The following is a 112,228-nucleotide window of genomic DNA, read 5'->3' on the forward strand; positions in this document are numbered from 1 at the left end:
GGTCGTCAGCGCGCTCCGGACCGCCCGTTCGACCAGGATCGGCACGAAGGCGTGGATCCGGGCGCCGGCGAACCGGGCCCGTTCCCGGTCGACCAGTGCGGCGAAGGGCTTGATCAGCTCCGGGGGCGGCGAGCCGAGGCCGGCCCGGACCGGCGCCGCCGTCGATCCGCTCCCGCACGATCGGCGCCTACACCGCCGAAGTCGGCATTCGCCCGGCGATCGACGGACCGCGGCGGCGCTGCTCGGCTTCGTCCAGCTCGATCGCTGACCGAGGTGGCCCGCGTCAAACAGTCGCCAGCGCGCTCCGGACCGCCCGTTCGACCAGGATCGGCACGAAGGCGTGGATCCGGGCGCCGGCGAACCGGGCCCGTTCCCGGTCGACCAGTGCGTGCAGGCGGCTGCGGGTGACGTTCGTGTAGTCCCGGCCCAAGCGCTCCTCGAGCTGGGCGAGGTGGGTGTCGAGCTGCTCCGAGGCCATGGTGTCCAACGTGCTCATCGCTCACCTTCCGGTCGGTGTCGTGGGAACTACATGCCCCATGAGACGACCGGGAGGTGAACCCGAGGTGAACAAGAGAAGCCTCAGCGGCGGCCGGGGCCCGCGCGGTAGGCGGCGACCCTGATCCGCAGGCCGCGCAGGTGGACCAGGTCGATGGCGAACGTCGACGCCGTCCGGTACCCGGCGGCGGGCTGTTCCGTCCGGCAGGGACCGGCGAAGTAGACGAACTCGTCGTCCGGGTCGTACCGCGGCTCCGACCAGACCGCGGCCTCACCGGCCGCGCGGTCGCCGCGGCGGGTGCGGGCCAGCCAGTACACCGGCAGCTTCAGCACCTCGCCCAGCGCCTTGTCCAGCGCGGCGAGGTCGGCCTCGGCGACGGCGAGCCCGCGGCCGCTCCACACCCGGGGCGCCCAGTCGCCGTCCGTGGCGTGGGTGAACGCCGCGGTGTCGCCGGACGCGGTGATCGTCCAGTCGGCCACGGTGGTGAGGGTCGGCATGGCGGCTCCCTGTGGTCGAGGCCCCCAGGCTCCAGCACACCGTAGTGGATCATTTCGGCACGGTGGTACCACTGGCCGCACGCGGGTGCCGGGTGCCCGGCCGGTGCCCGCCGAAGAGCCTGGTCAGCGGCGGCGCGTCGGACGCGAGTCAGGCCTTTGTTCATCCGATATTCATTCAGGGATCACCGGAAGCGGGTTGGTGTGCCAGGCTGGGCAGCGTGCACCCCGAACAGGACTTCGTGCCCCGGTCCGTGGCCGAGCTCGCCGCCGATCCGGCGTGGACGGTCACCCGCACCGGCACGACCGGGCAGTGGCTGACCGCCGAACGGGTCGTCGAGCGCGACGGCTACCGCCGGCTCATCGGGCTGACCCCGATCCGGCCCGGCACGGTGGCCCTCATGCTGTGGGCCGACGGCGAGGTCGTCGAGCACGTCCGCGGCACCGAAGCCGAGCTCTGCGCGACCGCGCACCGCTGGGCCGCCGAGCTGCCGGCCGGCGAACGGGCCTGAAGAGCCCGGGGCACCGGGCCCCGTCAGTCCACTGTGGTCAGCCGCAACGTGGCGATCCCGCGCATGTCGAGCGTGGTGCCCGCCGGGGCCTCGGCGTACCGGAGCAGGACCTGGTCGCAGCCGGGGCACCGGGCGACGTACCCCATCGGCGCGCCGTACACGCGGGCCGCGGCGAGCGGACCGGATCGGCCGCAGCCCGCGCACACCGCGACCGCCGCCGTCACCTCGGCGGTGAACACGCTGCTCAGCGGCCCGGCCAGGACGTTGCCGTCGAGGTGGTCGTCGGTCATCTCACCCTCCGAAGCGTTCGGCGCGCACGCGGGCCGGGTCGTGGCCGGCGTCGATCAGCAGGCCCGTGACCGTCTCGACGAACGACGTCGGCCCGCACACGTAACAGGTCGGTTCGTCCCCGGCGGGCAGCCCGTACGCCGCCAGGTCCGCCGCGTCGATCCGGTGCGGCGCACGCTCGACGCCGTCCGGCGCCTCCCGCGTGTACAGCACGGTCGCCTCCGGGCGGTCCAGCTCGCCGGCGAAGTAGACGTCCGAAGGGGTCCGGACCGAGTAGAGCAGCCGGAACGGCGGGCTCGTCGCCGAGCGGGCGCGCAGCATCGCCATCAGCGGGGCGACGCCCGAGCCGCCGCCGATCAGCAGCACCGGGCCGGGCTGCTCCGGCCGCCAGACGAACCAGCCGCCGAGCGGGCCGAGCAGCTCGACGACGTCCCCGACCTCGATGTCGCGCACGAGGTACGGCGAGACTTCGCCGCCCGGGACCAGCTGCACGGTCAGTTCGACGAATTCGCCGTCGGCGGGGGCGGACAGCGAGTAGCTGCGCTGCGCGGTGTAGCCGTCCTCGGCCGTGAGCCGGAGGTCGGCGTGCTGCCCGGCGAGGTGGCCCGGCCACCCCGGCACGGCGAACCGCAGGGTGCGCGCGGTGGCCGTCTCGTCGCGGATTCCGACGAGCCGGGCGGTCAGCCGGCGGTGGCCTAGTCGCCGTCGTAGCGCTGTTCCCGCCACGGGTCTCCGTAGTTGTGGTAGCCGAGCTCTTCCCAGAACCCGGGCTGGTCGTCGAGCAGCAGCTGCAGCCCGCTGATCCACTTGGCGGACTTCCAGAAGTACAGGTGCGGCACGAGCAGCCGGACCGGCCCGCCGTGCACCGGCTCCAAGGGCTCGCCCTCGAACTCGAAGGCGAGCCACGCCTTGCCGTCGAGCACGTCCTCCAGCGGCAGGTTCGTGGTGTATCCGCCGTGGCTGTGCGCCAGCACGTAGTCCGCGGCGGTTTCGACGTCCTCCAAAAGGACGTCGAGCGACACGCCGCGCCACGTCGTGCCGAGCTTCGACCAGCGGGTGACGCAGTGGATGTCGACGGTCGGCTCCTCGGCGGGCAGCGCCATCAGCTCGGCCCAGGTCCAGGCATGCCGTTCGCCGCTCTCGGCGGTGACCGTGAACGACCAGTCGCTCGTGGACACCGGCTGCGTCGGCCCGGCCGAGAGGACGGGCAAGTCCTCGGTGAGGTACTGCCCCGGCGGCAGGGCGGCGTCCTGCTCGCGACGCCCGTGGAACGCCCGGCTGAAGACGGCCACACATCCCCCTTTCGTCGGGCGCTCAATCTAACCCACCCACCGGGTCGAACGGGACCCACACGTTCGTGCGATCCCGGCCGGGAGGGCGCACCACCCTCCCGGCCGGGTCGCTCAGCGGCGCACGGTCACCGAACCGGTCAGCGGGCCGAGCCGCACGGTGTGCGTGCCGCGGGCCAGGTTCGGCAGCTCGAACGTGACGCAGGCGGTCTGGCCCGGCCACACCGGGACCGGCCGTTCGGCGGCGACCACGCCGTCGACCCACAGCACCGCCTGGTACTCGCCGGCCTTTTCGCCGACGTCCTTCACCGAAGCGGTGACCCGGGCGGGCGACCACCCGTGGCCTTCGCCGGTGCGGAGGTCGGCCACGGCGAAGCGCGGCGAGGGTCCGGGAGCCCGGTCTCGGACGAAGATGTCCGAGCGCCCGTTCGTGTCGTCCTCGACGAGGTTCGTCGCCTCGCTTTCGAACGCCACGTACTTGCCGTCGGTGCTGATGGACGGGAAGTCGCTGTAGGCATCGCCTTCCTGACCGCCGAGCGCGCCGGACACCTTGTCCGTCTTCGCCGTGCGCAGGTCGCGCACGAACACGTCGGACGCGGCGTCGCCGTCGCCGGGCACGAGGTTGCCGGCGAAGCTGAAGAACGCGACCGCGGTCCCGTCGCCGCTGATCCTCGGGCTCGCCGTGTAGGAATCGGCCCCGCCGGTCCCGGTCGCCGCCTGCGACACCAGCGTGTTCGCGTGCGTCTGCCGGTCGTAGACGTAGACCTGCGACGGCCCGTCGGCCGGGCTGATGACGTAGGCCACCTTCCGGCCGTCCGCGCTGAGCGACGGCTGCGTCGCCTCCGCCCCGCCCGGGGCCGGGATCGCCTCCGTGGTCCCGGTCCGCCGGTCGCGGACGAACACGTCGCGGTGGCCGTTGCCGGCACCGGGCACGAGGTTCTCCGCGCCGCTTTCGAAGGCGACGAACCGGCCGTCGCCGCTGACGCTCGGCTCGAGCGAGTCGCCGTCGGCCGGGGCGCCGCCGGCGCCTGCCGAGACGAGCTCGGTGGTCCCGGCCACCCGGTCGCGCAGGAAGATGTCCTGCTTGCCGTTCGTGTCGCCCGGCACCAGGTTCGTGGCCTGGCTGAGGAAGACCGCGTACCGCCCGTCGGTGCCGAACACCGGCTGCCCGGACAGCCCGTCGGCCTGCTTTCCGCTGGAGGACACCGAAATGAGCTCGGTCCTGCCGGTCCGGCGGTCGCGGGCGAACGAGTCGGGGATCCCGTTGGTGTCGCCCGGCACCAGGTTCGCCGCGCCGCTGAGGAAGCCGACGTACCGCCCGTCCGGGCTGATGGTCGGGCTGATCGACCAGGCGTCGGCGCCGGTGCCGTCCGGGGCCGACGAGATCCGCTCGATCGCCCCGGTGCGCCCGTCCCGCGCGAAGACGTCCATGTCGTCGTTGGTGTCGCCGGGCGCGAGCTCGCCGGACGCGCTGGCGAACGCGATCACGCCGCCGTCACCGCTCATGGCCGGCCAGAAGGTGTGGGCCTGGATCTGCCCGCCGTCCCGGGTGATCGAGACCCGCTGCGTCGCGGGCGGCCGCGGGAGCGCGAAGTCGGCCGCGGCGGGCCGGTGCCCGCTCACGACGACCTGCCGCGGGGCCGTGGCCGAGATGCCCGCCGCCGAGGCGGTCACCCCGTAGGTGCCCTCGGGCACGTCCTGGACGGTGTAGCGGCCGTTGCCGTCCGAGACGGCGGTGAGCTCGTCGAGCACGTCGAGCACCCGGACCGTCGCACCGGGCACCGTCGAACCGGTCGGCCCGTAGGTGACGCGGCCGCTGATGGTGCCCCGCGGGGTCGGTTTCAGCGTGACGCGCAGTGCCGTCTGCTTCCCGGTGGTCACCACGGCCCGCACCCGCTCGTCGCGGTAGCCGAACCGGGACAGCGTGAGGTCGTAGGTGCCGGCGGGCACCCGGATCTTGAAGTGCCCCTCGGCGTCAGCGGTGTAGGACCGGCCGGTGGACGCGACCGTGATCGTGGTCTTCGCCAAGGGCTTCCCGGACGCGGTGACCGTGCCGGTGATGCCGCTCGCGAGCCGCGCTTCGGCGACGGCGGCGGCCGCGTCGATCCGGCCAGCGCCGAAGCGGGTGTTCGGCCGCGCGCCGTAGCGGTTGTCGAAGAACGACGTGCCGGTGAGGATTTCGAGGGTTTCGTCCGGGGTCAGCTTCGGGTTCGCCTGCAGCATCAGCGCGACCGTGCCCGAGACGTGCGGGGTCGCCATCGACGTGCCGCTCAGCAGCCCGTACTCGCCGCCGGGCAGCGAGGACAGCACGTCCACGCCCGGCGCGGACAGGTCGGGCACGACGTAGCTGTCCGGCCAGCTCGCCGGGGCGTCCACCCAGTCCTTCTTCCGCACGACGCCACCGCACGAGAAGTCCGGCACGTTGTCGCCGTCGTCCGTCGCGCCGACGCCGGTCGACTCGAAGACGTTGCCGGGCGCCGCCGAACCGCCGGGGACGCAGTCGTTGCCGATGGCGAAGGCGGGGAACGCGCCCGCGAGGTGGATGTTGCGGGCGGGCTCGACCATTTCGCTGCTGTAGCCCTCTTCACCGAGCGACATGCTCACGACGTTCGCGGGCTTGCCCGCCGGCTTGCCGTCGGCGTCGTACGGCGCGATCGCCCACTGCATGCCGGCGATCACCTGCGCCAGCGTGCCGGAGCCGCCCGGGATGACGAGGCCGGCCATCAGGTCCGCGCCCGGGGCGACGCCGATCTGCGTGCCCGAGCTGTGGCCGCCCGCGATGGTGCCCGCCACGTGCGTGCCGTGGTAGGAGCTGTCGTGGGGCGTGGAGTGCACCGGTGAGCCGTCGGCGGCGAACTCCAGCCAGCCACCGGGGTGCTCCGGGTTCGCCGGGTCGGCGCTCACCAGCTTGCCCGCGAGGTCGGGGTGGGCGGTGTCGATGCCGGTGTCGAGGATGGCCACCCGCACCCCGGCGCCGGTGGTGCCGCCGGCCTGGACCCGGTCGGCGCCGATCTTCGACACGCCCCACGCGACGGCCGCGTCCGCCTGGGCTTTGGCCTGCTTGCGCTGCGGCTCGGTGGGCGTCTTCAGCGTGAAGTTGGGGATGACGCGGTCGACCAGCGGCAGCGCGGCCACCGCGTCCAGGGTGGCCGGGGTGGCCCGGACGAGCACCATGTTCTTGAGCCAGAACGTGTTCACCACCTGGTCGCGGCGGGCGCCGACCAGGTCGGTGACCGGGGCTTGCATGGCCTTCGCCGAGTCGGTGAGCGTCCGGCGCGCCGCGTCCGGCGAGGACGGCGCGAGGCCCCGGTCCTTCAGCACGACGACCGCCTCGAACCGCGTGCCCGGACCGGACCGGGCACCGGCGATCCGGTCGAGCAGTTCCTTGGCGATCTTGTGGTGCGCGGCGGCAGGCGCGTCCGGTGCGGCGGCGGCCGTCGCCGGCAGGGCGCCGAGTGACCCGGCGGCGACGAGCACCGCCAGGGCCAACCGGCGGCCGCGGGTCCGCGAGGCGGACAGGGACATGGGGGAACTCCTTCGCTCCGTCAGGTTCCGGCGGACATGCGAGACGGCGCGCCCCGAGTGAGGTTGCGCGCCGTCGACGTCCAAACGGTGCATGAGTGATCAACGCGTGACAAGCTCACCGAGGCGGCGAATTCCCGCCAGGTGGCGGAAACCCGACAGGGGAGGTGGGGCGGTGCTGGAGCCGATCGGGCTCGGTGACGCGGAGGAGGCGATCTACGACGCGCTGGTCCGGCGCACCCGGGCGACGGCGGCCGAACTCGCCGAGGACGCCCACCGTTCGCTGCCGGTGACCCGGCGCGTGGTGCGGACACTCGTCGGGCTGGGCCTGGCGACGCAGGCGGCCGGGCGGCCGACGCGTTACGTCGTCGTCCCGCCGGACCGGGCGATCGAGGCGGTGCTGCGCGAACGCGAGGCCGCGCTGCGCGACACGCGCCGCCACATCGGCACGCTGATGGAGATGTACCGCGCGAGCACGCGGTTCGCGCACCCCGGCGAGCTGGTCGAGGTGATCACCGGGCGGGACGAGGTCAACGAGCGCTGGGGCCGGATGCAGCAGGACATCCGGGTGCAGATGCGCGGGTTCGACCGGCCGCCGTACGCCGCGCCCCGCGGGGCCTCGGACTCGAACGAGGTCGAGCTGGGCCTGCTGGGACGCGGGGTGAAGTGCCGGGTGGTCTACGACAAGAGCGCGGTCGAGCTGCCCGGGCGCATCCACGACATCGAGCTCGGGATGCGCCACGGCGAGCAGGCCAGGATCGACGCCGACGTCCCGATGAAGCTGGCGATCGCCGACGACCGGCTCGCGATCATCCCGCTGATGCGCCCCGGCGACCCCGCGCTCACCGCGTCCTACCTCATCCACCCGTCACCGCTGCTGGACGCGCTGATCGCGTTGTTCGAGGCGGTGTGGACGCGCAGCGTGCCGGTGCGGCTCGGCCCGGCCGAGCCGGGCGAGCTGTCCGCGGAGGAGGCGAAACTGCTGATGCTGCTGGCTTCCGGCGCGACCGACAAGGCCGCCGGGCGGGCGCTGGGCTGGAGCGAGCGGACCGTCCAGCGGCACGTCACCAAGCTGATGACCCGGGTCGGGGCGCAGACGCGGTTCCAGATCGCGAGGGAAGCCACCCGGCGCGGCTGGATCTGAGGACCGGTTCGAGCACGGCGTGGTGAAGTCAGGACAGGTGCGCCGACAGCAGCCAGGCGGGGACCGACTTGCGGCCGTTGCCCTCGTCCCGCACGTCGCTACCGGCGAAGCCCGCGAAGTCCGGGAAGTTCTCGGGGACTTCGGCGTGGATGCGGGCCGGCCGGATCTCGTCGATCGTCCAGTACGCGCCCACCACCTCCCGCAGTTCCGCCGCGGAGACCGGGTTGACCTTGTCCGATGGCACGGTCGCGCTGTCGAAGACCAGCACGAAGTAGGACGCGCCGGGCGCCGCTGCGCGCACGATCGATTCCTGGTAGCCGTGGCGCAGCTCGACCGGCATCGAGTGGAACAGGGTGCTGTCGACGATCGTGCCGAACCGGCCGTCGTAGCCGGTGAACGTGCTGATGTCGGCGACCTCGAAGCGGGCGTTCGGCACGCGGCGCCGGGCCGCCTCCGCCCGCGCGAGCTCGATCGCGGTCAGGGACAGGTCCAGACCGACCGTCGTGAAGCCCCGCTCGGCGAGGTGGAGCGACGTCGCGCCCTCGCCGCAGCCGGCGTCGAGGACTTCGCCGTGGAAGAGGCCGGCGTCGATGAGCGCGGCGATCTCGGGTTGTGGTTCACCGAGGCTCCACGGCGGCCGCAGGCCCGGCCCCATCTCGGGAGCCTGGCCGCGGTAGGCGGAGTCGAACAAGGAGGGGTTCGTCATGCACCCCAGAGTGTCAACCAGGTTGATACATGTCAACATGGTTGACATGGACAGCTTCCGCGACGAGCCGCTCGGCTACCTGCTGCACCGGGTCACCGCCGCCCTGCGCGCCGAGGTGGCCGCCACCGTGCTCGGACCCGCGGACCTGGCCGCGCCCGCGTACGTCTGCCTGCGGATGCTGGCGCAGTCGCCGAAGTCCAACGCCGAGCTGGCCCGCGAGGCCCAGGTGTCGCCGCAGGCGATGAACAAGGTCGTGCGCGAGCTGCAGGAGCGCGGCCTGGTGACGCGACCGGCCACGGTGTCGTCCGGCAGGTCGCTGCCCGCCTCGCTGACGCGCGAGGGCGTGGCCGTGCTCGCGCGCCTCGACCCGGCGGTGGCCGAGGCCGAAGACCGGGTCCTTTCCGGGCTCGGCGACCACGATCGGCGCGAGCTCCGGCGGCTCCTCGTGGCGGCGTTCCCCCGCTGACGAAGATGCGACGTGTCGTGATTCGGACGCGCCCGCCCTAGTGACGGATCACGGCGCCGGGGCGAGCCTGGTGCGATGCACTGGAGATCATCTGTAGTGGTCGTGGCCTGCGTCGGCACCCTCGCCGCGGGCACCGCCGGAGTCGCGAACGCGGCGCCCGGCCCGCACGCGGCAGCGTCCGCCGCGGGTGCCGAACGCCATTCGGTCACCCTGCTCACCGGGGACGTCGTCCAGGTCGAACGGCAGCCCGGCGGCAAGCAGGCCGCCACCGTCCAGCCCGCGCCGGGCCGGGAGAAGATCCGGTTCCACCAGCAGGAGGTCGACGGCCACCTCAGCGTCTTCCCCGAGGACGTCACCCCGCGGCTGGCCTCGAAGCAGGTCGACCGGACCCTCTTCGACGTCACCGAGCTGATCGCCGAGGGCTACGCCGACGAGCAGTCGGCGAGCCTGCCGCTGATCCTCACCTACGGCAAGGGCACCGACCTCCGGAAAACCACCGCGAACGCCGACCTCGGCGCGACGCTGAGCAGCGTCAACGGCCGGTCCGCGCGCGCCCGCAAGGCCACCGCCGCCGCGTTCTGGGCCTCGTCCGGGAACATCGAGCGGATCTCCCTGGACCGCAAGGTCCGCGTCTCCCTCGACCGCAGTGTCCCGCAGATCGGCGCCCCCGAGGCGTGGGCCGCGGGCTACGACGGCACCGGCACCACGGTCGCCGTGCTCGACACCGGCTACGACCCCACCCACCCCGACCTGGCCGGGCGGGTGAGCGAGGCGGTCAACTTCACGACCAGCCCCGACACGACCGACCACTTCGGCCACGGCACGCACGTCGCCTCGACGATCGCGGGTTCCGGCGCCGCTTCGGGCGGCAGGCTCAAGGGTGCCGCGCCGGGCGCGAAACTGCTCGTCGGCAAGGTGCTCGACGACGACGGCTTCGGCTACGAGTCCTGGGTCCTCGCCGGGATGGAGTGGGCCGCGCACTCGGGCGCCAAGGCGGTCAACATGAGCCTCGGCGGCGGCCCGACCGACGGCACCGACGCGCTCAGCGTCGGCCTCAACGCGCTCAGCGAGCAGACCGGAACGCTCTTCGTGGTGGCCGCGGGCAACGACGGCGACCAGGGCGCCTACACGGTCGGCTCGCCGGGCACCGCCGAAGCGGCGCTGACCGTCGGCGCGGTCGGCCGTGACGAGAAACTGGCGTCGTTCTCCAGCCGTGGCCCGCGCCTGGGCGACAACGCCGTCAAGCCGGACATCACCGCGCCCGGCGTCGGCATCGTCGCCGCCCGCGCCGCGGGAACCGCCATGGGCGACGTCGTCGACGACCACTACACCGCCGCCTCCGGCACGTCGATGGCCACGCCGCACGTCGCCGGCGCCGCGGCGATCCTCGCCCAGCAGCACCCCGACTGGACGGGCAGGCAGCTGAAGGACGCGTTGGCCAGCACGTCGCTCACCGCGACCGGGCTCTCGGTGTTCGAGCAGGGCGGCGGCCGGGTCGACGTGGCCCGCGCGGTCAAGCAGAAGGTCTTCGGGACCGGCACGCTCGACCTCGGCGCGGTCGAGAACGGCAAGGCGCCGGTGGCCAAGCAGGTCACCTACACCAACGCCGGAACCACCCCGGTTTCGCTGAAGCTCGCGCTCGACGCCAAGTCCCTCGCCGGTGTCCCCGCCGCCGACGGCATCCGGGTCGACAAATCCACTGTGGACGTTCCGGCCGGCGGGCGGGCGACCGTCACGGTCACCGGCGACCCGGCGAAACTGGCGGCGGGCACCTACAGCGGACGGCTCACCGCGACCGCCGGCGGCGTGGTCGTGCACACCGCGCTCGGCGCGGACAAGACCGCGCCGAAGCACAAGGTCACCCTCACCGCGCTCGACCTGCAGGGCAAGCCGACCGTGGCGCCGTGGCTGCTGATGTACGGCGAGGACTACCGCTTCGACGTCAACACCTGGCTGGGCGGCGAAAGCCTGACGGTCGAGCTCGGCGACGGCGTGTACTACCTGACCGCCGAGGTCGACGGGACCCGGGACGGCCTCACCGTCTCCCAGGTCGTCCTGCCGGAGCTACGGATCAGCAGCGACACGACCGTGGTGCTGGACGCCCGCAAGGCGGTGAAGGTGGACATCCAGACCCCGCAACCGTCCGAACAGGCCGGGATCTGGAGCTACTACACCTACCGGGAACTCGGTCCGCGCCGGATCGCGAACTACGCCATGCAGTTCGACTACACCCGCGAACTCCGCGTCACCCCGACCCCGAAGGTGACCACCGGCGCCTTCGAGTTCGGGTCCCGCTGGTCGCGGATCGCGCCGCCGTTGACGGTGAACGTCCTGGGCGGCCGGGACGCGTTGACGAACCGCTACCTCGCCGGCTCGCCCAAACTGGACGGCTGGCGGCTGCTGCAGGCCGTCTCCGCGGGGCGCGGCAAGCCGGCGGACTTCAAGAACGTGCGCGGGAAGGCCGCGATCGTCGACCCGGACCCGGCGGACTACAACCGCGACGAGGTCGCCCGCGCGGCCGCGGACGCCGGGGCGGCGATCGTCTTCATCGTCGTGCCGGACGGCTGGGGCACCGCCTCGGTGCCGTCGATCAGCGCGGCGCCGTTCCTCAGGATCCCGACCGTCCAGCTCGACCGGGACGAGGGGCTCGCGCTGCTCGAGAAGATCAAGCGGTTCCCGGTTTTCCTGAGCCTGCAAGGGGTCGCGGTCAGCCCGTACCTCTACGACGTGGTGCAGACCGAGCGCGACCGGATCCCGGACAAGCCCGTCCACCGGGTCACCGCGGCGAACACCGCGACCGTCACCACCCACTACCGCCAGACCGGCAGCGGCGGGGAGGCCAAGGAACAGCGGTTCGCCTGGAAGCCGTGGCAGGACTTCGCCGTCAACGAGTACCAGCGGTACGTGACGACGCCGTCGACGCGGGTGGAGTACGTCAGCTCCGGGGACGTCCTGTGGCAGCACCGGGTCAAGCACGGCCTGATCTGGGACGAGATGTCCCCGCTCCAGGGCGGCATGACCGCGGCGCCGCGCACGTACACGGGCAAGGAGAACATCACCGAGGACTGGTTCGCGCCGGTCGTCCGGCCGGCCATCCCGCGGGGCGTGCCGGGCGCGGAGTCGACCCGCGAAGGGGACAAGCTGCAGATCCGGATCCCGGAGTTCGTCGACAGCGAGGCCGGGCACTACGGCTTCAACGAAGGCGACGACCAGGCCGGGCCGGCCGTCACGTCGGCGAAGCTGTTCCGCGACGGCAAGCTCGTGTCGGAGCAGCCGTACGCGTTCGGCACGTTCCCGGCCGGCGCGGACCCGGCGACCTACCGGCTCGACCTGTCGGTGCGCCGTGACTCGCCGGAGTGGCTGTTCGGCACCAGCACGCAGACGTCGTGGACGTTCCGCTCGGCCCGGTCGGCGTCCCCGGCGCTGCTCCCGCTGCTGCAGCTGGACTACGCGGTCGACGCGGACGCCGGCAACCGGCTCCCGGCGGGCCGCAAGGCCAGGATCGGCCTGAGCGCCCGGTTCCAGGACGGGATGGCCGCGCCGGACGTGCGCTCGGTGAAGGCCTGGGCGTCCTACGACGACGGCAAGACCTGGCGCGCGGTCGACGTCAAGCGCACCGGGAAGTCCTACGAGGCCACGATCGACCACCCGTCGCTCCGTGCCACGAACTCCTACGTCGCGTTGCGGGTGCAGGCCACCGACAGCGCGGGCAACGCCGTCGACCAGACGGTGCTGCGGGCGTACGGGCTCAGCTAGCGGCGGCGTCGCTCAAGGGCTCCGGGTGCCTCCCGCTTCGCGGCAGGAGGTACCCGGGGCTCGGCTCGTCCAGCCAGCCGAGCTTGCTGGCCTGCCAGGCCAGCTGCATCCGGGTGCGGGCGTTCACCCGGCGCATGAGGTCCTGCAGGCGCCGCTGGACGGTCCGGTAGCTGACGTTGAGCTGGGTGGCGATCGACTTGTCGCTGACCCCGCCGATGAGCAGGGACAGCAGCCGCCGTTCGTCGGGGTCGAGGTGCGGCGTGGGCGCGGTGTCCCCGATCCGCAGCGGTGACGCGCGTTCCCAGTAGACCTCGAACAACGCGACCAGCGCGGAGAGCAGGCTGCTTTCCCGGACGAGCGCGGCCGTGGGCTCGCCGGTGCTGTCGTGGCTGACCAGCGGGCACAGCGCCACCGAGCGGTCGGAGATGGCCAGGCGCACGGGAAGCTTGGAGATCGAGCGGGCGATCTCGCCGCCTTCGATCCCTTCCAGGACGTTGACGATCCGGCCGGGTTCTTCGAGCAGGCCGGTCTCGTAGATGACGCGGTACTGCACACCGCGGGCCTGGGCCAGCGCCTCCTCGACGTTCTCCGATGCCGCCATCGCGACGTTGCCCTCCAGGCAGAACCAGAGTGACTCTTCGCGCGCGCTGCGCTGGATGGCGAGGGCCTGCCGCCGGATCGCGTCGACCCCGGTGATGACCTCGACGAGCTGCGCGGAGTCCCGCCGCCGGGCGCTGCCGCGGTACTCCTCGGCGAGCTGGGACACGGCGGCCCTGGCGGCTTCGAGCTTCTCCTGGCCGTCGACCAGCAGAGGCCCGAGGGAGACGTCCGGCGGAGCGGACACGAAGTGCCCGTCGGCCCGGTTGACGAGCCCCTTCGCCAGCAGGACGTCCAGGATGGGTTCGACGTCACCACGGCGCACGCCGCTCCGGGCGGCGATCTCGTCGGGCGCGGTCCGGTACCCGCCGACGATCACCCGGTAGACCCGTTCTTCGTCGGGCGTCATGCCCAGCGCTTCCAGCACAGTGCCTCCAGCCCCGCGGCCAGCGGGTTTCCACCGGTGTCGACAACTCGTGGACAACGTACAACGCGCCCGTTTAATGTCCGAAGTGTTCGATCGGCGAAGGAGGGACCGGCGGATGCGCGCGTTCTGGAGGAAGTCGGCGGCAGTGGGCTCGGCGGTCGCGCTGATGGTCGGGCTGGGCACCGTCCCGGCCCACGCCGCGGTCTACGTGAGCTGGGAAAACCGGGGAAACGGCGAGTGCCTGGACTACCGGTCCGACTACGGGCCGTACACCACGGCGTGCAACCGGGGGACGTACCAGGCGTGGATCGCGACGCTGGGAACGGCGCCCACCGCGCTGCGGCAGCAGAGCACGCGGCTCTGCCTCGTCGCCCGCTCGGGCGAAGCGGTGATGCGCGACTGCCTCGCCTCCGACCCGGCGGCGCTGTGGCGGATGGTGGCGGCGACGTCGGGCTACTACCAGCTGCGGAACAACGTCACCGGTACCTGCCTCACCGGGGAACAGCCCGGCGGACGGATCAACCACGTCACGCTGAAGGCCTGCGGGGCGGCTGCGGACGCCCTGCCGGCCTGGGATGCCTACGTCAACTAGCCGGTCGACCCGGGGGAGCGGATGAGTGAACCGGATCACACTTTCGGCCTCGTACCGGTCAGTTCCGTGCCGCCGTCGGACTACGAGTACCGGGCTGTCGTCAACGAGTTCCACCCGGACGTCCTCGACCCGTCCACGGTGATCCGGATTCGGGAGTTCCTGCCGGGGATATTCCTCGAAGAGAACTTCAACCGAGAGCTCGAGTGGGTGCACGCCGAGAGGCCGATCGCACCGAACGGCGCGAGGGGCGCGAGCGAGCGCGAGACGGTGCGGATCGACGAGGAGGCCGCCCGCCGTTTCGAGGCGATCCAGGCCGAGCGATACCGCGACCACCTCCCGCCCGACGGCCGGTTCGGCTACGCGGCGATCACCCCGCCGGAGAGTCCCGGCCTGGTCCGCTGGTGGACCGGCGAGCACGGTTTCCGGCGGGAGGAGAACTTTCACCCTTGTGACCGCCGTTGGCGTCAGGGCTTCACCTTGTCGCACATCGACCGTGGTCCCTTCTTCCCCGACGCCGTCGCCACCGAAGCCGGGTGGTGCGGATCGACGAAACACGCCTCTACAACTTCACGGTTCTGCAGGCCCAGCGGGAACGGCGCCGGAACCGGCCCTGACCGCAGGGCTCGACACCCTCCTGACCAAGGCCACCACTTACTCCAAGTCGTGAAGAAGCGAAGGCCCGGCCGCCGTTCGGCGCTTTACAGCCCGTCAGAAGCTGCCTACGGTGCCCTCGCACCCCATCCGGCCGGTCTGCGCCGACCACGGCTGAAGGAGTTCAGGTGTTCCGCAACCACAGACGCAGTACCCGCGCCACCGTCACGGTGTTCGCGGCGGCGGCCCTGCTCGCGGTTCCCGCGTTCACCGCCAGTAGCAGTGCCGAACCCGCCGTCACACCCTGGCTCGACACCCATCGCCCGGTGCCGGCGCGGGTAGAGGCGCTGCTGCACGCGATGACGCTGCCCGAGAAGGTCGGGCAGATGGACCAGCAGCTGGTCAGCACGCTGACCGACCCGAACGGCACCACCTGCGGCAACAACGGCTTCAACCTGCCCAACCCCGAGTGCATGAAGAAGATCCTGATCGACGCCAACGTCGGCTCGGTCCTCGCGGGCGGGACCGAGAACCCGGTCGACACCACGGGCAAGGGCGGCGTCGGCAACACCGGCTACGACTGGGCCACCGAGTACAACACCATCCAGCAGTTCGCGATCAAGAACTCACGCCTGCACCTGCCGGTCGTGTTCGGCATCGACGCGGTGCACGGCTTCGGCCACCCGTGGCAGGCGCCGCTGTTCCCGCACTCCATCGGCATGGGCGCCACCTGGGACCCCGCGCTCGCCCAGGCCGGCGGCAAGGCGACCGCGGACGCCCTGCGCGCCACCGGCTGGAACTGGAACTTCGCGCCGGTCCAGGACATCGCGCGCGACAACCGCTGGGGCCGCACCTACGAGACGTGGGCCGAGCAGCCGGTCCTGTCGGCCGCCATGGGCGCCGCGAACATCAAGGGCATGCAGACGCCGGGCAGGCGCGGCGAGCTGAACGTCAGCGCGACGGTCAAGCACTTCGCCGGGTACTCGCAGTCGATCAACGGCCACGACCGGGCCGAGGCGCTGCTGCCGATGAACTACCTCCAGACGACCATCCTGCCGCCGTACGCGGCCGGGATCGACGCCGGCGCCGGGACGGTGATGGTCAACTCCGGTTCGATCAACGGTGTTCCCGCCACCTCGTCGCACCACCTGCTCACGGACATCCTGCGCGGCCAGCTGCACTTCCAGGGCGTCGTGATCAGCGACTACCAGGACGTCACGGCGTTGCAGACCGCCTACCACATCGCGGCGGACCTGCCGGGCGCCATCGCCGCGGCCGTGAACGCGGGTGTCGACATGAGCATGCAGGTCTCCGACGCGGCGGGGTGGCAGGCCGCGATCCTGCAGGCCGTCGACACCGGCCAGATCTCGCGGGCGCGGATCGACCAGGCCGTGCGCCGCATCCTCACGCTGAAGTTCCAGCTCGGCCTGTTCGACCAGCCGTGCGTGGCCGACCCGGCGAAACCGTGCGTCGACGCGAACGCGGCCAACGCCGCCGTCACCGCGGGCCGCGACCAGACGGCGAAGGCCGCGCGCGAGTCGATCACCCTGCTGCGCAACGAAAACAACGCGCTGCCGTTGCCGTCCGGCGCGAAGGTCGTGGTCACCGGTCCGAGCGCGGACTCGATGACCAACCAGCTCGGCGGCTGGAGCGTGAGCTGGCAGGGCGTGGCCGGTGCCGGGCACGTGTGCTGCATGGGCCCGGAGAACCAGATCCCGCCGGGCACCACGGTGCTGAACGGGATCCGGGCCGCGAACCCGGCCGCGGTCTACGCGCCGGACCAGGCCAGTGCCGTCGCGGCCGCGGCGGACACCAGTGCGTACGTCGCGGTGGTGGGGGAGAAGGCGTACGCGGAAGGGCTGGGCGACAACCCGGCACCGGCGCTGGCCCCCGACCAGCAGGCGCTCATCTCCGCGCTGGAGGCGACCGGCAAGCCGGTGATCGTCGTGGTCGTGGCGGGCCGTCCGGTCGGGCTGGGCCCGGCGGAGAAGGCGAACGCCGTGCTGATGGCCTACCAGGGCAGCACGGAAACCGGCACCGCGGTGGCGGACGTCCTGTTCGGCAAGGCGAACCCGGCGGGCAAGCTGCCGATCAGCTGGCCGTCCGACGCACCGGCGGTCGGCGCCGATTTCGCCGGCACGGCCCCGTCCCCGCTCGGCGACCAGCCGAAGTTCTTCGACCAGCTGCCCAGCACGGCGTCCGGTCCGGGCAACGCGTACAACCCGCAGTACCCGTTCGGCTATGGCCTGTCGTACACGACGTTCACCCACACGAACCTGGCGGTGACGCCGAAGGTCGCACGGAACGGCACGGCCACCGCGACGTTCACGGTCACCAACACCGGAACCCGCGCGGGCACGGACATCGTGCCGGTGTACGTGGCCCAGCCGGTGAGCCCGGTGGCCGTCCCGCCGCAGCGGCTGGTCGGCTTCGCCAGGGTGACGCTCGAGCCGGGCCGGTCCCAGGTCGTGAAGGTGACGTTCCCGGCGAGCACGCTGGCGGCGAGCGGGTCGGACATCGACGCGTCGGGGCCGCCCGTGGTGGTGCCGGGCAGTTATGTGCTGCAGCTGAACAAGAACACCACGACCCCGTACGCGGTGGACGTGTCGGCACCGTTCGAGATCCGTTAGCAGGAAACAGCTTTGCGGGGCGACGCCCGGCGTCGCCCCGCAAAGCGTGGCTATGACCGGGTTGCCGGGATTTCGTAGATGATCCCGAGCCCGTCCTCGTCGTCCCGGTCTTCGCCGACCTCGACGAAGCCGTACTGCGAGGCCAGCCGGTAGGAGGCGGTGTTGCCGGGGCTGATCGTGACCCGGACGGTGTGCACCCGCGGCTCGCGGGCGGCGCGCGCCAGCAACGACTCCAGCGCCGCCCGCGCGTAACCGCGCCGCCGGTGTGCCGGGTCGACGGCGTAGCCGATCTCCACCATTCCCGCGGTGTCGGGCGGTCCGTGGTAACCGGCCGTTCCGACGGCCGATTCCCGTTGCCGGTCCCAGATCACGCCGGTGACCCAGGCGGCGCTGCCGGGATCCGCGGCGACCTGCCTGCTGCGCCTCTCCCACAACCGGCGCCGGTCCGGGCCGGCGAGGTAGGCCGTCAGGGGTACCGGACTGGTCGCGTTCGCTCCGGCCAGGTCGCCGCGGGCGAGTGCGTCGAGCGTGGGGCCGGTCAGCTGCACGATGCGAACATCCGGTTTCGGCGCGTTCGAAGTCGCCGGGTGGTCGTTCTGCACGGAGGCAACGTGCCACAGATCCGAACCCGGTGCACCCCGATATCGGCCAGTGCTGGTCGGATCGTGCGCGCTAGCCTGGGCGCAGCCCGGCCAGCACGAGGGTGATGACACCGTCGGCTTCGGTCCGCCACTCCGGGCGGTCGTGGGCCGCGCCGATGCCGTGCAGGGCCATCATGATCGCGCCGGGGCTCACGTCGTCGCGGACGGTGCCGTCCCGCACGGCCGCGGTGACCAGGTCGGTGACCGCCTGCTCCAGTTCCCGGCTGCCGTCGGCGAGGGCGTCCGAGCCGGCCGCCATGAGCGTGGCCAGTGTCCGGGCCAGGCCCACGTGGGCGCCGATGTGGTCGACCGTGTCCCGCAGGAACTTCGCCAGCGCCTCCGCCGCGGGCAGCGTGGCCTGCAGTTCGCGGGCGCGCTCGCACAGCGTGGCGACCTCCCCGCGGTAGACCGCCTCGGCCAGCGCCTCCCGGGTGGGGAAGTGGCGGTACAGCGTGCCGGTGCCCACGCCGGCCAACCGGGCGAAGTCGTCGAAGCGCAGGTCGAAGAAGTCGCCGGCGTCGAAGACCTCCCGCGCCTTGGCGAGCAGGGCCTCGCGCTTGCGCCGGGCGTCGGCCCGCAGCGGCTTGTCGGCGGTCATGCGCTCCCTCGCGTTGACAAATGGAGATGACCTCCATATTTTCTAAGTGGAGATGATCTCCAAATCAATCCTACCGCACGAGGTGCAGTGTGAAGATCCTGATGTTCGGCCGAGGCGTGGTCGCCACCATCTACGGCTGGGCCTTGCAACGAGCCGGCCACGACGTCGAGTTCTACGTCCGCCCGGGCCGCGCGGCGACGTACGGGGACGCGGTGGACCTGGAGCTGCTCGACACGCGGCGCCGGGTGCGGGGGCAGCGCGTCGTCGAGAAGTGGCCGGTGCGCTACCGCGAGGAGCTGGCGCCGGACCACGACTTCGACCTCATCGTGCTCAGCGTGCCGCACCACCGCCTCCCGGAGGCGGCGGCCTTCCTGGCCCCGCGGATCGGCCGGGCGACGGTCCTGGTCTTCGGCAACATCTGGACCGAGCCGGCGGCCGCGATCGGCGCCCTTCCCGCCGAGCAGGTCGCCTGGGGCTTTCCCGGTGCGGGCGGTGGTTTCGGCGCGGACGGCGTGCTCCACGGCCAGCTGCTGCGATCGGTCATCTTCGGCACCTTCGGCAGGCCCCCGACCGACCGCGAGCGGGCCGTACGCGAGGCGTTCCGCCAAGCGGGGCTGCGGATCAGGGAGCGCCCCGACTTCCGTGGCTGGCTGTGGGTCCATTTCGCGTCGGACGCCGGCCTGCTTTCCCAAGGAGTGCGCCAGGGTTCCCTGTCCCGGCTGACCGGGTCGACGGGCAGCATCCGCGAGGCGCTGCTGACCGGCCGCGAGCTGCTGCCGCTCCTCGAGGCGCGCGGCGTCGACCTGCGCCGTCACCGGGGTGGTCTGCTGCTGTTCCGGGCGCCCACCTGCCTGACGGCTCCCGTGCTCGCCTGGCTGACCGCCCGTGTCGCGCTCGCGCGGGAGAGCTTCGCGGCGCATTCCGACCCGGACGCGGAGGAGCCGCGTGAGGTCTGCCGGGACACCCTGGCCGAAGCGCGGCGGCTGGGCGTTCCGGTGCCGCGGTTGGCAGCGGCGGAACCGTACTTCGCCCGTGAGGGCGCCTGAGCCGCCTCACCGGGGCTCGGCGATCCGGAGGACGACCTTGCCGCCCGGGCGTGGTGACTGCGCTAGTTCGATGGCTTCGCGCCAGTCGTCGAGGGGGATGACGCGGGCGACGGGAATCCCGAAGCGCCCCTCGGCGGCGAGCCGCGCGCACTCCGCGACGACGTCGTAGCGGTGCCCGAGAGGCCCCTCGGTGAACGCGTCGCGAGCGCCGGATGCCCGGGCCTGGGCCAGATTGCTGATGGTCAGGACGTGCCGCGGATCGGTGACCGTGCGCAGGAGTTCCGGGATGGTGGCCTCGTCGGGCGGCGACACGTCGAGGACGACGTCGACGGGGCCGCCCGCCAGTTCGCGGATCCGCTCGGCCATGCCCTGGCCGTAGGGCGTGACCTCGGCTCCGGTGGCGCGCAGGGCGTCGGCGTGGGCAAGGCCGGCGGTGGCGAGCACCCGCGCCCCGTTCCGGCGGGCGAGCTGCACGGCGGCGAAGCCCGTGGTGGCACCGCCGCCGCTGACCAGCAGGGTCGTGCCGGCGGTGAGGTCGAGCAGGTCGAGGCCGAGTTGCGCGGTGTCGACGGCCATGGGCAACGCGGCGGCGGCCGCCGGTTCGAGGGCGGGTGGCCGCGGGAACCAGACGTCGAGCAGCGCGTGATCGGACGCGCCCGCGGTGGGTCCGGTGAACGGAGCGGGCCCGAACACCGCGTCCCCGAGCCGGACGCCGGTCACGTCGTCGCCGACGGCATCGACGGTGCCGGCGACTTCGAGCCCGACGCCGCGGGGCAGATCGCCGGGGTAGAGGCCCCGGCACAGGGCCAGATCGGCGGGGTTGACCGTGCAGACCTCCACGGCGACCCGGATCTGCCCCGGTCCCGGCCGAGGCGGTTCGGTTTCCTCGAGCCGCAGGACGTCGAGGGGCTCACCGGTGTGGTGGAAACGCAGGGTGCGCATGGCGATCTCCTGACAAGGGGGTGAGTGACAGCAGATGCTGTCGTCACTCGACGGTACCACGGTGACGACAGCATCTGCTGTCACTATGCTGGGCCCATGGCACGCTGGGAGGGCAACACCCGTGAGCGGCTCGAGCGCGCGGCGCTGGAGTTGTTCCGTGATCAGGGCTACGACCGCACGACGGTGGCCCAGATCGCCAAGCACGCGGGCTTGACCGAGCGATCGTTCTACCGCTGGTTCACCGACAAGAGAGAGGTTCTCTTCGCCGGCGACGAGCTGCAGGCGTGTCTGGAGGCGGGCATCGCCGAGGTGCCGGCGGGAACGGGTGCGCTGGCAACGCTGATGGCCGCGTTCACGGCGGTCCCCGAGGTGCTGCGACCGCGCGAACTGCTGATCGAGCTGCGGGCGGTCATCGCGGCCAACCCGCCGTTGCGGGAGCGCAGCTTGATCAAGGAAGCAATGCTGTCCGAGGCAACAGCGGCGGCGCTACGCGGCAGGGGCCACGACGAGCAGACGTCAAGGCTGGCAACGGCTTTGGGCATGGCCATCCTGGGGACGGCGACCAGACGCTGGGTACTCGGCGAGGACGGCTTCGCCACGCTGTTGGCCGAGAGTGCTGCGGATCTTTCCGCGGTCGCCGCTGATCTGCCGGCCGCTGCCGCGCCACGCGAGGGGCGTTAGCGGGAGAAACCTCGTGGCGTCGTGTTCGCCTATGCGCGCCAGTCGTGGCGCCGGTAGGTCGGGGCGAGGACACCGAAGCCGAAGTAGTCGGTGCCGGGCAGGCCGTCGAGGAATCGACGGGTCGAGCCGGCGAGCGGTTCCTCGTCGAAGCCGTCGAGCCGGACGACACGGTCCTCGCCGGCGGCGAGGTCGGCGGCGTGCCAGCCACACATGTCCCTGTTGTCGGTGCGGGCGAAGACGATGACGTCGGCGGTCGGTGCCAGCTCCTCCTCGTCGTCCTCGTCGATCAGGTCCTCGATGAGTTCCCGGTGCGTGCACATTTCGTCCGGCGCTTCGAAGTGCAGGAAACCACCGAATGTGCCGACTCCGGCTTCCCGGTAGAGCTCGGCCAAGGCGCCCGGCAGCGGCATCCCGTGCTTTTGTGAGAACGCGGCGATGTCGGCTGCCGCGACAACGCCACCGGTTCCGGACACCGACACCCCAGGCCACATGGCGGGGCAGCCTATCCGGGCACGGGTTACCGCTCGGCGTCAGGACCGCGCGCTAGCCCGCACTGCCTGGTGACAGCCGTCGGGTGATCCGGCCGAACAGCTCCGCCAGCGGCTCGCCGACCTCCCGGCCGAATTCGGTCAGCCCGTAGGTGACCTGGGGTGGCGTCGTCGGCTCGACCCGCCGCCAGACGAGGCCGTCCTGGACCAGGGCGCGCAGGGACTGGGCGAGCATCTTCTCGCTGATGCCCTGGATGCTCTCCCGCAGCTCGTAGAACCGGAGGTCGTTGCGCTGCAAGGAGATCAAGACCCAGACGCCCCAGCGGCTGGTCACGTGGTCGACCACTTCGCGCGCCGCGCAGTCGGTGTGAAACACCTCATACCGCGCCTCGCCGCCAGACCGTGTGAGCTGTGCGCCTCCCGTCATGTCATGAGCTTACCCAAAGGTATGCCCTTACCGAGAGTTAGCCCGGTTTCGTAGCGTCGACGCCACGAGAACATCGACAAGGGAGCTGTTCATGATCGTGGTGACCGGGGCGACCGGAAATGTGGGCCGGCCGTTGACGCAGGCGCTGGCCGAGGCGGGGCAGCAGGTGACGGCGGTGTCGCGGCACGCCGCGGCGGTGCCGGACGGCGTCCGGCACGTGACGGCCGACCTGGCCGGGCCCGCCGGCCTCGAACCCGCGCTGGCCGGGGCGAAGGCGTTGTTCCTGTTGCTGTCCGGCGACCTGCACGCCGCCGGAGCCGGCCCGGCCGACGTCATCGGCAAGGCCGCGGCCGGCGGGGTGCGCCGGGTCGTCCTGCTGTCCTCGCTGGGCGTGGCCACCAGGCCGTTCGGCACGACGCGGATCGCGATGCGGGCGCTGGAGGACCTGCTGCGGGAGTCCGGCCTGGACTGGACCATCCTGCGGCCGGGTGGCTTCGCCTCCAACGCCCTGTGGTGGGCCGAGTCCGTCCGCACCCGGCAGGTGGTCGCCGCGCCCTTCGGCGACACGGGGGTGCCGATCATCGACCCGGTGGACATCGCCGACGTCGCCGCGGCCTGCCTGCTGGACGACCGGCACACCGGGCAGGTGTACGAGCTGACCGGCCCCGAGGTGATCACGCCGCGGCAGCAGACGGAGGTCATCGCCGCCGCGCTGGGCTCGCCGGTGCGGTTCCACGAGCTCACCCGCGAGGAGGCCAAGGCCGGCATGACCCGGACCATGCCGGGCGAGCTCGCCGACGACACCCTGGACATCCTCGGCTCCCCGAGCCCGGCCGAACTGCGTGTCAGCCCGGACGTCCACCAGGTCCTCGGCCGCGCCCCGCGCCCGTTCGCCGACTGGGTCGCGCGCAATGTCGCCGCGTTTCGCTGAAGCTCCAACGCCTACGCGCCGCCGCTCTGATGGATGGGGTCGAGCCCGCGTGCCGAGGCACGAGCGGACGTCAGCTGCGGCCCAGCCGTGCCCCGTCTGCGTGTTCGCCGCCGACCTGGTCGTGGATGGCGGTGTCGAGGTCGGTGGCGGTCAAGCCGAAGGTGTCCGCCGTCTCGGTCGCGTCCATGCGGAATGGCGCGTACCACTGGTAGTCCATTTCGGCCAGCTCGCGCGCGATGGGCACGACCAGCCCGGCCGTGCGCATCACGAAGCGCGGCAGCTGGATCAGCTTGATCGGCGCCCGGCCCGCGGCGAGGGCGTAGCGTCGCGCGAGCTCGCGGATGGTCACCGCCGGCGGGGAGGGCACGTGCCAGGCCCGGCCCCACGCGCGTTCGTCCTCGGCGAGCGTCACCAGGGCGTTGGCCACGTCGCCGTTGAAGGTGAACGTGTGCGGCATGTCCAGGTGTCCGCTGATCCACGCGGCGCGGCCCTTCTCCAACGCCGGTGCGATCAAAAGGGGTAGATGCCGTTGGCGTCCTTGCCGATGTAGTCGGAGCCGCGGACTTCGACGGTGCGGATACCGGCGGTGAGGGCCTGCTCCCATACCCCGCCGAACACGCGGAGCTGGTCGTGATGGCGCAGATGGCAGCCGAGGGTCTGGACCGCAACGCAGCCGACCCGCGGTACTGGCACTCCGCTGACGGGCTTCCCTGCGGCTATTCCCTCGATCGGCCCGACCGCGAGACTGATCCCGCCGAAGTCGCAGTCGTCGAGCGGGCTGCCGGCAGGACGATGCGCTGCGACCTCGGGTTGCACCTCTTCGTCGGCGACCCTGCCGGGCGCCCCTTGCTGGCCCGGCTGGCACAGCGGGTCGCGGCGCAGACCGAGGGCTGGGTGTTCGTCGAATTCCGCACTCGTCCTTCCGCGGGCCTGTTCGAAGACCTGGAGAGGGGTGGTCGCTGCATCCGCGTCGAGGAGTACGTCTATCTCGACGCACCGGCGATGGCGGCCTGGTGCGCCCATCCCGCCTTCCATGTCGTCAAATAAGGATCTTTCCCAGCCCTCGTCGGCCGGATGCGCGAAGTCATCGTTCTTGATCGTGCCGCTGCTCGAGGCCATCGAGCAGCAGGTTCACCATCCGCCGGCTGAACGCCACTCCCTCATCCGGTCCCGGGACGCAGAGGTGGGCCACGGCGCGCAGCAGGTCGTCGGCCGAAATGTCCGGGCGGATCTCCCCGGACGCCCGGGCGGCGTCCAAAAGCCCGGCGAAGGCCGGTTCCAGTCGTTGGAGCAGGCGGGTGCCCAGGCCCTCGAAGGTGGGGTCGCCCGAGTGGAGTGCGGCCGCGAGCCCGCGTTTGGTGGCGACGAACTCCGTGTACCGGTCCACCCATTTCGCCAGCGCCATCCGCGGCGGGAAGGACTCCGAGAGCGCCGGCGCGATCGCGATGCACTCGTCGACCTCGTGGCTCAGCACCGCCAGCACCAGGTCCGAGCGCTTGGGGAAGTGGCGGTACAGCGTGGCAACCCCGACGCCCGCTTCCGCCGCGATGGCTTTGACGTGGGCGTCGACGCCGTCGCGGGCGAACACGGTGCGGGCGGCGGACAGCAGTGCATCGATGTTGCGCTGGGCGTCGGCGCGCGGCGGCCGTGCAGCCATGGGGCATGCTCCCGTCTTGCTAAGTGGAATCCGATTCCGTATGGTAAGTGGAATCAGACTCCACTTACTGTAGCCGGAGAAGAGTGCGCACTCCATGAACAAGTACATCGACCTCGCGCTGCGCATCCCCGTCGGTCCCGGGACCCAGGCCGTCTCGTACAACCCCGTGACACTGGCGGCAGCGAACCGTCCGCTGCCGCTCGAGTTGCGCCTGTCCATCCCGGCCGGCGACGACCGGGTGCCCGTCATCCTGCTCTCGCACGGAGGCGGTGCGTCCCGGTACCTGCCTTCGAAGGACGGCTACAGCCCCCTGGCCGACTTCTACGCGTCGCACGGGTTCGCGGTCATCCAGCCCACCCATCTGAGCTCGAAGATCGGCGGCCTCGGCCTGGACCCGTCGGCGCCGGGGCACTCGATGTTCTGGCGCTCGCGCATCGACGACATGCGCCTCATCCTCGACCGCCTCGAGGAGATCGAGGCGCAGGCCCGCATCCCCGGGCGGCTCGACGGCGACCGGGTCGCGGTGATGGGGCATTCCGCCGGAGCGCAGACGGCCGGTCTGCTGCTGGGAGCAAGCCTGCCGGGAGAGCCGAGCACGCTCGACCCGCGGATCAAGGCCGGCGTGCTGCTGGCGCCGGTCGGCAACGGCGACGGGCTGCTTCCCGCCGTGCTCGGGCGCTATCCCGAACTCGACCTCGACTTCTCCTCTCTCGCAACGAAAACGCTCGTGGTTTGCGGAGACCAGGACGACAGCCCTTACCTGACCTTCCGCGGCCCGGCCTGGCACACCGATCCGTACACGCACGCGGTCGGCGCTGACGCACTCCTGACGCTCATCGGCGGTAAACACTTCCTCGGCGGAATCATGGGCTACGACCTCAAGGAAACCGACGACGAAGACCCGGAGCGGCTCGCGATCACCCAGCGGATGACGTGGGCGTATCTGAGCTCCGCGCTGGGCGTCGATGAGACGGCCTGGCCGGCCGCCACTCATGCATTGGCCGAAAACTGCGCGGAACTCGCCACGGTCACGTCCAAAGAGGAGCTTGGAGGCTGAGCCTGCGAGGAGCTTCCGGTGCCCGAGTTTCTCCGCCGCGGCCGCGGTGCCGTGCCAGGGCCGCGAGCAAGACGAGGTCGGAACTCAGTTCACGCGGGGTCAACTGCTTCGACTCGGTGATCTTCCCGGCGAACCCAGCTTGCGGAGCTGGGCCTCGATTTCCACGAGGGCCTCGATGTCCTCCATGCCGACCACGCCGGCTGCCCGGACGGCCCGGAACCGGCTGTACTTCGTTACCGGGTGGTGGCGTTCGCGATCCGGGGCCTCACAGTCGTGAGGCCGTCCGGACCAGCTCGGCGAGGACGCGGGACCGGCTGTGCGCCGGCCAGACGATGTGGGTCGTCACCGGAGGGGCGTCGCTCAACGGGACCGCCGCGTGCTCCTCCCACAGCCACGTGCGGGCGGACTCCGGGAAAACCGCCACCGTGCGGCCGAGGGCGATCAGCTGGGCCAGCTGCGTCTGGTCGTGGATCTCCGGTCCCGGGCCGGGCCGGTAGGTGCCGTTGCCGGCCCAGCGGGCGAGCGGAAGGTCGGGGACGTCCGCGATCTCGGTCAGCGACAACGTTTTCCGCTTGGCCAAGCGGTGCCTGGCCGGCAGGATCGCCACCTGCGGCTCCGTCATCAGCGCGACGCTGTCGAACCCGGTCAGGGAGTTGAACGGCGTGTGCATGAGCGCCACGTCGGCGCGGCCGTCGCGCAGCATCTCCTCCTGCTCGCACGTTCCGCTCGGCAGGACCTCGATCTCGGCGGCGCCGGGCTCGGCCGCGTAGGCGTCGAGGAGCTTGTTCAGCAGTTCGTGGAACGCGCCGGCCTTCACCGCCAGCACCAGCCGGTCGCGGGCGCCGGCGCGGCGGGTGCGGCGGACCGCGGCGGCCGTCGCGTCGAGCGCCACCCGGCCCTCCTGCCGCAGGATCTCCCCGGCGCCGGTCAGTGAGACACCGCGGCGGTTGCGCTCCAGCAGCGTGACGCCGAGACGCCGCTCGAGCTGCTGGATCGCCCGGGACAGCGGGGGCTGGGCGATGCCGAGGCGCTCGGCGGCCCGGCCGAAGTGCAGTTCGTCGGCGACGGCGATGAAGTACCGCAGCTCGCGGGTCTCCAGGGTGTCCATGCCACAGCGTAGCTGTGATACCTCGCGAGTATCACCGTGCACCGGATCGGTGTTGGCCGCCCGGCCCGGCAGCGGGTGAGGATCGACGGCATGAGCACTGATCAACTCGAACTTTCCCTGCCCGGCGGCACCTGGTCCCTGGGCGAGCTGACCGTGACCCGGTTCGGCTACGGCGCCATGCAGCTGGCCGGCCCCGGGGTCATGGGCCCGCCCGCCGACCGCGAAGGCGCGCTCGCCGTCCTGCGCAAGGCCGCCGACCTCGGCATCACCCACATCGACACCTCCGGCGCCTACGGCCCGCGCGTCACCAACGAGCTGATCCGCGAGGCGCTGCACCCCTACCCCGACGAGCTGCACATCGTGACCAAGGTCGGCGCGCGCCGTGACGACCAGGGTGGCTGGCCCCCGGCGCGGCAGCCCGCCGAGCTGCGCCGGGCCGTGCACGAAAACCTCGAGACCCTCGGCGTCGAGCGGCTCGACCTGGTCAACCTCCGCCTCGGCAACGCGCAGGGACCGCAGCCCGGCTCGCTCGCCGAGGCGTTCGAGACCCTGGTCGAGCTCCAGCGCGACGGGCTGATCCGGCACCTCGGCGTCTCCAACGCCACGGCGGAGCAGGTCGCCGAAGCGCGGGCGATCGCGCCGATCGTGTGCGTGCAGAACGCCTACAACCTCGCCCACCGGCACGACGACGAGCTGATCGACGCCCTCGCGAGCGACGGCATCGCCTACGTGCCGTTCTTCCCGCTCGGCGGGTTCAGCCCGCTGCAGTCCTCGACGCTGTCGGCCGTCGCTGCGCGGTCGGGCACGACGCCGATGTCGGTCGCCCTGGCCTGGCTGCTGCACCGGGCACCGAACATCCTGCTCATCCCGGGCACCTCGTCGGTCGCGCACCTCACCGAGAACATCGCGGGCGCGGCAACCACCCTGTCCGCCGACGACCTGACCGAGCTGGACAAGATCGGCCGGCCGTGACGCGCAACGTTTGCGAGTGCCCGTTCACCCCGACGCGGCAGCTGAATTGTGCGGCTCGCCGAACCAGTGGGCGAGTGCCGGCTCGAGATCGTCCGGATTCCCGGCCCAGCACACGTAGCCGTCCGGGCGGATGAGCATCGGTTCGGCGCCGCTGCCCTGCCCCGCGCGGTCGACCCGGTCCGGCCAGAGGGCGGCGACCTTGGCGAACCTGTCGAGCGGGTCGAGGAGGACGCCGCGGCCGGGGCGCAGGAGCTCGTGCGACCGGACCGGGCCGAGGTCCACGTCCGGCGCGGGGAGCCCGACGAGCGGCTGGTCCCCGGCGCCCGGCATCGGGTAGCGGATGCCCATGCCGGACAGCATGTCGTCGAGGTGGTACTGCACGTCCCGCAGGTGCGCCAGCGCGGCGAACAGGTCCTTGACGGCCACCACGTCCGGGTCGCGGGTGCCCTGCTGGTCCATCAGCAGGCTCTGCGCCTGGACGTTGCGCAGCACGGCGGCCGCGACCGGGTGGCGTTCGGCGTGGTAGGTGTCGAGCAGGTGCTCCGGGGCCCAGCCCCGCACCGCGGCGGCGAGTTTCCACCCGAGGTTGAGCGCGTCCTGGAGCCCGGTGTTCATGCCCTGCGCGCCGATCGGGAGGTGGACGTGGGCGGCGTCGCCGGCCAGGAACACCCGTCCGTGCCGGTACCGCTCGGCCTGCCGGGCCGCGTTGGTGATGCGGCGGGCGTAGCGCAGTTCGAGCAGCTGCACCCGGGAGCCGAAGACGGTCCGCAACCCGTCGCGGATCTCGTCTTCGGTGACCGGGACCTCGCGGGGCAGCGACCGGCCCGGCCCGCCCAGTGCGAGCCGCCGCAGCGGCCTGCCCTGCGGGTCGGTGCCGAGCGGGAACACCGACACCCAGTGCCCGTCCTCGCTGCGGGCGTGCGTCATCGCCGGGGTGTCGCCGCTCAACCGCACGTCGGCGGCGACCGTGGTGGTCGTGCCCGGCCTGCCGGGGAACGCGGCCCCGAGCAGCGACCGCACCGTGCTCCGGCCCCCGTCGGCCGCGACGAGGTAACGGCAGCGGATGACTTCGCCGCTGGCGAACGTCGCGGTGACGCCGTCCTCGTCCTGGGCGAGGCCGGTCAATTCGTGGTTGCGCCGCACGGAAATCCCCTGTGCCGCAAGGTGCTGCTCGAGGAAGCCCTCGATCACCACCTGGGGAACCGACCGCCACGGGTGGCGGTGCCTGCCCCGGGTCAGCGGGAGCGTGATGCCGGCGAAGTGTGCGGTGCCTGCCGGGTATTCCCCGGTGGCCAGCAACGGTTCCAGCAACCCGCGCTGGTCGAGTGCCTCCTGCGTGCGGGACTGCACGCCGCCCGCCTTCGACAACGTGCTGCGCTGCGCCAGCTTGTCGACCAGCACGGCCGGCACGCCCGCCACCCGCAGTTCGTTGGCCAGCATCAGGCCGGTCGGGCCCGCGCCGACGATGAGCACATCGGTGTCCATGGGTTCTCTCCTGGTGGTCGTCGATCAGGACGAGCGCAACGCTCCGCCGGCCGCCGTAATCAGGCCAGAAGTGCCGCGTATTGAGCCGATATCCGACGGGAACTACCCTCAAGGCGGTGGAATCCGACTACGACGAGCTGGACCGCCGGCTCGTGCACGCCCTGCAGGTCAACGGCCGGGCCCCTTTCAGCGCGATCGCCGAAGTTCTCGGCGTCGCGGATCGCACCGTCGCCCGCCGGTACGCCCGGTTGCGGTCGACGGGAGCGGTGCGGGTGCTCGGCGGGGTCGACCCGACGGCACTGGGCGCGGTGCTGTGGTTCCTGCGGGTGCGCTGCGCGCCCGCCGCGTCGCTCCCGGTCGCCGAGGCGCTGGCCCGCCGCCCGGACACGTCCTGGGTGAGCATTTCCTCCGGCGGCACGGAGATCACCTGCACGGTCCGCACGGAGAGCGAAGCCGACAGCGAGGCGCTGCTGCTGGCGAAGCTGCCGCGCACTCCGCGCGTGGAGGGCGTGACCGCGCACTCCGTGCTGCACGCGTTCTACGGCGGCCCGGACAGCCTGGTCGCCAAGCTCGGTTCGCTGGACGAGGCGGCGATCGAGCGGCTGCGCCCGCCCCCGGTGCCCCACCGGCCGGGGCCGGTGCGGCTCGACGACGGCGATCGCCGTCTCCTCGCCGCGCTGGCCGCCGACGGCCGGACCGAGCTCGAGCGGCTGGCCGCGGTGACCGGCTGGTCGCCGACGACGGTCCGGCGCCGGATGACCGAGCTGCGCGAACGCGGCGTGCTGTACCTGGACATCGACGTCGACGGCAGCATGTTCGGCGTCGGCTCGCGAACGCTGCTCTGGCTGTCGGTCGCCCCCGCGCACCTGGAAGAGGCCGGTGCGGCACTGGCCGGGCACCAGGAAATCGCGTTCGCGGCCGCGACCACCGGGCCGACGAACCTGTACGCCAGCGTGGTGTGCGCGAACCAGCGGGAGCTGTACCGGTACCTGACCACCCGGGTCGCCGCGCTGCCGTCGATCACCCACGTCGAAACCGCGCCGGTGATCAAGACCGTCAAGCGGGCGGCCAACTCTACAGTGGACAGTCCGGTCCCGGCTTCCCGGCCGCGCGAAGGATTTCACCGATGACCGCGGGCAGATCCGGTTCCGCGTGCCGGTGCGCGGCCCGCGCGTAGTAGCGCGACCGGGCGACCTCGAGCGGCACCACACACCGCACTTCCACGACAGGCCCCGGCAACTGCGCCACCAGCGGCCGGGTGTAGCCGAGCCAGGTGCTGTCGATGACCGCACCGGGGCAGCGACGCGCCACCCGGAGAGCGGCCAGGACGGCCGCCCGCCCCAGCCGCCGCGACTCGTCCACCGTCCGGGGACGCCCGAGGCCTTCGGCGAGTGCTTCCTTGATCTCGTCCTTGGCCAGTACGGGCAATCCCAGCCGCGGCCCGAGTGCGGCCGCCAGCGTGCTCTTGCCCGCTCCGGGCCAGCCACCTACCAGCACGAACACGAATTGCTCGCCGCCGCTGCCCCCGCGGGCCGCACGCAGAACCCGTTGCCGTCCGGATCCGCCAGGATGACGATGCCGTCGTCGCGGGTGTCGAGCCGAGTGGCGCCGAGGGAGGTGAGCTCGTCGACCGCGGCCTGCTGGTCGCCGTCGTCCGGAAGCAGTTCGAAGCGCTGCTGGTTCGGCGTCACCGGTGTGCCGTCCCAGGTGTCCCAAGCGATTTTCGTGCCGCCGTGCGGTGACTGGATCGCGGTTTGCTCGCCACGGTCCCACACCAGGGGCCAGCCCAGGGCTTCGCTCCAGAACGTGCCGACCTGCCGGGAGCCGGCGCAGGTGAGTTCGCCGAGCGGGCCGCACCCGGCGAGGTAGTCGTTGCCGGGCTCGATCACGCAGAACTCGTAGCCCGCCGGGTCGGCGAGGACGACGTGCGTCTCTTCAGGGCGTTGGCCGACGTCGAGATGGTGGGCGCCGAGCTTGATCGCCGTGGCCACGGTCTGCCGCTGGTCGTCGAGGTCGGAGCTGGTCAGGTGCAGGTGCATCCGGTTCGAGCCGAGCCGGCCGGGGCGGCCCGGGACGAACCGCAGGCCGAGCTGGGTGTCGTCCCCGGGAAGCAGCAGACCGCCGAAGTCTTCGATCGGCTCCCGGCCGAGCAGGCCGGCCCAGAAGCGGGCCGCTGCGGCCGGGTCGTCGGTCTCGAAGGTCACCGCCAGCAGTCGCATCACCGGAAGGTAGACACGGTCTCGAGGCGGCGGCAAATCATTATCAAGCCGGCGAGCGGACATCGGCGCGCTACTGTTTGGAACCGACTTCGCGCCGACGCTCGATGGGGGCGCCAACTTATGAGCATGCCGGACCTCGAGGTATACGCCACCACAGCACAGGTAGTGGACGCAGTCTGCGACCCGAACGCGTCGACGCCGGCCGTGGCGCGCGAGGGACGTCGACTGTCAACCTCGCTCCCGGGATTCACGACAGGAGACGCCATGGCGTCCACCGTGCTGGTCGCCGCTGCCCATCGTATGGCCGTATACGACAAACGAGCCCACCGGGGCTTGGAACTCCTGGGCGAAAACCCGGCCCTCGTCCCGAGGGCGATGCGGACGCTACATGCAACTGGTCGAGAGATTGCTCGTCTTGGCTCACCAAAGAATCATCTCGAGCTCATCGCTCGTTGTCTGCATTTTTGTTGTCGAAAGACGATTCATCATAGAGCTCAGCTGGCCACATCAGGCTTCTCTGCCGCAGCGAGCGGACATCGAATTTCGTCAACGTGCCAAGGTCCAAGTTTGCCGCCTTCAGGCCAAGTTCAGCCAGGATTGACTCTTTCATTGGGCCATTCTCCATGTATCGGACGATTTGCACCGCGCGTCGTAGTCTGGCGGGGGATTCGAGTAGTTCGTCAATCTTGTCGGCAACCTTCTCTGCATCGCCTTCGAGCTTATGTGCGCGAGTAAAGAACAATTTTGCCACGTATCCGGGCAATGCGCCCAAGAACGCCGTTGCGATACCTGGAGCCAATGCGCCCCCCAACATGATGTACATGGCTCCCGTGCCGATCAATATCGCGGCAGAAGCCGCGGCGACCAGAGCGCCAGTTGAACTTGCCTTACGACTGCGGAGAACCGCCGAGTAGTGATCCGCGCGCACGACCAGAAGGGTCTTGCGCTCTGCATCGTCGGTTCGATCCTCGGCGATGGCGAACTTTTGAACAAAATGCTCAGAGCATCGCGCTGACTAGCACGATGTTCCAGCGCTCTTTTCAGATCTGATCGATTTAGAACACCAAACAGACGATTTCGAGCGCGGGTGGGCAGGTAGGATAGAACCCAGGCGCCCGCTGTCCCCATGACAGTCAAGCTGCCGATCAGCCAGACGAGGAGGCTTGAGCGCTGATCGCCAATGCTCGATGCCAAAGATGCAGTAATCATGTCTACCCATGACGTGCAACCTGGCAGGTCTGCTACCGGAGGCGGCGAATCGTTACGCTTTTGAAATTCTGGGGCTCATGAATACCATTTTTCGCAACCGCAGCCGCTGGATCGTCGTGATTAACGAGCACGCCACGTGGTGCGAGGTATTCTGTCTGCAAATATTTCGAGGCGATTGAAGGTGCACCGTCCTGGGCGTGGGACGAGATGGGGCATCCAAATACCGTCGCGTGGTCAGCGTAGCGGCTTGTACGAGCCAGGGCGTGCCGGAGAACTCACGCCTCGACGGAAGATGCCGGGGTTGTCGCGTCAACCTGCGCTCGTCGGCAGTACAGGACCTCCGAACCGCCTGCCTCCGGCTCCGCGCGCCGAAAGACATCACTCCTCCCCGGCCCACCGGCGGACCGCGAACCGGCTGCCGTCGCGGCGGACCTCGGCCGCGCCCGGGCCGGCGAAGTGGGCGGGGACGACGAGCTCGCCGGTATCGGCGGCACGTTCGAGTACCGCGTGCCGAGTGCCGGCGGCCCGCCGCGGGTCTTCGCAGAAGCAGCTGCTGTGCTCCGGGGCCACGATCTGGGCCGGGCTGTGCAGCAGGTCTCCGACGAACACCGCCCGCTGGCCGCCGGATGACAGGCGCAGGACCGACGAGCCCGGCGTGTGGCCCGGGGCGGCTTCGAGGGTCAGGTTCCGGTCGATGCGGTGGCCGTCTTCCCACAGCTCGGCCCGGCCGAGCACGGGCGCGACGCTGTCGGCGTAGACCAGCAGGCTGCCTTCGCGGCGGAGCTGCTCGTGCGGCGTGCGCGGCGCGGGACGGCGGTGGGCGTTGGCCGGGTGGAAGTACACCTGGTCGACGCGCGGGATGAGGTAGGTCGCGCGGGGGAAGGTGGGCACCCAGTCGCCGTTGCGGAGCTCGGTGTTCCAGCCGACGTGGTCGTAGTGGATGTGGGTGTTGACCACGACGTCGACGTCCTCCGGCCGGACGCCCGCCGCGGCCAGCCGCTCGAGGAACGGGGTTGCGAGGTGGTCGAACAGGGGGATCTGCGGCCGGTTCCGGTCGTTGCCGACGCCCGTGTCGACCAGGATCACCCGGCCTTCGCTGCGCAGCACCCAGGTCTGCACCGCGCCGCGGTAGCCGCCGGTCTCCGGGTTCCAGTGGTCGGGGGCGAGCCAGCCGGCGTTGCCGGTCCAGAGCTCCGGTGGGCTGCCGGGGATGATCGTCCGCGCCGGGGCGATCTCGCCCTGCCACTCGACGACCTTGGTGACTTCGACTTCGCCGATGTGCATGCCGCCACGCTAGGACGCCCGGCTGAGCGTTTCCATGCGTGAACTGCTCGCCCTGATGCTCGATCGTCTCAGCGCTACGCTGTCGGCGTGGACGTGCTGAGTGACGCGATCGCCGCCGTGCGGGTCGGGCAGCCGACGTCGAACCGGCTGCAGGCCGGTCCGGACTGGTGCTACCGCTTCGCGCCGTACGACGGCGCGGGTTTCCACGTGCTGCTGCGCGGCAGCGGCTGGCTGCTCCCGGACGACGGTGAGCCGGTGGCGCTCGCCCCCGGTGACGCGGTCCTGGTGCCGCACGGCCGCGCGCACGTCCTCTCCTCGACGCCGGACGCGGCCGGCGCGGTGCCGTTCGAGACGGCGGTGGCCGAGCCGGCGGGCCGCACCGAGTTCCTGTGCGGCAAGTACCGGCTGTTCCACGCGCGGCGGCACCCGCTGCTCGCCGGCCTGCCGGAGCTGGTCCACCTGCCGGCCGAGATCGGACGCCACCCCGAGCTGCGCGCGGCGATCGACCTGCTCGGCGGCGAGGTGAGCGAGCGGCGGCCGGGCTCGGCCACGGTGCTCACCGGCCTGCTGGACGTGCTGCTGGTCTACCTGATCCGCGCCTGGCTGGCCGACCACCCGGGCACGGGCTGGCCGCAGGCCTTGCGGGACCCGGAGGTCGCGGCCGCGCTGGAAGCCCTGCACGAGCACCCCGAAGCGCCGTGGCGGATCGAAGACCTGGCCGCCAGGGTCGGCCTGTCCCGGGCCACCCTGGCCCGCCGGTTCACCGCGCTGACGGGCCGTCCGCCGATGGCGTACCTGACCTGGTGGCGGCTCACGACGGCGGCCCGGCTGCTGCAGGAGACCGACCTGGCGCTGCCGTCGATCGCCGCGAAGGTCGGCTACACCTCGTCCTTCGCGTTTTCGCACGCCTTCAAGCGCCACTTCGGTGCCGCACCGGGCGGTTTCCGGGGCGGCGACCGGACCTGATCGCCGCCGGTGCCGGGGTCGCCGCCGGGCCGGCTGTGGCCGGGCTGGCACACTCGGGCGGTGCTCTTCGGATACGTCCTCGCCGTGCTGGCCGCCATCGCCTCGGGCAGCGGCTCCATCCTGGAGTCGGCCGGGGTCCGGCGGGCCGGCGCCTTCGGCGGCTCACCCCAGGACCTGGTCGCGCTGCGCCGGCAGCCGCTCTACTTCCTCGGGGTGGGGGTCGATCTGCTCGGGTTCGTCTTCGCCGCGGCCGCCCTGCACCGCCTGCCGCTGTTCCTCGTCCAGTCGGTCCTGGCGTTCAGCGTCGGCGTGACCGCGACGATCTCCGCGATCCTCGGCGTCCGGCTGGCGGGTGCCGGCTGGGCCGCACTGGGGGTGGGGGCGACCGGGCTGGTCCTGCTCGGCCTGTCCGCGGATCCGGGCCCCGCGCGCCTGCTGCCGCCCGGGTGGAAACTGCTGCTGGTGGGGGTGGCGGTGGTGATCGCGGCGATCGCGTTCACCGCCCAGCGCGGGGACGGCCGCTGGACGCCGATGGTGCTGGGGTTCTGCGCCGGGCTGGGGTTCAGCACCGTCGGGGTCGCGGCGCGGACGCTCGACGTGTCCGGGCCGGTCTGGCGCCTCGCCCTGGAACCGGCGCTGTGGGCGATGATCGCCAACGGGCTGGTGGCGGCGGTGGCGTTCGCGATGGCCCTGCAACGCGGCCGGGCGACGGCGGTCACCGCGATCATGTTCACCACCAACACGGCGGTGTCTTCGCTGATCGGCGTGGTGGTGCTGAACGACCGCGTCCGCGAGGGCTTCACCGCCGCGGCGGTGGCGGGGTTCGTCCTGGCGGTCGCCGGGGCGATCGGCACCGCGCACTACGCGGCCGCCCACCGGACGGAGCCCAGTACGGCCGCCGCGTGAACCAGTCCCTTGTGGACTGCAGCCAGTGCGGAACTCAAGGCCATGTTCGTCCGTTCGACGGTGCACCGCACGGTGGTCCGCGCACTAGGCTCCGCCTCCATGATCGAGGACGACGTCCCCGCCGATCCGGTCGCCTTGCGCCGTCCGGCCTACCTGGCTGACCTGGCCGGTGGCGTGGACCGGTTCTTCGAGCCCCGCCGCACCAGTTGTCCGTGGTGTGCCTCGGAGGCACTCAGTGCCCGGGTGCGCACGACGGACCTGCTGCAGCACAAGCCGGGCCGGTTCGTGCTCGACGAATGCCGGGACTGCGGGCACGTCTTCCAGAACCCGCGGCTGAACCCGGCCGGGCTCGAGCTGTACTACCGGGACTGCTACGACGGGCTCGGCGAACAGAACATGACCGGGATGTTCGAGAGCAACCGAGCGGGCTACCGCTCCCGGGCCGAGCTGGCCCGGGACAACGGCGCCGCGGGCGAGTGGCTCGACGTCGGCATGGGACACGGGCACTTCTGCCAGGAAGCCGCCGCGGTGCTGCCCGGTGTCGCGTTCGACGGTCTCGACCTCGGCGACGCGGTCGAGCTGGCGCGCCGGGAGGGCCGGATCCGGACCGGTTACCAGGGTTCGTTCGTGGACCTGGCCGAGGACCTCGCCAGGCGCTACGACGTGGTCAGCATGTACCACTACCTCGAACACACCACGGACCCCCGGCGAGAGCTGGCGGCGGCGGGAACGGTGCTGCGGCCGGGCGGCCTGCTGGCGATCGAGCTGCCCGATCCGGAATGCCGCTGGGCGGGGGTGCTCGGCCGGTGGTGGATGCCGTGGCTGCAGCCCCAGCACCTGAACCTGATGCCGATCGGCAACCTCCGCGCGGAGCTGGCGGCCCACGGGTTCACGGTGGTCGCCGAGCAGCGCGGCGAGCCGCACGCCGCGATCGACGTGCTGGCCGCCGCGCTCATGGTGGTCAACGCGCTGACCATCGCCGGGGAGGACCTTCCGTGGCGGGCCACCCCGCCGGCACGGTGGCGGCGGATCCTGCGCAAGGCGACATTCGTCGCGTGCGTGCCGGTGTTCGTGCTGGCCTCGCTCGTGGACCGGATCACCGCGCCGCTCGGCCGGCGGCGCGGGTGGTCCAACGCCTACCGGGTGGTGGCCCGCCGGGACGCCGGTTAGCCGTCCGGGAAAGCCTTGGTGCCGAACTCAGCCGGACACCGCGCTGTTGATCGCGCCGAAGTCGACACCGCCTTCCAACGCGGTGTAGGTACCGTGTTCGAGCAGTTCGGCCGCGGCCCGCTGGGCGACGGCGTAGGCGGCCTGCGCGATCGCCGTGCCGACGCTGATCCGGCGGACGCCGATCGCGGCCAGCTCCGCGACCGTCGGCGCGCCCGGCCACACCATGACGTTGACCGGCAGCGGGCTCTCCTTCACCAGTACCTCGAGCGTGTCCAGGTCGACCAGGCCGGGCACGAAGAGGCTGTCCGCGCCCGCGGCGGCGTAGGCGCCCGCGCGGGTCAGGACGTCGTCCAGCCGGCCCTCGGGTGCGCCGATGCCGAACAGGTGGACGTCGGTGCGGATGTTGAGCCACAGCTCGGGCAGGCCGGCCGCCGTCGCCGCTTCGCGGGCGGCGCGGATCCGCTCGGCCTGCGCCGGGGCGTCGAACAGCGGGCCGCCGGGGGCGGTCGAATCCTCCAGGTTGATCCCCACCGCGCCGGCCTCGACGACCGCGCGGACGGTGGCCGCGACGTCGTCGTAGCCGCCCTCGATGTCGGCGGTCACCGGGACGTCGACGACCCGGACGATCCGCGCGACCAGCGCCGCCATCTCCTCGCGCGTCAGGCCGTGCCCGTCGGGGCGTCCCGCGGACCAGGCGACCCCGCCGCTGGTGGTGGCGATCGCCGGGGCGCCGGCCCGCGCGATGAGGGCCGCGCTGGCGGCGTCCCAGGCGTTCGGCAGCACCAGCGTGCCTTCGTGCAGGGCACGCAGTTCCTCGGCGAGTTCCCGCCGGTTCGTGGACATCCGTTCTCCTTCTCGGTGCTCAACCGGCCGATGTGGACACACCGGCGGCGATCAGGTGGGTGGCGGCGAAGGCGCGCCAGGGGTGCCAGGCGGCGGGGTCGAGTCCGCGCGACGCCGTCTCGAGGGTGAGCCCCGGGAAGGCGTCGGCGTGGCCCAGCCGCAGCGCGATCGCCTGGGCGGTGTTCGGCTCGATGCCGGGCACGGCGGTCAGCGCCGCGGTGCAGCCGGCCAGGCTCGCGCTCGCGTCGAGCAGGTGCTCGTCGGCGGCCACCGCGGCGGCGAACGTGCGCAGCGTCCGCTCGGTCGCCGCGGACAGCCGGGCCCCGGTCAGGTCCGCCTTGGCCAGGGTCGCGGCCGACGGGAACAGGTGGGTGAGGCCGTGTTCCAGGCCCGGCACCGGCCGGCCCGCCGCCTCGACCAGCCCGGCCAGCTGCCGCCGCACCCGCGTGCGGCCGCTGTGCTGGCCGAGCACGGCCGCCACGGCGATCTCGAAGGGCCCCCACGCCCCGGGCACCCGCAGGCCGGGCCGGGCGCGCAGCAGCGGGCCGAGTACCGGGTCGGCGGCGAGCGCGGCTTCGGCCGGTGCCGGGTCGGCGTCGACGCCGAACACCCGCCCGACGCGGTCGACGACGTGGATGAGGCCTTCCCAGAACGGCATGTGCGCGGTGAGCAGCAGGTGGTCGTCGCCCCCGCGCGTCACCTCGATGACGCCCGCCTCGCCGTCGAGGCTGATCGTGCGGCGGTAGACGCCGTCCCGCACCGACTCCACGCCGGGGACCGCGCGCTCGGCCAGGAACGCGCTCAGCGCCTCCCAGTGCAGGGGCGGCGAGAACGGCAGCCGCATCACCAGCCCGCCGTCCGCGGCGAGCCGGTCGGCCTTGCGGCGCCGGTTGCGCAACTCGACCGGGGAGGCGCGGAAGACCAGCTTCATGTCCCGGTTGAACTGGCGGAGGCTGCCGAACCCGGACGCGAACGCGATGTCGGCGACGGTCAGGTCGGAGTCGTCGAGCAGGCGGCGCGCGAAGTGCGCCCGCCGCGAGCGGGCCAGCCCGTCCGGCGTCACGCCGAGGTGCTCCCGGAAGAGCCGGCGCAGGTGCCGCGGCGACACCGCCAGCCGCGCGCCGAGGGCCGCCTCGGTCCCGGTGTCCAGCACCCCGGCGATGATCAGCTGCACCGCGCGGCAGACGAGCTCCGGCGCGTCGGCGGCGACCGGGCCTGCCACGCGGTACGGGCGGCAGCGCAGGCAGGCCCGGAACCCCGCCGCCTCGGCCTCGGCGGCCAGCTCGAACGTCTGCACGTTCTCCGCGAGCGGCTTCGCCCCGCACCCGGGACGGCAGTAGATGCCCGTCGTGACCACGGCCGAGAAAGTCGTCATGCCCTCAGGTTTAGGGGATCCGGGGCGGCCGGCGCTAGCCGGATCCGGACATGACCGTTCCCCGTTCCGGGCTACGCGACGAACAAGTACGCGCGGATTTCGTTGGAGTTCTCGACCCGCCAGCTGAACTGGGTGACGGTGTTCTTGGGGCACGCCTTGGCGAGCGGAACCCGGCTCTCGCCGTTGCCGGCGAACGCCTTGATGTAGGCGCACTTGCCGTCCGCTTTGGTGTCCTTCACCCAGCCGCCGATGGTGATCCCGCCCGATGCGCAGACCAGGTTCCACGCCGCCTGGCCGCCGTCGACCGTGACGTCGTCGAACTGGGCTCCGCAACCGGCGAGGATGGTCGCACCCCCCGCCGAGGGGTTTTCCCCTGCTGCCGCCGGGACGCCGACCGCCAGGCCGAGTGCGGCGATCCCGGCCGTGGTGAGCGCGATCTTCGGCAAATTCTTCATTGTTCTCCCTCCGGCTGTTTCGGCCTCTGGTGGCGCACCGCCACGAAGCCCCAGCATGGACCGGTGCTCCGTGACCGGCCATTCCCTTGCACCTGAGCGGAAACCCGCTGGTCACGCGGGATCGTCGGCGGCGTGGCCTGCGGTTTGAAACGTGGCGGCCGCTCCGTCCGATGGACCTGCTGGGAGAGCTCGCCCGGGGAGACGCGGCCTCCCCGCGGAGGCAGACGATGTTGCGGATTCACTTCGAACCCGAGGACCTCGCTCGCACTCGGGTGGCCGGTGGCGTCGATCCCGTTTGGGAGATGGTGTTCAGCCGGCTCCGGCTCCACGAACGGGACAGGAAACCGGTGTTCGAGCCGTGGGTACGGCGGGTACGCGGTGCCGAACAGGGCAGGGAAATCAAGGCCGGACTGCAGATCCTGCGCACGCTGAGCCCGCTCGGCCCGTACTTTCCCGACTTCCTCACGCCTCCCGAGGGCGCGCTGGGGCTGAAACCGGCGATCGACGCCATCCGTGCCACACCGCGCAGCCGGTTGCGCCGGGAGCTGCAGCTGCTGTCGGCGAGCGCGCCGCTGCCCGGGTGGGTGCACTCGCTGGCCGCCGGGGACGCGGAACTGCTGGAAAACCTCGGTGACGCCCTCGCGGCCTACCACCGGGTGGCGATCGAGCCGCACAGCGATTGCATCGACGCCGCCATGGAGCTCGATCGGGCCCACCGGTCCAGAGTGCTGCTGGACAGCGGCGTCGAAGGGCTGCTCCTGAGCATGCGGCCGCTGATGCGCTGGCGACCGCCGGTGCTGGAGGTCCACTACGACATCGATCGCGACCTGCGTCTCGGCGGCCGCGGTCTGCTGCTGGTGCCGTCGTACTTCTGCCGGCGCGTACCGATGGCCTTGGCCGACCCCGGCCTGCGTCCCACTTTGGTGTACCCGGTCAACCACGACTACGTCTGGAAGTGCCCGCCGGCCGCAAGCCGCTCTTCGGACCGGGCGTTGGCGACCTTGCTCGGCTCCACCCGCGCCGCGGTGCTGATGGCCGTCGGCAACGGGGCGACGACAACCGAACTGGCGCACCGGCTCGGCACGTCGCTGTCGTCCGTCAGCCGGCACACGGGGGTGCTCCGGGACGCCGGGCTCATCTCGACCTGCCGCGAGGGCGTGGCGGTGCTGCACACCAAGACGCCGCTGGGCGCGGCCCTCCTCGGATCCGGTGCGCTGACGGCGTCCCGGTCCGCCGGATGACCACGGCACTCGGCGTCGAGACCGGGACGCGGCCGCCCGGAACCTGGCCGGCGGCTGCGGCCAGGACCGGTCCGGCCAGGGGGGTCAGTACGGGTTGCGGGTGCAGATGTGGTGCGCGGTTCCGTGAGCGCGGGGGGTGAAGCAGGCCACGGACCGCTGGTCGGCGTCGTTGAGCATCATCGACCACATGGAGTTCGCCCCGTTGAGGTAGTCGGTGTTGTAGGGGTACTCCACGTCGAACGAGCTGTCCTGGTAGGACGTGTTCGGGTTTCTCTTGACCCACAACGTGTCACTGCGCTGGAGGCCGAACGCCCTCGCCCAGACGGTCCGGCACCTCGGGCTGTACCGCAGCTGGATCGTCACTCCCCAGAACGCCAGATCGGCGTTCTCGTTCGGGCCGATCGCGTCCACCGTCCGCGCGTCGCCGGAGCACTTGTACCAGTTGGCCGGCCCGCCCGGCGGGTGCACCACGAAGGTGTTGGGGTTCTCGTTGTCGCACGCGCTGCCGCACCAGTCGTCCGGGGAAGCCTGTGCCGGTGTGCTGACGAACAGCGAGGTCAGCAAAGCGACCAGGACGGCGATCACTTTCGTTCTTCGCATCGGTTTTCCTCTCCACAGGTGGTCTCGGGGCCGGAGGGCGCCAGGCTGCCAGCCCACCCGGCGTACGTCGAGACCCTTGCCGTGAGCGGAAACAGGTGCACTGTGGACTCGCCCGGCCGAAGATCTTCTCCGGCGCTCACCACGTGATCAGGAGCCGCCGGAGTCCTCGGGTCAGGCTCTCGGGCTGCCACGCCAGCTCGTCGTCCCGCTCGGCCACCTTCAGCCCGGGCGTCCTCGTCACCAGAGCGTGCAACGCGACCTGAAGTTCCATCCGCGCCAGCGGCGCGCCGAGACAGAAGTGCGCACCCCGGCCGAACGACAGGTGACGGGCCGCCTCGCGCCGGGTGACGTCGAACCGGTCGGGGTCGGGGAAGACGGCCGGGTCGCGGTTGGCCGCGTTCACCACCGGGAACACCGTCGTGCCCGCTTCGACCGTCCGGCCGGAGAATGCCACGTCCTCGCGGGTCATGCGCGGCTGGCCGGCGTGTCCCAGCGCGACCACCCGGAGCAGTTCCTCGACCGCGTTCGGCACCAGGTCCGGCTCCGCCACCAGGCGGCTCCACTCGTCCGGGTGACGGGACAGCAGCAGCACCGACTTGGCCAGCTGCGCCGTGGTGGTCTCCTGGCCGGCGCCGACCAGCAGCATCACGGTGATCAGCAGTTCGGCTTCGCTGAGCCGGTCGCCGTCCTCGTCGTGCACCTGGGTCAGTTCGGAGAGCAAGTCGTCGCCGGGATCGTGACGCTTGCGCTCGATCAACCCGAGCAGGTGGGAGGCGGCGACGGCGCCGGTCGCCGCGAACGTCTCCTGGTCGAACGCGGTGGTGATGGACATGGCTTCGATGAAGGCGAGCAGGGGCCCGCGCTCGTCGCGGGCGATGCCGAGCAGTTCGCAGATCACGATGCCCGGCAACGGCTCGGCCAGCGCGCTCACGAGGTCCGCCGTCGGTCCGGCGGCCAGCATCCGGTCCAGCAGGCCGGCCGCGATCGTCTCCACCCTCGGCCGCAGGAGTTCCACGGTGCCGGCGGTGAACGCCTTGGCCACCAGGCGACGCAGCCGCGTGTGGTCGGGCGGGTCCATGTTCGGCATCATGTCCGGCGACTGCAGGCCGGGGACGATGGTGGGGGCGTCCGGTGTCGCCAGTGCGGCGCGGCTCATCCGGGGGTCGGCCAGCGCGCGCTGGACGTCGCCGTAGCGGGTGACCAGCCGGACCTCGTGCCCGCTCGCCAGCCGGACCCGCGGCACCGGGTCGGTGTGCAGCAGCCGGATCGCCTCGGCGGCCGGATCGGTGGAGGGCGGTGCGTCGAACGGGAACAGCGGTGGTCGGCCGGGCGCTGCCATCGCGCCAGTGTGATCCGGTTCCCGCCGGGCTGTAAAGGCCGCTGGGCAAGGCTTTCCCGCCGGGGCATCCTGGTGGTATGCCTGACCGGCCCGGGGTGCGCAACGTCGTCAACGGCGACGTGACGGGGACCGTCGTGCAGGCCGGGACGGTCGTCATCGCCCGGGAACGGCCGGCGCCTCGGCAGCTGCCCGCGTCGCCGGCGCGTTTCGTGGGCCGGGCCGGCGAGCTGGCCGGGCTGGCCGACGGGCCCGGAGTGCACGCGATAGCCGGGATCGGCGGCATCGGCAAGACGTGGCTGGCGGTGCAGTGGGCCCACGCCCACCGCCACCGGTTCCCCGACGGCCAGCTGTTCGTGGACCTGCGCGGGTTTTCACCGGACCCGCCGATGGCGCCCGCGGCGGCCGTCCGGGGGTTCCTCGACGCTCTCGGCGCCGTCGACGTCCCACCCGATCCGCACGCCCAGGTCGCGCTCTACCGGAGCCTGACCGCGGACAAGCGGCTGCTGGTGGTCCTCGACAACGCCTTCGATGCGGCGCAGGTGGAGCCGCTGCTGCCTGGTGGGTCCGTGGGCACGGTGCTGGTGACCAGCCGCCGTCGGCTCAGCTCGTTGACCACCCGGCACGGCGCCCGGCACCTGGGACTCGGCGTGCTCGGCGACGCCGAGGCCCAGGAGTTGCTGGTCGCGCGGCTCGGGTCCGACCGGGTCTCCGCGGATCCCGCGGCCGCGCGGCGGATCGTGCAGCGCTGCGCGGGACTGCCGCTCGCACTGGCGATCGTGGCGAGCCGCGGCCAGCTGTCTCCCGAACTGCCGCTGGCGCGGATCGCCGAAGAGCTGGGCCGGCTCGACGACGAAGACCCGGCCACCAGCGTGCCTGCAGTCCTGTCGTGGTCGCTGCGGGCGCTGACCGGGACGCAGTCGCACGTCCTCGGGCTGCTCGCCGCCGCACCGGGCCCGGACATCGGCGGCGCCGCCGTGGCGAGTTTGGTCGGCTCGGTGGCCGAACTGCCGGCGTTGGAGCACCTGTGCCTGCTGGACAGGGGAGCCGGTGGACGCTACCGGCTGCACGACCTGATCCGGGCCGAGGTCCGCGTCGAGGACGTCGAGGCGACGCGGCGCGTGCTCGACCACTACCTGCACACCGCCCACGCGGCCGACCGCCTGCTCCAGCCGTTCGGCGCGCCCGCGGTGCTGCCGCCGCTGTCGCCGGGCTGCCTGCCGGAGGCGCCCGGCGGCATCGACGCGGCGCTGGCCTGGTTCGACGCGGAACACCAGTGCCTGCTCGCCGCGGTCGACGTCGCCGCGGCGCACGGGTGGGGCGAGCTCGTCTGGCACCTGGCGCGGACGCTGACGACCTACCACCACCGGCGTGACCACCCCGACGCCGACGTCCGCACCTGGGGGCTCGCCCTCCGCGCGCGGACGCCGGGTCCGGCCCTGATCACCTCCCACCGGCGCCTCGGCGAGGCGCTCACCCGGGCCCACCGGGGAACCGAGGGCCTGGTCCACCTGCGGGAAGCCGTCATCCTCGCCGAGCGGTCCGGGGACCTCTACCAGCTCTCGCACACCCACCGCGCCCTCGCCTGGGCGCTCGGCCGTCAGGACGACAACGCCGGGGCCCTGCGGCACGCCGAGGAGAACCTGCGCCTGTCGCGGGAGCTCGGGGGCGGCACCATCAGCGAAGCCCACGCCCTGAACGCGGTCGCCTGGTTCACGGCCCGGCAAGGCGACCTCGACCGGGCCCGCTCGTTCGCCGAAGCCGCGCTGGCCCTGCACCCCAACCCGGAAGGCGAGGCGTCCGGCCGCGAAACCCTCGGCTACATCGAGTACCACGCCGACCGCCCGGCCCGGTCGGTCGAGCACTACGAGCGAGCGCTCGCCCTGCGCCGCGCCCACGGCTACCTCCGGCACGTGGCCGGCACCCTGGACCGGATGGTCCTGCCGTTGCGCGCGCTGGGCCGGGACGAAGAAGCCGAAGCCCGGGCCGCGGAGGCGAAGGAGCTGTTCGCCCGGCTCCACGGACAGCCCGGGTGACCGGACCGCGGTCAGTCCAGGCAGAACTCGTTCCCTGCGGGATCGGTCAGCCGGCGAGCTCGGCCTGCCCGGTGCCGAACACCGCGTCGACGAGCCCGCCCAGCGCTGCCGGGAACACGGCGGCGGAGTCCCAGGCCCAGCCCGGGTTTGCCGTGCGGAGTGCGCATCTCGGCCGCCGGCTCGGCGGCCACCGCCCCGACAGGGTCAATCCAGGCAGAACTCGTTGCCTTCGGGATCGGTCATGACGATGAACCCGGCGCTCAGCGGCGGCTCGGGCTCGGAGCGGCGGACCCGGGTCGCGCCGAGGGCGACCAGCCGGCGGCACTCCGCTTCGAGCGCCGCCATCCGCTCGTCGCCCTCCAGGCCGGGTGCGGCGCGGACGTCGAGGTGGACCCGGTTCTTCGCGACCTTGTCCTCCGGCACCTGCTGGAAGAACAGGCGTGGCCCCGCACCCTCGGGATCTTCGACGGCGGAGCTGCTGGTGCGCCGCTCCTCCGGCACTCCGACCCGCTCGAGGAACTCGTCCCACGCGGCGAAGGGATCGGCGCCCGCGGGCAGCTCGACGCCGGGCGGCGCGGGGTGGACGTAGCCCAGCACCTCGCGCCAGAACGCCGAAAGCGCTCGCGGGTCGTGGGCGTCGAAGGTGATCTGGACGTGTCGGCTCATCGAGGTGGCTCCGTTGGTCGTCGGGCTGAGGTGACCCACCTTGCCACCGGATGCGGACAGCTGCGGTCCTCGATTCCGCCGTCAGAGGTCCAGGACGACGTCGTCCTGCGGCCGGGCGCAGCAGACGAGGGCTTCGTCCGGCGTTGGCGGTTCGAGCGGGTCGGGGTCGTACCGCACGTGGCCGGACAGCACCGGGGTCACGCAGGTGTGGCAGACGCCGGTGCGGCACGACCAGCGCGTCGGTACGTCGCACGCTTCGGCGAACTCGAGCAGGCTGGGGTAGCGGTCGCTCCACGGCACGGTGAGCCCGCTCCGCGCGAACGTGACCGCGGGGCCCGGTCCGGTCGCGCCGTCCGGGAGGTGCGGGGGCTTGCGGACGACGCCGGTGAGGCCCGGGTTGATCGCGGACACGCCGCCGAACAGTTCACTGTGGACCCTCGCCGGGTCGAAACCCAGTGAAACCAGGGATTCCCGCGTGGCCGTCATGAAGACGTCCGGTCCGCACAGGTAGACCGTGCCGTCGACCGGCAGGTCCGCCAGTGTCTCGCGGGTCAGCCGGCCGTGTTCCGCGGTGTAGTGGACGTGCTCGTGGCCGTGCGGAAGGCTCGCGAGCAGCTGGTGCGCTTCACCGGCGAACGCGTGTTCGGCGGCGGTCCGGGTGGTGTGCAGCCACCAGACCTCCCGTGACGTCCGGTTCGCGGCGAGGGCGTGCAGCATGGCCAGGACCGGCGTCACGCCGATGCCCGCGGAGACGAGGACCACGGGACGGTCGTCCTCGGTCAGCACGAAGTCGCCCCGGGGTGCCGCGACGTCCACGACCGCGCCGGCGGCCAGCTGCGCGTGGAGGTAGCTGCTGACGACGCCGTCCCGTTTGACGCTGATGCGGTATTCGCGGTCCGAGGGCGTGGCCGAAAGGGAGTAGCTGCGGACCGGTGCCGGGTCGCCGGCGCCGGGAACGCGCAGGGTGAGGTACTGGCCCGGCTCGGGGCGGGGGAGCGGCGCGCCGTCCTCGGCGGCCAGGTGGAGGGAGACCACGGTCGTGCTCTCGGGCACCACGCGGGTGACGCGCAGCGGCCGGAACCCGCTCCAGCCGCGGGCCGCCGGTGGTTCCTCGGCCAGCAGGTCCCGGAACGATCCCTGCCAGCCGGGACTGAGCGCCGGGATGTCGAGGGCCTTGCGCAGCGTTTCGCGGTCGCGGCCGGGCAGGTAGAGGAGTGCGTCGACGTCCGCGACGCTCAGTTCGTGCCGGCCGGTCCGGGTGCGGACGATCTCGTCGCCGGCCTGGACGTGGCCTTCGGTGATGACCCGCAGGTAGAAGCCGGGCCGGTGGTGCGCCACCAGCAGGGAGGGCATCCGCGGCTCGCCCAGGCGCATCCCGACGCGGAAGCACGTCACGCGCGGCTGGGTGACCTCGAACTCGGCCTCGCCGATGCGGTACCGGTCGCCGATGTGCACTTCGTCGTCGGGCAGGCCGTCGACGGTGAAGTTCTCGCCGAACTGACCGTCCTCGAGGTCTTCACGGCCGAGAAAGCGTCGCCAGTGTTCGTAGGACTGGCGCTGGTAGACGAGCACCGCGCGGTTCTCGCCGCCGTGGCCGCCGAGGTCACCTTGCCCGTCACCGTCGATGTTGAGCCGCCGGACCATGCGGCGGCCGTCGACCGGGTACTTGAAGATTCCCGTGTGGACGGTCCGGCCCTGCCAGGGCACGTCCCGGGGCAGTCCGAGGTTCAGTGACACCAAGCGGGCCATGGTCGTCTCCTTCAGTCCGCGGCGGTCCGGGTGCGCCGGTAGTGCCGCCGGGCCTTCATGCGGTTGCCGCACACGGCCATCGAACACCAGCGGGCGCTGTTGGGTTTGCTGTGGTCGATCAGGAACAGCCGGCATTCCGGGTTGGCGCACGGGCGCAGCCGGCCGGGGCTCGACTTGGCGAGCGCGTCCCAGGCCAGCGTGGCACGGGCGGCGGCGGACCGGCCGGCCGGGAGGTCGAGGACCCACTCGACGCCGTCGTCGCCGAACGCGGCCCGGTAGCTCGCGCCGTCGACGAACCGCGCGGCCGCGGCGGGGGAGGCATCACCGCGCACCGTGGCCTGCAGGGCTGAGCGGGCGTCGAGCAGGGCGCGGAGCTCGTCGTCGGTGGCCGGCTGCCCGTGGGCGGCGAGCCACTCCCGGCCCGCCCGCGGGTCGGCGAGGTCGTCTTCGGCCCGGCCGTCCCGGACCGGGGTGGTGTTGAGCAGGTCGAGCAGCAGCGTCTCGTCGGTCGTCGCCAACCTAACCTCCAAACTCATGCTTGACAGGTTACAGCAGCCGGTGCTTCCCTGTCTAACCATGAAACGTAGGTTTGAGGGTTAGGAGGACGTCATGGGATTGGCCTGGCAGCAGGGACCACTGGCCACGCGGGCGGTGGGCCACTTCCTGGTCGAGCAGCCGCTGCCCGAGCGGCTGCTGTTCGCCGAGCCGCTGCGGCGGCGGATGCGCGTGCGGTTCGGCGGCGAATGGGTGGCCGACAGCGAGGACGTCGTCCTGCTGCACGAACCCGGTCGTTACCCGGTCGCGTACTTCCCGGTCGCCGACGTCCGCGAGGACGTGCTGGTGGCCGGGAACCGGACGACGACCCACCGCGAGCTCGGCCCGGCCGAGTGGTTCACCGTGCGCGTGGCCGGCCACGAGGCACCGCGCGCGGCCTGGCGCCACACCGGTCTCCCCGGCCACGCCGACGTGCTGCGCGACCGCGTCGCCTTCGCTTGGCGGGCGATGGACGCGTTCTACGAAGAGGACGAGCGGATCGTCGGGCACGCGGCCGACCCGTACCACCGCATCGACCTCGCCGCGTTGACGCCGGTCGAGGGCGAGACGTTCTGCCCGTACAAGGGGCTGGCCGGCTACTTCGACATCGGGCCGGGCAAGCGCGCCGCCTGGTCGTACCCCGAGGCGTGGCCCGAGGTCGAGCGCGTGTCGGGGTTCGTGTCGTTCGAGCCGGATCTCGTCGACGTGACCCTCGACGGCCGCAAGCTGGCGCTCGAACCGGGCCAGACGGTCACCCCGCACGGCATCGACCGGGGCCTCGACCCCGGCGAGCTGCGTTCGCCGGTTCCGGGAGGGAACTGAAATGGCTTCGCTGGAGGGCCGCAGGATCCTCGTCATCGGCCGCGGAAGTGGCATCGCGAGGGCGGTGACGTCGGCGCTGCGGACGGCCGGGGCGCAGGTCGTGGCGGCCGGGCGGGACCGGCCGGCGCTGGCCGAGGCCTACGACGACCCGGGTGTCGAGACCGCGTACGTCGACCTGACCGACGAGACCGTTGTCGCGGCACTGGCCGAAGAGCTCGGCCGGGTCGACCACGTCGTGTCGACCGCGTCGGCCCGGGCCCGTGGCACGGTGGCGGAACTCGCGCACGACGTCGTGCGCCGGTCGTTCGACGTGAAGGTGCTCGGGCCTCTGCTGCTGGCGAAGCACTTCGCCCCACGCCTTCCCGCCGACGGCTCGTTCGTGTTCTTCTCGGGTTCGTCCGCGCGGAAGGCGGTCGCCGGCATGCCTGCCGTCGGGGCCACGAACGCCTCGGTGGACGCGCTGGTCCGCGGACTGGCGGTGGAGCTGGCGCCGCTGCGGGTGAACGCGATCTCGCCGGGCACGGTCGACACCGGGGCCTACGACGCTCTCGGCGAGCAGAGGAAGGCCGAGTTGTTCGCTGCCCGCGCAGCCACGAGCCCGGCGCGGCGCATCGGACGTCCGGAGGAAATCGCCGAAGCGGTCGTCTTCGCGCTGGGAAGCTCTTTCCTGACCGGGGTTTCCCTCGCCGTCGACGGCGGTGAGCCGCTCGTCTGAGCTACTCGCCGTCGCCGGTGTCCTGCGGGGTGCGCGCGGACCTGATGTACTCGCACAGATCCTCGAAGTCCCGGTCCTGCCGGAAGTACTGCCGTTTCGCGTCCCGGAACACCTCCGGGATCGCTTCGTCGACACTCTCGTGGTCGTGGAGTTTGAGCACGAGGACGTGGGGCTCACCCGGCCGGTCGACGTCCAGGTTGAGCAACGAGTCGAGGCCGCGGCTCGCCCACTCGGTGGCGTTGAGGTTCGCCGTCGCGCACAGGAGCAGGAACCGGCCGGTCATCAACCCCTTTTCGATCGCTTTGCGCGTCGAGTCGTCGGGTTGCAGTTCCATGTCGTCGTAATAGGCCCTGATCCGGTGCTCGGCCCACAACCGGTTCTTGAGCTCCAGGACGGCCTGCCGGTCCTCGCCGGCGTGACACAGGTAGACGTCGTATTCGTACTCGGGTGGCACCCGCCCCACCGCGCTCTCGAGCGTTTCGTGAAGCTCTTGACGCAGCTTGAGGGAGAGCCGGCCGACACCTCGGGCGCCGATCCACAGCACCATGATCGGCTCGTCGACGCGCTCGTACGTGCTGGCCTGCTTGGCGAAGACCTTGGGCACGTCGACCCAGAGGAGGGGACATTCGGCGCCGGAGAGCGTCGCCTTGACCGGCGTCTGCGACCGGACGCTCCCCGACACCAGGATGAACACGCCGCGCTCGGGGTCCATTTTGGTCAGTTCGGCCGTCACGTGGGCGATCTCGAGGGTGAAGCCCCCGTCGGCCACCGTGACGAGTTCGGTCTCGGGCAACAGGGCGCGGACATTCGCCTTCCACGGCTCGAGTCCGCTGTCACGCGGGGAACTGAGGGCGGGCGCGACACTGAGCGGCCCGCGCCGGCCGGAGCCGAGGAGGTACCGCGCCACCTGGATCGTGTGCTGCACCACGCGGTCCAGGAGGAACCGGTGCCATTGCCGGGCGGCGTCCCGGACCGCTTCCTTGTCCGCGTTGGAGAACCGGTCCTGGACCTCCTCGCCGATGAACGACAGGAGCGCCACGTCGCTCATCGCGACCAGGTCGGCCGTCCGGGTGCGCTTCAGGACAGTCGCCAGTTCGCCGACGATTTCGCCCGGCAGGTGCACGTGCTTCGGCTCGGCTGTGCCGCCGTACCCCTTGCCCTCCAGGTTGTACACCCCGACCTCGCCGTGCAGGATGACGAACAGGGACTCGCCGGGGTCGTTGACCTGGCAGATGATGTCTCCGCGCGCGCGTTCGACCAGGTGGCCGAGCTTCAACATCGCGGTCAGCTCGTCCGGTCTCAGCAGTTCGAGGAAACTCCGGTTCTCGAGGGTGTCGGATTTCAAGAGCCGCGAAGCCTCCTCGAGATAAGGCTCGATCTTCTCGTCCGCAGCATTCATCTGCGAAATTCTCTTCGCGTAGTAGAGGGCTTCCCAGCCGTTTCCCTCGGCGAGGCTCTCTTTCAGAGAATTGTAGTCGTCCTGTTCGCCTTCGGGCCATTTGGACGACACGCCGTCGAAAGACATCAAGGAGAGCAGTTGCCGGGTGGTCGTGCGATCCACGCGAAGACGTTCGTTGTGGAAGGAGACGCTCAGAGCGATCAAGGTCGAACTGATCCCGCGCCGGAACGCGTCGGACACCACGATGCCGTCGCCGGTGGCCTGCCGGATCAGCCACCCGGCGAAGTTGATCCCGGCGCCGACGGCCTGCACGCGCTCGTCGGCCCCGACGATGGTCGCGACCTTGCCGACGTGGCCGGTGATGCGGAGCGGGATGCCCTCGTCGTGGGCCCACGACCACAGGTCACCCAGGAGCAGGACGACGTCCACGTGCCAGTTCTCGCCGAAGAAGATGACATGGCCGCCGTCGCCACCGGAAGACCACACGACCTGTCTTCCCGCACAACGCCGGATCGTGTCGGCCACGATCTTGTTGATCGCCGTGACCCGGCGCACCTGGTCTCCGCCGTTCGTGGCGGAGTGCCCGAGGATGTCGCAGGACACCACCGCAACCTCTTCGAATTCCACCGCTTCGGGTGGATTCCCGGGGATCACCGGATCGTCGGTACGCTCTGCCGTGTTGCCGGTCGGACTGCGGCCGCCTGCACGTGCCCGATCGGCGGCGAGCAGCTGGGCCAGGTCCTCCCGGCCGATCTTGTTCAGCGCATCCGGCAGGAGGTCTTCCTTGCCCCGGTCGACCAGCCAATCCCGGATCTGGCGCGGCTCGTTGCCCGGCCGGAAGGCCCGCTTGTCGCGCGCCGGGATCTCCAGGATGTCCGCGAGGTCCTCCCAGCTCTCGCCGAGCCGGCCGTAGAACTCCAGCAGCACCTTGCCGTTCACGGCCGGTCATCCCGCATGAGCCGGGCCAGATCATCCCGGCCGACTTCGCCGAGCACGTCGGGAACCAGCGGGAGCTTGCCGCGGGCGTCCAGCCATTCCCAGAGGTCGCGGGGTTCGTTGCCCGGCCGGAAGCGCGCCGTTTCGTGGGCCGGAACTTCGAAGAAGTCCGCCAGTTCCACCCAGCTGTCGCGCAGGCGACGGCAGAACTGGATCTTCACGGCCCCGGAAAAGCCGGGCGCGCCCGAAACCGGCGTGGCCTGCGGGCGCTCCGGTTCCGGCTGGATCGCCGGGTTGCGCAGCAGCGCGACGGCGAATCGCGCAGCGGACTCGGCGGCGTAGGCGTGCCAGTCGTCGCCCTTGGCCGGATCGGCGAAATCGCTGACCGCTTTGACCATCAGGAACTCCGGGTGGCCGCGGTAGGCGGCGATCCCGGCGCCGAACGCCTCCATCTCGAGCCCGACGGCCTTCGGCCAGGCCTTCCGCAGTTCCGGGACGGTGGTCTCGTCCGCCACGATTTTTTCGCCCGAGAACACCGGGCCGAAGTGCGCGCACGGAACGACGCGGCCGCCGTGCCCGTCCGGCCGCGACGCTGCGACATCCAGCGCCCATTCGCGGGGCGCCAGCCCGCGCGCCGCCTGCAGGAGTTTCCAGCTCGGCTGGACGACCTCGTACCGCCGCTCGACCTCGTGGGGGCGCACCTTCGCCCGCTCGTAGCCGACGATCTGGTCGGGGACCACGACGTCACCGAGACGAAGATCGTCACCGGCTTCCTCGATGCCGGCCGAGATGCCGACCAGCAGGAGGTAGGCGGGGTTCCAGATGCTGATGGCCAGCGTCGCCGCCTGGGCGGAGCTCGCATTGCCCATGCCGCCCATCGGAAACGCCAGTGCGGTCAGTGCTCCCACCCGGCCGGCGTGCAGCATCTGCCCCTGCCACGGGTGGTCGGTGCAGTCGCCCAGAGCGCGCACCACCGCAGCGTCCTCCTCGGGGAGCGCTGTGAGGACCACAGCGTCGACGTGGGCGACAGCCATCTCGCCAGACTATCGCCTGCACCCCGTCACGGTGTGGCCGACGCGACAAGCCGCGGACGGCGTCGTGAGTGTCATGGTTTTGTCCACTTCCCCGCGAAAGGCGCAGCTCTCAGTACTTCTTGAGCTGCTTCCGGTTGACCGCCAGGATTTCGTTCGACAGCGCCGGCGCGGCTTCGGCGACGGCCCGGGACAGGGTCAGCGCCCCGACCATCTGGCTGAACAACGCCACCGCGCGTTCGCGGGCTTCCGCGGGCGTGAGCTCGGTGCCGGACTGGCGCGCGCGGTCGAGCAGCATGTCCGTGATCTTGGCGAAGTAGCCGTCGAGCCCCCGCCGGTATTCGGCCTGGGCAGCCGTGCCGTGACGGCCGGCGTCGGTGACGAGGGCCGCCGAGGCGCAGCCGTCCTCGGGGTGGTCGCGGTGCTCGGCGTTGACGTAACCGTCGACCATGTCGTGCAGGGCCGCACGCGCCGAGCGCGGGTGTGCCGCGCGGATGGCGTCGAGTGCGGCGAGCGAGTCGGTGAAGCCTTGGTGCAGGACTTCGAGGGCGAGGTCGTCCTTCGAGGCGAAGTGGTTGTAGAACCCGCCGTGCGTCATGCCGGCCGCCTTCATCACCTCTTCGAGGCCGATGCCGTCGATGCCGCGCAGCCGGAACCCTTCGCCGGCCGCGCTGACGATCTTCTCGCGGTTGAGCTGCTTCTGCTCCTGCGTGATGCGGGGCACGTCGACCACCTTCCCTGGCGGGCCCACCGCCACCTGGTGATGATACGCATCATCAAAACGAGTGTCCACGGCGGAGCTTGACAGACAATGATGACGGTGGCCATCATTGCTTTTGATGTCAGACGTCATCAAAACCGGGAGGGGCTGGTCGTGAACTTCGGAACCATCGGCGGCGGGACGGTCGCGCAGGCCATCGCCGGCCACCTCGTGGCGGCCGGACACAAGGTCGTCCTCAGCAACAGCCGCGGCCCGGACACGCTGCTCGACGTGGTGACCCGCCTGGGCCCGCTCGCGAGCGCGGCCACGGTCGAGGAGGCCGCCGCGGCCGACGTGGTCTTCCTCGCGGTGCGCTGGCCGCAGGTGGGCGACGCACTGGCCGGGCTGCCCGCGTGGGACGGCCGCATCCTGGTCGACACCACCAACAACCTGGGTTCGACGTTGCCGGCCCTCGCCGATCCGGGTGTGGAGACGGCGAGCGAGTTCGTCGCGAGCCGGGCGCCGGGCGCGCACGTGGTCAAGGCGTTCAACACCCTCTACGCGAAATTCATCGCGGCCGATCCCCGGCACCCGCAAGGGCGGCAGCTGCTCTTCTACGCCGGTGACGACGCCGTGGCCAAAGCCGCGTTCCACGAAGTCGCCGACGAAATCGGCTTCGCCCCGGTCGACGCCGGGACGCTGCGCGAGGGCGGCCGCCTGATGCAGATCGGCGGTCCGCTCTCGGCCCTGCACGCCCTGAAGCAGGACTGAAGCCGTGAAGGCGCTCACCTACGAAAAAGCACATCCCCTCGACGCGTTCGCCATCGAGCTGACCGAAGTCGGCGAACCTCGGCTGCGCGACGGTGACCTGCTGGTCGAGGTCCGCGCGATCGGCATCAACCCGGGTGAAGCCGCGATCCGCCGGACCCGCAGCGCCGAACCCGGCGGCCGGGTCGTCCTCGGCTGGGAGTTCGCCGGCGTCGTCGCCGCGGTCGGACCCGCGGCCGTCGGCTTCGCGGTGGGGGACCGGGTGATGGGCACCGGCGACATCACCCGCGACGGCGGCTGGGCCGAACGCGTCGCGATCGACCACCGGGTCGTCGCCGGGATCCCGGACCGGCTCGCGTTCACCGACGCGGCGTCGCTGCCCATCGGCGTCCTCACCGCGTGGGAGTCGCTGTTCCGCGACCAGGACACCTTGCCGCCCGGTGTCGGCCGCGTGCTCGTGATCGGGGGTGCGGGCGGCGTCGGGTCGCTGGCCACGCAGCTGCTCAAGGCCGCGACGCCGGCGTTCGTGATCAGCACGGCCTCGCGGCCCGAGTCGCGGAAGTGGGCCGCCGAAATGGGCGCCGACCTGGTCATCGATCACCGCGGCGACCTGGCCGGACAGCTGCGCGCCGCCGGGATCGACCACGTCGACCTGGTGTTCTCCACCTCGGGCACCCGTGATCACCTGGGCGCGCTCGTCGAGGTGCTGCGGCCCTTCGGTCACCTGGCCGCCATCGACCTCGCCGGCCCGTTCGACCCGGGCGCCCTGATCGGGAAGTCGTTGTCGCTGCACAGCGAAACGGTGTTCAGCAGGATCACGGCCGGTGGCGACGTCGCCGAGCAGGGCCGGATCCTGGCCCGGGTGGCGGACGCCGTCACGGCGGGCCGTCTGCGCCCGATCGTCACCACCACGCTCGAGGGCCTGACCGCCGAGACGATGAAGACGGCGCACACGCTCGCCGAGAGCGGCCGGACCATCGGCAAGACCGTCATCCACGTACCATCGAAGTGAAAGGAAAACCCCGACGTGACAAAGGATCTGCTCGACGGCGAGTACGCCCCGAGCGCTGACCCCGCGACCCGTGACCAGGTCGAGCTCTACGAGCGCACCGACGGCCGCGAAGGCGCGACGATGGCGGGCGAACCCGTCGTCGTGCTGACCATGCGGGGCGCCCGTTCGGGCAGGCTGCGCAAGGTCGCGCTGATGCGCATCGAGCGGGGCGGCGTCTACGCCGTCGGCGCCGCGGCCGGAGGCCAGGCTCGCAACCCGAGCTGGTTCCACAACCTGGTGGCGCACCCGACGGTCCAGCTGCAGGACGGACCCGACCGCCGGCTGATGACCGCCCGCGTCACGGAAGGCGCCGAGCGGGACAGCTGGCTGGCCTACGCCGACGAGCTCTACCCGTTCTTCGCCGACCTGCGCGTCCGGAGCATCGAGACGGGCAACCGCGAGGTCCCGCTGGTCCTGCTCGAACCCGTCAGGAGCTGAGCCGCTCCGCCGCCGGCCCGCTCTCGACGCGGTCGAGCACCTTCGCGGAGATCCGGTGCAGGGTCCGCAGCTCGTGCGGGGTGAGGACGTCGACGAACAGGGTGAGGACCTGCGCCACGTGCGCGGGCGCCGCGCTGACGAGGTGGGCGTGGCCCGCCTCGGTCAGCACGGCCAGCGTGTAGCGCCCGTTTTCGGGATCCGGCTCGCGGCGGACGAAGCCGCGGTTCTCCAGCCGGCCGATGAGGTGGGAGAGCCGGGACAGCTCCGTGGTGGCCAGGGAGGCGAGCTCGCTCATCCGCAGGCGGCGCCCGGGCTGGTCGGACAGGTGCGCCAGGACGTGGTACTCGAGCAGGCTGAGCTTCGAGTCCTGCTGGAGCTGCGTTTCCAGTGCCGCGGGCAGGCGCTGCAGGAGTCGCACGAACCCGCGCCACGCCGCCAGCTGGTCGTCGGTGAGCCAGCGGGGCTCGGGGTCCTTCGGAGCAGGCATGCGGGGGAGTGTACTTGCGGACCGGCCACACTTGAAACTTCAAGCCAGAGCGACTAGCTTGACTTGAAGATTCAAGTCCCACTAATTCGGAGGCCACCCCATGAGCGACCTGAAGCTCGCGATCGTCCTCGGCAGCACCCGCCCCGGCCGCAACGGCGCAGCCGTGGCCGACTGGGTCCTGACCCGGGCCAAGGAGCGCGCCGGCGCCGACTACGAGCTGGTCGACCTGCTCGACCACCCGCTGCCGCACCTGGACGAGCCGATCCCGGCCAGCGCCGGCAAGTACGCCGGCGAACACACGAAAGCCTGGGCCGCGACGATCGCCCGGTTCGACGGCTTCGTCTTCGTCACCCCCGAGTACAACCACTCGACGTCCGCGGTGCTGAAGAACTCCATCGACTACCTCTACCGCGAATGGAACAACAAGGCCGCGGCCTTCGTCTCCTACGGTTCACTGGGCGGCGCCCGGGCGATCGAGCACCTGCGCGCGATCTGCAGCGAACTGCAGCTCGCCCACGTCCGCCAGCAGCTGTCGTTCTCCCTGGTGAACGACTTCCGCAACCACACGACGTTCACCCCCGCGCCCGCGCACGACCAGGCGGCCACGATCCTGTTCGACCAGCTCGAATCCTGGGCCGGCGCCCTCAAGACGGTCCGGAACTGAACCCGTGGAAGAAACGGGGGGACGCCTGCGGGTCGTGTTCGCCGACCTGCGCCGTGCGGTCGACGACGTCATCCTCAAGCACCAGGTCACGCTCGACGAACTGCTCGCCGCCATCGACTGGCTCCAGCAGGTGGCGGACGCCGGCGAGCTGCCATCGGCGAGCATCCTGTTCTACAAGACGGTCCTCAAAGGAACCGCGGGGGCACCCTACGCCCACCCGGAAAAGGACGGCGTGAGCCACTGGGAGATGGAGGGGCCCGCCCACCGTCCCGGAGCACCGGTCCGCCAAAGCCCCGCGGTGCTGCCGATGCGGCCCGACGAGCCCGGCGAGCCGCTCATCGTGTCCGGAACGGTCCGCACCACCACAGGAAGTCCATTGCCCGGCGCGGCGCTGGAGATCTGGCAGATCGACGCGAACAACGTCTATTCCGGGATGGACACCAGTGATTTCGCGCCCCTGAACATCCCCAACGACGCCACCGGAATTCCGCCCGACAACCTCCGCGCAAGAATCATCGCCGACAGCGACGGCCATTACGAATTCCGCACGGTGATGCCCGGCCTCGAGACCTTCGGCATCCCTGCGGAGAGCCCTCTCGCGACGTTGACGCAAGCCTTGCGCCTGGAGGGCACCCGCCCCCGGCACATCCATTCGATCGTGACCGCGGAGGGCTGCTTGCCATTGACCACCCAGATCTACTTCGACGGCGACCCGCTCGTCGAAAGCACGATCGAAGGAACGGTCCCGGCTGAGGCGGTCAAGACGACCACCCGCCACGATGACCACCAAGCTCGTGGTCTGGACCAGCCGTACCGGACTCTCACGTACGACTTCGTCCTCCGCCCCGTCTGAACGACGAAGACCCGGTCTTCCGGTCCGAGGCCGGACTCAGGGAGTGGCGACGAGGGTGACCAGCGTGCTGCCCTTGTCCCCGGGAATGGGCGTCCACTCGTTCTTCGAGATGTCGATCGCGGTGCTCTGGCCCGCGAGCGTCGCCTTCACGGTGTGGTCGTCACCCTTGATGAACGTCACCTCGGGGATCTCCATGGTCAGCCTGCCGGACTGGCCGGCCGGGACCTTGAAGCAGGCGATCGGCTTGAGGTTGCGGCGCACCCGGATGAACCCGTCGTTGCCGGGCGTCGACGGGCAGTCGACCAGCAGCATGTGGCCGTCACCGGTGATCAGCTTGAAGCCCTGCTCGGCCAGAATCCGGTCCGCACCGGGGTAGCTGTAGTCCTCGACGAGCGACGGAGGTTCGTCGTCGGCGGCCTGCGTCGCCGGTGCGGTCCCGGCCATCGCCGAGGCGGCCGTCGGCAGGGTCGCGATGAGCACCGCGGTGGCAGCAGCCAGCACGAGGAACGGCTTGGCCATTCGAATCTCCCCCTAGTGAAACCCCCGGCAGGCTGACAGCCTGCTGATCGCACAGTAAACGCCGAGGCCGCCGCCGTCAACGAGTGATCGTCCCGGCCGAGGGCAGGCCGCTGAACGAGAACTCGGCCTGGGGTGAACGGGCTTCCGCGCCGCCCGTGTTTGCCGCTAACGTGCAAACGGTCTTTCTTGACAAACGGCTTACATCGGTTGAGCTATTAGGGGGCATTGGCCAATGAGGGGGAAGTGGCGGCTTTCGCGCGCGCTCAGAACACCTGTCGCAGCAACACTTGCCGTGGCGCTGGCCGCCGGACTGGTCGAGGGGTTGGCCGTACCGCCGGTCGCGGCCGCCGCACCGGCCGCGGACCAGCCCAGCGAGCGCGCGCAGGTGGTGCAGCTGTGGAAGACCGGTGGAGCAGGCGTGGAGGCGGCGGCCGAAGCCGCGCTCACCGGGACCGATGAGGACGTGCACCGGTTCCTCACCGCCGACCTGGCCGCGGTGCAGGACAACGATCTCTGGAACGAGATCGGCCGGTTCATGTTGCTGGGCGGTGCGAACACGCGCACCGCGGCGACCGCCGCGCTCGACGGGAACACCGACGCCAAGCGGCAGTTCCTCGCCGGTGGCTGGCAGGCGCCATGGAAGGAAGACATCCGCGGCAAGGTCGGCCAGGTGATGGCCGCGGCCCCGGTCGGCAGCAACGTCCGGACCGAGGGCAGCCGCGCACTCGACAGCGACAACGTCGACACGATGCTGAAGTTCCTCAGTACCGGAAAGGACGACGCGCAGGACGCCGACGACACCATCCAGGTCGGCAGGCTGATGTCCGCTGCCGGCCGGGGCACCCGGGTGTGGGAGGCCGCCCAGCGTGCGCTCGACGGCACCATCGAGGACATCCACGAGTTCCTCCGGCAGGGCTACCAGGTCGCGGTCCAGCGCGACCAGGAGGTGTTGTCGGTCAAGTCGCTGGCCGAGCTGGCCAAGCAGGCCGGTGACCAGGCCGCGCTGCAGACGCAAACCGCCAAGGACGCCGCCGACGCCGCCATCGCGGCCGCCGCCAAGGCCAAGGAGGCGGCCGAGCGCGCCAAACGGGAAACCGATGCGGCACAAGGCGATGCCGACCGCGCCGCGCAGGCGGCCGGACGGGCCGCCGAGGGCGCGCGCCGGGCCGCGGAGGCCGCGCAGAGCGCGATCAGCGCGGCCGCCACGGCCAACGAGGCGGCCCGCATCGCGGCCAACGCGGCGAGCAAGGCCGCGGCCGCGGCGGTCGCCGCCGGGCAGGCCGCCGCGCGGGCCCGGGACGCCGCCGTCCAGGCCGGCCTGGACCACGGTAAGGCGGATGCCGCACGGGACGCGGCCCGCACCGCACGTCAGGTCGCCGAAGCGGCGGAGACGGCCGCGAAGGCCTCCGAGGCGGCCGGCAACGCCGCGACTGCCGCCGGGAACGCGGCGACAGCGGCCGGCAGTGCCGGCGCGAACGCCGACGCCGCCGCTTTCGCCGCCGGGCAGGCGTACCAGGCCGCGCTCGCGGCCGGTGCGAACGTGGCCGAGGCCAAGGCCGCCGCGGACCGCGCCCGCCGGGCCGCCGCCGAGGCCAACAGGGCCTCGGCGGCGGCGAAGAACATCGCCGCCGGGGCGGCCCAGGCCGCCCGCGAAGCCCGGGACGCCGCCACGTCCGCCGCCGCGCACGCCAGGGCCGCCGCCGACGCGGCCGACGAGGCCGCGAACGCCGCGTGGCAGGCCGACCAGGCCGCGACCAAAGCGGAAACCGCCGCTGCCGACGCCGACTTGGCGGCCAAGGAGGCCCAGGACGCGGTGGACACGGCGACCCGGATCGCCGAGACCGCGCGCAAGGCCGACGCCGAACGGCTTGCCCAGGAGAAGGCGGCCGCGATCGCCGAGGCCCAGGACGCCAAGGCCGAAGAGGACGAGGCCGCGGCCAAGGCCGAGTGGAAGGCCGGCCGTGCGGTCGAGCTGGACGCCGAGGCGCAGCGGCTGCTGACCGAGGCCCGTGACCCGGCCACCTCACCCGCCAAGGTGATCGAGAACGGCCGCAAGGCCGCCGCCCGGCTGGGCAAGTCCGGCGGCCCGTGGACCCGTGCCGCCGCCGAGGCGGCACTGTCCGGCGGCGAACCGGACGTGAAGATCTTCGTCGCGACCGGTCAGCAGCTCGCGGCCGCGAACGACGACCGGGCCAGCGTCGGCGCCATCGCGGACACCACCGCGAAGATCCCGCAGCGGCAGGCCGCGATCACCGCGCTGGGCGGTGACGATGCGCACGTCCAGGAGTTCCTGCGCACCCGCGCCTACCCGGGCCAGTTCGACGACCTGCTGAGTGAGGTCCGCCAGATCATGCTGGCGGCCAAGGACGGCTCGAACGTCCGCACCCAGGCCAGCCGGGCCATCGACACCAACCAGGTGGACGCGCTGCGCGCGTTCCTGGACACCGGCCAGTACGTGGCCCGCGACGAAGACAACCGCAACGAATTCCGTGCGGTGATGGCCTGCGGCGACAAGTGTCCCGAGGTCAACGCGGTCGCGCAGGCCGCGCTGGAGGGCCCGGCGTCCCGGTTGCGGCGCATCCTCGACGTGGAAATCCCGCGGGCGCGGCAGCGCGACGCCGACACCGCGGTGCACGTCGCGGAGATCGACGGCTACCTGTCGAACGCCGGCCAGTCGGCGGCGACCGCCCGGTCCAACGCGGCCAAGGCGCACGAGTTCGCCGCACGGGCCCGGTCCGCGGCCGACGACGCGCAGGAGTACGCGAACGAGGCCCAGAGGCAAGCCACCAAGGCCGCCGAGTTCGCCCAGCAGGCCAAGGACTCGGCGGACGCGGCGCAGCGGTCGGCCGACCAGGCGGCCGAGTCGGCCCGTCAAGCCGCGGCCGCCGCGGCGCAGGCCAACCAGGCCGCCAACTCGGCCGCGAAGTCGCTCGCGCAGGCGCAGGTCTCGGCCAGCAAGGCCAACGACTACGCCGCCGACGCGGCCGCGTCGGCCGAGACAGCCAGGTCCGAGGCGCTGGCGGCGAACAAGTCGGCGGGCGAGGCGGCTGACGAGGCGGCCAAGGCGCAGAAGATCGCCGCGGACAAGAAGCTGGCCGAGGACCAGCAGAAACGCACCGCGGATGAGCAGCGCAGGCAGGACCAGGCCAACAACCCGAACGTCGGCCAGCCCGGCACGGCCACCGACGACGACAACGAGGTCCTGTCCGGCAACGACGAGGACGTGCTGCGGCTCGAGGGCGGCCAAGCGGCCGTCGACGAGTACCGCAAGGCGATGAGCGACGCCGACAAGGGGGTCCTGGACTGGATCCTGGAGAACGGCGGCAAGGTCATCCTCGACATCATCGGCTGGGAGGACGCCCGCAAGTGCTTCACCGAGGGCGACATCGGCGGCTGCATCTTCACCGCGCTCAACGCGATCGGCCCGATCCGCGCGCTGAAGGTCGCGTTCAAGCTGCCCGAAGCCTTCTCCGCCGGCGTCAAGCTGGTCAGCGGCTTCCACCGGTTCCGCGAGGCGGTCGCGGCCGGCCGCGTGGTGGTCGACAGGCTCGGCGGCAAGCTGCGGGACGTCTACCAGTGGCTGAAGAACCCGTGTGGTCCCAACAGTTTCACCCCGGACACACTGGTGCTGCTGGCCGACGGCTCGGTCAAGGCGATCGGGGCCATCCGCCTCGGTGACGTGGTCCTGGCGACCGACCCGGCGACCGGGCAGACCGAGGGCCGGCCGGTGACCCAGCTCATCCCCGGTTCGGGTGAGAAGAACCTGGTCGACATCACGGTCACCGGCGGCGGCACGGTCACGGCCACCGAAGGCCACCCGTTCTGGGTGGACGGCAAGGGGTGGCGTGAGGCCAAGGACCTCGGGGTCCGGGACAAGCTGCGGCAGCCCGACGGCCACTGGGTCACGGTCACGGCGACCCACCACTGGACCGCGCACCAAGACGTCGACAACCTCACGGTCGACGACATCCACACGTTCTACGTCGTGGTCGGCGGCGTCCCGGTGCTGGTGCACAACTCCGGCGCGAAGGTCTGTGCCATCGGCGCGGCCGGCGAGGCGAAGATCGCTTCGATCACGGGGCTGCCCAAGAACACCCTGAAGATCAAGATCAACAATCGGGACCGGATCCCGGACTTCCTGACCCGCGACGCGGCCGGCAAGACGAGTTACATCGGCGACTCGAAGAACGTCGCCTACCAGTACCTGTCGACGCAGCTGAAGGACTACATGGACGAGGCCGCGAGGGGCGGGGTCAAACTGCAGCTGTTCGTGCGTCAGCGGGTGAACGGCAAGCCGGGTACCGTTCTGTCCGGTCCGCTGCAGGATCTGGTCAACCAAGGCAAGATCATCTTGCACGAAGTCATCTGACGATGGGAGGCAAGTCGGTGCGTCAGTCCCCGGATGAGGTCGCCCGGGCGATCCTGGAGTACTACGACTTGCCCGCGGACCCCGCGGCGCCGTTCGAGGACTGGACCGGCGCCGCGGGGCTGTCCCACCGCGAGGTGGTCGACCGCATCGCCGGCGACCCGGGCTTCCTGGCCGCCCGGATCGCCGAAGTCAAGAACGATCCGGCCCTGCCGCAGTACCGCGAGGAGGCGAGCGGCCTGCTCGCCTCCCTCACGGAGGCCGGGTTCCCCGTCCTGCGGGTCGAGCACCTGTACCGGCTGCGGCTCAACGGGAAGATGCTCGACTACAAGGCCCAGGTGCCGCTCCTGGTGGAGTGGCTGGACCGAACGGACTACTTCCCACTGGTGGGTGAGCTGGTGCGGGCGTTGTCGTTCGGCTTCGCCAAGAAGCAGGCCCGGCCGCTGTTCCTCAGGCTGTTCCGCGATCTGCCCGAGCTGCGCGGAGCGGCTGGGCACAAGGTCACGGAGTCCGACCGGGAAGACCTGCGTTGGGCGATCGGCCTGGGCCTGGCCGGATTCGCCGAGCCCGCGGTCGCCGACGAGTACCTGGACCTCGTGGCGGACCCGAAGTACGGCTCCGCCCGGTCAGAGCTGGTCAACGCGTTGCCGAAACTCAAGGACGACCGTGCCGCGGCGGTGGCCATGGGTCTGCTGGACGATCCTTCGGTCGCGCACATGGCCGTCCGGACCCTGGCCAAACTGAACCACGCGGAGGCGAAGCCCCGGATCCAGGCCCTGCTGGACGATCCTCCGTCCACCTGGGACGACAATGACGTCTACAACGTCAGGACCGAGGCCCGCAAGGCGCTGAAGAAGCTGGGCTGAGCCGCCACGTGATCCGGATTGGGTGTTGTTCCGCTAACAACGTCGCCATTTCGGTTGTGCGTGGTGCCCGGTCATATTGATTCGGGCAGCTCGGGAACGCCGGCGCCGATGCGTACACGACGGGCAGGAAGCCGATGATCGGTCCCTTGCCCCTCGGCCGGTCCACCGAGGACGGTAGCCGAACGGCAATGGCGGACTGAGTACCTGGGCCCGGGTCATAGGTATGTGCCTGCCCCTGGACCAGCGGGTAGTCGTTCCACCTGCTCATCGCCCGTGCGGGGAGTTTCTCGTGCGGGACCACAGTGGGCGGATCGGCAAAGTCAAGGTCATGACTCAGCCGTACGCATACTGCCGGAGGCCGTTCTGACCACGCCGGATGTATCCCGAGGTCATCGGGCGCATTGAACCCCGGCCTTCTGAGCCCTGTCTCACAGAGACGTGCAGGAGGGCGTAGTGAGGCTGAGGTCGAGCGTAACTCGTGGACTCGCGGTCGCTGCTGCCTTTGTCCTCATCGGACTTCTCGCGCCGCAGGCCGCGAAGGGCCAGACGCCACAGAACCCGTGCGAGCCGTATCCGACGTGCCTCTGGGTTCCTGGCGAACAGCCGCCACCGAAGCCGGATCCGGACGCGTCGCCGGTGCGACACCGCTGGCCACCGGACACGCGGATACTCATCGTGGTCTGCTGCGTCGGACCGCGATACGCGAGCCTACGATGGTCATCGATCACTGAGGCGGGCAGAAAGAAGGCTTGATCCTGTGAGCTATGACCTCTACCTGTGGGCCGAGCCCAACCCGGTAACCGCCGAACAGGCCGCGGATATCTGCAATCGCCTGGCCAACGGTGACAAGGTCTCGACGACGCCTTCCACTCGCCACCTCGAATTCGCTGCGGAGCTGGTCACGCACTATCCGCGGCTGGAGGATCTCACCGACCTCGACGACTCGCCGTGGAACATGAGCCCGGACGCCACGGACCGCCGCGTGATCCTCTGCATGGGCCTGTCTCAGGCCGCCGAAGCAGGCCCGCTCATCCTTGAACTGGCAGATCGATACGACCTGGTCTGCTATGACCCGTCCACCCGGCAGGTTCACCATCCAGCTCAGACCACAATCTGAGGGCCCATTGTGTCGGGAAGCGAGCGACGGCAGCAGGATCTTCGTCCCACCACTGAGCAGCCAGCTCAGCAAGTCCGTCGCCTCGGCCGCGCGAACTGGTGTGCACGGCTCGAACGCCAAGACGGCGTCTCCGTGCCGATCAGCCTGATTCACCCGAGGTCGGCGCTCCAGGTCAACATCCCCTTGTTGTCGGCGGCCGCTTCACCTGCACCGAGACGTTCGGCAACGTCGGTGAGCATGTGCGTCACGCTGCACCACTCGGCTGCGTATGCGCCTTCGCTTGCGTACCAATTCATCACGCAGCCGTACTGCTGACCGGGCCGGGCATCGACACACAGCATCCCGCCGTCGATGGAACGGCAGACGGGTACCAGCGCTGAGCAGTACGGGAACACGGACTCGCCGGCGGTCATCTGGTGCTCGCCTTCCCGAAGAGGGGTGGGGCGAGCTGTTGTTGTCGGAGACCGCGCCGATCACCGGCGCGGCCTGGACGGACGGCGGGGAAACGCCGCGACCGCAGGAAGCTCAATCAGAGGGGAAAGGGAGAGGTCCGCACAGTGCCGTCGCCACCGCCGCTGACGGCAATCCTGCACACGCACCTGACCACGCTCGGCACGACGACCGACGGGCGGCTGTTCCGGAATCTGACTGGGGGAGACCTGGCCGAGTCCACGGTCGGCCGGGTCTGGGACAAGGCGCGTAAGGCGGCGTTCTCGGACGACGAGTACGCCTCTCCGCTGGCAAAGCGTCCTTACGACCTTCGCCACGGCTGTGTGTCGACCTGGCTGGCCGCTGGGGTGCCCTCTACGCAGTGCGCGGAGTGGGCCGGCCACTCCGTCGCCGTCCTGCATCAGATCTACGCCAAGGTGATCGCCGGTCTAGAGTCGGCTGCACACCAGCGGATAGAACGCGCCCTTGGTTGGCATGTCGACAATGCCGCAGAGTGCTAGTGCGCGTCTGCTCTCAACGCGTCTGCGGTCGGGAACTATCTAAGTGTTTGCCATCGATGACAGGCCTCGACTGATCCGAAATTTCAGGTTCGACACTGCAGCGCTTGCTGAGGACTTGAGTTTCGAGATGCTATGTTTGCGCGCATGGAGCAGGCTAAGTATGAAGAAGATATCAAGAGGTTGTTTCGTGAAGGGGTGGAGCTGGAGGCGGCGCTAACGGCTGAATTTTGGCCGGAAAAAAAGGAAAACTTGCTGAAGCGGTTCAAGATGGAAAAATTCCCGTTATTTAGTGGGAGGTATCAGGCCTGGTATTCAGAGGCTCTCGCTGTTATTCAGCAGTTGCTCCCGGCGCGGGTGGATGACTTCGTTGACTTCTACAAGCCGCGGCGCGCGCGGAAGCAGCTTGATGTGTCTAACTATACGATAAGTGATCTTCTTCAGGGCGTCGAAGTCTCTCAGTACGGTGAGGTTGTTACAGGACCTAAGGCGGCATTTCCGAAGTTTCAGCAGCAAGTTCGCATTGTTCAAGGTCTTCAGGCTAGGTTTGAGAGCACGCTTTACGATTTGAAAACTGTGCTGCAGGCTGACCTGTTTGATCACGAGATTGATGCGGCAGGCGAGTTGCTCAAACGTGGGTTTTATCGAGCAGCCGGTGCATTGGCTGGTGTTGTTATCGAGTCTCATTTGAGTGAAGTTGCGCGCCATCATGGAGTGGCTATGCGGAAGAAGGCGCCGACCATCTCTGATTTCAATGACTCTTTGAAGCAGGCTGATGTCATAGACGTCGCAACATGGCGGAAGATTCAATATCTGGGCGATCTTCGGAACTTGTGTAGTCACAATAAGGATAAGGAGCCTGGAATCGAGGAGGCGAGCGAGTTGATCGAAGGTGTGTCGAAGCTTGTGAAGACCATCCTGTGAAGGTGGCAGTTTGGTGCTGGCGATGTGAGCCATGCCACATGTCCATCAACCTGTCGGGCCCGACTCGCGGGGGCGCATAGGGGGTGGAGGGTCGTAGACGGCCGGACAGAGCCAGACACGACCGGACTCACGAGAACGGCCCCTGACCGGATAAGTCCTGGTCAGGGGCCGTTCTGTGCTGGTGGGCCACTGTGCCCCCGGTGAGATTCGAACTCACACTGGACGGGTTTTGAATCCGTTGCCTCTGCCAGTTGGGCTACGGGGGCGTGACGCCGTGACTCTACGGGATCACCGACTCCCACCCACTCCCGGGGCCGGAGTGTCGCGCCCGCCACTACGTGGTGAACGCCATCTCTGGTTCTGGATCGTTCCCGGTAGGCTTCAGGTTCGCGGAACACGCGAAACCGACCGTCCCGCCGAGTCTTCAGGAGGACCCCGGTGACCGATCAGGCTACCGAGGCCAACGGTGCCGCCACCGTGCCGCAGCGTCGGGTGCTCGTCGCGGAAGACGAGGCTCTCATCCGGCTTGATCTCGTCGAAATGCTGCGTGAAGAGGGCTATGAGGTCGTCGGCGAGGCCGGGGATGGCGAGCAGGCCATCTCGCTCGCCACGGACCTCAAGCCCGATCTCGTGATCCTCGACGTCAAGATGCCCAAGCTCGACGGGATCGAGGCCGCCGCCAAGATCACCGGGGACCGGATTGCGCCCGTCGTCATCCTCACCGCCTTCAGCCAGCGGGATCTGGTCGAACGCGCGCGGGATGCCGGGACCATGGCCTACCTCGTCAAGCCCTTCGCCAAGCGGGACCTCGTGCCCGCCATCGAGCTCGCCGTCAGCCGGTTCTCCGAGCTGCAGGCCCTCGAGGCCGAGGTGGCCGGGCTCACCGACCGGCTCGAGACGCGGAAGGTCATCGACCGCGCCAAGGGCCTGCTGATGAGCCGCCAGGGCCTCACCGAGCCCGATGCCTTCCGGTGGATCCAGCGGACCGCCATGGACCGGCGGACCACCATGAAGGCCGTGGCCGAGGCCGTCGTCGAGAGCATCGGGAGCTAGCCCGACCGGCGGCCGGCAGGCAGAATCACGCAGGTGAAGCTGCTGCCGGCCGTCGTGGCCCTCGCCCTCCTGACAGGCTGCCAAGCGGCGCAGCCGAGCGCGCCCGCGCCCACCACCTACGAGCTGCCTCCGCGGCCCGTGCGGCCCGACGAGATCGCCCTCAAGGTGCCGCCCGCCAAGAACGGCGACACCGAGTTCGACCTGATCGGCCTCGCCTCCGGGCTGCCCAGCATCACCGGGAGCCACGCCGAGATGCTCCCCAAGGGCCAGTACGTGCGCCTGCGGCTGGTGATCACCAACACCGGCACCTCGAGCGTCCTGTTCGACACGAAACGCCAGCTCCTGGTCGACGACCAGGGCGGCACCCACCCCTCGGACGAGCAGGCCATGCTGATCAAGCGCCAGCCCGCCCAGTTCGACCTCGGCCACGGCGTGCGCGTCGAATTCGACCTCTACTGGGACATCCCCAAGGACCGGAAGCCGGCGGCGCTCAGAGCCTTCGGCGGGCCCACCATCACCGACATGAAGAACGCCAACGGCACCGACATCAAGCTGTGAGAAAGGGCCCGGCGCCGAAGCGCCGGGCCCCCGAAAACAACACTCAGACGCCGAGGTCGCCACCGAGGTAGGCGGCCCGCACCTTCGGGTCGTTCAGCAGCTCGGCGCCGGGCGCGCTCTGGACCACGCGGCCCGTCTCGAGCACGTACGCCCGGTCCGACAGCTTCAGCGCCTGCTGGGCGTTCTGCTCCACCAGCAGCACCGTCGTCCCGCGCTTGTTGATCTCGCGGATGATGTCGAAGATCTGCGCGATCAGCATCGGCGCCAGGCCCATCGACGGCTCGTCGAGCAGCAGCACCTTCGGCTTCGTCATCAGCGCGCGGCCGATGGCGATCATCTGCTGCTCGCCGCCCGACATGGTGCCACCGAACTGCGTCTTGCGCTCGTTCAACCGCGGGAACAGCTCGTAGACCTCGTCGAGGTCGGCCTTCAGGTCGTCCTTGCGGGTGTAGGCACCCATCAGGAGGTTCTCCTGCACCGTCATGCCGGGGAACACGCCCCGGCCCTCCGGCGACTGGCCGATCCCGAGCAGCACGCGCTTGTGCCCCGGGGTCTTCGAGATGTCCTGGCCGTTGAACAGGATCCGGCCGCTGGTGAGCGGCCGCAGCCCGGAGATCGTCTTGAGCGTCGTGGTCTTGCCGGCGCCGTTGGCCCCGATGAGTGAGACGATCTCACCCTCGCCGACCTCGATGCTCATGCCCTTGAGGGCCGCGATCTTGCCGTAGTGGACGTTGATGTCCTGGACCTCAAGAAGCATCTTCGGACACCCCCAGGTACGCCTCGATCACCTTCTGGTTGTTCTGCACCTCGTGCGGCAGCCCTTCTGCGATCTTCTGCCCGAAGTCGAGCACCGCGAGCCGGTCGCTGATGTGCATGACCAGGCCCATGTCGTGCTCGATGAGCAGCACCGTGCGGCCGTCGTCCCGGATCTTGCGGATCAGCGCCTGCAGGGCGTTCTTCTCCGCCGGGTTCATGCCCGCGGCCGGCTCGTCGAGCAGCAGCAGCTTCGGGTCGGTGGCCAGCGCCCGCGCGATCTCCAGCCGGCGCTGGTCGCCGTAGGAGAGGTTCTTCGCGACGCTGTGCTCGACCCGGCCGATGCCGACGAAGTCGAGCAGCTCCCTGGCCACCTCGCGGCCGTGCTTCTCTTCCTTGCGGTGCCACGGCAGGCCGAGCGTCGCGCCGATCGCGCCCGTCTTGTGGTGCGCGTCGACGCCCACCATGACGTTCTCCAGCGCCGTCATGTTGTGGAACAGCCGGATGTTCTGGAACGTCCGGGCGATGCCGCGCTTGGTGACGCGGAACCGCTTCATCCCGTCGATGCGGTCGCCGTCGAAGCGGACCTGGCCCTCGGTCGGCTGGTAGACGCCGGTGACCACGTTGAACACCGTGGTCTTGCCGGCGCCGTTCGGGCCGATCAGGGCGAAGATCTCGCCCTGGTTGATGCTGATGTTGACCTCGCGCAGGGCGGTCACGCCGCCGAAGCGCATGGTCACGTTGTCGAATTCGAGCAGGGCGTTCACTTGGCGACCTCCGCCGATGCCTCGGAGTCCGGCCCGGCCACTTCGGCACCCATCGCGCCCATGCCGCCGGTTCCTTCCCGTAGTTCGGCCTTGCGCTGCCGGGACGGCAGCAGACCCTCCGGCCGCAGGGCCATCATCAGGACCAGCACGAAGCCGAAGATGAGGATGCGGTACTCGGAGAGGAACCGGAACCGCTCGGGCAGCCACGCGATCACGAACGCGCCGAGGATGACACCGGGCAGGTTGCCGGAGCCGCCGAGCACGACCGCGGCCAGGATGGTCGCGGACAGGATGAACGGGAAGTTGTTCGGCTCGATGAACACGGCCTTGCTGGCGTAGATCGTGCCGGCGAAACCACCGATCATCGCGCCGATCGCGAAGGCGAGCAGCTTGAACTTGAACGTCGGCACGCCCATCAGCTCGGCCGCGTCCTCGTCCTCGCGGATCGCCGCCCACGCCCGGCCGACGCGGCTCTTGTTGAGCCGCACCGAGAAGGTGATGACGAGGACGATCGCGAACAGCATCAGGTAGTAGTACGGCGCCGGGTCGAGGAAGAACTCGACCCCGAAGATCGGCTCCGGGTGCGGCACGTTCGTGATGCCGCGGGCCCCGCCGATGGCGTCGGTGTTGTTCGCGGTGATCCGGACGATCTCCCCGAAGCCCAGCGTCACGATCGCGAGGTAGTCACCCCGTAGCCGCAGCGTCGGTGCGCCGAGGATGACGCCGGAGATCGACGCCAGGAAGATGCCGAGCACCACCGTCGGCCAGTACGACCACCCGTACGACGTGCCGATGGACGCCCAGGTGTACGCCCCGATCGCGAAGAACGCGACGAACCCGAGGTCCAGCAGGCCGGCGTGCCCGACGACGATGTTGAGGCCGACGGCGAGCAGGATGTACGTGCCGACCGGGAAGATCAGCACCGTCGTCCAGTCCGAGTCCGGCGACATGAACGCCCCGATCCACGGAGCGGGCAGGATCAGCGCGAACACGATCAGGGCGATGTAGACACCGTAGCGCTGCCACTGCGGAGCGTCCGCCCACCAGTCCCGCAACCCGTCGACGGGGTGGAACCCGCCGCGTGCGGGCTTTCCGTTGCTGGTAGCCACTTCTTCGCCCTTCATGCGCGTGCCCGCTGCAGCGATTCACCGAGGATGCCGGTGGGCCGGAACATCAGGACCAGCACCAGGACGACGAACGCGGTGACGTCCTTCCAGGCCGAGCCGAGGAAGATGGAGCTCCAGTTCTCGACCAGGCCGAGCACGATGCCGCCGAGCAGGGCGCCGCGCAGGTTGCCGATACCGCCGAGCACCGCGGCGGTGAACGCCTTGATGCCGAGCAGGAAGCCGATGCGGTAGTCGGTGTTCTCGTACTCCATGACGAACAGGGCGGCCGCGACACCGGCCATGGCCCCGCCGAGCAGGAACGTGATGCGGACGATCCGGTCGATGCTGACACCCATCAGCACGGCGGCTTCGGGGTCCTGCGCCGTGGCGCGGATACCGCGGCCGATGCGGGTGCGGCTGACCAGCTGGTCCAGCACCACCATCACGATGACCGCGCCGATGATCACGAAGACGTGGTCGGTGCGCACGACGCCGTTGCCGATCCGGAACAGCTCCTCGTGCGGCACGAACCGCGGCGCGGACTGCTGGACGCGGCCCGGCTTGTCGAACAGCCAGGGGATGATCTTGAGGCCGAAGGCCTCCTGCAGGAACAGCGAGGCGCCGATCGCCGAGATCAGGGCGGCGAGCCGGGTCGCGCCCTTCTTGCGCAGCGGCCGGTAGGCGAGCTGTTCGAGCACGATCGCCGAACCGCCGGACACCAGCGCGGAGGCGACGATCAGCAGGAGCAGGATGCCGATCATCGAGAAGATCGTGAACGGCGCCGTCGGCGCGATCGTGACGAGGATGAACAGGGACGTCATCGTCCCGATCATGAAGATTTCGGAGTGGGCGAAGTTGATCAGCCGCAGGACGCCGTAGACCATCGTGTAGCCCAGGGCGATGAGGGCGTAGATGGAGCCGGCTACCAGGCCGCCGATGGTGCTGCCCAGAAACTGGCTCTGCAGATCTTGGAACATGACGTAGTTGCCTTACCTGACGGGGCGAGGATGGTCGCCACATTGGCGGGGAGCGGGGGTGCTGTGGTCGTCCACAGCGCCCCCGCTCCCGTTAGGTGTTAACTAGCTCCGTCAGCCGTTGATCTTGGCTTCGGTCGAGGCGCCGAGGTTCTTGATGACCCCGCCGACGACCTGGTACACGTAGATCGCGTTCGTCTCCGGCTCGCCGTTCTCCTTGAACTTGACCTGCTTCGACGCGCCCTTGAAGTCTTCCGTCTTCAGGAAGTCGTTGATCTTCTCACCGGTGGTGTTGCCGGCCTTGACCGCGTTGATGATGGCGGTCGCGGCGTCGTAGCCCTCGGTGGCGTAGATCGCCGGGTCGACGTTGAACTTGGCCTTGTACTTGGTGGCGAACTCGTTGCTGGCGCCGGCGTCCGGGATGTTGCACGGGCAGCCGACGACGGCACCTTCGGCGGCCTGGGCGCCCGCGCCCGAGACCAGCTGCGGGTCGAGCGAACCGTCACCGGTGGCGAAGATGGCCTTCACGCCACCGTCGCGGAGCTGCTTGAGCAGCCGGCCACCCTGGGCGTAGTAGCCACCGAAGGTGATGACGTCCGGGTTCGCGGCCTTGACCTTCTGGACCGTCGAGGAGTAGTCGGACGCGTCCTTGGCGAACTTGTCGCGCTCGGTCGTGATGCCCTTGTCCTTGAAGGTCTTCTCGAAGGCGTCCGCCAGGCCGACGCTGTACTCCTGGTCGTCCGAGATGACGTACGCGTTCTTCGGCGACTTCGCCGTGATGAGGAAGTTCGCGATGGCCGGGCCCTGGTCGTTGTCGTTCGCGACGACGCGGTGCCAGTACTTCCAGCCGTTCTTCGCCAGGCCCGGGTTGGTCGCCGACGGCGACACGCTCGGGACCTTGCCCTGCTCGAGGACGCCGCCGATGGCCTTCGACTCACCGGAGAACGCCGGGCCGATCAGGGCGGTGATCTTGTCCGTCCCGATCGCGGTCTGCACCAGCGAGGTGGCCTGCTCCGGCTTGCCCTGGCTGTCGTAGTTCTTCAGCTCGAGCTTCACCTTGGGGTTCGTGGCGTTGTACTCGTCGATGGCGAGCTTGGCGCCGTTGTTCGGGGGGATCACGATCCCGGAGTTCTCCCCGGTCAGGTCGCCCATGAACCCGATCTTCAGCGTGCTGCCGTCACCACTGTTGCTGGACGAGCCGCCACCGGCGCAGCCCGCCAGCGCGAGCGACGTCGCCGCTGCGAGGGCGAGAACCCGTCCAAAACGCACTCCTGACACCGACTACCTCCCATGACCAACCAGCCGCCGGTAGGCGTTGCCCCCGACACAGGGGCTAGGTTAGGGCAGGAAGATATCCCTCTCGGCCGTCTTGTGCACAGGCGGCCTCACTACTCTGTGTCCACATCGTGACGATCGCAACCGACACGAATTGCACGAAAAGCCGAACAAAGTTTCCCCGTGACCCGCTGCTGGTCACGCAGCGATGCTAAGTATCGGCGCTCGTTCTGCGAATGGGTGACAGCCGTGTTTCACCGGTATGTCATCGCCCATTTCGGCGAGCCCGCCGTTGCCGGTTTCCCGGCGATCCGCTGTTCACCCTGGCGGGCGTCCGGTCGAGTGGGCACCGCCGTAGGGATGCACCTTACGTCCGGTTCGGGCGGCCGAACGGACCCACCCCCTCGTTCAGGTCTGCCCGAAAGGCCACCCGGCTTGGCACAACCGACGGTTGTCGTGGCCGCCGGAACGGCTGTTGGACCGGTCCCCGCCCGCGGCGGTTGGCTGGAGGCAGCCGAGAGACAGGGAGAGAACGATGAGCGAGCTGATCGAGGGCGTCGCCGCGGGAGTGCCGTTCGTGGCGGCACCGCCGGCGGACCCGGACGCGCCGGCGGCGCTGGTGGCGGGCTGGCACCTGATGGACGAGCCGTCGAGCGAACGCGCGATGGCGGAGGCCGCCCCGATGGCGGGCCTGCAGGCGTGGCGGGTGTACTTCGGGCTCCCGCTCTCCGGGGCGCGGCTGCCCGAGGGCGGCCCCGAGGAGGTCTTCCGGCGCGCGAGCGAGGACGCCGTCCTGAACGTCTTCGAGCCGGTGACCGAGCAGGCCGCGGGGGAGTTCCCGGCCGCGCTGGCCGAGCTGCGCGACCGGCTGCCCGGCGCGACCGGCCCGCTCGGGGTGTTCGGCGGCTCGGCCGGGGCGCTGGTCGCCCTGGAGGTGCTGGCCCGCGGCGAGGCGGTGATCGCGGCCGCGGCGGTGGCCAGCCCGCTCGTCCAGCTGGCACCGATGATCACGGCCAACGAGCGGCGCTTCGGCGTGACGTACGCGTGGACCGAGCGGTCACGGGCGGCCGCGGCGCGCTACGACTTCGTCGACCGGGCCGCCGAGTTGACCGCGCCGCTGCTGCTGGTCGCCGGCGCCGGCGACGACATCGCCGTGCGCGAGCCCGCGGCCGCGCTCGCGGCGAAGCTGGGGGCCGAGCTGGTCACGGTCGAGGGGATGGCGCACGAGTTCCCGCCGGGGACGCGGGCCGCGGCCCGCGTCGACGCTGCGTTCAGCGAGTGGTTCGCACGGCGGTGGCGAGGCTGACGTCCGCGGACGGCAGCCAGGCGTGCTCCGGGTCGTAGGCGCACCAGTCCTCGTCGCGGCTGGTGCGCCCGGCGACGGCCAGCAGCCGCCGCAGCGCCGGGTGCGCCTTGCCCCGCCGCCAGACCAGCGACCACGGGAACAGCGGCGACGGCTCGAACGGCAGCACCTTCAGGTTGAGGTCCGGCGCCAGTTCCATGTCGGCGCCGGCCAGGGTGACGCGCCGCTTGCCGTACCGCGTCTGCTCGAGGGTGTGGCGCAGGTCGTAGCTGACGCCGGAGTCGTCGATCGGCACGGCGAACCGCTCGCACAGCTCGTGCAGGTAGGACAGCCATTCCGGCGGGCCGCCGAGCCCGGGCAGCCAGATCCCGTCGGCCCGCAGCTCCTCGAGGCGGATGACGTCCTGCACGGCCAGCGGGTGTTCCGGCGCCAGCAGCGCGACCAGCGGCTCGAGCCGGACGGGCCGGTGCTCCAGCTCGTCGGGCAGTGGCCGTCCGCAGCCGGACACCCGGCCGAAGGCGGCGTCGAGCTCGCCGGACAGCAGCGGGTCGATCGCGTTGGCGAACCCGCGGCCGGCGACCCGGTCGATGCGCAGCCCCGGCTCGTGCGCGGCCAGCCGGCGGAGCAGGAACATCGGGGAGAGCCGGTGGTCGACCAGGTCCAGCCGCAGCGGCCGGTCGTCGGCACCCATCGCGGCCACCGCGGCGTCGGCCACCCGCACCAGCTCGCGCGCGTGCGGGAGGAACCGTTCGCCGTCGGCGGTCAGTTCCACGGAGCGGGGCGTGCGCAGGAACAGCGGGGTCGCGAGCGCGTCTTCGAGCTTCCGGATCCGCTTCGACAACGCCTGCTGGGTGAGGAACAGCGCCTGGGCGGCCCGCCCGAAGTGCCGCTGCTCCGCCGTGACCACGAACGCCCGGACCTGGGCGACGTCGAGGTCCACGGGGCTCAGGAGCCCGGCGGGCGGTCCCGGACCACGCAGGTGAGCCGCGCGGTGCAGGTGCGGCGGCCCTCGTCGTCGGTCAGCACGATCTCCGCGGTGATCGTGCCGCGGCCGACGTGCAGCGGGGTCGCGACCCCGGTCACCTTGCCCGAGCGCACGGCCCGGTGGTGGGTGCAGGACAGCTCCAGTCCCATCGCCGCCCGGCCGGGGCCGGCGTTGAGCGCGGCGACGGTCGAGCCCAGCGCCTCGGCGAGCACGGCGTTCGCGCCGCCGTGCAGCAGCCCGTACGGCTGGAGGTTGCCCTCGACCGGGATGGTGCCGACCACGCGTTCGGGGGTCGCTTCGATGAGCTGCATCCCGACCTTGTCGTTCAGCTGCTGGTCCGCGGCCGCCGGGTCGATGCCGGACAAGCGGTCCACGTCGATGGGGACGGCACGGTCGGTCACGCAGTGCTCCTCTTCCTATGCGACACGTAAGAGTGTCGGACCCTCAGCCTAGACTCGGCCCCGTGAGCCCGAGTGAGAAGACGACCGTTGCCAACGCCACAGGAACCGCGACCCTCGAACCGCGGCCGAAGCTGCTGCTGATCGACGGCCATTCGATGGCCTACCGCGCGTTCTTCGCCCTGCCCGCGGAGAACTTCAGGACGAAGACCGGTCAGGTCACGAACGCGGTCTTCGGCTTCACCTCGATGCTCATCAACCTGCTGCGCGACGAAGCACCGACCCACCTCGCGGTGGCGTTCGACCTCTCGCGCAAGACGTTCCGGTCGGAGACCTACGCCGACTACAAGGCGAACCGCAGCACGACGCCGGACGAGTTCCGCGGCCAGGTGGACCTGGTCAAGGAGGTGCTCGAGGTGCTCGGCATCCCGTCGCTGGTCAAGGAGAACTTCGAGGCCGACGACATCATCGCCACGCTCACCACGCAGGCGACGGCCGACGGCTTCGACGTCCTGATCTGCACCGGCGACCGCGACGCGCTGCAGCTGGTCAGCGACCAGGTCACCGTGCTGTACCCGAAGCGCGGCGTCTCGGAGATGACCCGGTTCACCCCGGACGCCGTCGAGGAGAAGTACGGGCTCACCCCGCGGCAGTACCCGGACTTCGCCGCGCTGCGCGGCGACCCCTCGGACAACCTGCCCAGCATCCCGGGCGTCGGCGAGAAGACCGCGGCCAAGTGGATCAAGCAGTTCGGCTCGCTCGACGACCTGATCGACCGCGTGGACGAGGTCAAGGGCAAGGTCGGCGACGCGCTGCGGGCGCACCTGTCCTCGGTGCAGCTCAACCGGCAGCTCACCGAGCTGATCCGGGACGTCGAGCTGGAGGTCGCGCCGTCCGGGCTGGAACTGCGCCCGTGGGATCGCGAAGCGGTGCACCGGCTGTTCGACGAGCTGGAGTTCCGCGTCCTGCGCGACAGGCTGTTCGCGACGCTGCAGAGCGCCGAGCCGGAGGCCGACGAAGGCTTCGAGGTCTCGGGGGCCGCGGTGGCCCCGGGTGCACTGGGCGCGTGGCTGAGCGAGCACGCGGGCGCCGGAGAGCCGGTGGCCTTGTCCTTCCGCGCGGTGGGCACGTCGGTCCGGGCCGACCTGCGCGCGATCGCCTTCGCCACGGCCGACGGCGAAGGCGCGTATGTCGACGTCACGGCCATGGACCAGGCGGACGACGCGGCGCTCGCCGCCTGGCTGGCCGACGGCGCCATCCGCAAGACCGGACACGACCTCAAGGTCCCGCTGCACGCGATCCGCGCGCGCGGCTGGGTCCTCGCCGGCCTCGCCATGGACACCGCGCTCGCCGCCTACCTCGTGCGGCCCGGGCAGCGCACGTTCGAGCTGGACGACCTCGCCCTGCGCTACCTGCACCGCGAGCTGCGCTCGGAGACCGACGGCGGCGACGGCCAGCTGTCCCTGCTCGACGGCGGTGCGGAAGGCCTGGAGCAGAAGGAGATCCAGGAAGAGCTGGTCAAGGCCCGCGCGATCTTCGAGCTGGCCGGCGCGCTGGAGAAGGAACTGGAGCAGATCGGCGGCGCGAAGCTGCTCGCCGAGCTGGAGCTGCCGCTGCTGGAAGTCATCACCGAGCTGGAGATCGCCGGCATCGCCGTCGATCTCGAGCAGCTGACTTCGCTGGAGGCGCACTACCTTTCGCGGGTCACCCAGGCCGCCGAAGAGGCGTACGCGGTGATCGGCAAGCAGATCAACCTCGGCTCGCCCAAGCAGCTGCAGGTCGTGCTGTTCGACGAGCTCGGCATGCCGAAGACCAAGCGCACCAAGACCGGCTACACCACCGACGCCGAGGCGCTGCAGGGCCTGTTCGAGAAGACCGAGCACCCGTTCCTGCAGCACATGCTGGAGCACCGGGACGCGACCAAGCTGCGCACCACCGTCGAGGGCCTGATCAAGGCGGTCGCCGACGACGGCCGGATCCACACCACGCTGCTGCAGACGATCGCGGCCACCGGGCGGCTGTCCTCGACCGAGCCGAACCTGCAGAACATCCCGGTCCGCACCGAAGAGGGCCGCCGCATCCGCGACGCCTTCGTCGTCGGCGAGGGCTTCACCGAGCTGATGACCGCGGACTACAGCCAGATCGAAATGCGGATCATGGCGCACCTGTCGAAGGACGAGGGCCTGATCGAGGCGTTCAACTCCGGCGAGGACCTGCACACGTTCGTCGCGTCGCGGGCGTTCTCGATGCCGCCGGAGGAGATCACGCCGGAGCTGCGCTACCGCGTCAAGGCGATGTCGTACGGGCTCGCGTACGGGCTCTCGGCGTACGGGCTTTCGCAGCAGCTTCGGATCTCCACCGAAGAAGCCAAGGAGCAGATGGAGGCGTACTTCGCCCGCTTCGGCGGCATCAGCGACTACCTCCACTCGGTGGTCGGCGAAGCGGCGAAGTGCGGGTACACGGAGACGATCTTCGGCCGCCGCCGCTACCTGCCGGACCTCAACAGCGACAACCGCCAGCGCCGCGAGATGGCCGAGCGGATGGCGCTGAACGCCCCGATCCAGGGCAGCGCGGCCGACATCATCAAGGTCGCGATGCTCAACGTCCACCGCGCGCTCGTCGAGGCCAAGCTGAAGAGCCGGATCCTGCTGCAGGTCCACGACGAACTGGTGCTGGAAGTCGCCGACGGTGAGAAGGAGCAGCTGGAGAAGCTGGTGCGTGAGGGCATGGGCTCGGCGTACGCGCTCGCGGTGCCGCTCGAGGTCTCGGTCGGCTACGGCCGGTCCTGGAACGAAGCCGCACATTAGGCATCGCTCTGCGTCACGACCCGGATCACCGGGTCGTGGTGCGGAAGTACTCGGGCGGACGTCGTCGGGTCTCACGCACCGCGGCGATGCTGGGCGCCATGGCCAGTGACTTCCAGCGGCGCAAGATCTCCGGCGTCTTCGGCGCGATGGACGACGACGGCGACGGCTACCTGACGGAGACCGACTTCCGGGCGCTCACCGCGCGGTGGCTCGACCTGCGCGGCACCGACGCGAGCTCGCCCGGCGGCCAGCGGCTCACCGGCATCATGATGGGCTGGTGGGCCACCCTGGACGACGCCGCCGGCGGGGGCGGCAAGGTCAGCCTCGACCAGGTCCTGCAGGTCGTCGACGAGCTGCCGGCGATGCCGGGTGCGGTCACCGGCACGGCGGAGGCGATGTTCGAGGCCGTCGACGAAAACGGCGACGGCGTCATCTCCGCTGCCGAGTACGACCGCCTCATCGCGGCGTGGAACGGCGTCGGCACCCCGTCCGAAGACGTCTTCGCCCTCCTCGATTCCGACGGCGACGGCCGCCTCTCCCGCGAGGAGTTCACCCGGCACTGGTACGAGTTCTGGGCCGGCGACGACCCGGCCGCACCGGGCAGCAGCGTGTTCGGCCGCTTCTGAACGCGCGTTGTGCCGAACGGATGACTCCGTTCGGGTGAGCCATTACCGCTGGGTAAGTGGGTCGGCGCCAACGCGTGGCGATCACGGCGTAGGGTCCGCCGAATGGGGTTCGAGCGTGAGCGACGACGCTGGCGGGTCCGGTTGCACGACGAACTCGGCCGGGTGTGCGGAGCGGGCACGGTACTGGACGAGTACCACGTGCTCACGAGCGCGCACGTCGTCGAGACCGCGGGCGGCCCGCGAGCCGCGTTGAGCGTCGACTTCGTCGGCCTGGCCGAAGCCATGCCCGGCGCGGCGACCGTCGTCGAAGGCTGCTGGGTGCCCTCCGACGGCGGCGGGCACGGCGATCTCGCGCTGCTGCGCCTGGAACGTCCCGAATCCCGCGTGTTCCGCGCCCCGCTGCACCGCATGCCGCTGGGGGAGCACCAGCTCGTGCGCGCGTTCGGCTTCCCGCCGGGCTCGGTCGGCCGCTGGACGCACGCCCGGCTCGGCGGCCCGGAGCAGACCGGCGGCGAGTGGGTCCGGCTGTTCCGCACGGCCGAGGCCGAGCCGCTCGGCCCCGGTTTCGGCGGCACGGCGGTGCTCGACGAGGCGACCGGTCACGTCGTCGGGATGGTCGTGGGCAAGGACACCGGCACCTGGATGGTGCCGGTCGAGACCATGCTCGGGCACCTGCCCCAGCTGAGCATCTGGACGTCCGGCAGCCCGGCCGTCGACGCGAGTTTCTCGCGCCCGGTCGGCGAGGCGGTCGACGTCTCCTTCGTGCAGCGCGTCGCCGACTGGTTCGCGAAGGCCGAGCCGGGCACGGTCTGGGTGGTCGACACCGGCGAGGCAGGCTCGCCGGTCGCGGCGGCCCTGCGGTTCGGCATCGTGCTCGCCGACCGGGAACGTTCCCTCGGCGTGCCCGGCCTGCCGCCGTCGTTCGGCGCGATGCCGCCGCCGGGCAGCGTGGACCTGGCGGTCGACGCGACCGGCCGCACGGCCGACGCCGTCCGCCACCGCATCGCCGACCGGCTCACCAACGGCGTCGCGGGCCGCACGCTGGTGGTGGACGCGATCGACGACTCGGCCGAGCCCGACCGCCTGGTCGGCGAGGTGCTGGCCCCGCTGGCCGGCCGCGCGGCCGAGCTGGGCCTGCGGCTGCTGCTCGGCTTCCGCGAGGAGTCGTCGCCCGGGGTGGCGGCGGTCCGCGCGAGCACGGGCCAGGCCCGCCCGGCCCCGGACGACCTCGCGGGCCGCCTGGAGGTGCTCACCCAGGCGGTGGCGGAGCTGGCGGAGATCGAGGCGTACCAGTTGAGGGTGGCGACGCGCTTCACGGGCGTCGCGATGCTGCCGGCCCGGGCGCAGAGGCTGCGCGGAGCGCTGAAGCAGCTCCGCTCGGCCGAAGTGGACGGCGACGCGGAGTGGGTGGAGCGCCACATCGACAGCCACGAGCACGCGGTGGCCCCGGCGGTGGAGGACGGCCGCCGCCAGAGAGCGGTCCTCGACGGCTTGGTGGCCCGCCGCGAGGAACTCCGAACCCGCCTGGCGGGCGACGTGGACCTGGCCCGCGAACACGGTCTGGTGGGCGACCCGGAGATCGAGCAGGCGTACATCCCGGCGAAGAGACTGCTGATCGACGGCCCCTGCGAGCTGACGGCGGCAGCGACGGCGGTCGACACGTACGCGGCGGCGGTCCGGGCGAGGATCGAGGACCGCGGCTGAGCCGGGGGCCTCAGACCGTCAGCACCACCTTCCCCCGCAGGCCACCGCGCTCGAGCCGCCGATGCGCGTCGGCGATCCGCGCAAACGGGAACGTCTCCGCCACGTGCACCCGCAGCTTCCCGGCCTCCACCAGCGAAACCAGCCCCCGCAGCGCGATCGGGTCCGGGTCGACCCCGATCCCGCTGAAGCGCAGCCCGGCCGCCTCGACCTTCGCGATCAGCTCCGTGTCCTCGTCCGCGACCGCCGTGACGAAGTGGCCGCCGGGCCGCAGCACCTCCAGCGAGCGCCACGCCGCCTTGCCTCCGAGCGTGTCGAGCACCAGATCGACGTCACCGACCGCGAAATCCTCGCCGACCACCTCGTCCGCGCCCAAGCTCGCGGCGAACTCCCGCTTGTCCCCGCGCGCTGTGGTGATCACGTGCGCCCCCAGGGACTTCGCGAGCTGGATCGCCACGTGGCCGACTCCGCCACCGCCGCCGTGGATCAGCACGCGGTCGCCCTTGGTCACGCCGCCGATGTCGACCAGTCCCTGCCACGCCGTCAACCCGACGATCGGCAGCGCCGCCGCCTCCACGTGGGACAGCGAAGCCGGCTTGTGGACCAGGTGCAACGCCGGTGCGGCGACGAACTCGGCGTACCCGCCGGCCATCCTGGGAAACAGCGGCATCCCGAACACCGCGTCGCCCGGCCGGAAGCGCCACGTGTGCGCCGTCTCGACCACGCCGCTGATGTCCCAGCCCAGCACGAACGGCGGCTGCCCCAGCAACGGGTGCTCGCCGGCGCGCAGGCGCGGTTCGAGGGGATTGAGCCCGATCGCCGAGACCCGGACGAGGACTTCGGTGGGCTGGGGCGACGGGACGGGCGCGTCCACCACGGTGAGGACTTCGGGACCGCCGAACGTGTGCTGGGTGATCATTCGCATGCCTCGAACGATGCTCCCCGCCGCGTCGGCGTACCACCGGTGTCCCGCCATGTTTTGCCGGAAACCCGCCTATGCTGGCCGTCGTGACCTGCGACCCCCTGGCCCACGGCGAGGACATCCCGCCGCACTCCCACGACTTCGGCCAGCTGAGGTACGCCGCCGCGGGCGCGCTGGTCACCACCACCGGTGCCGGTACCTGGGTGGCGCCGGCGAACCGGATCACCTGGGTGCCGCCGTTCCACGTCCACCGCAGCCGCGCGCACGGCACGACCGTCGTCCGGCTGCTCGGCGTTCCCGCGGCCGACACCGGGCGGCTGCCCGCCGAGCCCGCGGTGTTCGTGGCCAGCCCGCTGCTGCGCGAGGCGTACCTGGCGACGGACACCGAGCCGGACGGCAGCCCGCGTGCCCGGCTGCTGCTCGAAGTCGTCCTCACCGAGCTCGCCCGCGCCGAGCGGGAACCGTTGCGGCTCCCGGAACCGGCCGACCCGCGGCTCAAGGCCGTCACCGCCCTGCTGCACGCCGATCCGGCGAGCCCGGCGACGCTGGCCGAGCTGGGCCGCCGGACCGGGTCGGGCGAACGCACCCTCAGCCGGCTGTTCGGCAGCGAGCTGTCGATGAGCTTCCACCAGTGGCGCACGCTGCTGCGCGTCCAGCGGTCCCTGCTCGAACTCGGCGACGGCACCTCGGTCACCACCACGGCGACGCGGCTGGGCTGGGCGAACCCGAGCAGCTTCATCGACGCCTTCACCGGCCTGGTCGGCCAGACCCCCGGCCGCTACCGGGCGAACGCGAACGTGCGGGCCGCCGGCTAGCGGCGGCCCAGGCCGCGGATCAGGACCATCACCGCGTCCCGCACCTCGGCCCGCGTCCGCTGCGGCCCGAACACCTGCCAGTCCAGCGCCACCACCAGCATCGTGCCGAACAACCCGGCCGCCGCCGTGGGGATCTGCACCCCCTCCGGCAGCCTGCCCTCCGCGTCCAGCCGGGACAGCTGCTGCTTGACGATCGAGATGATCTCCTCGCGCAGCAGCGACAGCGTCCCGTGCCACTGGCCCGGTGTGCGCCACAGCTCGCTCACCAGGATCTGCGAGAACCCCGGGTACCGCGCGATGAACTCCAGCGTCGTGTCGACCTGTGCCTCGATCACCTCGAGCGGGTCGGCGTCCGAAACCGCGTCACGCAGGCGGTTCGCCAGCATGTCCACGCCGTAGCGCAGCAGCGCGTCGACCAGGCCGTCCTTCGAGCCGAAGTTGTAGTACACCGTGCCCTTGGCGACGCCGGCCGCCGCCGCGATGTCGTCGACCGTCAGGCCCACCAGGCCCCGGCTCTTCGAGAGCTCCAACGTGGCCTCGAAGAGCTTCTGCTTCGTCGCGCCGCTCACAGGCTCAGCTCGGGCTTGAGCGCCGACACCGTCCAAACACGACGCTTGCGGGCGGCCAAAGTGGACACCAGGATCCCGCCCACCAGGTAGGCCAGCAGCACACCGATGTCGCCGAGCAGCCGTCCGGTCGAGGCGCCGCTGTAGAACAGGTGGCGGAAGCCGTCGATCGCGTAACCCATCGGCAGCACCACGTGCAGCGGGTACAGCGCGTCCGGGATCGTCTGCCACGGGAACGTGCCACCCGCGCTCACCAGCTGCAGCACCAGCAGCACCAGGCCGAGGAACTTGCCGACCGCGCCGAAGAACGCGTTGAGCGCGTGCACCACCGAGGTGAACGTCAGCGACACGAGCACGGCGAACCCGATCGCCTCCAGCGGGTGGGCGATGTGGATGCCGACCAGCCACGTCACCGCGCCGAACAGGACGACGACCTGCGCGATGCCCAGCAGCGCCGAGGACAGCCAGCCGCCGACGGCGACCCGGAACGGCGCCGCGCCCCCGGTCAGCGCGCGCGTCGAGAGCGGGCGCAGGATCAGGAACAGCACGAACGCGCCGATCCAGGTGGCGAGCGAGATGAAGAACGGCGCGAGGCCGGCGCCGTACGTCCCCGCCGACGCCTCGCCGTTGGCGTTCACCGCCACCGGGTCCGCGATCGTGTTGGCCGTCGCGTTGCGGGTCGGGTCGTCCGGGTTCGGGATCTGCTGGAGCCCGGCCGCGAGCCCGTCACGCAGCTTCACCGAGCCGTCGGCGAGCTGGTTCGTGCCGTTGACGGCGGTCTTCTCGCCGTCGCTGAGCTGCGAAGCGCCGTCACGCAGCTGGTTCGCGCCGTCGGACGCCTGCGCGATGCCGCTCGCCAGCTGCGGGGACGCGGCGGCGAGCTTGGCCGCGCCGTCGGACACCTGGCGGGCGCCGTCGGCCAGCTTCGCGAGGTCGCCGTTGGCCTGCTGGATCTTGCTGTTCGCCTGGTCGACGGGGGAGCGCAGCTGGTCGGCGCGGGCCAGGATGTCCTGGACCTGCGCGTCCGGCACACCCGCGTTGCGCAGGTCGGTCTGCAGCTGGCTGCGGTAGGAGTCGAGCTTGCCCTGGATGTCGGACGACGCGGTCGCGGCGACCGATGCGGCGTCGGCGACCTTCTGGTCACCTGCGGCGACCTGCGAAGCGCCGTTGGCGAGCTTCTGCGTCTGGGACGGCAGGTCGGCGGTGGCGCTCTTCAGCGTGCCCAGGCCGGTCGCCAGGGTCGACGAGCCGTCCGCGAGCTTGGCCGCGCCGTCGGCGAGCTTCTGCTGCCCGGACTTGAGCTGCGTGGCGCCGTCGGCGAGCTGCGCGGCGCCGTTCGACGCCTCCTGGATCTTGGCGTAGATGGTGGAGAAGCCGACCAGGAAGCGGTCCGCGGCCTCGCTGCCGACCTTCTCCGCGATGGTCTTGCGGACCTGCTCGGCGACCTGCTTGGCGATGGTGCCGGAGAGGTAGTTGTTGGCGTCGTTGGTGGTCAGCGTGATCGTCGCCTGCTGCGGCTGGAAGTTGCCGACCGACAGCAGCGCGGCGGAGAAGCCACTGGGGATGCCGATCGCGAAGGAGTACTTGTCGTCACGGACGCCGTCGCGGGCTTCCTGTTCGGACACTTCGTGCCACTGGAAGGTGCCGGACTTGACGAGCTCGTCGGTCACCTCGCGGCCCACGTTGCGCTGCTGGCCGCTCGCGTCCTTCGCGCCGGTGTCGCTGGTGAAGACCGCGGCCGGCAGCTTGTCGAGGCGGCCGTACGGGTCGTAGTTCGCGTAGAGGTAGAAGGACGCGTAGAGCAGGGGGACCAGCACGAGCGCGACCAGCGCGAGCTTCGGCAGGGTGCCGGTGGAGAGGCGGCGCAGCTCGTTGCGCGCGATCCGGAAGGCGTTCATTCGGGGTCTCCGTCAGTGCTCTCGGTGAGCTCTTCGGTGTTTTCGGGGGAAGGTTCGGGGAGGGCGTGGTGCTGCGGCGCGGGCTGTTCGGCCGCGCCGAGCCGCGCCGGGGTGAACGGCAGTGCGGACACCGGGGTGGTGGCGGTCAGCACGACGACGGCCAGGCCGCGCTCGGCCTGCTCGCGCGCCAGCCCGGCCCAGCCGCCGACGTCGCTGGTGTGCCGGTCCGGGGTGTCGAGGACGAGCACCCGCACCCCCTTGCGCTCGGCGGCGAGCTCGGTGAGCAGCCGCGTGCGCAGCGCCGGCGTGAGGTTTTCGAACCGGGTACCGGCGAACGGCGCGGCATCGTGCTCGGCCAGCCACCGGGCGACGTCCTCCCTGCCGGCGGGCTGGTGGGCCAGCGCGAGTTCCTCGCCGGCGACCACCCGGAGCGGCAGCGCGTCGTCCGGTTCGCTGACGCCGGGGGCGTCGACGACGGCGACGAGCTCGGTCAGCGGAGCATCGACGCCCTCGGCGTGCACGGTGCCGGTGGACGGCTTGAGGCGCCCGGCGAGCGCGAGGCCGAACGCGGTGACGCCGACGCCGGGTTCGCCGTGCACGATCGCCAGGTCGCCCTCGCCGAAGGTGAGGGACGTCGGCGGCAACAAGGTGCCGTGGTGCCCTTCGAGGGACACCCGATCGGCTCGGACCTGCACGGTTTCTCCTGCTTCGCGAACTTTTGAACTGACCGGTCAGTTCAAAAACTAGTCCGGGCCGGAGTGTGCGGCAAGATCACCGGACGCACGTCACACTTGTGAGTGGCTCACGGAGCGGGTGCGGCGGGGAGACTGTCGCATTTCCGCGACAGCGGCGCAGCCCGGCCGCGCCCCTCACCTCACCGCAGCGCCGCTGCCGGGCGCACTTCCCAGGTCGTCCACAGCGGCCGGTACCCCTGCCGGTGCCAGAACACCGAAGACAGCGGATTGGTCGGGTTGTAGTACAGGTACGTCCGGGTCGCCCCACCCCGGTGCAGCTCCCGGTGCACGTACGCCATCAGCACCCGCCCGATCCCGCCGCCGCGCTCGCCGGGGGCCGTCACCACGTTGTTCACGTACCCCCACCGGCCCGACGGCAGCAGCTCGCCCGCTTCGCTCCCCGGCTCCGCGTCCAGCCACGCGCAGTGCGCAACCCCCCGCAGCTCCCCGCCCGCCTCGGCCAGCCAGACCGCCGGCTCGTCCGCGGCCAGGGCCTCCCGCAGCGACGGCGCCAGCAGCTCCGCCGTGTTGTCCCGCCGCGGCGCCGCCACGAGCCCGGTGTAGTCGAAGGTCGCCGTCGCCAGCTCGAGGGCCGCGGTGAAGTCGTCCGGCCCGGCCCGCCGCACCAGCACGCCCGGTACCGCCTCCGGCGGGGGAGCCGTGCGGACGCCGATCGCCGACAGCGGCACCAGGCCGTGGTCGAGGAAGGCGCGGATCGCCTCGGCGTCCCGGCTCGGCCAGACGACCACGCACGCCGAGTCGTCGTCGAGCGCTTCCGCCGACAGCCGGGCCCGCAGCGCGCGCAGCAACAGGTCCACGCCTTCGGTTCCGGTGTCGCCGACGTACGGGAAGAGCTGCCAGGTGTCGGCGGCCGACCACAGCATCGGCACGTCGCCGGGGGCCAGCCGCTGCCGCTGCAGCACCCCGGTCACCTGCCTGCCGTCGGCCGTCGCCGCGTCCAGGCGCTCGCCCTCGGCCGGCGGTGCCGCCGGGGGCAGCAGCGCGTCGACGGCGGCGAAACGGGCGCGGTGGGCCGCGAACAGCGGTTCGGCGATGTCCATGGTTCCCCCTCGGTCGGTGCGGTCAGGACCAGGCCGGGCGCCGGAGCCACATGGTCCACAGTGGACGATAGCCCTGCCGGTGCCAGAACACCGGCGAAAGCGGGTTCGCCGGGTGGTAGAACAGGAACGTCCCGCGCACGTCGTGCCGGAGCAGCTCGCGGTGCCCCACCGCCATCAAGGCCCGGCCGACCCCGCCGCCGCGGGCGGCGGGCGCCACCGAGAGCGTGTCGACGTACCCCCAGCGGCCCGGCAGCAGCCTCCCGTGGACCGAGTTGCCCGGCGTGGCCGAGACCAGCGCGCACGACGCCAGCCCGGCCGGCACGCCGCCGTCCTCCTCGGCGAGCCAGACCAGCCCGCTGAACCGCAGGGCGCGGACGACCTCCGCGCGCAGCAGCGCCCGCGCGCCCGGCCGCGGCACGGCGGTGCCGACCAGCGAGGTGTACCGCCACTCGGCCAGCCGCAGCTCGGTCAGCGCGTCGACGTCGCCGTCCCCGGCGCGGCGGACGGTCACCCGCGCGGGCCCCGGGTCGCCGGGCTCCTCGGTGGTGCGCACGGCCAGGCACGTCATCGGCGCGAAGCCGTGCGCCAGGAGCACCGCGGACGCTTCGGCGTCCCGGCTCGGCCAGGTCAGCGAACACGCCGAGTCCGGGCCGGCCGGCGTCCCGCGCAGCCGCTCGCGCCACGCGCCCAGCAACGCCGCCAGGCCCGCGGCGCCGGTGTCGCCCGGCACGGCGGTCAGGTCCCGCATCTCCGCCGGGCCCCACAGCGACGGCCAGGACCCCGGCGCGTGCACGACGTGCGTCAGCAGCCCGCCCGCCTTGCGCCCGCCGACCGTCACCACCAGCGGCTCGTTCGACGGCGACGGCGGCGCCGCGATCGGCGGCAGCAAGGGATCGAGCGCGGCGAACCGGGCGTTCTGCTGCTCTTCGAGCGTGCTCACGAGCGGTGCGTGCGGAAGATCGCGGTGCCCGGGAAGAGCTTGCCGCGCAGCGGGCTCCACTGGCCCCACACCCGCGTGTGTCCGGCCGGCCACTCCGGCTCGACCAGGTCGGTGAGGGTGAACCCGGCCCCGGCCAGCGCGCGCACGTAGTCGCCGAGGGTGTGGTGGTACTCGACGTAGGTGGCGGTGCCCTCGTCGTCGACCTCGACGTACGGCGTGCGGTCGAAGTACGGCTGGGTGACGGTGAGCCCCTGCGGGCCGGGGTCGTCGGGGAAGATCCACCGCATCGGGTGGGTGACCGAGAACACCCAGGGCGCGCCCGGCCGCAGCACCCGGTGCACCTCGGCGAACACCGCGTCCACCGAGGCGACGAACGGGATCGCGCCGAAGGCCGAGCAGGCCGCGTCGAAGCTGCCCGAGGCCAGCGGCAGGTGCTCGGCGTTGGCCTGCACGAGCGGGACGTCCAGGCCGGTGCGGGCGTTGCCCTCGCGGGCGTGGCGGAGCATGCCGGCGGAGAGGTCGGTGGCCACGGCGTCGGCGCCCTCCGCGGCCAGCCAGCGCGCGCAGGCGGCCTGGCCGCAGCCGACCTCCAGCACGCGCTTGCCGCGGACGTCGCCGAGCAGCCGCGCCTCGGCCTCCCGGACGCCCTCGGGGCACCAGACGAAGTCGGCGTCGCCGAGGAACCCGCCGTGCTCGGCCTGGTAGTCGTCGGCGTCGGCGTCCCACCAGGCGAGGTTGGCGGCCGCGGCCTCCGCCCCGCCGACCTCGCGGTAGGCGACCGCGGCGGTGCCCAGCCGGTGCTCGGCCGCGTCGTGGCGCCCCGGCGCGGGCGCCTGCTCCGGTGGCATGATGGTGTCTCCGGTCCCGGTGGCTGCTCCACCTGCATCTCGGTGCGTGCGGTTTGCTTCCGCGAGGACCTTAGCGAGCCAGGGGGACCCTGATTGTGCCGCCTAGCGGCTGCCGCGTAGGATAAGTGTTAGCGCAGTGGGTTCGCGCTGCCTTCCGCTCAGCTTCTGGTTGGGACTCGGGTCGCGCACCGTATGCGGGGTCATGCCGCGGTCGTTCACTGGTGGACGTTTGCTTGCAGGGTCGTCGTATGCCGCCCATCGCGCCGACAACTGCCAACCCTCGATTCCCATCCACCGGAGCAACCCGCCTAATGACCACCGACACCGCCACCGCCCCGACCGCCCCCACCGGGCCCCAGCAGGTCGCCATCAACGACATCGGGTCGGAGGAAGACTTCCTCGCGGCGATCGACAAGACGATCAAGTACTTCAACGATGGCGACATCGTCGAGGGCACGATCGTCAAGGTCGACCGCGACGAGGTCCTGCTCGACATCGGCTACAAGACCGAGGGTGTCATCCCCTCGCGTGAGCTCTCCATCAAGCACGATGTCGACCCGGCTGAGGTTGTCACCGTCGGCGATGAGGTCGAAGCCCTGGTCCTCCAGAAGGAGGACAAGGAAGGCCGTCTGATCCTGTCCAAGAAGCGTGCGCAGTACGAGCGCGCCTGGGGCACGATCGAGGAGCTCAAGGAGAAGGACGAGCCCGTCAAGGGCACCGTCATCGAGGTCGTCAAGGGCGGCCTCATCCTGGACATCGGCCTGCGCGGCTTCCTCCCCGCGTCCCTGGTCGAAATGCGCCGCGTCCGCGACCTGCAGCCGTACGTGGGCCGCGAGCTCGAGGCGAAGATCATCGAGCTGGACAAGAACCGCAACAACGTGGTCCTGTCCCGCCGCGCCTACCTGGAGCAGACCCAGTCCGAGGTGCGCAGCGAGTTCCTCAACGCGCTCGCCAAGGGCCAGGTCCGCAAGGGCGTCGTGTCGTCCATCGTCAACTTCGGTGCCTTCGTGGACCTGGGTGGCGTCGACGGCCTGGTGCACGTCTCCGAGCTGTCCTGGAAGCACATCGACCACCCGTCCGAGGTCGTCGAGGTCGGCCAGGAGGTCACGGTCGAGGTCCTGGACGTCGACATGGACCGCGAGCGCGTCTCGCTGTCGCTGAAGGCGACCCAGGAAGACCCGTGGCGCCAGTTCGCCCGCACCCACGCGATCGGCCAGATCGTGCCGGGCAAGGTCACCAAGCTCGTCCCGTTCGGTGCGTTCGTGCGCGTCGAAGAGGGCATCGAGGGCCTGGTGCACATCTCCGAGCTGGCCGAGCGCCACGTGGAGATCCCGGAGCAGGTCGTCCAGGTCAACGGCGACGTGATGGTCAAGGTCATCGACATCGACCTCGAGCGCCGTCGCATCTCGCTGTCGCTGAAGCAGGCGAACGAGGGTGTCACGCCGGACACCGAGTTCGACCCGACCCAGTACGGCATGGCCGCCGAGTACGACGCCGAGGGCAACTACATCTACCCCGAAGGCTTCGACCCGGACACCCAGGAGTGGCAGGAAGGCTTCGACAAGCAGCGTGAGGAGTGGGAGCGCCAGTACGCCGAGGCGCACACTCGTTACGAGGCCCACATGAAGCAGGTCCAGAAGGCCGTCGAGGCCGACGCCGAAGCGGCGGCGGACGCGGCGACCGGCATCGAGGGTGGCGCGGAGAGCTACACCTCGGGTTCGGCCCCGGCCGACTCGAAGAGCAGCGGCGGCACCCTCGCCTCCGACGAGCAGCTCGCGGCGCTCCGCGAGAAGCTCTCCGGTGGTGCGTGAGCACTAGCTCACCGAGCTGAACGAAGGGAGCCCCCGGTCCACTGTGGACCGGGGGCTCCTTCGTCGTCCGGGTCAGGGGTTGCGCAGGCCGAGGCCGGTCATCATCGCGGTGACGCCGTCGCGGAACATCGCCTCGTGCGCCTCTTCGGTCGGCGGGATGAACCAGTCCGGCAGCGGCCGCCGCGAGGCCATCAGCAGTTCGGCGCCGACGAGGCCGTGGATGGTCGTCCACAGCCGGTACGCCGCCGAGCGGGCATCCGCTCCCGGCGGGCACACCAGCTGGACCCGGCCGATGAAGAGGGAGAACGTGGTCCGCAGCACCGCCGACCGCAGGCCCGGGTCCGGGTCGAACCCGGGCACCGGGCGCTCGAACATCAGCGCGTAGCGGGTCGGGCTCTCGCGGGCGAAGCGCCGGTACTCCAGCGCGAGGTGCAGCAGGTCCGCGACGCCGTCCTCGCTCGACGGCGGCAGGCCCTCGAGCAGCTCGTGCAGCGAGTCGAAGGTGCGCTCGTACAGGGCGTCGAGCAGGCCGGCCCGCCCGCCGAACCGGGCGTAGACCGACAGCGTCGACGCGCCGGCGGCTTCGGCGACCCCGCGTACGGTCAGGCCGGGGACCCCGCGGTCCACGAGCACCGACAGTGCCGCGTCGAGGTAGCGCTCGCGGCCACCCTGGTCGGCCGGGCGCATCGGCAAGTGCCTGGTAGCCACGGCACACCCCCTTTGCGGCAGCCGGGCGCGGGGCGGCGTCCGGGTGACCCACTCGCAGCAGAAGATACGATATCCGGCGCGTCTTGGGAATGCGCCGGATGTCCGGATCGGCGTCCCCGGCAACCCGAGAGGATTCCAGGCCGATGGATCACCCCGCGCCCGGCACGGTCGTCGTCACCGCGACCGGCGACGGCACCTACACGCAGCAGGTCCGCACGGCGGGCCACACGCTGCTCGTCGACGAGCCGGTCGCGGTCGGCGGCGCCGACGCCGGCCCCAACCCGTACGAGCTGCTGCTCGCCTCGCTGGGGTCGTGCACCGCGATCACGCTGCGGATGTACGCCGACCGCAAGGGCATCCCGCTGACCCGCGCGACCATCCGCCTCCGGCACGACCGCATCCACGCCGAAGACTGCGCGCGGTGCGAAACCGGGCGCGGCCTGCTCAGCCGGATCAGCCGGGAGATCGAGCTCGAAGGCGACCTCGACGACGAGCAGCGCGCCAAGCTCATGCTGATCGCCGACAAGTGCCCGGTGCACCGGACGCTCTCGTCGGAGATCGTGATCGAGACGCGCGAAACGGGCCGTTAAGCGGCGCGCACGGTCACCGCGGCCGGCCGCACCGGGCTGACCGACGGCACCCAGATGCGCTCGAGCGCCGCGGCCCGGGCCTTGCGGCGCAGGCCGGCGAAGCTGTGCCTGGCCGGCACCAGCAGGGTGCTCAGCCAGGTCCGCCGGTCGTCCGCCAGTGCCTCGGCCACCGGGCGATGGACGACGCAGTGCACCAGCCCCGGCGTGCCGAGCCGGTGCCTTCCGGCGTGCTTGCTGTCCGCCATCGTTCCTCCGCGTGGGCGACGCTGTCGCGCGCACCGTACGCACTGCGGCGGGGCCAGGTGGGTAAGCAACACGGCGTGTCCGGATATCGGTTGAGTCACGCGTCACGTTCCCCTTGCGCATCCGCGGTCCTTCGGGCACGCGTGGGCGGGTCGCGGAGCCTGGCTAGGGTGATCGGCATGTTGCGTGTGGGGTTGACGGGTGGGATCGGGGCCGGGAAGTCGACCGTGGCGAACCGGCTCGCCGAACACGGCGCCGTGCTGGTGGACTCGGACCGGATCGCCCGCGAGGTGGTCGAGCCGGGGACCGAGGGGCTGGCCCGGCTGGTGGCGGAGTTCGGCGAGGACATCCTGGCCGGGGACGGCTCGCTCGACCGGCCCGCGCTCGCCGCGAAGGCGTTCGCCGACGACGAGTCGCGGCGCCGGCTGAACGCGATCGTGCACCCGCTGGTCGGCGCCCGCACCGGGGAGCTGATGGCGGCCGCGAAGCCGGACGCGATCATCGTCCACGACATCCCGCTGCTGGTCGAGAACGGTCTCGCGACGGCCTACCACCTGGTCGTGGTGGTCGACGCGCCGGTCGAGGTGCGGGTGCGGCGGCTGGTGTCGGCGCGCGGGATGGCCGAGCCGGACGCGCGGGCGCGGATCCGGGCGCAGGCGAGCACCGAGCAGCGCCGGGCCGTCGCGGACGTCTGGCTGGACAACGGCGGCGCCGAGGACACGGTGCTGGCCGAGGTCGACGCGCTGTGGGCGGACCGGCTGGTCCCGTTCGAAGCGAACGTCCGGCTGCGCCGGCCGCGGCCGCCGATGTCGCCGAAGATCGCCGAGTACGACCTCACCTGGCCGGCCCAGGCCGAGCGGGTGCTGGCCCGGGTCCGCGCCGTGGCGGGGGAGCTGGCCCGCCGCGCCGACCACATCGGGTCCACGGCGGTGCCCGGCCTGCCCGCCAAGGACGTCCTGGACCTGCAGCTCACGGTGGCCACCCTGGCCGACGCGGACGCGCTGGGCGGCCTGCTGGCCGACGCCGGCTTCCCGCGGCTGGACGGCGACTGGGGCGACGACGCCCAGGACGGCACCGGGAGCTGGCCCAAGCGCCTGCACGTCGGCGCGGACCTGAAGCGGGCGGTGAACCTGCACGTCCGGTCGCTGGAGACCCCGGCGTGGCGGCTGGCCCTGCTCTTCCGCGACTTCCTGCGCGCGAACCCGGAGGAACGCGACGACTACCGCGACGTCAAGCTGCGGCTGGCCGAGGCACACGCCGCGGACGGCTCGGTCGGGGCCTACGCCGACGAGAAGCAGGAGTGGGTCAACGGCGCGTTCACCCGTGCGGAAAAGTGGGCGGACACCACCGGCTGGACGCCTTAGGCCCGCATGTCCTCGAGCTGCGGCCAGATCTCGGCCCAGCTCCCGGTGCGGCCGGTCAGTAGCCAGACCGGCATGTGCCGGCTGGCGTTGCGGATCCCGAGCCGGTTGCCGACCTGCCCGACGATCCTCACATCGCCGAAGTGCTTCGCGATCTTCGACGGGTCGTAGCCGACGAAGAGCACGTTGCGGGTGTCGTCGGCCGGGCGGCCGAAGTACCAGAAGCCCCGGCTGGCGCTGAAGGCCTCGGGCAGGCCGCGCTCGGGCCCGTACCGGCCGAGCGCGCCCGCCTGCCAGTAGCCGCCGGTGACGATCGCCGTGTCCGGCGGCGCCGTCCGGTAGAGCGCGGCGACGTCGGCGGTGAGGTCCGGCCAGCCGATCTCTTCGGCCGCGTAGGCGGGCCTCGGCGCGGCCGGGTGCTCGGCGAGCCAGTGCGCCGGCCAGACCGGGAGCGTGAACGGCAGGCTGAACAGGGCGGAGACGACGAAGACCGGCCAGGTCGGCACCCACCGCCACCAGCGCGCGGGCTCCCGCGTCTCGAGGTGCACCGCGGCGGCCGCCCACAGCACGCCGAACATCCCGGCGGCGTAGTAGTACCGCCCGTTGGCGGCCAGGAAGACCGCGACGACACCCAGCGCCGTCCAGCCGAGGAACCGGTACGGCCGCAGCTGCCTGCTGACCAGCAGCACGGCCAGGCCGTAGAGGACACCGAGCGCGCCGATCACCCAGCCGGCGCCGGCCAGCAGGTTCGGGACGAAGCCCGCGCGGCCGCCCGCGGCGTCGACCTCGGCGCCGACGGCGTCCCCCATGGCCAGCTGCGGCCAGCCGTTCGCGCGCTGCCAGAGCAGCGTCGGCACCAGCGAGCCGGCGGCGATCAGGGCGCCGAGCCACAGCTTCGGGCGGCGCAGCAGCTCGCGCGGGCCGAACACCAGCACCACTAGCCCGGCCACCACCCAGAACGCGGCGATGAGCAGCTTGCCGTTGAGCGCCACCGCCGTCACGACGCCGAGCCAGACCAGCAGCGTGTCGTGGCGGGTGCGGACCCAGCGGACCAGCAGCCACAGCACGAGCGTCCACAGCAGCGGGTCGATCGTCGAGGTCGCGAGGTAGTGGCCGCTGCCGACGAACTGCCCGCAGATCGCGTACGCCGCCGCGGCGCGGACCTGCGCCTCGGGCCGTCCGCCGAGCTCGCGGGCGATCAGCGCGGTGACCACGACGCCGGCCGCGGTCGCGGCGATCGCGGGCAGCCGGAAGACGACCAGTGAGCCGGGGGCGAGCGCGTCCATCGCGCGGGCGAGGGCGGGCACGAGCGGCGGCTGGTCGGCGTAGCCCCAGGCCAGGTGCTTGCCGGCGGCGAGGAAGTACAGCTCGTCGCCGAAGTAGCCGTAGCGGCCGGCGGTGAGCAGCAGCGCGGTGGCCGTGCCCGCCGCGAGCAGCAGGACCGGGAGCCGGGCGAGCCCGGCTTCGGCCTGGTCGGGGGCCGTGGCCACGGCGTCCATCGTGCTCCTGTCCCTCGTCGGCGCCGGTCCTCCCGCACCCTACGTGCGGGTCCGGCGCCGCCGGGGCTAGGGGTGACGCCGCCAGGTCAGCGCGATGTCGAGGGTGGCCAGCCAGGCGACGAGGTCGTAGCCGTGCGCGGCCAGCCCTTCCACGGCGGCGTAGGTCGTCTTCAGTGCGTTTTCGGCGTCCTCGGCGGTGACCAGGCCCGCTTCGAGGGCCTCCAGGAGCTCGTCGGTGTCGATCACCCGGAGCGAGAGCTTGTCTTTGAGCACGATGTCGACGTAGAGGTCGGTGGCGACCCAGCGCGGGCCGTCGCGGTGGACGCGGACGACGTCGAGGTAGAAGTCCTGGTCGCGTTCGTGACCGGGGGAGAACCAGAAGTCGGTGAAGCGGAGCCCGAGTCCGGGCACCAGCCACGACTCGAGGTAGTGGAACTGGGCGCGGCCCGGGGTCGGGCGGGCGAGGTAGAGGCCGAACGGCTCCTCGCGGAACTCCTCGACGTCACGAAGGACGCCCTTCGGGTCGATGTTCGCGCGTGCGGCGGGGTCGAAGACCTCGACCTTCGGGGGGTGCAGAGCGGCCATGCCGGTCATCCTGCCGGGCCGGTCACGAAACGCGTACTTCGACCGCGGGTGTCACGCGTTCGGGCTAAGGTGCGCCGAGCGTCGCGGGAACGAGGGGAACTGGGGATGTTCGGGATCATCAGGCCGTGCCGCCACCGGCTGGCCGAAGGGCTGCACGCGGACTGGCTCGCCCACCTGTGCGGCCTGTGCCTCACGCTGCGTGACGAGCACGGTCAGTTGGCCCGGGTGGTGACCAACTACGACGGGCTGATCATCTCGGTGCTGGTCGAGGCGCAGACGCCGCGCGCGGACGGCCGGCGTTCGGCGGGTCCGTGCCCGCTTCGCGGGATGCGCACCGCCTCGGTGGCCCGCGGCGAAGGAGCCCAGCTGGCGGCGGCGGTGTCCCTGGTCCTGGCGGCGGCCAAGGTCGGCGACCACGTCGAGGACGGCGACGGAGCGTTCGGAAAGCGCCCGGTGGCGGCGGCCGCCCGCCGCGTCGCGGCCCGCTGGACGGCGCAGGGCCGCTCGACGGGCGGCCGCGTCGGCTTCGACACGAAGGTGCTGACGGAGGCGGTCGGGGGCCAGGGCGCGCTGGAGTCGTCGGTGCGCCTCGGCGATTCGCCCCTGCGGGCGACGGAACCGGCGGAGAGGGCCACGGCGGCGGCGTTCGCGCGCACGGCGGAACTGGCGGGAAAGCCGGGCAACGCGGCGCCGCTGGCCGAGGCGGGCCGGTTGTTCGGCCGCGTGGCGCACCTGCTGGACGCGGTCGAGGACTACGCGGCCGACGCGGCGGCCGGGGTGTGGAACCCGTTGCTGGCCACGGGAACGGGGCCGGAGGAAGCGCGCAGGTTGTGCGACGACGCGGTGCTGGGGGTGGAACTGGCGCTGCGCGAGGCGGAGTTCGCCCGGCCGGAGCTGGTGCACGCGCTGCTGGTGCACGAGCTGCGCCAAGCGGTGAGAAGGGCTTTCGGCCACGGCTTGTCCCACAGCCAGTGCGAGGGCCATGGCCACAATCATGGCGGGGGCCCTGATTCGGCTTCGGGCTCGTCTGCCGGTCCGGGCCTGGGCCCGGCGTCCGCCGAGAGTGCACCGGTGGAGTGCGGCTCGTGGCCGGGCGGCCCGGGCGGCCCGGTCGGTCAGCAGCCGCTGCCCGGGTGGATCGGGCCGGGGCCCACTCCGCAGCAGCATCCGCACCAGCCGCCGCCGGGCTGGACCGGGCGTGGGCCGTCGCCTCGGCAGCACCCGCACCAGGTGCCGCCCGGCTGGGGTGCCCCGCCGCCGGGGCCGGTCCCGCCGCCGGGCGCTCCCGGCGGCGGTGGCCCGGGCGGTCCGAACGGCCCCGGCGGCCGCGGTCCAGGAGGTCCGGGCGGTCCCGGTGGACCTGGCGACCCAGGCGGTCCCGGCGGCCCCAAGGACCCCGACGACCCCGGCAAGGGCAAATCCGGCGCCTACGACGGCAAGGGCGGCGGCCTCTGGTACCCGAAGTTCGCCGTCCCGCCGAAGAAGCGCAACTTCTTCATCGGCTGCGCCCTCACGCCGTACATGTGCTGCACCTGCCAGTTCTGCTGCCGCGATCCCTACCCTGGCCCGTGGAGCGGCAAGCCCCATACGACCGGCGGCTGCGACTGTGGCGGCTGTGACTGCGGCGGCTGCGATGCGTGCGACTGCTGTTCCTGCTGTGACTGCAGTTGCTGAAGGGGGAGAACATGACCGACCCGATGGCCGACCTGCACGACCGCGGCCGCGAGAACTTCGCCGGGCTCGTCGAAGGCGGGAAGGCCCGTCTCGACGCGCTCTTCGCGACCGTCCCGGCGCTGGGTGAGCTGGCCGTCGGCACCGTCTACGGGCACCTGCACGAACGCCCCGCCCTCGACCCCCGCACCCGCGAAGCGGCGACACTGGCCGCAATCGTCGCCGCCGGCATGGTGGGCCCGCCGCTGAGCGTCCACCTCCGCACCGGCCTGGCCTCGGGCCTGTCGCCCGCCGAAATCTGCGAGGTCGTCGTCCAGACGGCGGCCTTCGCGGGCTTCCCGCGCGCGGTCTCCGCCGCCGACCAGCTGAACCGGCTCTTCGAAGGGCACGGCCTGCCGATCCCGCCCCCGCCGTCGCCGCGCGAAGCCGTCCTCGCGCTCCTGGCGGCGCCCGAAGGCGAGGTCGCCGAGGTGCTGGCGGCGTTCCCGCGCACCGAGGTCCAGGCGACCGGCCCCGACCGGGTGCTGGTCTCGTGCTTCGGCGACGACCCGGTCCCCGGCGCCGTCCTGCACTGCGCCGTCGACGGCGGGAATGTCACGTCGGTCACGGTCTTCCGGGCCCGCTGACCAGGCCCGACGGAAATTGTCGGTGGGTCGGCCTACTCTGGTCCACGTGGCTTTCGCAACCGAACACCCCGTACTCGCCCAGTCCGACTTCCGGCCCGTCTCGGAGATCCCGCGGACCGGCGGCCGGTTCGAGGTGGTCAGTGACTACCAGCCCGCCGGTGACCAGCCGGCGGCCATCGACGAGCTCGAACGCCGGGTCAAGGCGGGCGAAAAAGACATCGTGCTGCTGGGCGCCACCGGTACCGGCAAGTCGGCGACCACGGCGTGGCTGATCGAGCGCGTCCAGCGGCCGACGCTGGTGATGGCGCCCAACAAGACCCTCGCCGCCCAGCTGGCGAACGAGCTGCGCGAGCTCTTCCCGCACAACGCGGTCGAGTACTTCGTCAGCTACTACGACTACTACCAGCCCGAGGCGTACATCGCGCAGACGGACACCTACATCGAGAAGGACTCGTCGATCAACGACGACGTCGAGCGGCTGCGGCACTCGGCGACGATGAACCTGCTGTCGCGGCGGGATGTCATCGTGGTCGCGAGCGTGTCCTGCATCTACGGCCTCGGCACACCGCAGTCCTACCTCGACCGGTCGTCGAAGCTCGCGGTCGGCATGCAGCTGGACCGGGACGTCTTCCTGCGCGCGCTGGTCGACGTCCAGTACACGCGCAACGACATCGCCTTCGCCCGCGGCACGTTCCGCGCCCGTGGCGACACGGTCGAGATCATCCCGGCGTACGAGGAGCTCGCGATCCGCGTCGAGTTCTTCGGCGACGAGGTCGAGAAGCTGTACTACCTGCACCCGTTGACCGGCGACATCGTCAAGGAGGTCGACGAGGTCCGGATCTTCCCGGCAACGCACTACGTCGCCGGCCCGGAGCGGATGGAAAAGGCGATCCAGGGCATCGAGAAGGAGCTCGAGGAGCGCCTCGCCGAGCTGGAGCGGCAGGGCAAGCTCTTGGAGGCGCAGCGGCTGCGGATGCGCACGGCCTACGACATCGAGATGATGCGCCAGGTCGGCTTCTGCTCCGGCATCGAGAACTACTCGCGCCACATCGACGGCCGCGGCCCTGGCACGGCGCCGGCGACGTTGATCGACTACTTCCCGGAAGACTTCCTGCTGGTGATCGACGAGTCGCACCAGACGGTCCCGCAGATCGGCGGCATGTACGAAGGCGACATGTCCCGCAAGCGCAACCTGGTGGAGTACGGCTTCCGGCTGCCGAGCGCGGTGGACAACCGGCCGCTGACCTGGGAGGAGTTCTCCGACCGGATCGGCCAGACGGTGTACCTGTCGGCAACACCGGGCCCGTACGAGATGGGCCAGGCCGGCGGCGAGTTCGTCGAGCAGGTCATCCGCCCGACGGGCCTGGTCGACCCGAAGGTGGTCGTGAAGCCGACCGAGGGCCAGATCGACGACCTGGTGCACGAGATCCGGGAGCGGGCGGAGAAGGACGAGCGCGTCCTGGTCACCACGCTGACGAAGAAGATGGCCGAGGACCTGACGGACTACCTGCTGGAGCTGGGCATCCGCGTGCGCTACCTGCACTCGGAGGTCGACACGCTGCGCCGGGTGGAGCTGCTGCGCCAGCTGCGCGCGGGCGACTTCGACGTGCTGGTCGGCATCAACCTCCTCCGGGAGGGCCTCGACCTGCCGGAGGTCTCCTTGGTGGCGATCCTCGACGCGGACAAGGAAGGCTTCCTCCGCAGCGGAACATCGCTGATCCAGACGATCGGCCGCGCGGCGCGCAACGTGTCGGGCGAGGTCCACATGTACGCGGACAAGATCACCGAGTCGATGCAGCACGCCATCGACGAGACGGACCGCCGCCGCGAAAAGCAGGTGGCGTACAACAAGGAACGCGGCGTCGACCCCCAGCCGCTGCGGAAGAAGATCGCGGACATCCTGGACCGGGTGTACAGCGAGGCCGAGGACACCGAGCAGGTCTCGGTGGGCGGCTCCGGCCGAAACTCGTCGCGAGGCAAGAAGCCCGAGCAGGGCGACCGGGTGCGAAGCTCGGGAATGCTGGTCGACAAGAACGTGTCGGCAATGCCGCGAGCCCAGCTGGCGGACCTGATCCAGCAGATGACAGACCAGATGATGCAGGCGGCAAGGGACCTGCAGTTCGAGCTGGCGGCAAGGTTGCGCGACGAGATCTCGGACCTGAAGAAGGAGCTGCGAGGCATGGACGCGGCGGGGATCAAGTAGGCCTCGGCGGCTCGGGCCAAGCGGGGCCGGGGCCGGGACCGGAGGGCCGCCGGGGCAGGAGGCCCGCTTGGCCGGAGGGCCGCCCGGGCAGGAGGCCCGCTTGGCCGGAAGGCCGCCGAGCAGCAGGGCCGATGGGCCGGGCGGGCGAACTGAGGTCGACCGGGCGGCCCGCGGTCAGCCCGGGCCGCGGCAGAAGACCCGCCGGGCCAGGGAAGACGAGAAGCCGCCGGAGCCGGGCGAGCAGGCCCGCCGCCGGCTTGGGCGCCGAGAACCGCCGGCCAGATCCCGCCCTGCAACCCGATCCGAAGCTCCAACACGGCCGGTGGTGCCGGGTCAAGGCACGCTTTCCCGCCTTGACGCGGCACCACCGGCCGTAGTCACAATCGGAGATCGGGTCGGAGGGCCTCCCCAAGGCCGGCTAACTCCGGCCACGGAAGCAAACAAACCGGCGGCCGAGCGGACCGGCGCCGAGCGGACCGGCGGCGACCGCACCCGCCGGCCGAGCGACTGGCGGCCGAGCGGACCGCCGGCCGAGCAGTTCGCCAAGACCCGCTCACACCACCAAACCCAGCTCACTCCGGAGCAGGAGCCCCCTCATCCGGCTGCAAAATCCCGAAAACATTCCCCTCAGTATCCCGGCAATAAGCCAGCCACCCCACCCCGGGAACCGGATTCTTCGGCAACGCCAAAGTCCCCCCAGCCCGGTTCACATCCCCCAGCGAAGCATCGAGATCCGCCACCTCGACGGTGTTCACAAACCCGTGAATCGGAGCCGAAGCCTCCGGAGCAGGCCCTTGCCGAGGCAACAGACCGCCGTCGATCCCGGCGCCTTCCCCCGTACTGATCATCCAATAGGGCACATCACCCCACCGCTCGAACTTCCAACCGAACACCGCCGTGTAGAACGCCACCGCTCGTTCGGGGTCGCCGGCGTGGATCTCGAAGTGGACGGGACGAGGCATGCGCGCCTCCTCAGGCCGGGCCGTCAGGGTGTCGTGAGAGTACGCCCGGCCTGAGGAAAGTTACAGGTGTGTCCGCGGCGTCAGGTCCGCGTCGAAGTCCGGGAAGCCCGCCGGCGCGGAGCGCGGAGCCAGCGAAGTGGCGGGCGGCAAGCCCGCCCAGCGGCGGACCGTCGCCGTCGCCGCTGCCGCCTCGGCCGGGGCCAGCTGGGCGATCTTCGATCCGTGGTTGCCGCCCTGGACGTAGTAGCGGTACGAATCGCGGCTGCCCGGGCCCAGCTCGAACGGCTCCGCTCCCCACGGGTCGTTGGACCCGTACACGAACAGCAGCCGGGTGCCGCGGGACTTCACCCAGAAGTCGATGTCCGGCATCGCCGGGTAGTCGAAGCGCGGCAAGCGGATCGACGACGGCACGAACGTCTTCGGCTGGTCGGCGCCCGGGTAGCGCAGCAGGTCGCGGAGGTAGCCGTCGTACGCCTCGGGCGAGCCCAGCTGGACCGCCGCCTGGTAGTAGTACGGGATGTACGGGGCCAGGTCCTGGTCGGAGTACGTGTTGAGGCTCTCCACCTTCTCGTACCAGGCGTAGACCTCCGCCGCGGGCGCGCCCGCCTTCGGCACCGTCGCGCAGTCCGCCTGGGTCTGGTACTGCCAGAACGCGAAGTACGAGTCGATCACCGAGATCTCGAGGGACTTGTCGGCCGAACCCACGATCGAGAACGTCAAGCCCCGTTCCGCCGCGTCCGCCGCCGCGATCGCCCCCAGCTCGTCACGCCGCTTCAGCGCGTCCCGCTGGATCGCCTTCAACGCGTCGCGGCAGGCCGGGTCGTTGCCCACGCGGGACAGGAAGCGGTTGTAGACGTCGACCGGGTCGATGACGTCGTTCGGCGCGACGTACGGGATGGTCGCATCGACGTCGTCGGGGAAGAAGCGCCGGTAGTACGTCGCCGTCATGCCGCCCTTGCTGCCGCCCGTGGCCAGCCACTTGCCCGGGTAGATCGCCTTGAACGCCTGGACCGCGCGGTGCTCGTCCGCCGCCGCCTGCCAGATCGTCAGCTGCTTCGCCCAGTTCTCCGGCTCCGGCCGCGACGGCGTGAAGTAGCGGTACTCCATCGACAGCTGGTTGCCGTTGACGATCTGGGTCGGCTCCGAGCGGTTCGGCGAGCCGCTGACGTTGTAGCCGCTGGTGAAGGCGACCGTCGGGGCGGCGAAGTCGCGGTGCAGCAACGTGAACCGCTGCTGGAACGTGCCCGCGCCCGGGTGCCGGTGGTCGGCGGGCTGGGTGTAGGTCAGCTTGAAGAACCGGTACCCGGCCGGCGCCGGGTCCTCGGAAACGACCGTGAGCCCGGGGATGCGCTGCAGTTCCGCCCGGATGTCGGGTGCCGCCGCGGCCGCCGGGGCCAGGCCGGCCAGCGCGAGCAGGACCGCCCCCACCGTGAAAAGTCTGCGCATCGAGCACCCTCCCGGCCCACGGAACCGCACCGAACTCTCGGTGGGACCCTCACAGAACCGGCGATGGTCGGCAATCGGCTGTCCGGGCGCAGCTGCGGTCAGGATCCGACTTTCGGCGGGTGGCGCCGCGTCTCCCGGCGTGCGCAGCCACGGGCATCGTGTGAGTTGTCCGCGTGATTGCGGCCACGTTACGGTCCGAAGCCGTAGGTACCGTCATCGAGCGAGGGGTCCGCCATGAAGGTTTCCGACTGCCCGACGACCCAGGTCGAGGTACGCATCGCCGCGCGGCCGGCCGAGGTCTGGTCCTGGCTGCTGGACGTCGACCTGCCGGCCCGGTTCTCCACCGAGTTCCAGGGCGGCCGCTGGGTCGAGGGGGCCGAGCCCGGCCTCGGCGCGCGGTTCCGCGGCCGCAACTCCCACCCGATCGCCGGCGAGTGGGAGACGGTCTCCACCGTCACCGGCTACGAGCCCGGGCGGCTGTTCGCCTGGGCCGTGATGGACGTGACGAACCCGGCCGCGTCGTGGCGCTTCGAGCTCGTCCCGGACGGCGACGGCACGATCCTGCGCCAGTGGGCCCAGATCGGCCCGGGCCCGTCCAACCTCACGACGATCATCGGCTCGATGCCCGAGCACGAAGACGAAATCGTCGCCATGCGGCTCGGCGAGCTGCAGGCCAACATGCAGAAGACCGTCGAGGGCATCAAGGCACTCGCCGAAACCGGCGTGCCCGCCTAGCGGAGCAGACGGTCCACAAAGGACTTGACCGCGGCGAGCGCCTCGGGTGACTGCCACAGCCGCGTCACGTGCGGGTCGTCCGAGTGGCGGTACTCGGCGATCCGCTCGTGGAACGGCTGCCGGATCTGGGCCTTGGTGTGGGCGAACGGCTCGGCGGGCAGGTCGCCGAGCCGGGCCGCGACGGCGACGGCCCGGTCGAGCACCTCCTCCGGCGGGGCCGTCTCGTCGGCCAGTCCGCGGGCCAGTGCCTCGTCCCCGCCCCAGGTTTCACCCGTGTAGGTGAGCAAGGGCAGCCGGGGTGTGCCGTAGGCGCAGCGGAGGATCTCCAGCGCGGCCAGCGGGAACGGCAGCCCGACGAGCAGCTCGGTGACCCCGATCCGGCCGGCACCCAGCACCCGGTGGTCACAGGCCGCCGCCAGCACCGCGCCGCCGGCGATGGCGTGCCCGTTCAGCGCGGCGACCACCGGACGCGGGCAGCCGAACACGGCCAGCAGGGCGTCGGACAGCAGCGGCAGGAACTCGGCCACGTACGGCGCGCCGCCCTCGTCGAGCCGCTTGAGGTCGACGCCCGCGCAGAAGATCCCGCCGGTCCCGGTCAGCACGACGGCGCGCGCCTGTCCGGCGTCCTCGATCCGCCGCACCAGCTCCCGGCACGAGCCGGTGTCGAGCGTGTTCCCCCGCCCGTGGTCGATCCGGAGCACGGCGACGTCGCGGTGGCTGTCCAGGGTGATCGGCACGGCCCGACCGTACCGCGGGGGAGGCGGGCCGGTCAGGCCCTGACGCTCAACCGGACGACGCCGAATCGCTCAGCTCGTGATGTCCTTTCGCGCGAACCGCCGCCCGGCGTAGAGGAAGAACACCGTCCCGTAGATCGCCGCCGACAGCATGCCGCTCGCCAGGTTGGTCCAGTCGACGTCGGTCGAGATCAGGTCCATCCAGGAGAACGCGTAGTGCGTCGGCAGGTAGTTGCGCAGGCCCTCCAGCGCGGTGATCTGGTCCAGGATCTGCGACAGGATCGCCACCAGCACCGCGCCGCCGACCGCGCCCAGCGGGGCGTCGGTCGTCACGCTCAGCGCCAGCGCCAGCCCGGCCACCCAGGCCAGCTGCAGGATGATGTACACAGTGGACAGCGCGATGGCCAGCAGGCTGTCGCCGAACGACACCGCGTCGCCGGTCGGGCTGATCGCGTCGCCCGCGCCGTACCAGACCACCCCGACGCCGAGCGACACCAGCGGCAGCAGCACCAGCGCGAACGCCGAGAGCAGCCCGGACACGATCGCCTTCTGCCGCAGCACCCGCTGCCGCGGCACCGGCACGGCCAGCAGGTACTTCAAGCTCGACCACGACGCTTCGCTGGCGATCGTGTCGCCGAAGAACAGCGCCACGATCATCGGCAGCAGGAACGTCCCCGACACGAACAGCGCCAGCACGACGAAGTTCGGTGCGGACGCCGTGGCCAGGTCGACGAACCCGCCGCTGCGCCGGTTCGGGCTCGACTGCCCGAGCTGGAACGCCAGCGCCAGGATGAACGGCAGGATCGCGACGAACCCGAGCAGGAACTGCGTGCGCCGCCGCTTGAGCTGGCGCCGCAGCTCCACGCCGAGCCGCAGCGTCCGCCGCGCCGAGTAACCCTCGACCGCGCCGTCCGGCCCGACACCCGCGTGCTCCTGCGACGCGATGTCGCTCAGCTCGTCCAGCGCGTGCGGGTCGGTGTGCACACCTTCACTCACGACTCTTCTCCGACCAGTTGCAGGAACGCGTCTTCCAGCCGGCGCCGAGGCCCGGCCTGCTCCACCGCGACGCCGGCGCGCACCAGCGCGGCCACGCCCTCGGCCCGCGGCAGCTCGCCGAGGTTCGCGTGCACGAGCTCGCCCTCGACGTCGACGTCGGTGACCCCGCTGAGCGCCTTCAACGCCGCCGCGGCCGCCGCCGGGTCGTCGACCCGGAACGTCGCCTCGCCGCCCGCCGCGGCCAGCTCGCCGACCTCGCCCGAGGCGACCAGCGAACCGCGGTGCATCACCACGACGTGCGTGCAGGTCTGCTCGACCTCGGCCAGCAGGTGGCTGGACACCACCACGGTGCGGCCGGTCGCGGCGTACCGCTTCAGCACCTCGCGCATCTGGTGGATCTGGGGCGGGTCGAGCCCGTTGGTCGGTTCGTCGAGCACCATCAGCTCCGGCAGGCCGAGCATCGCCTGCGCGATCGCCAGCCGCTGCCGCATGCCCTGGCTGTAGGTCCGCACCCGGCGCTCGACCGCGCTGCCGAGCCCGGCGATCTCCAGCGCCTCCGCGAAGTGCGCCTTCTCCGCCGGCCGCCCGGTCGACGCCCAGTACAGCTCGAGGTTGGCCCGGCCGGACAGGTGCGGCAGGAAGCCCGAGCCCTCGACGAACGACCCGATGCGGGAGAGCACCGGCGCCCCCGGGGCGATCTTGTGCCCGAACACGCGGATGCTGCCCGCGGTCGGCGTGATCAGGCCCATCAGCATCCGCAGCGTGGTCGTCTTGCCGGCGCCGTTCGGCCCGAGCAGGCCGAGCACCTGGCCCGGCTCGACCCGGAAGGACAGGTCCTTCACCGCGACGAACCCGCCCGCGTACTGCTTGCGCAGCCCCTCGATGACCAGCGGGGTCCCGGCCAGTTCGGGGTCGACGTCGGTGGCGCGACGGCGGCGCAGGGCGGCGAACAGCACCGCGGCCAGTCCGATCGCCAGCGTCACGCCGATGCCCACCAGCTGCCCGATCGGGGCCGGGGAGCCGACCGACTTCCCGGGCACGACCGGCACGGCCAGCGCGGTGCCGCCGCCGGCGAGCCCGATCCGGAACACCGCAGGCGCGGCCGGCGCGGCGTAGCCCTGATCGGTGGTGCCGACGACCAGCCGCAGCGCGTGCCCGCCCTCGATCGGCCGGACGATGCCCGGCAGCGTCACCGTGACGTCGACCGGGGTGCCGTCGGCGGGCAGCCCGCTCACCCGGAAGGGCGCGATGGCGTTGGCCGGCAGCACCCGCGAGCCGTCCTGGCCGACGTCGTAGAGCTTGGCGAACAGCACCGCGTCGGGCTGCGGGTGCGCCGGGTCCGCGGCAACCTGCAGCCGCACGGTCGAGGAGCCGCTGATGACGAGCTGGCCGTCGACGGGCGCGGTGGTGAACTGCGCGGCCTGGCCGGGCGGGTCGTTGCTGAACAGCGCGCCCAGCCGCGCCGAACTGCTCGCGACGCCGTTGAGGCCGGGGATGCCGCTCACCGCCGCCGGGTTCGCCCCGGCCGGGCGCACCACCGGCTGCGCGGGCCCGGTCAGCGCCAGCAGCCGCCGCTCGGTCGCCGGCCCGGTCAGCCCGGGGTAGGCGGCGGCGTTGACCGTGCGGACCGACGGCGTGCCGTTGGCCCGCAACGTGCCCTGCACGTCGTAGCTGAAGCCGGTGCCCGGGTCGCCGCCGGTCACCGCGGTCCACAGGAAGTCGGCGATCTTGGCGCGCAGCTGCGGGCCGGGCTTGCCGCCGTCGTGGCCGCCGGTGTACCAGACCGTCTTGACCTTGCCGCCCGCGGCGGTGATCTGCCGGGCGTTCGCGTCGGACTGGTCGAGGCCGAACAGCGTGTCGCTCTCGCCCTGCACCAGCAGCGTCGGCACGGTGATCCGGTTCGTGACGGACGCGGGGGAGACGCGGCGCAGCAGGTCGACGCTCGCCTGGCTCGCCTGCCCGGTGGTGCCGAGCTCGGTGTAGGCGCGGCAGACCGCGGCGGTGAACCGGCCGCAGGGGTCGGCGGGGCCGCCGCGCGGGCCGCCCGCGCCCGGCGGCGCCGCGGGAAGCGCGGCCGCGGCGGTCCCGGCGGCGCCGGTGGACCCGGTGTCGGTCGCCTGCCCGGCCTCCGGCGCTTCAGCGGAGGGCGAGCCGCTCGCCGCGGCGCCGGAACCGGCCGAGAAGAAGATGCCGGCCCAGCTCTTCTTGAAGACGCCGTCGGTGGCGAAGGCGCCGGCGGACGGCGTGCCGGGAGCGGTGGTCGCCGGCGTCGCCGCGTTCGGCACCAGGCCCTGGGCGAGGTCGTTGTAGGTGATCACCGGGGCGATCGCGTCGACGCGCTTGTCCGTGCCGGCCAGCAGCAGCGACAGCGCACCGCCGTAGGAGGCGCCGGTGACGGCGATCTCCGGGTCGCCCTTCGCGTCGAGGGTGACCTGGTGCTGCGCGACGAGCCGGTCGATCAGGCGGCTCGCGTCGGCGACCTCGCCGTCCGGGTCGTTGAGCCCGATCTTGCCGGTGCTCTTGCCGAAGCCGCGCGCGGACCACGTCATCACGACGAAGCCCTTCCGCGCGAGCTCGCGGGCGTCGTCGGCGACGCTGTTCTTGTCGCCGCCGAAGCCGTGCGCGAGCAGCACCGCGGGTGCGGGCACGGTCGTGGGCAGGTAGGTGGTCGTGTCGATCTTGACCTGCTCGGCCGAGCCGGGCGCGGCGGGCAGGTCGAGCAGGGCGTCCTGGGTGGGCACGGCGGGCGGGGCCGTGTCGCGCGTCGCCCAGAGGACGGTCGCGGCGGCGAGCACCGCCACGACGGCGCCGAGCGCGGTGAGCCGGGCTCGGCGGGTGCGCGGGAGCGGGAGTCGGGGCACGACGTGACCGTATGTGAAGTTTCCTGAGAGTGTTCTCCGCGGCTCACGGCGATCACACTTTCCGGACCACCTGGTGGACCGAAGTGACCGGAATTACACGACCAACCCGGTGACGTGCGCGATCCCGGCTGGCGTTCGCCGGGAGGAACCGGCAAACTGGACGCGCTGTGAGGGGAGTATTCCTTCGCGGCGGTGTCGTCAGCACGGTGGCCCTGCGCCCCCGGCACCGTCGGCCGGTGGTTGCCACCGGCGGAAGAGACCTCCGGTTAGTTGCTGCTGCGCACTATCCGGAGGTTTCGGTTCCATGACTGTCCCCCTGTGGCTGTGGATCGCCACGATCGGTGGCCTGCTCGCGCTGATCGCGCTGGACCTGGTCATCGTCGATCGCAAGCCGCACGAAGTGACCACGGGGGAAGCGGCTCGCTGGGTCATCTTCTACGTCTCGTGCGCGATCGTGTTCGGCATCGGTGTGTGGGTCTTCGCCGGGCACGACCCGGGCGTCGAGTTCTTCACCGGGTACATCACCGAGTACTCGCTGAGCGTCGACAACCTGTTCATCTTCATGATCATCATGAGCTCGTTCAAGGTGCCCGCCATCCACCAGCACCGGGTGCTGCTGGTCGGCATACTGCTCGCGCTGGCCATGCGGAGCGTCTTCATCGCCATCGGCGCCGCGCTCATCGAGCAGTTCGTCTGGGTGTTCTTCCTCTTCGGCGCGGTGCTGATCTGGACGGCGATCAGCATGCTGCGCGGCAAGGGCGAAGAAGAGGAGTACCACGAGAACGCCGTCACCCGGCAGGTGCGCAAGATCGCCCCGGTGACCGACGACTACCACGGCCACCACTACACGGTGAAGATCAACGGCAAGCGGATGATCACGCCGATGCTGCTGGTGATCGTGGCCATCGGCTCGGCCGACCTGCTCTTCGCGGTCGACTCGATCCCGGCGATCTTCGGGATCACGCAGGAGGCGTTCCTCGTCTTCACCGCCAACGCGTTCGCGCTGATGGGCCTGCGCCAGCTGTACTTCCTGCTCGGCGGCCTGGTGACCAAGCTCGTCTACCTCAGCTACGGCCTCGCGGTGATTCTCGCCTTCATCGGCGCGAAGCTGTTCCTGCACGCGCTGCACGAGTACCACGTCGTCCCGGACTGGCTGGACATCAACAACTGGATCTCCCTCGGCGTGATCGTCGTCGTGCTCACCATCACCACGGTGGCCAGCCTGGCGAAGGCCCGCCGGGACGAGCGCAGGCAGGTCGTTGCTTAGCGTCAGGCAAAATCGTTCGCCTCGCTAAGGATTTCGGGTACCGTCGGCGAGGTGCGTCCTGCCGACATCGAAGCCCTCGTCGTCCCCGGCCGTCCCGCCCTGCGCGGGAACCTGCTGCTCACGGCGGTCAAGAGACCGGATCTGAAAGCGAACGCGACCCACAGCGCGCTCCGGCGGGTTTCGCTCGGCGGCGGCGAGACCGCGTGGACCCACGGTCCGCGCGACTCCGCCCCGGCGATCTCCCCGGACGGGCGCTGGGTGGCGTTCCTCCGCGCCGGGGACGGCAAGGGCGCGGACGGCAGCCCGCAGCTGCACGTGATGCCCACCGGCGGCGGCGACGCCCGCCGGCTGACGTCGCTGCACCTCGGCGCCGGGGAACCGGTGTGGGCGCCGGACTCGCGGCGGATCGCCTTCACCGCCCGTGTGCCCGAGCCCGGCCGCTACGGCACGCCGGACGCCGGCGGCGAGACGCCGGAGCCGGCCGCCGAGGCCCCGCGCCACATCACGCGGATGGACTACCGGCTCGACGACGTCGGGTTCGTGCGCGACCGCATGCAGCGGCTGTTCATCGTCGACACGGCCGACACCCAGGAGCCGGGGGAGCCCGAGCCGCTGACCGGGGCCGGGTTCGACGCGGCCCACCCGGTCTGGACGCCGGACGGCACGCGCGTGGTCTTCACCGCCCCGCCGGACTGGGGCGCGGCCGAAAGCGACGTCCGCGACATCTGCGCGATCCCGGCCGAGGGTGGCGCGCCCGAGGTCGTCGTGCGCTGCGAGGGCTACTCGGAGCGGCCGGTGTTCGGCCCGGACGGCACGTTGTTCTACTTCGGACAGTCTTTCGAGGAGCACCACGAGGCCGCGCCCACCGGGCTCTACGCGGCCACGCCCGAGTTCGGCGCCGGCCCGGTGAAGGCCCGCCGGCTCACCGACGCGGAAACCGTGGACTGCGAGTCCGCGGCGGGGCCGCCGGCTCCGCGCGAGAACGACGTCGTCGTCGCGGTCCGCAACCGCGGCGCGGTGGAACTGCGTGCGGTCGCCATCGACACGGCCGACGCCCCGCTGGCCGACCTGGCCGTGGTCCACGCGGACCGGTCCGCGGTCCGGTCGTTCACGCTGGACGGCGCGGTGCTGGTGGCGGTGATCGCGACGCCGTCGACCGCGGGTGAGGTCGTGCTGCTCGGCGACGGCGAGCCCCAGGTGCTGACCGGCTACTCGCAGCCGTTGCGGGACAGGGGCATCCGGCCGATGATCGAGCTGGAGACCACCGCCCCGGACGGCTACCCGGTGCACGGCTGGCTGGTCCTGCCCGAGGGTGAGGGCCCGCACCCGGTGCTGCGCGTGGTGCACGGCGGCCCGTTCACCCAGCAGGAGTGGGCGGTGTTCGACGAGGCCCAGGTCTACGCATCGGCGGGCTACGCGGTGGTGGTCGGCAACCCGCGCGGGTCGGCGGGGTACGGGCAGGCGCACGGCCACGCGATCACGCACGCCCTGGGCACGGTCGACGTCGACGACGTCCTGGCCCTGCTGGACAAGGCGCTGGAGCGGCCGGACCTGGACGCGTCCCGCGTCGGCATCATGGGCGGCTCGTACGGTGGGTTCATGACGAGCTGGCTGGCCGCCCACCACGGCGCCCGCTTCAAGGCGGCGTGGAGCGAGCGCGCGGTCAACGCGTGGGACTCGATGCTCGGCAGCTCCGACATCGGCTACTTCTTCGTCGACGCCTACATCGGCTCCTCGCCGGAGGAGCAGCGCAAGCGGTCACCGCTGACGTACGCGGCGCAGGTGGAGATCCCGTTCGCGGTGGTGCATTCGGAGCAGGACTGGCGCTGCCCGCTGGAGCAGGCGGAGCGGATGTTCGTCGCCCTGCGCCGAGCGGGCGCGCCGGCGGAGATGCTGCTGTTCCCGGGTGAAGGGCACGAGCTGAGCCGTACCGGCCGGCCGCGGCACCGGGTTCAGCGGTTCGACGCGGTCCTGGAGTGGTGGTCGCGGCACCTGTGACGCGCGGGCTGGTCTGCTTCGACGTCGACGGCACCCTCGTGCCGGGCACCAGCTCGTGCGCGTGGGTGGCCGCGGCCCTGGGCCACGAGGCCGAGCTCGTCGCCGCCGAGGCGGCGTACGCGGCCGGGCGGATGACCAACCAGGAAGCGTCGGTGATCGACGCCCGCGGCTGGGCCGGGCACTCCGAGGCGGAGATCCTGGCCCGGCTGGCGACGCTGCCGCTGGTCGACGGGATCGCCGAGACGGTGGCGTGGTGCCACGAGCACGACCTGCGCCCGATCCTGACCACGCTCGCGTGGACGCCGGTGGGCCGGATGCTCGCCGCGCGGTTCGGCTTCGCCGCGTACTGCGGCCCGGTGCCCGAAGCCGTCGGCGGCCGCTACACCGGCCGCGTCGCCGAGCACCTGGACGAGTACGGCAAGCGGGACTTCGCGCTCGCCCAGGGTTTCGCGCCGGAGCGGTGTGCCGCGGTCGGGGACAGCCGGTCGGATCTGCCGCTCTTCGCCGCCGTCGGCATGAGCATCGGCTTCAACGCGGCCCCGGACGCCCGTGCCGTCGCGACCCACCTCGTCGACGGCGACGACCTGCGGGCGATCGTCCCGCTGCTCGCGGCTCAGTTCAGCAGCGTGTAGTTCAGCTCTTCGCAGACCCGGCCCAGCGGGACGTCCAGGCCCGGGTGGTCCAGCGGCAGCAGCACGTCGGGCGCGATCGGGAGTGCGGCGCCCGCCGGCGGGTCCCACAGGCAGATCGCGGGGTCGCCGGAGTCCATCGACGAGCGGTACCAGAGGCCGTCGAGGTCGCTGAACGCGCCGCGGATCGCACGGGCCCACGCCTGGGTCAGCTTCTTCGGGCCACTGGAGATCTCCTGTGAGGCGCCGACGCGCGTCGGCCAGAGGCCGGTCAGATCGAGCAGGCGCAGGGTGCGCGTCGGGCGGACGACGACCAGCCGGGGACCGCGGGTGCGGCGGTCGACCGTCGAGCTGGTCTGGAAGACCTCGGCGACCGAGGTGCGCACGGTGAGGCCGAAGTAGAGGACGCCGTTGGCGGGATCGGTGACCGGGGCGCCGCCGCGGCCGGGTGTCTGCTGGTCGAAGCGGCCGTGCGGGA

Annotated in this window: 107 protein-coding genes, 1 tRNA gene and 1 pseudogene (2 of these 109 only partly in view); 46 read left to right on the top strand and 63 right to left on the bottom strand. The window is 71.4% G+C overall.

Translation table 11 applies throughout. The annotated features are described in order from the left end of the window. From ABZX11_RS14770 to ABZX11_RS14780, 3 genes are all read right to left on the bottom strand, one after another. Positions 1 to 291, bottom strand: the 5' portion of a protein-coding gene (locus ABZX11_RS14770) for a three-helix bundle dimerization domain-containing protein (RefSeq protein WP_354913503.1). The gene continues 3 nt to the left of window position 1, outside the view; 291 of the gene's 294 nt are visible here — the first part of the coding sequence; it begins with the start codon at positions 289 to 291; its stop codon lies beyond the left edge, outside the window. Beyond that, positions 284 to 496, bottom strand: a complete 213-nt coding sequence (locus tag ABZX11_RS14775) for a three-helix bundle dimerization domain-containing protein (RefSeq protein WP_354913256.1) — start codon at positions 494 to 496, stop codon at positions 284 to 286. The genes ABZX11_RS14770 and ABZX11_RS14775 overlap by 8 nt, the downstream gene beginning before the upstream one ends. 83 nt (positions 497 to 579) lie before the next feature. Then, positions 580 to 993: a hypothetical protein gene (locus tag ABZX11_RS14780; RefSeq protein WP_354913258.1), complete on the bottom strand. Its 414-nt coding sequence runs from the start codon at positions 991 to 993 to the stop codon at positions 580 to 582. Positions 994 to 1,211: 218 nt separating this feature from the next. On the opposite strand from ABZX11_RS14780, the gene ABZX11_RS14785 reads away from it, so the two are divergent. After that, complete coding sequence (locus tag ABZX11_RS14785) at positions 1,212 to 1,502, top strand: hypothetical protein (RefSeq protein WP_176171481.1); 291 nt, start codon at positions 1,212 to 1,214, stop codon at positions 1,500 to 1,502. Between the two features lie 23 nt (positions 1,503 to 1,525). Here the strand turns inward: ABZX11_RS14785 and ABZX11_RS14790 are convergent, their stop codons facing one another. The 4 genes from ABZX11_RS14790 to ABZX11_RS14805 all read right to left on the bottom strand — a co-directional run bounded on the left by ABZX11_RS14790 (position 1,526) and on the right by ABZX11_RS14805 (position 6,604). Continuing rightward, positions 1,526 to 1,792: a DUF6510 family protein gene (locus ABZX11_RS14790; protein WP_354913261.1), complete on the bottom strand. Its 267-nt coding sequence runs from the start codon at positions 1,790 to 1,792 to the stop codon at positions 1,526 to 1,528. A gap of 1 nt (position 1,793) precedes the next feature. Further along, positions 1,794 to 2,516 carry a ferredoxin reductase gene (locus tag ABZX11_RS14795; protein ID WP_354913263.1) on the bottom strand — a complete coding sequence of 241 codons (723 nt, stop codon included), beginning with the start codon at positions 2,514 to 2,516 and terminating at the stop codon, positions 1,794 to 1,796. After that, entirely contained in the window at positions 2,486 to 3,082 is a 597-nt protein-coding gene (locus ABZX11_RS14800; protein ID WP_354913265.1) for a sulfite oxidase-like oxidoreductase, read from the bottom strand. Before ABZX11_RS14800 ends, ABZX11_RS14795 begins: the two co-directional genes overlap by 31 nt. Positions 3,083 to 3,193: 111 nt before the next feature. Next, a complete protein-coding gene (locus tag ABZX11_RS14805; protein ID WP_354913267.1) occupies positions 3,194 to 6,604 on the bottom strand; it encodes a S8 family serine peptidase in 3,411 nt (1,136 codons plus the stop codon). Between the two features lie 172 nt (positions 6,605 to 6,776). Between ABZX11_RS14805 and ABZX11_RS14810 the strand changes: the two genes are divergently transcribed. Beyond that, positions 6,777 to 7,745 (top strand): LuxR family transcriptional regulator, encoded by a 969-nt coding sequence (locus ABZX11_RS14810; protein WP_176171478.1) that lies wholly within the window; start codon positions 6,777 to 6,779, stop codon positions 7,743 to 7,745. A 28-nt stretch (positions 7,746 to 7,773) separates the two neighbouring features. Here ABZX11_RS14810 and ABZX11_RS14815 read toward each other — a convergent pair whose 3' ends face one another. Beyond that, positions 7,774 to 8,451 carry a class I SAM-dependent methyltransferase gene (locus tag ABZX11_RS14815; protein ID WP_354913269.1) on the bottom strand — a complete coding sequence of 226 codons (678 nt, stop codon included), beginning with the start codon at positions 8,449 to 8,451 and terminating at the stop codon, positions 7,774 to 7,776. A gap of 46 nt (positions 8,452 to 8,497) precedes the next feature. On the opposite strand from ABZX11_RS14815, the gene ABZX11_RS14820 reads away from it, so the two are divergent. Both ABZX11_RS14820 and ABZX11_RS14825 read left to right on the top strand, forming a co-directional pair. Continuing rightward, positions 8,498 to 8,917 carry a MarR family transcriptional regulator gene (locus tag ABZX11_RS14820; RefSeq protein ID WP_176171476.1) on the top strand — a complete coding sequence of 140 codons (420 nt, stop codon included), beginning with the start codon at positions 8,498 to 8,500 and terminating at the stop codon, positions 8,915 to 8,917. Positions 8,918 to 8,992: 75 nt separating this feature from the next. After that, a complete protein-coding gene (locus ABZX11_RS14825; protein WP_354913271.1) occupies positions 8,993 to 12,673 on the top strand; it encodes a S8 family serine peptidase in 3,681 nt (1,226 codons plus the stop codon). Here the strand turns inward: ABZX11_RS14825 and ABZX11_RS14830 are convergent. After that, positions 12,666 to 13,697 carry a LuxR family transcriptional regulator gene (locus ABZX11_RS14830; RefSeq protein WP_176171474.1) on the bottom strand — a complete coding sequence of 344 codons (1,032 nt, stop codon included), beginning with the start codon at positions 13,695 to 13,697 and terminating at the stop codon, positions 12,666 to 12,668. The two genes, ABZX11_RS14825 and ABZX11_RS14830, sit on opposite strands and share 8 nt — an antisense overlap. A 115-nt stretch (positions 13,698 to 13,812) precedes the next feature. Here ABZX11_RS14830 and ABZX11_RS14835 point away from each other — a divergent pair, with 115 nt between their 5' ends. Continuing rightward, positions 13,813 to 14,289, top strand: coding sequence for a ricin-type beta-trefoil lectin domain protein (locus tag ABZX11_RS14835; RefSeq protein WP_354913273.1), 477 nt, complete (start codon positions 13,813 to 13,815; stop codon positions 14,287 to 14,289). A 779-nt stretch (positions 14,290 to 15,068) separates the two neighbouring features. Then, a complete protein-coding gene (locus ABZX11_RS14840) occupies positions 15,069 to 17,510 on the top strand; it encodes a glycoside hydrolase family 3 N-terminal domain-containing protein (protein WP_354913275.1) in 2,442 nt (813 codons plus the stop codon). 50 nt (positions 17,511 to 17,560) lie between these two features. Here the strand turns inward: ABZX11_RS14840 and ABZX11_RS14845 are convergent, their stop codons facing one another. Further along, entirely contained in the window at positions 17,561 to 18,112 is a 552-nt protein-coding gene (locus ABZX11_RS14845) for a GNAT family protein (protein WP_354913277.1), read from the bottom strand. 70 nt (positions 18,113 to 18,182) lie between these two features. After that, a complete protein-coding gene (locus tag ABZX11_RS14850; protein WP_354913279.1) occupies positions 18,183 to 18,749 on the bottom strand; it encodes a TetR/AcrR family transcriptional regulator in 567 nt (188 codons plus the stop codon). An 89-nt stretch (positions 18,750 to 18,838) separates the two neighbouring features. Here ABZX11_RS14850 and ABZX11_RS14855 point away from each other — a divergent pair, with 89 nt between their 5' ends. Further along, positions 18,839 to 19,795, top strand: coding sequence for a 2-dehydropantoate 2-reductase N-terminal domain-containing protein (locus tag ABZX11_RS14855; protein ID WP_354913281.1), 957 nt, complete (start codon positions 18,839 to 18,841; stop codon positions 19,793 to 19,795). 6 nt (positions 19,796 to 19,801) lie between these two features. On the opposite strand, the gene ABZX11_RS14860 is transcribed toward ABZX11_RS14855, so the two are convergent. Then, positions 19,802 to 20,737, bottom strand: a complete 936-nt coding sequence (locus ABZX11_RS14860; RefSeq protein ID WP_354913283.1) for an NADP-dependent oxidoreductase — start codon at positions 20,735 to 20,737, stop codon at positions 19,802 to 19,804. Between the two features lie 96 nt (positions 20,738 to 20,833). Here ABZX11_RS14860 and ABZX11_RS14865 point away from each other — a divergent pair, with 96 nt between their 5' ends. Then, entirely contained in the window at positions 20,834 to 21,418 is a 585-nt protein-coding gene (locus ABZX11_RS14865) for a TetR/AcrR family transcriptional regulator (RefSeq protein ID WP_176171469.1), read from the top strand. Positions 21,419 to 21,447: 29 nt separating this feature from the next. Here the strand turns inward: ABZX11_RS14865 and ABZX11_RS14870 are convergent, their stop codons facing one another. Together ABZX11_RS14870 and ABZX11_RS14875 are read right to left on the bottom strand one after the other, a co-directional pair. Continuing rightward, entirely contained in the window at positions 21,448 to 21,909 is a 462-nt protein-coding gene (locus ABZX11_RS14870; protein WP_354913285.1) for an SMI1/KNR4 family protein, read from the bottom strand. A 52-nt stretch (positions 21,910 to 21,961) separates the two neighbouring features. Next, on the bottom strand, positions 21,962 to 22,282 hold the full coding sequence (locus ABZX11_RS14875) for a helix-turn-helix domain-containing protein (RefSeq protein WP_354913287.1): 321 nt from the start codon (positions 22,280 to 22,282) through the stop codon (positions 21,962 to 21,964). 142 nt (positions 22,283 to 22,424) lie between these two features. Here ABZX11_RS14875 and ABZX11_RS14880 point away from each other — a divergent pair, with 142 nt between their 5' ends. After that, positions 22,425 to 23,264, top strand: coding sequence for an NAD(P)H-binding protein (locus tag ABZX11_RS14880; protein WP_354913289.1), 840 nt, complete (start codon positions 22,425 to 22,427; stop codon positions 23,262 to 23,264). Between the two features lie 70 nt (positions 23,265 to 23,334). Here the strand turns inward: ABZX11_RS14880 and ABZX11_RS14885 are convergent, their stop codons facing one another. Genes ABZX11_RS14885 through ABZX11_RS14895 form a run of 3 tightly spaced genes read right to left on the bottom strand, consistent with a single transcriptional unit; the run spans position 23,335 to position 24,921 of the window. After that, positions 23,335 to 23,721: a hypothetical protein gene (locus tag ABZX11_RS14885; RefSeq protein WP_354913291.1), complete on the bottom strand. Its 387-nt coding sequence runs from the start codon at positions 23,719 to 23,721 to the stop codon at positions 23,335 to 23,337. Between the two features lie 53 nt (positions 23,722 to 23,774). Next, on the bottom strand, positions 23,775 to 24,383 hold the full coding sequence (locus ABZX11_RS14890) for a hypothetical protein (protein WP_354913293.1): 609 nt from the start codon (positions 24,381 to 24,383) through the stop codon (positions 23,775 to 23,777). Next, positions 24,349 to 24,921 carry a helix-turn-helix domain-containing protein gene (locus ABZX11_RS14895; RefSeq protein WP_354913295.1) on the bottom strand — a complete coding sequence of 191 codons (573 nt, stop codon included), beginning with the start codon at positions 24,919 to 24,921 and terminating at the stop codon, positions 24,349 to 24,351. Before ABZX11_RS14895 ends, ABZX11_RS14890 begins: the two co-directional genes overlap by 35 nt. Positions 24,922 to 25,015: 94 nt before the next feature. On the opposite strand from ABZX11_RS14895, the gene ABZX11_RS14900 reads away from it, so the two are divergent. Further along, entirely contained in the window at positions 25,016 to 25,978 is a 963-nt protein-coding gene (locus ABZX11_RS14900) for a chlorophyllase (RefSeq protein WP_354913297.1), read from the top strand. 265 nt (positions 25,979 to 26,243) lie between these two features. On the opposite strand, the gene ABZX11_RS14905 is transcribed toward ABZX11_RS14900, so the two are convergent. Beyond that, positions 26,244 to 27,086, bottom strand: coding sequence for a LysR family transcriptional regulator (locus ABZX11_RS14905; RefSeq protein ID WP_354913299.1), 843 nt, complete (start codon positions 27,084 to 27,086; stop codon positions 26,244 to 26,246). Positions 27,087 to 27,176: 90 nt separating this feature from the next. On the opposite strand from ABZX11_RS14905, the gene ABZX11_RS14910 reads away from it, so the two are divergent. Continuing rightward, positions 27,177 to 28,058, top strand: coding sequence for an aldo/keto reductase family oxidoreductase (locus tag ABZX11_RS14910; protein WP_354913301.1), 882 nt, complete (start codon positions 27,177 to 27,179; stop codon positions 28,056 to 28,058). Between the two features lie 24 nt (positions 28,059 to 28,082). On the opposite strand, the gene ABZX11_RS14915 is transcribed toward ABZX11_RS14910, so the two are convergent. Next, positions 28,083 to 29,543, bottom strand: a complete 1,461-nt coding sequence (locus ABZX11_RS14915; RefSeq protein ID WP_354913303.1) for an FAD-dependent monooxygenase — start codon at positions 29,541 to 29,543, stop codon at positions 28,083 to 28,085. Positions 29,544 to 29,659: 116 nt separating this feature from the next. On the opposite strand from ABZX11_RS14915, the gene ABZX11_RS14920 reads away from it, so the two are divergent. Beyond that, the gene (locus ABZX11_RS14920; RefSeq protein WP_354913305.1) at positions 29,660 to 30,673 is read left to right on the top strand and encodes an Lrp/AsnC family transcriptional regulator; all 1,014 of its coding nucleotides are present in this window, start codon (positions 29,660 to 29,662) and stop codon (positions 30,671 to 30,673) included. On the opposite strand, the gene ABZX11_RS14925 is transcribed toward ABZX11_RS14920, so the two are convergent. From ABZX11_RS14925 to ABZX11_RS14940, 4 genes are all read right to left on the bottom strand, one after another. Further along, positions 30,618 to 31,046, bottom strand: coding sequence for an AAA family ATPase (locus ABZX11_RS14925; RefSeq protein WP_354913307.1), 429 nt, complete (start codon positions 31,044 to 31,046; stop codon positions 30,618 to 30,620). The genes ABZX11_RS14920 and ABZX11_RS14925 overlap by 56 nt on opposite strands. Further along, positions 31,031 to 31,762: a VOC family protein gene (locus ABZX11_RS14930; protein WP_354913309.1), complete on the bottom strand. Its 732-nt coding sequence runs from the start codon at positions 31,760 to 31,762 to the stop codon at positions 31,031 to 31,033. The genes ABZX11_RS14925 and ABZX11_RS14930 overlap by 16 nt, the downstream gene beginning before the upstream one ends. Positions 31,763 to 32,204: 442 nt before the next feature. Next, positions 32,205 to 32,690 carry a hypothetical protein gene (locus ABZX11_RS14935; protein ID WP_354913311.1) on the bottom strand — a complete coding sequence of 162 codons (486 nt, stop codon included), beginning with the start codon at positions 32,688 to 32,690 and terminating at the stop codon, positions 32,205 to 32,207. Between the two features lie 659 nt (positions 32,691 to 33,349). Further along, positions 33,350 to 34,255, bottom strand: a complete 906-nt coding sequence (locus ABZX11_RS14940) for an MBL fold metallo-hydrolase (protein WP_354913313.1) — start codon at positions 34,253 to 34,255, stop codon at positions 33,350 to 33,352. Between the two features lie 87 nt (positions 34,256 to 34,342). On the opposite strand from ABZX11_RS14940, the gene ABZX11_RS14945 reads away from it, so the two are divergent. From ABZX11_RS14945 to ABZX11_RS14955, 3 genes are all read left to right on the top strand, one after another. Further along, a complete protein-coding gene (locus ABZX11_RS14945) occupies positions 34,343 to 35,221 on the top strand; it encodes an AraC family transcriptional regulator (protein ID WP_176171454.1) in 879 nt (292 codons plus the stop codon). A gap of 60 nt (positions 35,222 to 35,281) precedes the next feature. Continuing rightward, positions 35,282 to 36,127: a hypothetical protein gene (locus tag ABZX11_RS14950; RefSeq protein ID WP_176171453.1), complete on the top strand. Its 846-nt coding sequence runs from the start codon at positions 35,282 to 35,284 to the stop codon at positions 36,125 to 36,127. Between the two features lie 99 nt (positions 36,128 to 36,226). Next, complete coding sequence (locus ABZX11_RS14955; protein ID WP_354913315.1) at positions 36,227 to 37,297, top strand: class I SAM-dependent methyltransferase; 1,071 nt, start codon at positions 36,227 to 36,229, stop codon at positions 37,295 to 37,297. Between the two features lie 27 nt (positions 37,298 to 37,324). On the opposite strand, the gene ABZX11_RS14960 is transcribed toward ABZX11_RS14955, so the two are convergent. The 3 genes from ABZX11_RS14960 to ABZX11_RS14970 all read right to left on the bottom strand — a co-directional run bounded on the left by ABZX11_RS14960 (position 37,325) and on the right by ABZX11_RS14970 (position 39,970). Next, the gene (locus ABZX11_RS14960; RefSeq protein ID WP_176171451.1) at positions 37,325 to 38,140 is read right to left on the bottom strand and encodes an isocitrate lyase/phosphoenolpyruvate mutase family protein; all 816 of its coding nucleotides are present in this window, start codon (positions 38,138 to 38,140) and stop codon (positions 37,325 to 37,327) included. Positions 38,141 to 38,159: 19 nt separating this feature from the next. Further along, on the bottom strand, positions 38,160 to 39,515 hold the full coding sequence (locus ABZX11_RS14965; RefSeq protein WP_354913318.1) for an AlkA N-terminal domain-containing protein: 1,356 nt from the start codon (positions 39,513 to 39,515) through the stop codon (positions 38,160 to 38,162). 71 nt (positions 39,516 to 39,586) lie between these two features. Further along, positions 39,587 to 39,970, bottom strand: a complete 384-nt coding sequence (locus ABZX11_RS14970) for a hypothetical protein (RefSeq protein ID WP_354913320.1) — start codon at positions 39,968 to 39,970, stop codon at positions 39,587 to 39,589. A gap of 347 nt (positions 39,971 to 40,317) precedes the next feature. Here ABZX11_RS14970 and ABZX11_RS14975 point away from each other — a divergent pair, with 347 nt between their 5' ends. Next, positions 40,318 to 41,211, top strand: a complete 894-nt coding sequence (locus tag ABZX11_RS14975; RefSeq protein ID WP_354913322.1) for a winged helix-turn-helix domain-containing protein — start codon at positions 40,318 to 40,320, stop codon at positions 41,209 to 41,211. An 84-nt stretch (positions 41,212 to 41,295) separates the two neighbouring features. Here ABZX11_RS14975 and ABZX11_RS14980 read toward each other — a convergent pair whose 3' ends face one another. Beyond that, positions 41,296 to 41,811: a DUF2690 domain-containing protein gene (locus ABZX11_RS14980; protein ID WP_354913324.1), complete on the bottom strand. Its 516-nt coding sequence runs from the start codon at positions 41,809 to 41,811 to the stop codon at positions 41,296 to 41,298. Positions 41,812 to 41,947: 136 nt separating this feature from the next. Next, on the bottom strand, positions 41,948 to 43,150 hold the full coding sequence (locus ABZX11_RS14985) for a cytochrome P450 (protein WP_354913326.1): 1,203 nt from the start codon (positions 43,148 to 43,150) through the stop codon (positions 41,948 to 41,950). A 77-nt stretch (positions 43,151 to 43,227) separates the two neighbouring features. Between ABZX11_RS14985 and ABZX11_RS14990 the strand changes: the two genes are divergently transcribed. Next, complete coding sequence (locus ABZX11_RS14990) at positions 43,228 to 45,183, top strand: NB-ARC domain-containing protein (protein ID WP_354913328.1); 1,956 nt, start codon at positions 43,228 to 43,230, stop codon at positions 45,181 to 45,183. 46 nt (positions 45,184 to 45,229) lie between these two features. Here the strand turns inward: ABZX11_RS14990 and ABZX11_RS14995 are convergent, their stop codons facing one another. The 4 genes from ABZX11_RS14995 to ABZX11_RS15010 all read right to left on the bottom strand — a co-directional run bounded on the left by ABZX11_RS14995 (position 45,230) and on the right by ABZX11_RS15010 (position 48,134). Then, complete coding sequence (locus tag ABZX11_RS14995) at positions 45,230 to 45,391, bottom strand: hypothetical protein (protein ID WP_354913330.1); 162 nt, start codon at positions 45,389 to 45,391, stop codon at positions 45,230 to 45,232. Beyond that, complete coding sequence (locus ABZX11_RS15000) at positions 45,388 to 45,849, bottom strand: VOC family protein (RefSeq protein WP_176171444.1); 462 nt, start codon at positions 45,847 to 45,849, stop codon at positions 45,388 to 45,390. Before ABZX11_RS15000 ends, ABZX11_RS14995 begins: the two co-directional genes overlap by 4 nt. 81 nt (positions 45,850 to 45,930) lie before the next feature. After that, positions 45,931 to 47,598 (bottom strand): MOSC and FAD-binding oxidoreductase domain-containing protein, encoded by a 1,668-nt coding sequence (locus ABZX11_RS15005; RefSeq protein ID WP_354913332.1) that lies wholly within the window; start codon positions 47,596 to 47,598, stop codon positions 45,931 to 45,933. A gap of 11 nt (positions 47,599 to 47,609) precedes the next feature. Next, positions 47,610 to 48,134, bottom strand: a complete 525-nt coding sequence (locus ABZX11_RS15010) for a CGNR zinc finger domain-containing protein (RefSeq protein WP_354913334.1) — start codon at positions 48,132 to 48,134, stop codon at positions 47,610 to 47,612. A 73-nt stretch (positions 48,135 to 48,207) separates the two neighbouring features. Between ABZX11_RS15010 and ABZX11_RS15015 the strand changes: the two genes are divergently transcribed. Both ABZX11_RS15015 and ABZX11_RS15020 read left to right on the top strand, forming a co-directional pair. After that, positions 48,208 to 48,954: a DUF427 domain-containing protein gene (locus ABZX11_RS15015; protein ID WP_354913336.1), complete on the top strand. Its 747-nt coding sequence runs from the start codon at positions 48,208 to 48,210 to the stop codon at positions 48,952 to 48,954. Position 48,955: 1 nt separating this feature from the next. Next, a complete protein-coding gene (locus tag ABZX11_RS15020) occupies positions 48,956 to 49,669 on the top strand; it encodes an SDR family oxidoreductase (protein WP_354913338.1) in 714 nt (237 codons plus the stop codon). 1 nt (position 49,670) lies between these two features. Here the strand turns inward: ABZX11_RS15020 and ABZX11_RS15025 are convergent, their stop codons facing one another. The 3 genes from ABZX11_RS15025 to ABZX11_RS15035 all read right to left on the bottom strand — a co-directional run bounded on the left by ABZX11_RS15025 (position 49,671) and on the right by ABZX11_RS15035 (position 53,759). Further along, positions 49,671 to 52,007 (bottom strand): cyclic nucleotide-binding domain-containing protein, encoded by a 2,337-nt coding sequence (locus ABZX11_RS15025; protein WP_354913340.1) that lies wholly within the window; start codon positions 52,005 to 52,007, stop codon positions 49,671 to 49,673. Beyond that, positions 52,004 to 53,038: a hypothetical protein gene (locus tag ABZX11_RS15030; RefSeq protein ID WP_354913342.1), complete on the bottom strand. Its 1,035-nt coding sequence runs from the start codon at positions 53,036 to 53,038 to the stop codon at positions 52,004 to 52,006. Before ABZX11_RS15030 ends, ABZX11_RS15025 begins: the two co-directional genes overlap by 4 nt. A 109-nt stretch (positions 53,039 to 53,147) precedes the next feature. Continuing rightward, positions 53,148 to 53,759 carry a TetR/AcrR family transcriptional regulator gene (locus ABZX11_RS15035; RefSeq protein ID WP_354913344.1) on the bottom strand — a complete coding sequence of 204 codons (612 nt, stop codon included), beginning with the start codon at positions 53,757 to 53,759 and terminating at the stop codon, positions 53,148 to 53,150. Between the two features lie 150 nt (positions 53,760 to 53,909). On the opposite strand from ABZX11_RS15035, the gene ABZX11_RS15040 reads away from it, so the two are divergent. Genes ABZX11_RS15040 through ABZX11_RS15050 form a run of 3 tightly spaced genes read left to right on the top strand, consistent with a single transcriptional unit; the run spans position 53,910 to position 55,992 of the window. Then, positions 53,910 to 54,506, top strand: a complete 597-nt coding sequence (locus ABZX11_RS15040) for an NAD(P)-binding domain-containing protein (RefSeq protein WP_354913346.1) — start codon at positions 53,910 to 53,912, stop codon at positions 54,504 to 54,506. A gap of 4 nt (positions 54,507 to 54,510) precedes the next feature. Next, complete coding sequence (locus ABZX11_RS15045; RefSeq protein WP_354913348.1) at positions 54,511 to 55,515, top strand: zinc-binding alcohol dehydrogenase family protein; 1,005 nt, start codon at positions 54,511 to 54,513, stop codon at positions 55,513 to 55,515. A gap of 15 nt (positions 55,516 to 55,530) precedes the next feature. Next, complete coding sequence (locus ABZX11_RS15050; protein WP_354913350.1) at positions 55,531 to 55,992, top strand: nitroreductase/quinone reductase family protein; 462 nt, start codon at positions 55,531 to 55,533, stop codon at positions 55,990 to 55,992. Here the strand turns inward: ABZX11_RS15050 and ABZX11_RS15055 are convergent. Beyond that, positions 55,982 to 56,479 carry a MarR family transcriptional regulator gene (locus ABZX11_RS15055; RefSeq protein ID WP_354913352.1) on the bottom strand — a complete coding sequence of 166 codons (498 nt, stop codon included), beginning with the start codon at positions 56,477 to 56,479 and terminating at the stop codon, positions 55,982 to 55,984. The genes ABZX11_RS15050 and ABZX11_RS15055 overlap by 11 nt on opposite strands. 100 nt (positions 56,480 to 56,579) lie before the next feature. Between ABZX11_RS15055 and ABZX11_RS15060 the strand changes: the two genes are divergently transcribed. Continuing rightward, entirely contained in the window at positions 56,580 to 57,143 is a 564-nt protein-coding gene (locus ABZX11_RS15060; protein WP_354913354.1) for an NAD(P)H-dependent oxidoreductase, read from the top strand. Positions 57,144 to 57,177: 34 nt separating this feature from the next. Beyond that, on the top strand, positions 57,178 to 57,996 hold the full coding sequence (locus tag ABZX11_RS15065; protein WP_354913356.1) for a catechol 1,2-dioxygenase: 819 nt from the start codon (positions 57,178 to 57,180) through the stop codon (positions 57,994 to 57,996). 36 nt (positions 57,997 to 58,032) lie between these two features. Here the strand turns inward: ABZX11_RS15065 and ABZX11_RS15070 are convergent, their stop codons facing one another. Then, entirely contained in the window at positions 58,033 to 58,515 is a 483-nt protein-coding gene (locus ABZX11_RS15070) for a hypothetical protein (protein ID WP_176171430.1), read from the bottom strand. A 292-nt stretch (positions 58,516 to 58,807) separates the two neighbouring features. Between ABZX11_RS15070 and ABZX11_RS15075 the strand changes: the two genes are divergently transcribed. The 3 genes from ABZX11_RS15075 to ABZX11_RS15085 all read left to right on the top strand — a co-directional run bounded on the left by ABZX11_RS15075 (position 58,808) and on the right by ABZX11_RS15085 (position 64,864). Then, entirely contained in the window at positions 58,808 to 62,884 is a 4,077-nt protein-coding gene (locus ABZX11_RS15075) for a polymorphic toxin-type HINT domain-containing protein (protein ID WP_354913358.1), read from the top strand. Positions 62,885 to 62,901: 17 nt separating this feature from the next. Beyond that, complete coding sequence (locus tag ABZX11_RS15080) at positions 62,902 to 63,747, top strand: hypothetical protein (protein ID WP_354913360.1); 846 nt, start codon at positions 62,902 to 62,904, stop codon at positions 63,745 to 63,747. A 757-nt stretch (positions 63,748 to 64,504) separates the two neighbouring features. Next, entirely contained in the window at positions 64,505 to 64,864 is a 360-nt protein-coding gene (locus tag ABZX11_RS15085) for a hypothetical protein (RefSeq protein ID WP_354913362.1), read from the top strand. A gap of 149 nt (positions 64,865 to 65,013) precedes the next feature. Here ABZX11_RS15085 and ABZX11_RS15090 read toward each other — a convergent pair whose 3' ends face one another. Next, positions 65,014 to 65,277 carry a hypothetical protein gene (locus tag ABZX11_RS15090; RefSeq protein WP_354913509.1) on the bottom strand — a complete coding sequence of 88 codons (264 nt, stop codon included), beginning with the start codon at positions 65,275 to 65,277 and terminating at the stop codon, positions 65,014 to 65,016. Between the two features lie 8 nt (positions 65,278 to 65,285). On the opposite strand from ABZX11_RS15090, the pseudogene ABZX11_RS15095 reads away from it, so the two are divergent. Together ABZX11_RS15095 and ABZX11_RS15100 are read left to right on the top strand one after the other, a co-directional pair. Beyond that, positions 65,286 to 65,814, top strand: a pseudogene (locus tag ABZX11_RS15095) (integrase); the annotation flags it as partial. Between the two features lie 144 nt (positions 65,815 to 65,958). Continuing rightward, the gene (locus ABZX11_RS15100) at positions 65,959 to 66,735 is read left to right on the top strand and encodes a hypothetical protein (RefSeq protein ID WP_354913364.1); all 777 of its coding nucleotides are present in this window, start codon (positions 65,959 to 65,961) and stop codon (positions 66,733 to 66,735) included. A 192-nt stretch (positions 66,736 to 66,927) separates the two neighbouring features. Here the strand turns inward: ABZX11_RS15100 and ABZX11_RS15105 are convergent. After that, a tRNA-Leu gene (locus ABZX11_RS15105) sits at positions 66,928 to 67,001 on the bottom strand. 172 nt (positions 67,002 to 67,173) lie between these two features. Here ABZX11_RS15105 and ABZX11_RS15110 point away from each other — a divergent pair. Next, a complete protein-coding gene (locus tag ABZX11_RS15110; protein ID WP_013227937.1) occupies positions 67,174 to 67,788 on the top strand; it encodes a response regulator in 615 nt (204 codons plus the stop codon). Between the two features lie 33 nt (positions 67,789 to 67,821). After that, positions 67,822 to 68,346: a hypothetical protein gene (locus ABZX11_RS15115; protein WP_354913366.1), complete on the top strand. Its 525-nt coding sequence runs from the start codon at positions 67,822 to 67,824 to the stop codon at positions 68,344 to 68,346. A 43-nt stretch (positions 68,347 to 68,389) separates the two neighbouring features. Here ABZX11_RS15115 and ABZX11_RS15120 read toward each other — a convergent pair whose 3' ends face one another. From ABZX11_RS15120 to ABZX11_RS15140, 5 genes are all read right to left on the bottom strand, one after another. Continuing rightward, positions 68,390 to 69,103, bottom strand: coding sequence for an ABC transporter ATP-binding protein (locus ABZX11_RS15120; RefSeq protein WP_176171424.1), 714 nt, complete (start codon positions 69,101 to 69,103; stop codon positions 68,390 to 68,392). Continuing rightward, positions 69,093 to 69,866, bottom strand: a complete 774-nt coding sequence (locus ABZX11_RS15125; RefSeq protein ID WP_176171423.1) for an ABC transporter ATP-binding protein — start codon at positions 69,864 to 69,866, stop codon at positions 69,093 to 69,095. Before ABZX11_RS15125 ends, ABZX11_RS15120 begins: the two co-directional genes overlap by 11 nt. Further along, entirely contained in the window at positions 69,863 to 70,990 is a 1,128-nt protein-coding gene (locus ABZX11_RS15130; RefSeq protein ID WP_176171422.1) for a branched-chain amino acid ABC transporter permease, read from the bottom strand. Before ABZX11_RS15130 ends, ABZX11_RS15125 begins: the two co-directional genes overlap by 4 nt. Beyond that, a complete protein-coding gene (locus tag ABZX11_RS15135; RefSeq protein WP_176171421.1) occupies positions 70,987 to 71,949 on the bottom strand; it encodes a branched-chain amino acid ABC transporter permease in 963 nt (320 codons plus the stop codon). The genes ABZX11_RS15130 and ABZX11_RS15135 overlap by 4 nt, the downstream gene beginning before the upstream one ends. Before the next feature lie 111 nt (positions 71,950 to 72,060). Beyond that, entirely contained in the window at positions 72,061 to 73,215 is a 1,155-nt protein-coding gene (locus ABZX11_RS15140) for a branched-chain amino acid ABC transporter substrate-binding protein (RefSeq protein ID WP_176171420.1), read from the bottom strand. Positions 73,216 to 73,756: 541 nt separating this feature from the next. Between ABZX11_RS15140 and ABZX11_RS15145 the strand changes: the two genes are divergently transcribed. Continuing rightward, complete coding sequence (locus ABZX11_RS15145; RefSeq protein WP_354913370.1) at positions 73,757 to 74,527, top strand: prolyl oligopeptidase family serine peptidase; 771 nt, start codon at positions 73,757 to 73,759, stop codon at positions 74,525 to 74,527. Here the strand turns inward: ABZX11_RS15145 and ABZX11_RS15150 are convergent. Then, the gene (locus ABZX11_RS15150; RefSeq protein WP_176171418.1) at positions 74,493 to 75,464 is read right to left on the bottom strand and encodes a LysR family transcriptional regulator; all 972 of its coding nucleotides are present in this window, start codon (positions 75,462 to 75,464) and stop codon (positions 74,493 to 74,495) included. The genes ABZX11_RS15145 and ABZX11_RS15150 overlap by 35 nt on opposite strands. 5 nt (positions 75,465 to 75,469) lie before the next feature. Next, complete coding sequence (locus ABZX11_RS15155; RefSeq protein ID WP_176171417.1) at positions 75,470 to 75,910, bottom strand: hotdog fold thioesterase; 441 nt, start codon at positions 75,908 to 75,910, stop codon at positions 75,470 to 75,472. 62 nt (positions 75,911 to 75,972) lie between these two features. On the opposite strand from ABZX11_RS15155, the gene polA reads away from it, so the two are divergent. From polA to ABZX11_RS15170, 3 genes are all read left to right on the top strand, one after another. Next, positions 75,973 to 78,714: a DNA polymerase I gene (gene polA, locus ABZX11_RS15160; protein WP_354913373.1), complete on the top strand. Its 2,742-nt coding sequence runs from the start codon at positions 75,973 to 75,975 to the stop codon at positions 78,712 to 78,714. Positions 78,715 to 78,812: 98 nt separating this feature from the next. After that, complete coding sequence (locus ABZX11_RS15165; RefSeq protein WP_254896848.1) at positions 78,813 to 79,340, top strand: EF-hand domain-containing protein; 528 nt, start codon at positions 78,813 to 78,815, stop codon at positions 79,338 to 79,340. 102 nt (positions 79,341 to 79,442) lie between these two features. Beyond that, positions 79,443 to 81,044 (top strand): serine protease, encoded by a 1,602-nt coding sequence (locus tag ABZX11_RS15170; protein WP_176171416.1) that lies wholly within the window; start codon positions 79,443 to 79,445, stop codon positions 81,042 to 81,044. A 10-nt stretch (positions 81,045 to 81,054) separates the two neighbouring features. Here the strand turns inward: ABZX11_RS15170 and ABZX11_RS15175 are convergent, their stop codons facing one another. Then, a complete protein-coding gene (locus tag ABZX11_RS15175) occupies positions 81,055 to 81,966 on the bottom strand; it encodes an NADP-dependent oxidoreductase (protein ID WP_354913375.1) in 912 nt (303 codons plus the stop codon). 83 nt (positions 81,967 to 82,049) lie between these two features. Between ABZX11_RS15175 and ABZX11_RS15180 the strand changes: the two genes are divergently transcribed. Continuing rightward, positions 82,050 to 82,778: a helix-turn-helix transcriptional regulator gene (locus ABZX11_RS15180; protein WP_254896847.1), complete on the top strand. Its 729-nt coding sequence runs from the start codon at positions 82,050 to 82,052 to the stop codon at positions 82,776 to 82,778. Here the strand turns inward: ABZX11_RS15180 and ABZX11_RS15185 are convergent. The 6 genes from ABZX11_RS15185 to ABZX11_RS15210 form a co-directional block, all read right to left on the bottom strand. Next, entirely contained in the window at positions 82,775 to 83,347 is a 573-nt protein-coding gene (locus ABZX11_RS15185; protein WP_354913377.1) for a TetR/AcrR family transcriptional regulator, read from the bottom strand. The two genes, ABZX11_RS15180 and ABZX11_RS15185, sit on opposite strands and share 4 nt — an antisense overlap. Beyond that, on the bottom strand, positions 83,344 to 85,242 hold the full coding sequence (locus tag ABZX11_RS15190; protein WP_354913379.1) for a YhgE/Pip domain-containing protein: 1,899 nt from the start codon (positions 85,240 to 85,242) through the stop codon (positions 83,344 to 83,346). The genes ABZX11_RS15185 and ABZX11_RS15190 overlap by 4 nt, the downstream gene beginning before the upstream one ends. Beyond that, entirely contained in the window at positions 85,239 to 85,937 is a 699-nt protein-coding gene (locus tag ABZX11_RS15195; protein ID WP_354913381.1) for an ABC transporter ATP-binding protein, read from the bottom strand. Before ABZX11_RS15195 ends, ABZX11_RS15190 begins: the two co-directional genes overlap by 4 nt. A gap of 179 nt (positions 85,938 to 86,116) precedes the next feature. Continuing rightward, entirely contained in the window at positions 86,117 to 87,037 is a 921-nt protein-coding gene (locus tag ABZX11_RS15200; RefSeq protein WP_354913383.1) for a GNAT family N-acetyltransferase, read from the bottom strand. A 22-nt stretch (positions 87,038 to 87,059) separates the two neighbouring features. After that, the gene (locus ABZX11_RS15205) at positions 87,060 to 87,977 is read right to left on the bottom strand and encodes a GNAT family N-acetyltransferase (protein WP_176171410.1); all 918 of its coding nucleotides are present in this window, start codon (positions 87,975 to 87,977) and stop codon (positions 87,060 to 87,062) included. Further along, the gene (locus ABZX11_RS15210) at positions 87,974 to 88,825 is read right to left on the bottom strand and encodes a class I SAM-dependent methyltransferase (RefSeq protein ID WP_176171409.1); all 852 of its coding nucleotides are present in this window, start codon (positions 88,823 to 88,825) and stop codon (positions 87,974 to 87,976) included. Before ABZX11_RS15210 ends, ABZX11_RS15205 begins: the two co-directional genes overlap by 4 nt. A 311-nt stretch (positions 88,826 to 89,136) precedes the next feature. Between ABZX11_RS15210 and rpsA the strand changes: the two genes are divergently transcribed. Beyond that, entirely contained in the window at positions 89,137 to 90,636 is a 1,500-nt protein-coding gene (gene rpsA / locus ABZX11_RS15215) for a 30S ribosomal protein S1 (protein WP_003098851.1), read from the top strand. Between the two features lie 72 nt (positions 90,637 to 90,708). On the opposite strand, the gene ABZX11_RS15220 is transcribed toward rpsA, so the two are convergent. Next, the gene (locus tag ABZX11_RS15220; RefSeq protein ID WP_176177800.1) at positions 90,709 to 91,323 is read right to left on the bottom strand and encodes a TetR/AcrR family transcriptional regulator; all 615 of its coding nucleotides are present in this window, start codon (positions 91,321 to 91,323) and stop codon (positions 90,709 to 90,711) included. 164 nt (positions 91,324 to 91,487) lie between these two features. Here ABZX11_RS15220 and ABZX11_RS15225 point away from each other — a divergent pair, with 164 nt between their 5' ends. After that, positions 91,488 to 91,934, top strand: a complete 447-nt coding sequence (locus ABZX11_RS15225) for an OsmC family protein (protein ID WP_354913386.1) — start codon at positions 91,488 to 91,490, stop codon at positions 91,932 to 91,934. Here the strand turns inward: ABZX11_RS15225 and ABZX11_RS15230 are convergent. Then, entirely contained in the window at positions 91,931 to 92,179 is a 249-nt protein-coding gene (locus tag ABZX11_RS15230; protein WP_176171363.1) for a hypothetical protein, read from the bottom strand. The two genes, ABZX11_RS15225 and ABZX11_RS15230, sit on opposite strands and share 4 nt — an antisense overlap. Positions 92,180 to 92,356: 177 nt before the next feature. Between ABZX11_RS15230 and coaE the strand changes: the two genes are divergently transcribed. Continuing rightward, entirely contained in the window at positions 92,357 to 93,541 is a 1,185-nt protein-coding gene (gene coaE / locus ABZX11_RS15235; RefSeq protein ID WP_354913388.1) for a dephospho-CoA kinase, read from the top strand. On the opposite strand, the gene ABZX11_RS15240 is transcribed toward coaE, so the two are convergent. Together ABZX11_RS15240 and ABZX11_RS15245 are read right to left on the bottom strand one after the other, a co-directional pair. Continuing rightward, positions 93,538 to 95,037 (bottom strand): glycosyltransferase family 39 protein, encoded by a 1,500-nt coding sequence (locus ABZX11_RS15240; RefSeq protein ID WP_354913390.1) that lies wholly within the window; start codon positions 95,035 to 95,037, stop codon positions 93,538 to 93,540. The genes coaE and ABZX11_RS15240 overlap by 4 nt on opposite strands. 66 nt (positions 95,038 to 95,103) lie before the next feature. Beyond that, positions 95,104 to 95,622, bottom strand: coding sequence for a DUF402 domain-containing protein (locus ABZX11_RS15245; RefSeq protein WP_176171361.1), 519 nt, complete (start codon positions 95,620 to 95,622; stop codon positions 95,104 to 95,106). 105 nt (positions 95,623 to 95,727) lie between these two features. Between ABZX11_RS15245 and ABZX11_RS15250 the strand changes: the two genes are divergently transcribed. The 3 genes from ABZX11_RS15250 to uvrB are packed head-to-tail and all read left to right on the top strand — an operon-like array spanning position 95,728 to position 100,122. Further along, positions 95,728 to 97,296 carry a DUF5685 family protein gene (locus tag ABZX11_RS15250; protein ID WP_354913393.1) on the top strand — a complete coding sequence of 523 codons (1,569 nt, stop codon included), beginning with the start codon at positions 95,728 to 95,730 and terminating at the stop codon, positions 97,294 to 97,296. Between the two features lie 11 nt (positions 97,297 to 97,307). Beyond that, a complete protein-coding gene (locus ABZX11_RS15255) occupies positions 97,308 to 97,919 on the top strand; it encodes a carboxymuconolactone decarboxylase family protein (RefSeq protein ID WP_354913395.1) in 612 nt (203 codons plus the stop codon). Between the two features lie 46 nt (positions 97,920 to 97,965). Beyond that, a complete protein-coding gene (uvrB, locus tag ABZX11_RS15260; protein ID WP_254896845.1) occupies positions 97,966 to 100,122 on the top strand; it encodes an excinuclease ABC subunit UvrB in 2,157 nt (718 codons plus the stop codon). A gap of 572 nt (positions 100,123 to 100,694) precedes the next feature. Here uvrB and ABZX11_RS15265 read toward each other — a convergent pair. Both ABZX11_RS15265 and ABZX11_RS15270 read right to left on the bottom strand, forming a co-directional pair. Then, on the bottom strand, positions 100,695 to 101,084 hold the full coding sequence (locus ABZX11_RS15265; protein WP_176171358.1) for a VOC family protein: 390 nt from the start codon (positions 101,082 to 101,084) through the stop codon (positions 100,695 to 100,697). Positions 101,085 to 101,144: 60 nt separating this feature from the next. Further along, complete coding sequence (locus ABZX11_RS15270; RefSeq protein ID WP_354913398.1) at positions 101,145 to 102,530, bottom strand: S28 family serine protease; 1,386 nt, start codon at positions 102,528 to 102,530, stop codon at positions 101,145 to 101,147. A gap of 234 nt (positions 102,531 to 102,764) precedes the next feature. Here ABZX11_RS15270 and ABZX11_RS15275 point away from each other — a divergent pair, with 234 nt between their 5' ends. Further along, positions 102,765 to 103,265, top strand: coding sequence for an SRPBCC family protein (locus tag ABZX11_RS15275; RefSeq protein ID WP_176171356.1), 501 nt, complete (start codon positions 102,765 to 102,767; stop codon positions 103,263 to 103,265). On the opposite strand, the gene ABZX11_RS15280 is transcribed toward ABZX11_RS15275, so the two are convergent. The 3 genes from ABZX11_RS15280 to ABZX11_RS15290 all read right to left on the bottom strand — a co-directional run bounded on the left by ABZX11_RS15280 (position 103,262) and on the right by ABZX11_RS15290 (position 107,856). Then, a complete protein-coding gene (locus ABZX11_RS15280; RefSeq protein WP_176171355.1) occupies positions 103,262 to 104,002 on the bottom strand; it encodes an enoyl-CoA hydratase/isomerase family protein in 741 nt (246 codons plus the stop codon). The genes ABZX11_RS15275 and ABZX11_RS15280 overlap by 4 nt on opposite strands. Before the next feature lie 69 nt (positions 104,003 to 104,071). After that, positions 104,072 to 104,995 (bottom strand): ABC transporter permease subunit, encoded by a 924-nt coding sequence (locus ABZX11_RS15285; RefSeq protein ID WP_176171354.1) that lies wholly within the window; start codon positions 104,993 to 104,995, stop codon positions 104,072 to 104,074. Then, positions 104,992 to 107,856 (bottom strand): alpha/beta fold hydrolase, encoded by a 2,865-nt coding sequence (locus tag ABZX11_RS15290; protein WP_354913401.1) that lies wholly within the window; start codon positions 107,854 to 107,856, stop codon positions 104,992 to 104,994. The genes ABZX11_RS15285 and ABZX11_RS15290 overlap by 4 nt, the downstream gene beginning before the upstream one ends. A 304-nt stretch (positions 107,857 to 108,160) precedes the next feature. On the opposite strand from ABZX11_RS15290, the gene ABZX11_RS15295 reads away from it, so the two are divergent. From ABZX11_RS15295 to ABZX11_RS15305, 3 genes are read left to right on the top strand one after another with little or no spacing between them, the layout of a single operon-like run. Beyond that, positions 108,161 to 109,123 carry a TerC family protein gene (locus tag ABZX11_RS15295; RefSeq protein WP_176171352.1) on the top strand — a complete coding sequence of 321 codons (963 nt, stop codon included), beginning with the start codon at positions 108,161 to 108,163 and terminating at the stop codon, positions 109,121 to 109,123. 51 nt (positions 109,124 to 109,174) lie between these two features. Beyond that, positions 109,175 to 111,121, top strand: a complete 1,947-nt coding sequence (locus tag ABZX11_RS15300; protein WP_354913403.1) for a S9 family peptidase — start codon at positions 109,175 to 109,177, stop codon at positions 111,119 to 111,121. Further along, positions 111,103 to 111,753, top strand: a complete 651-nt coding sequence (locus ABZX11_RS15305; protein ID WP_354913405.1) for a haloacid dehalogenase-like hydrolase — start codon at positions 111,103 to 111,105, stop codon at positions 111,751 to 111,753. Before ABZX11_RS15300 ends, ABZX11_RS15305 begins: the two co-directional genes overlap by 19 nt. Here the strand turns inward: ABZX11_RS15305 and ABZX11_RS15310 are convergent. Continuing rightward, positions 111,735 to 112,228 carry the 3' portion of an RES family NAD+ phosphorylase gene (locus ABZX11_RS15310; protein ID WP_176171350.1) on the bottom strand. Its footprint extends 163 nt past the window's final position, so 494 of the gene's 657 nt are visible here — the last part of the coding sequence; its start codon lies beyond the right edge, outside the window; it ends in the stop codon at positions 111,735 to 111,737. The two genes, ABZX11_RS15305 and ABZX11_RS15310, sit on opposite strands and share 19 nt — an antisense overlap.

The organism is Amycolatopsis sp. NPDC004169 (assembly GCF_040610315.1).
In the GTDB taxonomy this organism is placed as follows: domain Bacteria; phylum Actinomycetota; class Actinomycetes; order Mycobacteriales; family Pseudonocardiaceae; genus Amycolatopsis.

Coding starts and splice junctions, on each gene's coding strand:
- ABZX11_RS14930 (WP_354913309.1), bottom strand. CDS start 31,762: ATGCGACTGCTGGCGGTGACCTTCGAGACCGACGACCCGGCCGCAGCG.
- ABZX11_RS14990 (WP_354913328.1), top strand. CDS start 43,228: ATGCCTGACCGGCCCGGGGTGCGCAACGTCGTCAACGGCGACGTGACG.
- ABZX11_RS14955 (WP_354913315.1), top strand. CDS start 36,227: ATGATCGAGGACGACGTCCCCGCCGATCCGGTCGCCTTGCGCCGTCCG.
- ABZX11_RS14985 (WP_354913326.1), bottom strand. CDS start 43,150: ATGGCAGCGCCCGGCCGACCACCGCTGTTCCCGTTCGACGCACCGCCC.
- rpsA (WP_003098851.1), top strand. CDS start 89,137: ATGACCACCGACACCGCCACCGCCCCGACCGCCCCCACCGGGCCCCAG.
- ABZX11_RS14915 (WP_354913303.1), bottom strand. CDS start 29,543: ATGGACACCGATGTGCTCATCGTCGGCGCGGGCCCGACCGGCCTGATG.
- ABZX11_RS15240 (WP_354913390.1), bottom strand. CDS start 95,037: ATGGACGCCGTGGCCACGGCCCCCGACCAGGCCGAAGCCGGGCTCGCC.
- ABZX11_RS15295 (WP_176171352.1), top strand. CDS start 108,161: ATGACTGTCCCCCTGTGGCTGTGGATCGCCACGATCGGTGGCCTGCTC.
- ABZX11_RS15055 (WP_354913352.1), bottom strand. CDS start 56,479: ATGCCTGCTCCGAAGGACCCCGAGCCCCGCTGGCTCACCGACGACCAG.
- ABZX11_RS14890 (WP_354913293.1), bottom strand. CDS start 24,383: ATGGCCTCGAGCAGCGGCACGATCAAGAACGATGACTTCGCGCATCCG.
- ABZX11_RS15130 (WP_176171422.1), bottom strand. CDS start 70,990: ATGAAGGGCGAAGAAGTGGCTACCAGCAACGGAAAGCCCGCACGCGGC.
- ABZX11_RS15200 (WP_354913383.1), bottom strand. CDS start 87,037: ATGGACATCGCCGAACCGCTGTTCGCGGCCCACCGCGCCCGTTTCGCC.
- ABZX11_RS14780 (WP_354913258.1), bottom strand. CDS start 993: ATGCCGACCCTCACCACCGTGGCCGACTGGACGATCACCGCGTCCGGC.
- ABZX11_RS15265 (WP_176171358.1), bottom strand. CDS start 101,084: ATGCCTCGTCCCGTCCACTTCGAGATCCACGCCGGCGACCCCGAACGA.
- ABZX11_RS15120 (WP_176171424.1), bottom strand. CDS start 69,103: ATGCTTCTTGAGGTCCAGGACATCAACGTCCACTACGGCAAGATCGCG.
- ABZX11_RS14850 (WP_354913279.1), bottom strand. CDS start 18,749: ATGACCGCCGACAAGCCGCTGCGGGCCGACGCCCGGCGCAAGCGCGAG.
- ABZX11_RS14940 (WP_354913313.1), bottom strand. CDS start 34,255: ATGCACATCGGCGAAGTCGAAGTCACCAAGGTCGTCGAGTGGCAGGGC.
- ABZX11_RS15210 (WP_176171409.1), bottom strand. CDS start 88,825: ATGCCACCGGAGCAGGCGCCCGCGCCGGGGCGCCACGACGCGGCCGAG.
- ABZX11_RS14865 (WP_176171469.1), top strand. CDS start 20,834: ATGGCACGCTGGGAGGGCAACACCCGTGAGCGGCTCGAGCGCGCGGCG.
- ABZX11_RS15020 (WP_354913338.1), top strand. CDS start 48,956: ATGGCTTCGCTGGAGGGCCGCAGGATCCTCGTCATCGGCCGCGGAAGT.
- coaE (WP_354913388.1), top strand. CDS start 92,357: ATGTTGCGTGTGGGGTTGACGGGTGGGATCGGGGCCGGGAAGTCGACC.
- ABZX11_RS14880 (WP_354913289.1), top strand. CDS start 22,425: ATGATCGTGGTGACCGGGGCGACCGGAAATGTGGGCCGGCCGTTGACG.
- ABZX11_RS14970 (WP_354913320.1), bottom strand. CDS start 39,970: ATGAAGAATTTGCCGAAGATCGCGCTCACCACGGCCGGGATCGCCGCA.
- ABZX11_RS15010 (WP_354913334.1), bottom strand. CDS start 48,134: ATGAGTTTGGAGGTTAGGTTGGCGACGACCGACGAGACGCTGCTGCTC.
- ABZX11_RS14775 (WP_354913256.1), bottom strand. CDS start 496: ATGAGCACGTTGGACACCATGGCCTCGGAGCAGCTCGACACCCACCTC.
- ABZX11_RS15015 (WP_354913336.1), top strand. CDS start 48,208: ATGGGATTGGCCTGGCAGCAGGGACCACTGGCCACGCGGGCGGTGGGC.
- ABZX11_RS14980 (WP_354913324.1), bottom strand. CDS start 41,811: ATGCGAAGAACGAAAGTGATCGCCGTCCTGGTCGCTTTGCTGACCTCG.
- ABZX11_RS14965 (WP_354913318.1), bottom strand. CDS start 39,515: ATGACGACTTTCTCGGCCGTGGTCACGACGGGCATCTACTGCCGTCCC.
- ABZX11_RS15220 (WP_176177800.1), bottom strand. CDS start 91,323: ATGCGCCCGGCCGACCAGGGTGGCCGCGAGCGCTACCTCGACGCGGCA.
- ABZX11_RS15275 (WP_176171356.1), top strand. CDS start 102,765: ATGAAGGTTTCCGACTGCCCGACGACCCAGGTCGAGGTACGCATCGCC.
- ABZX11_RS15165 (WP_254896848.1), top strand. CDS start 78,813: ATGGCCAGTGACTTCCAGCGGCGCAAGATCTCCGGCGTCTTCGGCGCG.
- ABZX11_RS15100 (WP_354913364.1), top strand. CDS start 65,959: ATGGAGCAGGCTAAGTATGAAGAAGATATCAAGAGGTTGTTTCGTGAA.
- ABZX11_RS14905 (WP_354913299.1), bottom strand. CDS start 27,086: ATGGACACCCTGGAGACCCGCGAGCTGCGGTACTTCATCGCCGTCGCC.
- ABZX11_RS14820 (WP_176171476.1), top strand. CDS start 8,498: ATGGACAGCTTCCGCGACGAGCCGCTCGGCTACCTGCTGCACCGGGTC.
- ABZX11_RS14835 (WP_354913273.1), top strand. CDS start 13,813: ATGCGCGCGTTCTGGAGGAAGTCGGCGGCAGTGGGCTCGGCGGTCGCG.
- ABZX11_RS15255 (WP_354913395.1), top strand. CDS start 97,308: ATGACCGACCCGATGGCCGACCTGCACGACCGCGGCCGCGAGAACTTC.
- ABZX11_RS15000 (WP_176171444.1), bottom strand. CDS start 45,849: ATGAGCCGACACGTCCAGATCACCTTCGACGCCCACGACCCGCGAGCG.
- ABZX11_RS15225 (WP_354913386.1), top strand. CDS start 91,488: ATGGATCACCCCGCGCCCGGCACGGTCGTCGTCACCGCGACCGGCGAC.
- ABZX11_RS14900 (WP_354913297.1), top strand. CDS start 25,016: ATGAACAAGTACATCGACCTCGCGCTGCGCATCCCCGTCGGTCCCGGG.
- ABZX11_RS14805 (WP_354913267.1), bottom strand. CDS start 6,604: ATGTCCCTGTCCGCCTCGCGGACCCGCGGCCGCCGGTTGGCCCTGGCG.
- ABZX11_RS14825 (WP_354913271.1), top strand. CDS start 8,993: ATGCACTGGAGATCATCTGTAGTGGTCGTGGCCTGCGTCGGCACCCTC.
- ABZX11_RS15135 (WP_176171421.1), bottom strand. CDS start 71,949: ATGTTCCAAGATCTGCAGAGCCAGTTTCTGGGCAGCACCATCGGCGGC.
- ABZX11_RS15270 (WP_354913398.1), bottom strand. CDS start 102,530: ATGCGCAGACTTTTCACGGTGGGGGCGGTCCTGCTCGCGCTGGCCGGC.
- ABZX11_RS14895 (WP_354913295.1), bottom strand. CDS start 24,921: ATGGCTGCACGGCCGCCGCGCGCCGACGCCCAGCGCAACATCGATGCA.
- ABZX11_RS15190 (WP_354913379.1), bottom strand. CDS start 85,242: ATGAACGCCTTCCGGATCGCGCGCAACGAGCTGCGCCGCCTCTCCACC.
- ABZX11_RS14870 (WP_354913285.1), bottom strand. CDS start 21,909: ATGTGGCCTGGGGTGTCGGTGTCCGGAACCGGTGGCGTTGTCGCGGCA.
- ABZX11_RS14790 (WP_354913261.1), bottom strand. CDS start 1,792: ATGACCGACGACCACCTCGACGGCAACGTCCTGGCCGGGCCGCTGAGC.
- ABZX11_RS15230 (WP_176171363.1), bottom strand. CDS start 92,179: ATGGCGGACAGCAAGCACGCCGGAAGGCACCGGCTCGGCACGCCGGGG.
- ABZX11_RS14910 (WP_354913301.1), top strand. CDS start 27,177: ATGAGCACTGATCAACTCGAACTTTCCCTGCCCGGCGGCACCTGGTCC.
- ABZX11_RS15175 (WP_354913375.1), bottom strand. CDS start 81,966: ATGCGAATGATCACCCAGCACACGTTCGGCGGTCCCGAAGTCCTCACC.
- ABZX11_RS14860 (WP_354913283.1), bottom strand. CDS start 20,737: ATGCGCACCCTGCGTTTCCACCACACCGGTGAGCCCCTCGACGTCCTG.
- ABZX11_RS14885 (WP_354913291.1), bottom strand. CDS start 23,721: ATGCCGCACACGTTCACCTTCAACGGCGACGTGGCCAACGCCCTGGTG.
- ABZX11_RS15090 (WP_354913509.1), bottom strand. CDS start 65,277: ATGACCGCCGGCGAGTCCGTGTTCCCGTACTGCTCAGCGCTGGTACCC.
- ABZX11_RS15070 (WP_176171430.1), bottom strand. CDS start 58,515: ATGGCCAAGCCGTTCCTCGTGCTGGCTGCTGCCACCGCGGTGCTCATC.
- ABZX11_RS15250 (WP_354913393.1), top strand. CDS start 95,728: ATGTTCGGGATCATCAGGCCGTGCCGCCACCGGCTGGCCGAAGGGCTG.
- ABZX11_RS14960 (WP_176171451.1), bottom strand. CDS start 38,140: ATGTCCACGAACCGGCGGGAACTCGCCGAGGAACTGCGTGCCCTGCAC.
- ABZX11_RS15060 (WP_354913354.1), top strand. CDS start 56,580: ATGAGCGACCTGAAGCTCGCGATCGTCCTCGGCAGCACCCGCCCCGGC.
- ABZX11_RS15030 (WP_354913342.1), bottom strand. CDS start 53,038: ATGGCTGTCGCCCACGTCGACGCTGTGGTCCTCACAGCGCTCCCCGAG.
- ABZX11_RS14815 (WP_354913269.1), bottom strand. CDS start 8,451: ATGACGAACCCCTCCTTGTTCGACTCCGCCTACCGCGGCCAGGCTCCC.
- ABZX11_RS15170 (WP_176171416.1), top strand. CDS start 79,443: ATGGGGTTCGAGCGTGAGCGACGACGCTGGCGGGTCCGGTTGCACGAC.
- ABZX11_RS15245 (WP_176171361.1), bottom strand. CDS start 95,622: ATGGCCGCTCTGCACCCCCCGAAGGTCGAGGTCTTCGACCCCGCCGCA.
- ABZX11_RS15005 (WP_354913332.1), bottom strand. CDS start 47,598: ATGGCCCGCTTGGTGTCACTGAACCTCGGACTGCCCCGGGACGTGCCC.
- ABZX11_RS15145 (WP_354913370.1), top strand. CDS start 73,757: ATGAGCGAGCTGATCGAGGGCGTCGCCGCGGGAGTGCCGTTCGTGGCG.